The following is a 112623-nucleotide window of genomic DNA, read 5'->3' as shown; positions in this document are numbered from 1 at the left end:
GACAAAGCATGAAACAGGCCGCCAACGAAATCGGAGTCTCAACATCCGCTATCAGTCATCGAATCAGAAAACTGGAGTATGCTTGCCAACCTGGGTCCAAACGTCCTGCTAAGTGAGCGACTTGTTCATATTGACACCGGTCACATGAAATCCTGTCGCGTCATAAACATGCTTGGCGCGCGCGTTGTCAGCGGCGACCCGGAGCTTGATTTGCCGAAAGCCGTCACGTTTTAGGTCCATCTCCAGCGTTGCTAACGCCAGCTTGCCGTATCCTTTTCCCTGAAACGAGGGAAAAATGTAGAAGTCCATAATGAATGCTACATGCTTCGCCGGATCCTGTTTGTACCAGAGATAGCCAAGAGGCTCTTCAGGACTGCAGACAGGATCGATCAGACACAGCAAGATCTGGTCGGTCGTATTGACACCTTCAGGCAAGTCCGAAGCCATTTCTCGTTTCACCTGATCAAGAGCCGCTACGTCGGAAAGACGATAACTTGATGCAACTTCCGCTGCATAGTCAGGAATGAAGTAGCTGAGATAGGTCGGGAACTCGTCCTCTCGCATAGGCCGTAGTTGGAGCATGAAGATTCCTTTCACAGTATAGACCGGGATCGCGTCGAACGCCGCGTTTTCGCAGGAGGAACTTGTGAAATAATAAACCAACTGGGCATCGTTCATGTAACCTTGATAGAGCGTGAATGGAAGGCGGCTCATCGGTTGAACAGGAACTCTATATCTCGGATTTCACTTCCGCGACAAGTGGTGCATTGGGAGTGAGCGCATTGCTTGATGGGGCGGCTTCTGTCGATTGCGACACGCAAGCCGCTTCCCCTTGAAGTTCGTGGGCGTCGATGTGCATTGAGGCGTTTTTTCTCCACCCGCCGTGAAAATAAAGGACTATCGCCATCAACAGGGTTGATACCATTGCGGCGGGAAAGCTCAGCCAGAGCGCATCGGAACCAAGTTGTTCACGCAGGCCAATGGCGACGCCAAGGCGTACCGGGTACATGGATACGAAAAGAATGATGAGCGGCCAGATAACCTGACCGTTTGCGCGCACGGTTCCGAAAAGAACCATCGATACGCCGAAGGCGATGAAGCCCCACGTCGCGATTTGTCCTATGTGCTGACCGATTGGGATTGCCGCACTGTCTGCGCCGAGAAATATTTGCATGGCTTGCCGGTCCGCGAGAAGCAGCAGAACAACAAGTGCTCCCGTCATCAGCACTGCGTAAACTGCCCCTATGCGGGTTATCGAGTTCACGCGATCCCATTTCCCTGCTCCGATATTCTGGGCGGCCATGGCGCTTACTGCGGCGCCCAGCGCCATTGCAGGCATCTGCACATAGGTCCAGAGCTGTTGTGTGGCGCCGAAGGCGGCCGTCGTATCGACACCTTCCTGATTGACCAGTCGCATCATCGTCAGCATCGAGCTTGAAACGACGATCATCTGGATGCCCATCGGAAATCCTTTGGTGAAGATCAGCCGCAGCAGCTCCCGATCAGGGACAAGGAGCCACAATTCCCTGCCACGCAGGCGCAACGGAAGGTCGCGGTGATAGATATAATAAAGCATTGCGGTCAGGCTTATGTAATTGGCAGCCGCTGTCGCCAATGCAGAGCCCGCAATACCCAGTGCGGGTAACGGGCCCCATCCCAGAATGAAGACGGGATTGAGGGCTATATCCAGCAGTACCGCCATTCCCATGAATATCAGCGGGGTCATGGCGTCACCACTGCCGCGCAGAGCCATCATCAGAATCGTCTGCATCAGGATTGCCGGCATGGCGAGAAAGGTGACTTGCAGAAATGCGCGGGCCAGCGGCTCGATAGTTTCAGGCGTTCCGAGCAGTTCAAGCACTTTGGGGGCAAGCAGCCAGCCGATGACGGCGACAACGATGCTGAGCGGCACGAAAGTGCCGACGGTGGTGCCCGCTATCGTGCGCGCGGTTTCAACGTCGTGCCGTCCGAATGCCTGTCCGATCAGGATCGTCGATGCCATGCCGAAGCCGAATACGAAAGCAGTCAGCAGAAACATCACCAGATTGCCGTTCGTCGTTGCCGCAAGTGCATTCTCGCCAAGCAACTGACCGATCCAGATCGTGTCGATTGACCCGTTCGCCGATTGCAAGATTGATGAGCCGAGTGTCGGCAACGCGAAGAGCAGCAAAGCCTGATTGATCGGGGCCGTCGTCAGGTCGATGCTCTGTTTCATGAGACCTCGTGATCGGACTGATATGTCGTGGATTAGAGCGCGTCTCAACTGTCTGTTTTGACACGCATCTGATCCGAAAACCGCTTCACACTTTTCGGAATGCGCTCTGATTGCTTAAATAAATCCCGCGAATTCAAACGGGGGAATCGTAATTTATTCTACTCAGGATTGATGTTGGCAGTTTGTGCGCTGCTCGTAAAGTCACGGAAAAGAGTATCGGATGTGAGCAAAGCGGGGATGCAACCGTTTTATGCCATTCCCAGCAATCAAAAGATTGCTAATATGAACTTGTAGCATGGAGGGGCTCTATCCATGAAAGGTCTGGCAGATAAGGCGGCGCAAAGTGCCGGCGAGAACAACGGCGATCCGCCGGTTGTTGAAGAGGTTGGTCAGCCATCACACCAGAAGGCGGACGACACTGCCCCTGTCGGTGCGGAGCAGCTTGATTGGCTCGTTGCGATGATCAATCACGTGCCGGATTTCATCTATGCCAAGGACTTGCAGGGGCGGTTTCTGTTCGCCAATGATGCGGTGGTTCGCAACAACGGCCTTTCGGACATCAATGAACTCATTGGACTGACCGATTTCGATATTCATGGCGAAGCTGCGCTCACGGCCCGCATTTTTGAGATTGAAAAACAGGTCATGGAGAGTGGCCAGCCCGATCTTGGCTATGAAGAGCGCGCCATGCGCGGCGGAATGGATCGTTGGCTGATGATCTCGCGTGTGCCCTTGCGCGATAGAAACGGCAAGATTATCGGCGTTGTGGGCGCGTCTCGTGACATTTCCCTCAAGAAAAGAGCCGAACGCTTCATGCAGGTTCAGGCCCGTATTCTGGAAATGACGGTAAGTGCGGTGGCCATACCGGATTTCATCGATCAGTTGACCCATTTGCTGGAAGGTCTTGCCGCCGGTATTCGTTGTGTTGCCGTCGTTACCGGGGAGACCGCTGAAGATGTTGTCATTTCTGCACCTTCCCTGCCTCCTCTGGCGCTCGGTTTGAGAAACGAACGTGAGCCAATTTCTCTCGCAGCGCTTGAAACGGCACTGAAGACATTGGTTCCCGATAGTGAAGCCATATTCTCCATGAAAATCCCGTCCGCAGACGGGCAGGGGCACGGTGCTCTCGGCTTCTCGGTCGATGGCGACGCTGCGGATGATCGCGTCCTCACGGAGTTTTTCACCACCGCTGCCAGAATGAGCGGAATTGCCATCGACAGGCGTATTGCCGACGAACGTATCCGCTATCTGGCCGAACACGATACGTTGACAGGGCTGGCTAACAGGGCTTTCCTGGAACTGAAACTCGAACAGATTCTCGAACAGGCGGCGGCTCATTCTCAGCGAGTGGCCCTTGGCTTTCTCGATCTGGATCAGTTCAAGCCGGTCAACGATACGCTTGGTCATGCTGCGGGCGACAAGCTTCTGCAGCAGATTGCCGGACGGATTTCGCTATTGCTGCGCGACGGTGAACTTGCTGGCCGCATGGGAGGTGATGAGTTCATTCTCGTGTTGCAGGCGGATGATGGCGATTTCTGCTCCCGGCTGGATGAAATCAGACGGAAGATCAGCGAGCCGGTCGAGTTGGATGGCGCACATCTGGAAGTCACCTGCAGCATCGGTGTCGCCTGCTTTCCAAAACATGGTGGGTCGGCCGCGGAACTGTTCGCGGCTGCAGACGCTGCCATGTACGATGCCAAGGCGAAGGGCCGCAATGGCGTTAGCATCTATTCCGGCGAAATGTCGCGTGGCCTTGCTTCAGGCGGGAGCAAACAGTCGTAGCTATCGCGCAATATTCAGCTAATCCGGGCCTTGACGAACACGTCATAGCGCGTGCTTTTGCCGAGTATCTGATGAGATGGTTTGCGCAATCCAGCCATGGGGTCGGCGCGCAAGGGCCATTTCAGCACCACACGGTTCTGCGCTGCCTCCAGCGCAACCTGCATCAGCTTTTCGGCATCGGGATCGGTACCGACGATCTCGCGGATCTGGCGCATTTCCTTCTTGACGAGTGCGCTATTGCCGCGGGGCGGGTGCATCGGATCGACCAGAACCACCTGCGGCTTCAGTTCCGGCAGGAGCAGACAGGAATCTCCCTGTAAAAGCGTCATGCGAGTGACAGTCTCGGCATAGCGCCCGCCTTCTGCCGCTGCACGCGCCAGCCCCTTCGCCAGAAGGTTATGCATCGTTTCGGAGCGCTCGATCAAAGTCACCTTTGCGCCGAGCGATGCCAGCAGGAAGGCATCTCGTCCAAGCCCGGCTGTCGCATCCACTATTTCAGGCATGACATCGCGCGTTATTCCGACAGCCTTGGCGAGGGCCTGCCCACGTCCTTCGCCGGAGCGAAACCGGTGGCCGACAGCGCCTCCGACAAAATCGACGATCAGCTCCGATGTATCTATTTTCTGCGACATGAATGCTCTCAGAAGGGGCAGGGTGCGGCGAACGTCACGTCGCGCCCGTCGGGGTGCTGGAAAGCCAGTACTTCCGCGTGTAACAGCAGACGGTCTGCGGCAGCGAGGGCTTCACCTTCGGCGTAGAATTCATCGCCGAGGATCACATGGTCGAGCGCTTTCATATGAACGCGCAACTGGTGCGTCCGGCCCGTCAGTGGAAAGAGCCGCAGCCGGGTGTGTTCATCGCCCCTGTCCAGAACCTGCCAGCGTGTCTGTGCGGGCTTGCCATGATCATGATCGATGCGATGGCGCGGTTTGTTGTCGGGATCTATCGCCAGTGGCAGGTCGATCAGCCCTTCGTCATTTTCGAAGCAGCCCCAGACTACGGCGATATAGGATTTTTGCGTCGTCCGGGCCTCGAACTGCGAGGCTATGGCGGCGTGGGCCTTGCGGTTGAGCGACATCAGCACAAGGCCGGACGTATCCTTGTCGAGACGATTGATCATCTGGGCTTGCGGAAACTGCTTTTGAAGGCGTGTCGCAAGGCTATCCGACAGTGCTGGATGGCGCCCCGGTACGGATAACAGGCCGCTCGGCTTGTCCAGCACAAGAATATCCGCGTCGCGATGAAGGATCGAGACATAGGGTTCCAGTGGGGGATGATAGATGGGAGCATCGGCGGATAACACAGTCATAATGCTCTTCTAGCATGGTTTGCGCGGTGCGGAGAAGCGTGCGCTCAATTCTCTGTAGCGGCAAACGATAGACTACATTCACCAGATGGCTGATTGTTCATGCAGGGAAAATAAATGGCGGAGAGGGTGGGATTCGAACCCACGGTGGAGTTACCCCCACGCCGCATTTCGAGTGCGGTACTTTCGACCACTCAGCCACCTCTCCGCATTGTGCAATCCGGTTAAACGATCTATAAATCGCGCCGTCAAACAGCATCTAAAGCGAATGCTAAGTGTGTAGCGGCTCAATAACGGGCCAGCGCTGATTAGACAAGAGCTAATTTGCATTCCGTTGTGAAAATTCTTGACTTTTCTGCCGCTTCACACCTATAAGCACCAGACCTTGGGCGTGGGGTGATCCGCGCCTATTGTTTTGATTGCAGAATTTCGGGTTTCCGAGATCGTAATCAAGGGCCCAGCCCACTCATCAACCGACTGATAAAAAGACGGCCCATCACTTCGACGCCAATGTCGTGGACATGAGAGCCGGACCGAACAACCGAAAGGACAACAAATGTTCGCAGTCATCAAGACCGGTGGCAAGCAGTACCGCGTTGCCGCAAATGACCTGATCAAGGTCGAAAAAGTTGCTGGCGAAGCCGGTGACATCGTAGAATTCGCAGAAGTCCTGATGGTCGGCTCGACCATTGGCGCACCGGTCGTCGCTGGCGCTCTCGTCACCGCCGAAGTCGTTGAACAGGGCCGTGCTCGCAAGGTCATTGCGTTCAAGAAGCGTCGCCGTCAGAACTCGAAGCGCACCCGCGGTCATCGTCAGGAACTGACGACCATCCGTATCTCGGAGATCCTCACCGACGGCGCAAAGCCTTCCAAGAAGGCCGCCGAGAAGAAGGCTCCGAAGGCAGACGCCGCTGAAGGCGAAGCCGCAAAGCCGAAGAAGGCAGCGCCTAAGAAGGCTGCAGCCAAGGCCGCAACGGCTGAGTAAGTAAAGAGATTAAAGGAGAACACCAATGGCACACAAAAAAGCTGGCGGTTCCTCGCGTAACGGTCGCGATTCAGAATCCAAACGCCTTGGCGTGAAGAAGTTCGGCGGCGAAGCTGTGCTCGCCGGCAACATCATCGTGCGTCAACGCGGCACGAAGTGGCATCCGGGCGCCAATGTTGGCCTCGGCAAGGACCATACGATTTTTGCAACCACGAACGGTTCCGTGTCTTTCCGTACGAAAGCCAACGGCCGCACGTACGTATCGGTTAACCCGATCGCGGAAGCAGCAGAGTAAGCCGGGCACTCTCTAAAGCACCGGCGTCCCATCGGACCCGGTGCAAATGGCAGCCTAGCCAAAAGATCGAAGGGAAGATGGGGCCACCATCTTCCCTTTTTGCATCTGGAGGAACGAAAAATGGTTGTCGAAGTTCTGGAAGAAGATTGTTACGACGCAGGCAGTAGCGAAAGAAGAGACAGTTACACAGATCTGTCGCCCGGTCGGGCCGATGAGATGGCCCCCGATCTGGCTTATGAATTAGACTGTCCTGTCCTCGTCACTGAAAGGCTGGTCCTGCGCCCGCCGCATGTCGAAGACGTGGATGCGATTTCCTATCTTGCCAATAACGCCCGCGTCTCCGGTATGCTTGCTCGTATGCCGCATCCATACACGCGTGAAAATGCCGTCGATTTTGTCGAGCGCGTGCGAAAAGGCGAGATGGGCAATTGCATCTACGCCATTACGCAAGCGGAAACCGGCATCTTTATGGGCTGCTGCGGCATCCATGCGCATAAGCACGGTGAGGGGCTGGAAATCGGCTACTGGCTGGGTGAACCCTATTGGGGGCACGGCTTTGCCACCGAGGCCGCTCACGTCCTGATCGATCTGGCTTTCCGCGCAACGGAAATTGAGCGGCTGCACGTCTCGTGCCGGGCCAGCAATGGCGGCTCGCGCCGGGTGATCCACAAGTGCGGATTCCAGTTCAGCAACATGGGCATGGCGGACTCGCTTGCGGCAGGCAATGTCCCGGTCGAGCGCTATGTCCTTGATCGCCGCACCTGGATCGGGCTGAGAAGCTGGCAGTCATAAACAAAGGGTCCTGCGTGCCAAACCTTATTGGCTCGGCCGCAGGACCGATAAAAACGGGGAATGAAATGATGGATACTCATGCAATCGCGCGCGAGAAGATCGTGGTGCGTGCGCTCGAAAAGGGCGATCTGCATCGCTATCGGGCCATAAGATTAAGCGCTCTGCAGCGTGCGCCACTGGCATTCGGTTCGAGTTTCGACGAAGAAAATGCCTATTCGGACAGCGTGTTCGCGCGTCGTCTGGAGCAGGTGAACGGCAATGTGGTTTTCGGCGCTTTCGATGGTGAAAACCTGTTGGGAACGGCAGGCATTTTCCGCCATGATCGCAAGTCAGAACGCCATCGCGGCACGCTCTGGGGCGTCTATGTGGCACCCGAAGCACGCGGGCTGGAGCTGGGCAAGGCTCTCGTCAGCAAAGCCATCGATCATGCTGCAAGTCAGGTCGTCATTCTGGATGCCAAGGTGGTGGCCACGAACGAAGCCGCCAAACGCGTCTATTATGCACTGGGTTTCAAGACTTACGGCGTCGAACCCAAGTCACTTTATGTGCAGGGCCAGTATCTGGATCAGGAATTGATCTATATCGATTTCACCGATCCGGTCTGGAAAAACAAACTCGGGTGAAATCTGGCCTCCTCAACTGTTTGCAGGAGGCCGCTTTTGCTGTAATTGCAACACACCACATGCGGACACACGCCCGCATGTAACAAATTTCAGGGCGCCTGTCGCCCAAAAGCCCGCCAGAGTGCGGGCATCCAAGAAGGTTACATTCAGATGAAGTTTCTCGATCAGGCAAAGATCTACATCCGCTCCGGCAACGGCGGGGCGGGGGCGGTTTCGTTCCGCCGCGAGAAATTTCTCGAATTCGGCGGTCCCGATGGCGGTGATGGCGGACGCGGCGGCGATGTCTGGGTTGAGGCCGTCAACGGTCTCAACACACTGATCGATTATCGCTATCAGCAGCATTTCCGGGCCAAGACCGGCATGCACGGCATGGGTCGCAACATGACGGGCGGCAAGGGCGACGACATTGTTCTCAAGGTGCCGGTCGGCACGCAGATTTTCGAGGAAGACGACGAAACGCTGATCTGCGACATCACCGAAATCGGCCAGCGATACCGGCTGGCCAAGGGCGGCAATGGCGGCTTCGGCAATCTGCATTTCACGACCTCGACCAATCGCGCGCCGCGCCGCGCCAATCCCGGACAGGACGGCATCGAACGCACCATCTGGCTGCGCCTGAAGCTGATCGCCGATGCCGGTCTGGTCGGTCTGCCCAATGCCGGAAAATCGACCTTCCTTGCAAGCGTGACAGCAGCCAAGCCGAAGATTGCCGACTATCCTTTCACCACGCTGCATCCCAATCTGGGCGTTGCGCGTGTGGATGGCCGCGAATTCGTTATCGCCGATATTCCGGGCCTGATCGAAGGGGCGAGCGAAGGCGTCGGCCTTGGCGACCGTTTCCTCGGTCATGTCGAGCGCACGCGCGTTCTGCTGCATCTGGTTTCCGCGCAGGAAGAGGATGTAGCAAAGGCTTACAAGGTCATTCGCGGCGAGCTGGAAGCGTATGAGCATGGTCTGGCCGACAAGCCGGAAATCGTGGCGTTGTCGCAGATCGATACGCTTGATCCTGAAGCACGCAAGGCCAAGGTCAAGGCGCTGAAAAAGGCATGCGGGCGTGAACCGCTGCTGCTTTCGGCTGTGAGCCATGAAGGTTTGAACGATGCTCTGCGCCAGCTCGCAAGCGTCATCGACCAGAGCCGCGCCGCAGAGGCCGGTACGGCGGAAGCCGAAGAGTAAGCATCGGATTTTATTTGGGCGCGCATCTTGTCCGAAAACCGTTTCACACTTTTCGGGATGCGCTTTGGGTGCGGCGAGGGGAATGAAGCATGCTGAAGAAATTGAAAGACTATCGCCGCATCGTTGTCAAAATCGGGTCCGCCCTTCTGGTGGATCGCGCAACCGGTCTGAAGCGCGACTGGCTGGAAAGCCTCGGGCAGGATATTGCCGCTCTTCATCACGCAGGCGTCGAAGTGCTGGTGGTCTCATCCGGTGCAATCGCGCTCGGACGCACGGTTCTGGGGCTGCCAAAGAAGGCGCTTAAGCTCGAGGAAGGTCAGGCGGCTGCCGCCGCAGGCCAGATCGCGCTCGCCAAGGCCTATGCCGATGTGCTCGGCGGCCATTCGATACGCTCAGGCCAGATTCTCGTTACGCTTTCCGATACCGAGGAGCGCCGTCGCTATCTCAATGCGCGCGCGACCATCGAGACGCTGTTGAAGCTGAAGGCCGTGCCGGTCATCAACGAGAACGACACGGTGGCAACCACCGAAATCCGCTATGGTGACAATGACCGGCTGGCTGCGCGCGTGGCGACCATGATGGGCGCTGACCTGTTGGTCCTGCTGTCCGATATTGACGGACTTTATACGGCACCGCCGCACAAGAACCCGGCGGCGGAGTTTCTGCCTCTGGTCGCAACCATCACCCCGCAGATCGAAGCCATGGCGGGCGCCGCAGCGTCGGAACTGTCGCGTGGCGGCATGAAGACGAAGCTCGATGCGGGCAAGATCGCCAATGCGGCAGGAACCGCGATGATTATTACGTCGGGCACGCGTTTCGGACCGCTTTCGGCAATCGACCGCGGCGAACGCGCAACGTTGTTCGAACCGGCGCGGACACCGGTTAATGCCTGGAAGACCTGGATTTCCGGCAATCTTGAACCGGCTGGCCGTCTGATGGTGGATGCCGGTGCGGCCAAGGCGCTGAAATCCGGCAAATCGCTTTTGCCTGCAGGTGTCAAAGAGATCGACGGTCAGTTCGAGCGCGGCGATACGGTTGCGGTGATCAACGAGGACGGTCGCGAGATTGCGCGCGGGCTCATCGCTTACGATGCCGAGGATGCGCGCAAGATTGCAGGCCATAAAAGCGATGAGATCAGCGAAATTCTTGGCTATGATGCGCGAGCGGCGATGATCCATCGCAACGATCTGGTGGTGCGTGCTGCCAGCAATACGGAAGTTGCATAAAGGGGGAAGAGGATGCTGAACAAAGTGGACGCCGAAACTGACATTGCAGCCATCATGGCAAAGGTTGGCCGTAAAGCTCGGCAGGCAGCGGTTCCGCTTTCCATCGCTTCGCCTCAACAGAAAAACAAAGCTTTGCTTGCCGCCGCCGATGCGATGCTCGCAAGCAAAGATGCCATTCTTGAAGCCAACAAGCTTGATCTCAGCCATGCGGAAAACAGCGGCATGGCCGCGTCTTTCGTCGATCGTCTGACGCTCGATGACAGCCGGATCGTCGCCATTGCGGAAGGCATTCGCGCCATCGCCGCCCTGCCTGATCCGGTGGGCGAAGTGATTGCCGAATGGGATCGTCCGAATGGCCTCCATATCGAGCGCGTGCGCACGCCGCTCGGTGTGATCGGTGTCATTTATGAAAGCCGTCCCAATGTGACGGCCGATGCCGGTGCATTGTGTCTTAAGGCTGGCAATGCCGTCATTTTGCGTGGCGGTTCGGATTCCGCGCATTCATCGGCTGCCATTCACAAGGCGCTGGTCGAGGGGCTTGAAGCCGCCAACCTGCCTGCCGATGCGATCCAGATCGTGCCGGTGACCGACCGCGCTGCTGTCGGCGAAATGCTGAAAGGTCTGGACGGTGCGATTGACGTGATCGTGCCGCGCGGTGGAAAAAGCCTTGTTGCGCGCGTTCAGTCGGAAGCGCGGGTGCCGGTCTTCGCGCATCTGGAAGGCATCTGCCATCTTTATATCGACAAGTCCGCCGATCTGGACATGGCCCGCAAGATTGCGGTCGATGCCAAGATGCGGCGCACCGGTATTTGCGGCGCGGCGGAAACGCTTCTGGTGGATCGCGCTGCGGCTTCAACACATCTGGCGCCGATCCTCGAAGATTTGGCTGCCAAGGGCTGTGAAATTCGCGGTTCGCAGGACGTGCTGGCACTCTATCCGTCCGCAAAACCTGCAGCCGAAGAGGACTGGTCGACCGAATATCTCGATGCGATCATTTCCGTTGCTTTGGTTGACGGCATTTCGGGCGCGATTGAGCATATCAACCGCTACTCCTCGCACCATACGGAAGCAGTTGTGGCGCAAGATGCGGAGGCGGTTGCACGTTTCTTCAACGAGATCGACTCGGCCATTCTCCTGCACAATGCCTCGACGCAATTTGCCGATGGCGGCGAGTTCGGCATGGGTGCGGAAATCGGCATCGCCACCGGCAAGATGCATGCGCGTGGGCCGGTTGGCGTGGAGCAGCTCACCTCGTTCAAATATCGCGTTCGCGGCGACGGGCAGATTCGTGGTTAGACGCGGATGAAATTCGGCTTCGGTCTTTCCGCATTGAAGGAACAATATCCTGGTGTCGATGCGCATTATCTGCGCATGCCGCATGTCGAAAAGGGCATGGCGGTAGGGCTGTTCGGCGGCTCGTTCAACCCGCCGCATGGCGGGCATGCTCTGGTGGCGGAAATTGCCATCCGGCGACTGAAGCTCGACCAGCTCTGGTGGATGGTGACGCCCGGCAACCCGCTGAAGGATAGTCGCGAACTGGCGCCGCTCGTCGACCGGCTGAAGCTGAGCGAGGAAATCGCCTCCGACCCGCGCATCAAGGTGACGGCGCTCGAAGCGGCCTTCAATGTGCGTTATACGGCGGATACGCTGGCGCTCATCCGCGATGCCAATCCCGGTGTCCATTTTGTCTGGGTCATGGGAGCGGACAATCTCGCCTCCTTCCACCGCTGGCAGCGCTGGCGCGAGATTGCGCAGAATTTTCCGATTGCGGTCATCGACCGACCGGGTTCGACGCTGGCTTATCTGTCGTCACGCATGGCGCAGACATTCTCCGACAGCCGCGTCGATGAACAATATGCGTCGATGCTGGCGCGGCGCACGCCTCCGGCCTGGACTTTCATCCATGGACCGCGCTCGTCGCTTTCCTCCAGCGCCATTCGTAAATCCCGTACATGATCTTGATGCTTTCGTGACGATTTTGACAAGATATATGCAAAATGGGCGGAGAAACTGAAAAAGTGAACGGGCTGGAAAAGCCGATACTCTTGAAACAAAACGGGGACTCTGCCTATTTTAGGGTGTGTGGTGCTTATCACTGCCACACGGCGTTGTTCTGCTGAGAAAGGGAATACACTGAGAACAGCAATTGAGAAGAAGGCTCATCACGCGCCTTCAACGGTCAGGATGGACGAGTCCGATCTCGTGTCCCAGACCTTCGACGCGGCCTTGGCCAGTCTCGAAAACTCCAAGGCGGAATCCATCATCCCCATCGACATTCGCGGAAGATCAACGATCGGCGATTATATGATCGTCGCGTCGGGCCGTTCGCATCGCCATGTGACGGCGGTTGCCGACCATCTCCTGCAGGCCCTGCGTGAAACAGGCTGCAAGGATATTCGGGTCGAAGGTCTCGAGAGTGGCGACTGGGTTCTCATCGATACCGGCGATATCATCATCCATGTCTTCCGACCGGAAGTCCGTGACTTCTACAATATCGAGAAGATCTGGCTCGATGAGGGTTTCGACGGGTTCGACACCGAACGTGCGCCGGGATTGGTGCACTAATTCGATGAATTGAGAGCGTCATGCGTGTGAGTGTTTTTGCCGTGGGCCGGATGAAAGCCGGCCCCGAACGGGAGTTGGTCGAGCGTTATTTCGATCGATTTTCGAAAGCTGGACCGCCATTGGGGCTGGAATTCGCCGGTGTGAGCGAAATTCCCGAAAGCCGGGGCCAGACGGCAGAGTTGCGCAAGGCAGAAGAGGCCCAGCGCATCCATGAAGCTCTCGACAATGCCAGTTCCGGGGGCGCTGCCCTGATCCTGCTGGACGAGCGCGGCAAGGCGCTCGGATCGGAAGCTTTTGCGGATCGCATCGGGCGGATGCGTGACGACGGCAAGCGCCAGCTCATCGTCGCGATCGGTGGGCCGGACGGCCACGATCCGGCATTGCGGTCACGCGCCGACCTCGTTCTGGCGCTGGGCGAATTGACGTGGCCGCACCAGATTGCCCGCATTCTGATTGCCGAGCAACTTTATCGCGTTGCCACCATTCTGGCGGGCCATCCCTATCATCGTTCGTGAAATGTATAATGCAGGCGTACGCAGCCGCGTCCCAGCGTCTTGGCACTGAGAAGGACGGGGCTTGCCCTGAAGCCGGTGACCGGAAACAGCGGTATGCCGCTGCCGATCAGTTCGGGGATGAGGTAGATTTCGATTTCATCCAGCGCGCCGCGTTCCAGAAACGCCATTTGCAATTGCCCGCCGCCCAGCATCCAGACATCGCCATCGTCGAATGCCCGCAACTCGGTGATCAGCGCATCCACGTCCTGACGTATTTCGAGCGGCCCTTTCGGATTCTCGATCGGCTTTGATGTGACAACAATGGTTCTCTGATCGCCATAGGCCCAGGGTGCATCGCTTTCGGCGATGAAGTCATAGGTTCCCCTGCCCATCACTACAGTACGTATTCCTTTGATGAAGGTGCGGTAATCGTGCTCCCCCATGTCTCCACCGTCATATTTGAACAGCCAGTCGAGGCTTCCGTTCTCGGCGGCAATAAATCCGTCGAGACTGACGGCGATGTAGCCGACAATCCTTGCCATGATAAACGCTCCTGTTGATTTATAAATGAATATACGTTTATATATGCCTCATGGCAAGAACCAAATCCGTGCCCGATGAGGCAGTACTCGACCGATTGATGGCTGTTGTGGCTGAAGCTGGTCCTGATGGGCTTACCTTTGCGCGGGCTGCAAAGGCCGCCGGGCTTTCCGCTGCCACGCTTGTCCAGCGTTATGGCAACAGTCAATCCATGCTTGAGGCGGTGCTGTTGCGGGCGTGGGATCGGCTCGATGCGGCAACGCGCACAGCCGATGAAAACGCTGCACGCACGCCGCAAGGTGCAGTCGATCTGCTGATGGCGCTGATGCCCTGTGATACTGCGGAATATAACGTCACAGATGGGCTTCTTCTTCTGCGTGAAGACATTCGAAACCCGGTCTTGCGGGCACGGGGAGCGGCATGGGGCCTTTATCTGGCAGATGCACTCGGGCGGCGGCTTTCCGGCGACACGACAAAAGCCGAGCGTCTCGGCTGGCAGATGGCAAGTATCTGGCAGGGCGCGCATATCTGGTGGGCTTTCACGCGTTCCGAGGCATCGGAAGTTGCGATCCGGCGCACGCTCATGGAGTGGCTGGAGACGATCCGGTGTGCCGGTTCGCTCGATCACCGCTCGTAACGCTGTTCATTGGCTTGACAATAGGTTGAGATCTTAGGATTGCTCCCAGCATGAAATGCATTTGATTGGGCATAATGCATTGTTTTATTAGAATGAACTAAAGTGCTTGGGGGAAAATTGAACAGGCCTACCGTTATAACACTATCGACCATTCCGCCGCGTTTTGATCTTTTGAAGCCAACGCTGCTGTCCCTTCTATCGCAAAGACTGAAAGCCGAGGAAATCCGCCTTTATATACCGCACAAATACAGGCGGTTTCCCGATTGGGATGGGCGCCTGCCCGAAGTGCCTGCCGGCATAGCAATTGTCCGCTGCGAGGAAGATCTCGGGCCTGCGACCAAGGTTCTGCCAGCCGCCCGCGACCTGAAGGGGCGGGACGTGGATATTCTGTTCTGCGACGACGACAAGATTTACGATGCCAATTGGCACCAGCGTTTCAAGGCGGAAGCCGCGCGCAAGCCGGGTCATTGCATTATCGAGGTCGGGGAAACATTTCCCGATATTGCCGATGCGGGCAGACCCGCTGATCGGCTTCCACGCAGCCGCTGGAAGCCCAAGGACTATAAATACAGAATGAAGCGCGTCGCTTCCCTGTTTCTGCACAAGCCGGACCGCAGCATGCCCGGCTATGCCGACCAGATTTCCGGTTTTGCCGGGGTTCTCGTCCATCCGGAATGGTTCGACGAGCTGTTCTACGATATCCCCGACATCATGTGGACCGTGGACGATCCCTGGATTTCCGGCCATCTTGAAAGACGCGGAATTCCGATCTGGGTGATCGGCCAGAACTGCCGCCGTGCCGAAGGCAAGGCGAGCGGGGTGAGTGCTCTTCTGAACCATGTCGAGGACGGGCAGGACCGCGTGCATGCCGATCTGCTCGTGATTGACTATTTCCGGCAGCATTACGACATCTGGAAAAAGACCGAAAAGGTCGACGAAAAGGCGGCGCTACGGACGACATCGATGCGCGAAATGATGCGGCGCAGAAAAGCCGAGCTTGGTCTGATCGATTCATAAGGAAGGAGCGAAGGGGCTTGCTGACTGCAGTTGCCAATTTGGTTGACGTGTGGAGGAGCGGCGTCACTGAGGTCGGCATTGCAGTCGACGGGTTTATGGTTGATGGTTCGTTAACGGGTTCGGGCTAGTTTCGGCCCTGAATTTGGCCTTGTTTCGTCCTGATAGAACACGCATGAGTCCTGTACGCCTTTTCAAAAGACCACGATTGCTTGCTTTCGCGCAGGCTGGCCTCGTTTTGGCTGGCGTGTTCGCCTGTGCGCCATCGGCACTTGCGCAGGAAGCCTTGCAACAGCAGCGCGATCAGGCGGCAAGCGAATATGAAAAGCTCAGCAGCGAGCTCACTGTCACCGGCGACAAACTGAAACAGCTCGAAGATGAGGTGGCCGGGCTCAAGAAGGACCAGGCGACCATCACTGCAGCGCTGATCCAATCGGCCAAGACCGACAAGAAGCTGCAGCAGGATATTGCCGATATTGCCGACAAGCTGATCTCGCTGCGCGAGCAGGAAGACGGCATCCGTTCATCGTTGCGCGCACGGCGCGGCGTGTTGGCGGAGGTGCTGGCTGCGTTGCAGCGCATGGGGCTGAACCCGCCGCCTGCCATTCTGGTCCGGCCCGACGATGCGCTTGCCTCGGTACGCAGCGCCGTTCTCCTTGGTGCGGTGGTGCCCGAGATGCGCAGCCAAGTGGAGGAACTGACCGGCGATCTGAAGGATATGCAGCGGGTAACCGCTTCCATCCGGCAAGAGCAGGAAAAACTGAAGGCAACCCGCACGGTTCAGGCCGAAGAACAGAAGCGGCAATCACTTCTTCTTGAGGAGAAGAAGAAATTGCAGTCGCAATCGGAACAGGAAATCGAGGCGCAGCGCCAGCATTCGGAAGAACTGGCGGCCAAGGCAGGCAGCCTGAAAGACCTTATCGACGGGCTCGACAAGCAGATGGCAGGCGTGCGCGATGCAGCCGAAGCCGCCCGCAAGGCGGAGGCGGATCGCCTTGCTGCAGCAAGGGAAAAGGCCGGAGGATCGGTGCCGGACGACAATCATCTGCGGGCCCAGATCGATTTTGCCTCGCTTCAGGGCAAGCTCGCTCTGCCAGCGGCTGGCAAGACAATGCGGCATTTCGGAGAGAAGGATGGCGTCGGCGGCAGCATGATGGGGCAGGTGGTCGAAACCTTGCCCTCCGCCACGATTACGTCACCTTCCGATGGCGTGATACTTTACGCGGGCAAATTCCGTTCTTACGGGCAGCTCTTGATACTCGACGCGGGCAATGGATATCATGTCGTCATGGCTGGCATGGGTCGAATCGACGTATCGCAAGGCCAATTTGTACTTGCAGGAGAGCCGGTCGGTGCAATGGGTGAAAAACTTCTCGCAAGTGTTGCGCCGATAGAGGTGGGCAATGGCGCGCCATTGCTTTACATTGAATTTCGAAAGGATGGAAAACCCGTCGATCCTGCCCCTTGGTGGACCGAACGGCTTTCTGGAAGGACGTGAAAATGATACGTAAACTGTCGCTGCTGTTCGCCGGGGCCCTTCTGGGGGCGTCAGCCATGGTGATGGTCCAGGGCGCGCCGGCTTCCACTGCTTTTGCGGCAGGGAAAGATAGCGATGTCTACAAGGAACTGGCTCTGTTTGGCGATATTTTCGAACGGGTGCGCGCGCAATATGTGACGCCGCCGGACGACAAGAAGCTGACTGAAAGCGCGATCAACGGCATGTTGACCTCGCTTGATCCCCATTCCTCCTATCTCAACCCGGAAGCCGCGCAGGATATGCGCGTGCAGACCAAGGGTGAATTTGGCGGTCTCGGCATCGAAGTCACCATGGACAACGATCTCGTTAAGGTCATCGCACCGATCGACGATACGCCGGCTTCCAAGGCTGGTGTGCTCGCAGGTGATCTCATCACCAAGATCGACGGGCAGGAAGTTCGCGGGCTGACGCTGACCGATGCGGTGGACAAGATGCGCGGTGAAATCGGTTCGCCTATCGAGCTGACGATCCAGCGCCAGGGTGTCGACAAGCCGATCACGCTGAAGATTGCCCGCGCCGTCATCAAGGTGAAGGCCGTTCGTTATCGCGTCGAGAATGACATCGGTTATCTGCGCGTCATCTCGTTCACCGAACAGACCTCCGAGGATCTGAAGAAGGCGATCAAGGATATTCAGGACAAGATTCCTGCCGACAAGCTCAAGGGCTTTGTGCTGGATCTTCGCCTCAATCCGGGCGGTCTGCTCGATCAGGCTGTTGCTGTTTCCGATGCCTTCCTCGACAAGGGCGAAGTCGTTTCGACCCGTGGCCGCGATCCGCAGGATGTGACACGCTTCGATGCACGCAAGGGCGACCTGACCGACGGCAAGCCGGTTATCGTTCTGATCAATGGCGGTTCGGCCAGTGCGTCGGAAATCGTTGCCGGTGCCTTGCAGGATCATCGCCGCGCCACCGTGCTCGGTACGCAATCCTTCGGAAAGGGCTCGGTACAGACGATCATTCCGCTCGGCGAAAACGGTTCGCTGCGTCTCACGACGGCGCTCTATTACACGCCGTCGGGCAAGTCGATCCAGGGCAAGGGCATCACGCCTGACATCAAGGTTGACCAGCCTTTGCCGCCGGAACTGAGAGGCGAGGACGTCGTTCGCGGCGAATCCGAACTCAAGGGCCACATCAAGGGCAATGCCGAAGATGATAACGGCTCTGGTTCGTCGGCTTATGTTCCGACTGATCCGAAGGATGACATTCAGCTCAACGAAGCCTTCAAGCTCCTGCGTGGCGAAGTGGCCAATGCCGCATTCCCGCCGGATCCGAAGAAGGGTGTGTTGAACTGATCGCTCCATGCTGGATCTGAACAGCCCGTTAGGACTGGATAAGAAACCGCAAAAGCGCGGGGGCTCACGCTCCCGCGCTTTTCGTTCTTCTGTGACAGGTCTCGCCATCGTGGTGGGGCTTTGCCTTGCCGGTGGCGCGGTGTTCGCCATCTGGCGGAGCAATCAGGCAAGTTTCCGCAAGATCGAAACCGCTGCTGTGGAGCCGTCGCAAGTCGAAGCGCCAGCCATCGGGACGAAAGCCCAACCTGCAACCGGCAATACGCCACCGCCCGGTCGTGCGCAGCGCGGAACGAACGGTCAGCCGGGGCCTGCCATCATCAAGGTCACACCCGATATGCCGCCGGGTATGCCAAGCGTCGCTGCCGGTACGGCGCAGGGTGATGTGGTCGTGGTGCAGAATGCATATCAATCCGGGCAGGATCGGCGCGTTGCCCATCTGCCGGAACAGGCGCTGGTCGAGCAAAGCCCCACCGGACCGCTTCCGGTGCGTGGGGCAGACGGTCTGCGCCCGATGGACGCCTATGCGGTCGGCTGGTCCGGCGCGCGCGGCGCGCGGGTCGCCATCGTCATTGGCGGACTTGGATTGTCGCAGACTGGCAGCATGGAGGCAGTTGACAAGCTTCCGCCGGAAATCACGCTCGGATTTGCGCCGCAGGGCAATAGTTTACAGCGCTGGATGCAGGCAGCCCGGCAAAACGGTCATGAACTTGTGCTGCAACTGCCGATGGAACCGTTCGATTATCCGCGTGTCAATCCCGGTCGCAATACGCTGACGGTTGATGACGGCCTTGAGAAAAATCAGGCTTCATTGCGGTGGGCGCTGTCGCGGATGACCAATTATGCCGGTGTCATGAATTATATGGGCGCACGTTTTACATCCGAGATGGAAGCATTTTCGCCGGTGTTGAGCGAGATTGGAAACCGCGGCCTATATTATCTGGATGACGGCACGTCGGCGCGCAGTCAGGCCGACCGGATCGCCACGAGCGACGCTGTGCCTTTCGCCGCCGCCAATGTTTTGATTGATGCATCGCAAGAGCGCCGCGCCATCCTCGATCGCCTCGACGAACTGGAGCGAACCGCGCGCGCCAATGGCAGTGCCATCGGCACCGGTTCGGCCTTCGCGGTGACCGTCGATGCGGTTGCTGAATGGGCCAATGAGGTCAAGAAGCGCGGCATTGAAATCGTGCCGGTTTCGGCGCTGGTGCGTGATCCCGAACGGCAGTAATTATGTTTGCATATCATGGAGAATGTCATGTCGAAACACAAAGGTCCTGTCGATCCTGAAAGCTTGCCATACCGCCCATGTGTCGGGCTGATGGTGCTGAACAGGGTCGGGCTGGTCTGGGCTGGCCGTCGTATCGTCATTCCGGGCGACGAGATGGATGGTGCGACCCAGCTTTGGCAGATGCCGCAGGGCGGCATCGACAAGGGCGAGGACCCGATCGAAGCAGCTATCCGCGAACTTTACGAGGAAACCGGCATGAAGTCGGTATCGCTGCTTGCCGAAGCGCCGAACTGGATCAACTATGATCTGCCGCCGCATCTGGTTGGCCAGGCGCTCAAGGGCAAGTATCGCGGCCAGACGCAGAAATGGTTTGCCTATCGGTTCGAGGGCGACGAGAGCGAGGTCGCCATCAATCCGCCGCCCGGCGGGCATACGGCCGAGTTCGATCGCTGGGAGTGGAAGCCGATGCCGGAACTGCCGGAACTGATCGTTCCCTTCAAGCGCAAGGTTTACGAGGAAGTCGTTGCTGCATTCCGGCATCTAGCGCCGTGATTTAGCAGGGGGAGGCGCCCGCGCCCCCTTGTGCCGCCGCCCAACATATTGTCAACTCTGATCCATATGCGTCGGGTGACGTATTATGAGAGGGAGAAAAGCGCATGGATGTTGGAAGTCTTCTCGTATTTCTTTTCGTGGGTCTCATCGCTGGCTGGCTGGCCGGTAAGGTTGTGCAGGGCGGCGGTTTCGGCCTGATCGGCAATATCATCGTCGGCGTGATCGGTGCCTTTTTCGCGGGCTGGCTTTTGCCGCGTCTCGGATTTTCCGTCGGCGGAGGGATTATCGCCGCGATCGTCAACGCCTTTATAGGTGCTGCCATCCTGCTGATTATCCTGCGCATCGTCAAACGTGCGTGAGCATCAGATCAATTGCCTGGCCCGGCCTTTTTGAGCCGGGTCGTTTCCTTTCTCGAAGTTCACTGAAATGACACCGAATTCCAAACTGTCGCTCGGTCTGGTTCTCACGGCAGCGGCCGGTTTCGTCGATGCGATTGCCTTCCTGCAACTGGGCGGTTTCTTTGCATCCTTCATGAGCGGCAACACCACGCAGCTTGGTGTCGCGCTGGCGGGGCAGCCTGGCGTGCAAGGCACAGTGCTGATCTGGTTCCCCGCGATCCTGATTGTTCTTTTCTTCGGTGGCGCCTTCTTCGGCACACTTGTCGTGCGTGCTTATGGGCGCTGGGGCAGTCTCTATGTGATGGCGAGCGTCGTGGCGATATTGCTGATGGTCGGCGTGCTGCGGCGCGAGGGCGCGCTGCTCATCCAGCCGGTGCTGTTGCTCGCTGCGGCCATGGGCGCGCAGAATGCGGCGGTGCAGCCTATCGGGGCCGCGCGTCTGGGCGTGACCTATGTGACGGGCACGCTCTTTAACGCTGCCGCCGATCTTGCCTGTTCGCTGCGCGGGGAAACGCCGAAATGGCGCTGGCTGCAGCATGTGGCGGTCTGGTTGTCCCTGATGCTGGGCGCAGTCGGCGGCGGTCTCGGCCATTATTTCATTGGCCTTGACGCCTTGTTCGTTCCCGCTGCGATGATCGTCGGCGTCATGGTCGCTTATATGAAGCTCAATTGATTTAGCTGAATAGTGTTTTTTCGCTTTCGACCAGTTCGGAAATGAGTGCCGATATGGCGGTGACGCGCCTGAGCGTCCGCGCGGATTCATGATAGGCGAGCCAGTAGGCGCGGCGGATCACCCGGTCGGGCAGGACTGGCACGAGATCGGGATCGGCGCGGGCGATGAAGGCGTGCAATATGCCGATGCCCGCACCGGCCCGCACGGCCTCGACCTGTCCAAGCGCGCTCGATACTTCGAAGGCCGGTTTCCAGTCGCGGCTGATCTCCGGCGCATAGGCCAGCGACGGATTGATGACGAGATCCTCCACATAGCCGATAAGCCGGTGTCGGGCGAGATCGTCAGTGGTTTCCGGCGTGCCGTTTTCTTCCAGATAGCTGCGATGCGCATAGAGACTAAGCGTGTAATCGACGAGCCTGCGCGCAATGAGCCGCCCCTGCTCCGGGCGCTCGACCGTAATGGCGATATCCGCTTCGCGGCGTGACAGCGAAAACGAGCGCGGCACCGGCACCAACTGGATGGTGAGGTCGGGATATTTCTGTGTCAGCCGTGCCAGCCGGGGCGCCAGAAAGTTGACCCCGAAACCGTCTGGCGCGCCGATGCGCACCGTGCCGGATACGGCAATATCCGCATTGCCGACCTGCGAGCGGGCGGAAAGCATTTCGGCTTCCATGCGTTCGGCAGCAAGCAGAAACTCCTCGCCAGCCTGTGTCAGCGTCGAGCCGTTGGTGCGGCGCGTCAGAAGCGTGGTGGACAGCGCCGTTTCAAGTGCGGTCAGCCGCCTGGCCACAGTCGTGTGGTTGAGGCCCAGCCTTTTGGCCGCACCCAGAATCTGGCCTGAGCGGGCGACGGCGAGAAAAATGCGAATATCGTCCCAGTTCATGATGCTCTCTGCGTGAATATGCTTCCTAATTACTCTAAAATTTGCACAACGGATACGCTTTTCAGCGTCTTGCAATCAGGAATTTGCAGAGTCAAGATGGTGTCAACGATGGGAGCCGTGTGGCTCCTCAAGGCGATCATCAGGGAGGTTCTTCGATGCGCAATATCGGACATTTCATCGGCGGCAAGCACGTTGCCGGTAATAGCGGTCGCACTGCCGACGTTTTCCAGCCGCTTGACGGCACGGTACAGGCGAAAGTGGCGCTGGCCACCAAGGCTGAAGTGCGCGCCGCCGTTGAAAACGCCAAGGCTGCACAGCCTGCCTGGGGCGCGACCAATCCGCAGCGCCGCGTCCGCGTCCTGCGCAAGTTCATTGAACTGGTCGAAGCCGAATATGACAGCCTGGCCGAACTGCTGGCCCGCGAACATGGCAAGACGATTGCCGACGCCAAGGGCGACATCCAGCGCGGTCTGGAAGTGGTGGAAGTCTGCCTCGGTTCTGCGCATATGCTGAAAGGCGAATTCACCGACAATGCCGGCACGGGCATCGACACCTATTCCATGCGCCAGCCGCTCGGCGTTGTTGCGGGCATCACGCCGTTCAACTTCCCGGCCATGATCCCGCTGTGGAAAGCCGGTCCGGCGATTGCCTGTGGCAACGCGTTCATTCTGAAGCCGTCCGAACGTGACCCCGGCGTCCCGATGCGCCTTGCTGAACTGTTCATGGAAGCCGGTCTTCCGGCTGGCATCTTCAATGTGGTCAATGGCGACAAGGATTCGGTCGATGCACTGCTCGATGATCCGGATGTGCAGGCCATCGGCTTCGTCGGCTCCACGCCGATTGCCCAGTATATCTATGGTCGCGGCTGCTCGAACGGCAAGCGCGTGCAGTGCTTCGGCGGCGCCAAGAACCATATGCTCATCATGCCCGATGCCGATATGGACCAGACCGTCGATGCGCTGATCGGCGCCGGTTACGGCTCGGCAGGCGAACGCTGCATGGCAATTTCCGTTGCTGTTCCGGTCGGTGAAGACACCGCCAACCGCCTGATGGAAAAGCTGATCCCACGCGTTGAATCGCTGAAGATCGGCACGTCCACCGACAATTCTGCCGATTACGGCCCGGTTGTCACCCAGGCTGCTCTTGATCGCATTCGCGGTTATGTCGATCTCGGCATCGAAGAAGGCGCGAAGCTGGTCGTCGATGGACGTGGCTTCAAGATGCAGGGCTATGAAAACGGCTTCTACATGGGCGGTTGCCTGTTCGACAACGTGACCAAGGATATGCGCATCTATAAGGAAGAGATCTTCGGCCCGGTTCTCTCGGTCGTTCGCGCCAAGACCTACGAGGAAGCGCTTGCTCTGCCGAATGAACATGAATTTGGTAACGGCGTTGCCATCTTCACCCGCGATGGCGATGCGGCCCGCGATTTCGCCAGCCGCGTTCAGGTCGGCATGGTCGGTATCAATGTGCCGATCCCGGTTCCAATTGCCTACTACACCTTCGGCGGCTGGAAAGCTTCCGGTTTTGGCGATCTCAACCAGCATGGCCCGGATGCATTCCGCTTCTACACCAAGACCAAGACCGTCACGTCGCGTTGGCCGTCTGGGGTTAAGGATGGGGCAGAATTCGTCATCCCGACGATGAAGTAAGCATTGCGCTTGTCACCTCGTCCTTCGAGACGGCGCTTCGCGCCTCCTCAGGATGAGGTGACAAGCAACCATACTGTCCACCAAGCGAAACCCCGCCACAAGGGCGGGGTTTTGTTTGTATCCGGGCGTCGATGACGGCGCAGAATTGGTCATCATCGATAATGAAGCAGGCAGCACGGCGTCTATCACCTCATCCTGAGGAGGCGCGAAGCGCCGTCTCGAAGGACGAGGTGATAGGGCAACGCCAATGCCCAACGTCATCCTGGGCCTGTCAAGGGGTAGAGGGATGGCTGTGAGACAGGCTTTCAGGGATGCAGGGGCGGAAAGCTGTGCCGTTCTGTCAGGGCGGCCAATATCTTGTGCGGGTCGGCAATCAGCGAACGTCCTTCATGCATACCGGTCTCGAATGCAGAGCGGTCGCCTTCCTTCAATATCAAAAGCGGCAGACTTTGGTTGTCCTCTCCAGCCAGCGCTATCACGCTCTTGCGCGGGCGCTGCCAATCGATGCGCTCAATGTCCAGACTACTCCCCAGCGTCGGAAATGATGCCAGCACCCCCTCAATAAGCGCGCAGTGCCAGCAATAAAATGTCTGGCCGGGATAAGCCGGATCTTCAAAACCCGGCTTCAAGAGAAAAAGCTTGTCCTGATTCATGCCGTTTACCCCAAGGTTTGAGCGAATTGCAAAAAAGGTGATGCTTGGCGCAAAATCGCCAGCTTTGGAATAGATTTCCAAGTCAGGCGTTCACAATGGATATATAGCTTGATCCCGATTGCAAAAGCTCAACTTTTCCGATTCTCGCCCTAAATAAACAAAGCTTGAAGTCCGATCATCACTATCAGGAGTTCCGCTCATGAGCGAAAAGATCAATCGCCGTATCGTGCTCGCATCGCGCCCCGATGGTCGGCCGACCGCAGAAAATTTCCGGCTGGAGGAAGCGGCGATCCCCAGCCCCGGTGACGGCGAGGTTCTCCTGAGACTGCGCTATTTGTCGCTCGACCCCTATATGCGTGGGCGTATGAGCGCGGCCAAATCCTATGCTGCGCCGGTGGCCATCGGTGCGGTGATGGAAGGCGGCACGGTCGGTGAGGTCGTTGAAAGCAAAAGTGCGGGCTTTGCTCCGGGCGATTTCGTGCTGTCTCACTCGGGCTGGCAGGATTACGCCGTTGCCAATGCATCGGCCTTGCGCAAGCTTGACCCGAAGGAAGCGCCTGTAACCACCGCGCTCGGCATTCTCGGCATGCCGGGCTTCACCGCCTATTTCGGATTGCTCACCATCGGCCAGCCGAAGGAGGGCGAAACAGTCGTGGTTGCGGCGGCAACCGGGCCGGTCGGTTCCGCTGTGGGACAGATCGCCCGGATGAAGGGCGCGCGTGCCGTCGGCATCGCGGGCGGAGCGGATAAATGCAAGGCGCTCATCGATGAATTCGGCTTTGACGTAGCCATCGACCATCGCAGCCCAAATTTCGCTCAGGAACTGGCGCAGGCCTGTCCAAAAGGCATTGATGTCTATTTCGAGAATGTCGGCGGCAAGGTCTTCGACGCGGTATTTCCCCTGTTGAACCAGTTTGCGCGCGTGCCGGTCTGTGGCCTGATCGCGCAATATAACCAGAGCGGGCCGTTCGACGGGCCTGATCGTCTGCCGGTGGTGATGCGCGACATCCTGTCGAAAAGTCTCACCATTCGCGGCTTCATTCAGCGCGACTATCCAGAGCATCGCCCGGCTTTCTATCGCGATATGGCAAAATGGATCGCCGACGGGCAGGTGCATTATCGGGAAGACATTGTCGATGGACTTCAAAACGCGCCGAAAGCCTTCATTTCTCTGCTGGACGGCGGCAATTTCGGAAAGCTCATCATAAAGCTCGCCTGAACTCGCAATATTCTGCTTGCAGAACGGTCCTTTGGGCGTGATGCTGTGCCTGTCAATTTTATTCGACAGGCAGGCAGAGCATGGGCGAGCGCCAGCAGGCGGGCATAGGGGAAGGCGGCGGGCCGGGACGTGAGCGTCAGGAAGAGGCCCGGCGTATTCTTGACCGGCTCGAACGCGAACAGACCGGTGCCGAAGGCATCATGCGGCGCGGGTTTTCCCGAACGGCGCATCATCTGGCCGCCGCCGACGCTCCCGAAAATGATCCTATCGAGCTTTGGGCCACGCGTGTCGGGCGCGGTCTCGGCTTCCTCATCACGCTGGCGATCATCGTCTGGCTCATTTTCTATCTCATGCAAAGCTAGGTACCCAATGACGCTTTCTGCGCCTTCGGATGCGACAACCGTTATTGTCATCTCAAGCCATGTCGTGCGCGGATCGGTCGGCAATCGCGCCGCCGTTTTCGCTTTGGAAACGCTGGGTTTTCCCGTCTGGGCCGTGCCAACGGTGGTGCTGCCCTGGCATCCGGGCCATGGGCCTGCTGGACGCATCGTGCCACCGGCGGAAGAGTTTTCCCGCCTGATGCAGGATCTTCAACGCGCGCCGTGGCTTGGCGAGGTGGGTGCTATCCTGACCGGTTATCTCGGCCATCCCGAACAGGCGGCAGCCGTCGCCGAACTGGTCAAAGCTGTGAAGGCGAAAAATCCGGAAGCGGTCTATCTGTGCGATCCGGTCATCGGTGACGAAAAGGGGCTTTATGTGCCTGAAGCGACCGCTATGGGCATTCGTGACAAGCTTTTGCCGCTCGCAGACATCGCGACGCCCAATCGTTTCGAGCTTTCCTGGCTGACCGGTGTTCCGCTGGAAGACAATACCGCCTTGATGGAAGCCGCGCTGGAGGCCGGCCCGGCAACCATGCTGGTTACATCGGCCTTTCCGCTGATGAGCGGCAGCATCGGCAATATTCTGCTCACGCCGACTATGGCGCTGATGGCCGAGCATCGCCGCGTCGAAGGTCCGACCAACGGTCTTGGCGATCTGACCTCTGCCGTGTTCCTCGCGCGCCGCCTGTCCGGCATGTCGGAAGAAAAGATGCTGCAAAGCACCACGGCAGCAGTGTTCGAAATCATGGCACGTTCGGCAAAGCGTGGGGCGGATGAGCTGATGCTGGAGGCCGATGCGTCGAGCCTCGCCACGCCGATGGCCATGGTGCAGACGCGGCGGCTGATGCATCCGACCAAGGGTCTCCGCGCTTGACGCAGACCGCCACCGCGCTCGCTGGTGTTGATGGCTGCCCCGGCGGCTGGATCGCCGTGCTAGGGGAGGGCGGGAGCTTGCGAGCGGAAGTGTTCGACAGTTTCTCCGGCTTGGTGGCGTCGCTTTCGGAGAGCGCGATCATTGCCGTCGATATGCCGATCGGCCTGCCGGACAAGGGCGGCCGTTCGGCAGAGCGTGCCGCGCGGGCTCATCTTGGCCAGCGGCAATCGAGTGTTTTTTCCATTCCGCCGCGTGCTGCCGTCTATGCGCAGGATTATCGCGAGAGTTGCGCCCTGTCGCTTGAACATACAGATCCGCCACGCAAGGTTTCCCGGCAGGCTTTCGGGCTATTTCCCAAAATCTGCGAGCTGGACGCCTTGTTACACTTCGACGCCGGATTGGCGATGCGTGTCATCGAATCGCATCCCGAACTGGCGTTTGCAGCGCTGAATGGCATGAAGGCCATGTCGCTTCCGAAGAAGATCAAAAGCCGTGTCAATCCGGAAGGGATGACCGAACGCAGGGTATTGCTGCAACGTTGCGGATTGCCCGAGGATTTTTTGAAAAGTCCTGTTCCGCGTGGCGCCAAAGAGGATGACTTTCTCGATGCCTGCGCCATGTATCTCGTGGCTGGTCGTCATGCACGCGGAGAAGCACGTCCGCATCCCGACCATGTGGAACGCGATGCTTTCGGCCTTCGTATGGCGATATGGGCTTGAGAAGCTTGCATGAAACCGAACGGCGTTTATGCGTCCAATTGGACGCAGCCCGTTTGATGCATTTCGATTGATCTTGGTTTTCGATAGGGATATTGGGAAAATATGGTTGATCTTCCAGACTCACTTCTCGCCGGTTATCGAACCTTCATGCGCGAGCATTTTGCCCACGAAACTTCACGCTATCGCCATTTGGCCGACAAGGGACAATCACCGGAAACGCTGGTTATCGCCTGTTGTGATTCGCGTGCGGCTCCCGAAACCATCTTCAACACGGCACCCGGCGAAATCTTCGTCCTGCGCAATGTTGCCAATCTCATTCCGCCCTACGAGCCCGATGGCGAATATCATGCCGCCTCGGCGGCACTGGAGTTTGCGGTCCAGAGCCTCAAGGTGAAGAATATCGTCGTCATGGGCCATGGTCGCTGCGGCGGTATCAAGGCTGCGCTCGACACCGAAAGCGCGCCGCTTTCGCCGGGTGATTTCATCGGCAAGTGGATGAGCCTGATCGCGCCTGCTGCCGAAGCCATCAGCGGCAACCAGCTCATGACGCAAAGCGAGCGCCAGACCGCGCTGGAACGGATCTCGATCCGCTACTCCATCAACAATTTGCGTACGTTCCCTTGCGTCGATATTCTGGAGAAGAAGGGCAAGCTTACCTTGCATGGCGCATGGTTCGATATTTCGACCGGCGAGCTTTGGGTTATGGATCATCAGACGGGTGATTTCAAGCGGCCTGACCCTGCCTGATCCCGCTTTCAATATTGCTTCTTGAAACGGCTTCTTTCAGATCGAGAGGGGCCGTTTTGCCATATTTTGGGCGGCTTAAATTGATGATTTTCTTTCCCAAACGTGAAAAATCGTCGGAAAAGATACAAAAATAGCCCCAAACTTTGGGGCTATTCTGTGAATCTTGAGGCTTTTCGGCGGCAATTTCAAAGCAGAATTGCGATTTCAGCCTTTACTTGCCGTCGATGGCCTTGCCCATGACGGCGATGGCGCGCTGGTAAACTTGCGCAGCATTCCAGCCCTGAATCGCACCATAGTTCGGTTCACCCGGCTGATAGCCTGCACCACGTTTCCAGCCATGGCCGACGAGGAAGTTGGCCGTCGAATAGAGCGCGTCCGCCTTGGAGCGCGCCATGTCGATATGGCCGCTGCCGTCGCCGTCGACGCCGTATTTCAGAACGTTGACCGGCAGAAACTGTGTCTGGCCGATTTCACCATGCATAGCGCCGACCGCATTCGGATTGAGATCCTGACGGTCGATCAACTGAAGGGCTGCATAGAGCTGATCGGTGAAATAGTCGCTGCGACGGCAATCATAAGCGAGTGTCGCGACGGCCGACAGCGTGTGCTGCTTGCCGAGATAGGCACCGAAACCGGTTTCCATGCCCCAGATTGCAAGAAGCGGACCGGCCGGGACGCCATAGCGCTTTTCGATTGCGGCAAAGAGAGCGGCGTTCTGCTGCTTCTGCGCACGGCCACGCTTGATGATGGTATCAGCGCCGCGCTTCTGCATGAACTGTTCGAAGGAGAGCTTGAAGCTCTTCTGGTTGCGGTCAGCATTGATGGTTGCCTGCGCATATTTGGTATTACCCAGCGCGCTGATCCCGGCCTTGCCGATACCACGCGAAGCGGCTTCCTTCATCGTCTGCTGGAGCCAGGCATTATAACCGGCGGCGTTATTGCCGCACTGGGCTGCCTCGGCAATGCCTGTTCCCGTCATCATGCCCACTGCAAGAACTGCTGCTGCCGTCCAAGAACGGCCCTTGGCAACCAATGCCATTCGTTTCTCCTTTGGAGTTGATTCGACCTCGACGCGAATTTGCCATTCCTTACACCAAATGTCATGCGGCAACGGCAAAAGCGGGAAGAAGCGGGTGCGAAATGCCGCGTCTACAAGCACTTTTGCACAAAAACAGCAAGCTTTTGTTGTCCTCTGAACCCCGATCGGAATTTTTCGCTTGGAAGCTGTGTCTTTCATACCTATTGCTTATGGATGGATTGGTAAAATTTCTTTACCACCATTTCATATCTGATTTTTCAGGGTTCGTGACATTGACGGGGAGGACGCCACATGTCGAACGGATTTCTTGCGCTATTTGCGTTTTTACCAATTCTTTTAGCCGGCGTGATGCTAGTTGGATTTCGTGTTCAGGCCCGCATTGCAATGCCGGTAACCTATGTGCTGACTGTGGTGATCGCGATGGCGATCTGGGGCATGAGCGGCAACCGGGTCATTGCTTCGACCATTCAGGGCTTGATCCAGACAGCGGGTCTGCTCTGGATCATTTTTGGCGCAATCCTGCTTCTGAATACGCTTAAATATTCAGGCGGCATTTCTGCAATCCGCTCCGGCTTTGCGCAGATCAGTCCTGACCGCCGCATTCAGGTGTTCCTGATTGCCTGGCTATTCGGCTCGTTTATCGAGGGCGCATCCGGCTTCGGGACGCCTGCTGCGGTTGTCGCGCCGCTGATGGTGGCCGTCGGGTTTCCGGCGCTTGCCGCCGTTACTTTCGGATTGATCATCCAGTCCACACCGGTGTCGTTCGGAGCTGTCGGCACGCCGCTCATCGTCGGTGTCCAGTCGGGTCTCAATCGCGAGGCTCTGACGGCGCAATTGCAGGGCGCGGGATCAAGCTGGGAGCAGTTCTTCCACATCATCACATCGGAAGTGGCAATTCTGCACGCAATCTGCGGCACGCTCATGCCGCTGTTTCTCGTGGTCATCATGACCCGCTTCTTCGGGCGCAACCGCTCCTGGACGGAAGGCCTGGCCATTCTGCCCTTTGCGCTGTTTGCGGCCTTCTCTTTCACCATACCTTATGTACTGAGCGCGGTTTTCCTCGGTGCTGAGTTCCCATCGATGATCGGTGGCCTTGTCGGACTTGCGCTGGCAACATTTGCAGCGCGCGCCGGCTTCCTGATGCCGAAGCAAATCTGGGATTTCCCTCCCGCCTCGGAATGGCCTGCAGGCTGGATCGGCAGTGTCCAGATCAAGCTGGATGAACTGACCTCGAAGAAAATCCCGCTCGCTCTGGCGTGGACGCCCTACATTCTTCTGGCGATCTTTCTGGTGGCCAGCCGCACATTCCCTTCCGTAGGCAATGCGCTGAAGTCGATCACCTTCGTTGCCAAGGACATCATGGGCGAAACCGGGATCGGTGGTGATTTCACGCCGCTTTTCCTGCCGGGCGGTCTTCTGGTCATCGTCTGCGTGATCACCTTCTTCCTGCATCGCATGAATGGCGGGCAGTTCGCCAAGGCTTTCGGAGAAAGCACCAAAACGCTGTTGGGTGCGGGCTTCGTGCTTCTGTTCACCGTGCCGATGGTGCGCGTCATGATCAACTCCGGCGTCAACGGCAAGGAACTCATCAGCATGCCGCTGATGGTTGCGGAGTGGGTGGCAACGGAAGTCGGAAATGTTTATCCGTTCTTCGCGCCGTCCGTTGGTGCGCTGGGTGCGTTCCTGGCTGGTTCCAACACGGTATCGAACCTCATGCTCAGCCAGTTCCAATATGGCGTGGCGGAAGGGCTCGGCATTTCTGGCGCTCTGATGGTTGCCGGTCAGTCGGTGGGCGCTGCGGCTGGCAACATGATCGCGATCCACAACGTGGTTGCGGCTTCGGCTACGGTCGGCTTGCTGGGCCGCGAGGGGACAACCCTGCGCATGACCATCATTCCCACGATCTATTATGTGGTTCTGGCGGGAACGCTGCTGATGATCGGTCTTTATGTGCTGGGCATTGGCGATCCGCTTGCCGGCGTGGCGGCACAATAAAAACTCAACCGGAAAAACCCAACCGGCCCCGGCAGCAATGTACGGGGCCGGTCTGTTTGTTTCAGGCCTTTTGCTTGACATCGGGGGCTGGTCGTCTTAAAGCCTCCCCAATCTATCCGCGATCTTCAGAACGCGAGCCACCGACCGGGACCCATTTGGTATAAAGAGATCCCGGAGGTCCACACCCGACAGCGCGATGCGCCCTCGGGTGCTGTATCGCTTTGGTTGCTTCTTGAACTGGCAGATAAGCGGGACGATTTATCCCTGACGAAGCATAAGCCTCTTCTCGGATTAAAGGGAAATTCGATGTTTGAATCACTTCAGGAGCGTCTTGGCTCCATCCTGAACGGCCTTACCGGACGCGGCGCTCTTTCCGAAGCCGACGTGACGGCGGCGCTGCGCGAAGTGCGCCGCGCGCTGATCGAGGCGGACGTTTCGCTGGAAGTGGTTCGCTCCTTCACAGATCGCGTTCGTGAGAAGGCCGTCGGTGCAGAGATTCTCAAGAGCATCAAGCCCGGCCAGATGGTCGTCAAGATCGTCCATGACGAGCTTATCGAAATGCTTGGCACCGAAGGTGTCGCGATTGACTTGAACGCGCCTGCACCGGTCGTCATCATGATGGTCGGTCTGCAGGGTTCGGGTAAGACGACCACCACCGGTAAGATCGCCAAGCGTCTGACCGAGCGCCAGCGCAAGAAAGTGCTGATGGCCTCGCTCGATACGCGCCGTCCGGCCGCGCAGGAGCAGCTTCGTCAGCTCGGCATACAGACTAACGTAGACACCCTGCCGATTATTGCCGGTCAGTCACCAGTCGAGATCGCCAGGCGTGCCGTTCAGGCCGCAAAGCTTGGCGCCCACGATGTCGTCATTCTCGATACCGCTGGTCGCACGCATATCGACGAGCCGTTGATGGTGGAGATGGCGGATATCCGCACGGCCGCCAATCCGCATGAAATCCTGCTCGTTGCCGACAGCCTGACCGGTCAGGACGCCGTCAATCTGGCGCGCAATTTCGATGAGCGCGTTGGCATTACCGGCATTGTTCTGACCCGCATGGACGGCGATGGCCGTGGCGGTGCAGCCCTTTCGATGCGCGCCATCACCGGCAAGCCGATCAAGCTGATCGCCACCGGTGAAAAAATGGATGCGCTCGAGGAGTTCTATCCGAAGCGCATCGCCGACCGTATTCTCGGCATGGGCGACATTGTTTCGCTTGTCGAAAAGGCTGCCGAAAACATCGACGCGGAAAAAGCCGCTGCGATGGCCAAGAAAATGCAGTCGGGCAAGTTCGATCTCAACGATCTTGCCGACCAGTTGGGCCAGATGAAAAAGCTCGGCGGTATGGGCAGCATCATGGGCATGATGCCCGGCATGGGCGGCATGAAGGACAAGGCGGCAGCAGCCGGTCTCGACGATAAGGTGTTCGACCGTCAGCTCGCAATCATCGGTTCGATGACCAAGGCTGAGCGCGCCAATCCGGACCTCCTGAAGCACAGCCGCAAGCAGCGCATCGCCAAGGGTTCCGGCACGAATGCTGCCGACATCAACAAGCTTCTCAAGATGCACCGTCAGATGGCCGACATGATGAAAGTCATGGGCAAGGGCAAGGGCGGCATGATGAAGCAGATGATGGGCGGCCTCGCCAGCAAGATGGGACTTGGTGGCCTCGGGGGCGGTATGGGCGGCATGCCCGATCTGTCGAAGATGGATCCGAAGCAGCTTGAGGCGCTCGCCAAGCAGGCGGAAGCAGCCGGTCTCACCAAGGGTGGAATGCCGGGCCTTCCCGGCGGTGGACTGCCCGGCCTGGGCGGACCCAAGCTTCCTGGACTTGGTGGCGGCCTTCCCGGTCTTCCGAAGAAGAAGTGAGCATCATGAGCGACGAACAGAACACTGCACCGGCTGAACTCCTGGCACTGCGCGCCTCCATCGACAATATTGATGCCGCGCTGATTCATATGCTGGCCGAACGCTTTCGCTGCACCAAGGCAGTGGGCGTGTTGAAGGCCGAACGCGGCCTCGCACCGGCAGACCCGTCCCGCGAAAAGCGTCAGGTGGAGCGTCTGCGCGCCCTGGCAGTCGACGCCCATCTCGATCCCGATTTCGCCGAAAAATTCCTGAACTTCATCGTGAAGGAAGTCATTCGGCATCATGAGCATGCCGCCGCAAACCACGGCGGAAACACAAACGACTAACCCTTTTTCTCTGGCTACCGACCAGAGGCTCTGAACTACCAACTCAGGGTACCATTAAACACGAGGAAGAAAAAATGTCTCTGAAGATTCGTCTGGCCCGCGCTGGCTCCAAGAAGCGCCCTTACTACCACATCGTCATTGCTGACGTCCGCAGCCCGCGTGACGGCCGCTTCATCGAAACCGTTGGCGCATGGAACCCGATGCTGGCCAAGGACGCTGAACGCGTGAAGCTTGATGCCGACCGCATCCAGCATTGGATTTCGCAGGGCGCACAGCCGACCGACCGCGTTCTGCGCTTCCTCGATCAGGCTGGCCTGGTAAAGCGTCCGACCCGCAGCAACCCGACCAAGGGTGAGCCGGGCAAGAAGGCTCAGGAACGTATCGCTCTGGCCAAGCAGGCTGAAGAAGAAGCTGCTGCAAAGGCCGCTGAAGCTGCCGCAGCCGCTGCTGCTCCGGCTGAAGAAGCTGCAAGCGAATAATCTTTCGCGCAGTTTGCATTTTGAGAAAGCGGCGGAGCAATCCGTCGCTTTTTTGTTGGGCTAAGCATAGCTATTTTCGTCAGAAACGACCCGGCTGACGGATAGCCATCATTGTGCTACGAAACCCGACATGGAACATTCTGGTGAAATTCTTATCCTGACCGGCACGCCGGGCGCCGGTAAAACCACAACCGCCGAGATGCTTGCGAACCAGCCGGGTTCGCCAAAGGTTCATCTTCATTCGGACGATTTCTGGCACTTCATCAAGAACGGTGCGATCCAGCCCTATCTGCCGGAAGCGCATGTGCAAAATGCCATCGTGATGGATGCGCTGACAAAAGTGGCGAAGGCCTATGCCGATGGTGGCTATTTCGTCATTGTCGACGGGATAATCGGGCCATGGTTTCTCGAGCCGTTCCGAGCGCTTGTCGCGCCACTTCATTATGTGGTTTTGAGACCGTCGCTCGATGAGGCGATCCGGCGCTGCCGCGAGCGGGGCGGCAATACGCTGACTGATCCGGGGCCGATTGCGGACCTGCACAGGCAATTGTCCGCACTGGGTCCGCTTGAGCCGCACGTGCTGGCCACGGAAGGGCTTTCGCGCAGTCAAACGCTTGCCGCTGTCTGCGCGGCGGTCGAAAGTAGTGCTTTCCGATTGCACGCCTGAAATCGGACTGTGGTATTCGTAGTTTTACCTTGTTGTTCAAATCGACTGGAAAATGAGTGAATTTCGTCTATCTTGTTGATTTGACGGCTCGCATTGGAGCGCGTTTCGATCTGATGGTTTCAGATCGGCGCTCTAATGGTTTGTTTGCCACGCATTTATGCGACGTCAAATGTTTTCATTTGACTGCAAAATGCTCTAGCGTGAACACACATATGCGGGTGATGAGTTTGTTTCCCCGGCGCTTGGCAAAGCGCTCTTTTCAGGAGAAGTCCATGTCGGCTGCGACGGTTGCCACTTCTTTCTCTTTTCGCCGTATTTTCATCGCTCTTGGTCTCATCGTTCTGGTTCCGCTGCTTTCGGCATGCGGTTTCAACACGATCCCGACCAATGAGGAAAAGGCGAAGGCCGCCTGGGGCGAGGTGCAGAACCAGTATCAGCGCCGCGCCGATCTCGTGCCCAATCTGGTCGAGACCGTGAAAGGCTATGCCGCTCACGAACAGGAAACCCTGCAGGCTGTGATCGAAGCGCGCGCCAAGGCGACGCAAGTGCAGATCACACCGGAAACGCTCAACAATCCGGAACTCTTCAAGCAGTTTCAGGATAACCAAGCCAATCTGACAAGTGCGCTGTCGCGCCTGATGGTGGTGGTCGAGCGCTATCCGGATCTGAAAGCCAACCAGAACTTCCTTGCATTGCAGTCGCAGCTTGAGGGGACTGAAAACCGTATCGCCGTCGCACGCCGCGACTATATCGAGGCGGTTCGCGTCTACAACACGTCGCTGCGTACCATGCCGACGATGCTCTGGACGTGGATCTGGTATCGCGATGCGCAGCCGATGCAGAGCTTCAGCGCCGATGCAGGCAGTCAGGCCGCGCCCAAAGTCAACTTCAACTGACGGCGCGTCTCATGATGCGTTTCGGGGCGAGTGCAGCACTCTCGCGTGATCGTCGCGGCCTTGGCTGGTTGAGCTGGCCGCGACATCTTCTTGCGCTCGTTTTTCTGCTGTTTTCCGCAGCGCTGGCACTGCACACGGCAGCCCTTGCACAGGATGCACCAAAGCCTGCACAGGCCTTGACCGGCCGTGTAGTGGATGCGGCGGGTATCATCGACCCCGCACAACGCCAGCAACTGACCCAGAAGCTTGCCGATTTTGAAGCAAAGTCGTCGGATCAGGTGGTCGTGGTGACGGTCCCGAGCCTCAATGGCGAAGACATAGAAACCTATTCCAACCGCCTGTTCCGTGCGTGGGCGCTCGGGCAGAAACAGGAAAACAACGGCATATTGCTGGTGGTGGCGCCCAATGACCGCAAGGTGCGGATCGAGGTCGGCTATGGTCTCGAAGGCGTTATGACCGATGCGCTTTCAAGCGTCATCATCAACGGCACCATCATTCCCGAATTCCGCACCGGCAATTATTCGAACGGCATCGTACAGGGGGTGGACGGCATTCTTTCGGTGCTTTCCGGCGACGCGGCCGAGCTTGAAGCGCGGGCCAAGCGCAATGTGCAGTCGAGTTCGGACGATGTTGACTGGGTCTTCGTCGTTTTCATCACCTTCTGGTGCCTGATCTTCTTCGGCGGTTTCGGCATGGCGATCCTGACGCCGGTTTTCGGGCGCAAGATCGGGCCGGGCAAATATCAGTGGCTCGGCATGGTCATGGATTACAACAATCGCGGCGGCGGCTCTGGCGGCAGGGGTGGTGGAAGCTGGGGCGGCGGCGGTGGCTGGTCGTCCGGTGGGGGAGGCGGTGGTTTCTCCGGTGGTGGCGGCTCATCCGGTGGCGGCGGCGCTTCGGGGAGCTGGTAGGGAGACGTAACGATGAAGCATCACACGCTGATTGGCGCCGAGGACCATGCCCGCATCGCCGAGGCCATCCGCAAGGCGGAAACGGAGACCAGCGGCGAAATCTATGCTGTTTTGGCGCGCTCCAGCGACGATTATTTCTTCGCGGCGGGCTTTGTCGCGACTTGCGGTATTCTGATAGCCTCGGTAATCGCGGCCTTTCTCGCCCATTGGTACTGGTTCGATATCCGCCTGCCCATGTTCGGGCTTGCTGTGCTGGCGGCGTTCCTGACCGCGATGCTGGTGCTGTGGTTCTTTCCGGCAATCCGCATGCTGCTGGTGCCGCGCCGCATCCGTTACAAGCGCGCGCATCTCAACGCACTTCAACAGTTTCTGGCGCGCAATGTCCACATCACCGAGCACCGCACCGGCATTCTTCTCTTCGTCTCGATGGCCGAACATTATGCCGAGGTGATCGCCGATGCGGGCATCAATGCGCGTGTCGAACAGGACGAATGGAACGCGATCGTCGCAACGCTCATCCATCATGCCTCGCGCGCGCAAGTGGCAGAAGGTTTCGTGCTGGCCATCGGTCAGGCCGGACTTTTGCTGGAAAAGCATTTTCCGGCAGGACCCGACAATATCAATGAGCTTGACGATCATCTGATCGAGCTTTGAGCACTTCGTTCTTTCATCAGAATCATCTGCAACTTTAGTCTGAAATGTGGCAAAGCTGGCCTCTGGCTTCGCCCTTTCGCCAGGACTTTTGCGATGGTCGGTGAAATCCGCTGGCATAATCCGAAATTTCGCGGGAAGTTTTCGAAGTTTTGTTCCAAATTAAATGGATTAAATGCTGTCTTTCTGACTTTCCGGGAAAATTTTCGTTATTTTCAACGAATTGCCATCGAAACCGATGCCTGATCTGCTAGTTTGGCGCGCATTGCCATCATGACAGGAGTATCCGACGTGACTGCAAAGCAGGATCGGTCGAGCAAGATTAAGGGTTCCAAGGCAAGCAAGGAGGAAAAGAAGGGAGGAAAGTCGAAGGCGCTTACAGCCTTTTCGCAGCTTCTCTTCGAATGGGCGCCGCCGGAAGATCTGGCCGCTTACGATGCTGCCGCTCTCGACAGTTCAGCCCGTCACGGCTATGCCGCCCTCGAATCCTGGCGCAAGGGCAAGAGCATCATCAGCGTCGATAACGGTATCGAACGCCATGGCAAGCCCCATAGTCGGCCAGTGAGCGTCATCACCATCGTCAACGACAATATGCCGTTCCTGCTCGACTCGATCATGGGTGAGCTGAACGATCATGTCAGCCAGATTTTCATGGTCGTGCATCCGGTTCTGGATATTGCGCATGAAAAGGACGAACTGGTCATTCTGGGTGAAGCATCGCAGCTCGCGCCTGCCAAGGGCGTTGAGCGCGTCAGCCTGGTACAGATTCATCTTCCAGCCCTCGACAAGCAGGCCAAAGCCGATCTGACTGCCGCCATCAAGCGTGTGCTTGGACAGGTTCGCTCCGCTGTCAGCGACTGGAAGCCGATGCTCAAGCGCCTCGACGGCGCAATTGCCGATTATAAGCGCGTTTCTGAAATGACGAGCGATCCGGCCATGCCGGAAGCCATCGCGTTTCTTGAATGGCTGCGCGACGACCGTTTCATCTTCCTCGGGCTTCGCGAGCTGACCTTCAAGGGCAAGGGCGACAAGCGCGAATTGGTTCCGGTCAAGGAAACGCTCGGTATCCTCAATGACAATGAAGTCCGCGTTCTGCGCAAGGATGACGACGACACGGTGACGCCGCGTGAGGTGACCGAATTCCTCGACAGCAGCGAGCCGCTGATCGTGACCAAGGCGAATTCGCTGTCGCTGGTGCATCGCCGCTCCTATCTCGATTATGTCGGCGTGAAGATTTTTGGCGAGAAGGGCGAAGCCATCGGCGAACTGCGCCTGGTCGGTCTCTTCACCTCGGTCGCCTATACGAGTTCGGTCGCAGGCATTCCGTTCATCCGCTCCAAGGCCGATGCGGTTATCAAGCATCTCGGTTTCAACCGCGAAGATCATTCGGGCAAGGCGCTCATCAACGTGCTGGAAGAATATCCGCGCGACGAGCTTTTCCAGATTGATGCGGAAAGCCTGACGGCCAATGCCGAACTGATCCTGGCGCTCGGGGAACGTCCGCGTGTGCGTGCTGTTCCGCGTCTCGACCGTTTCGGTCGTTTTGCCACCGTGCTGGTCTATATCCCGCGTGACCGTTACGACTCGGTCGTGCGCGAGAAGATCGGGCATTATCTGGTCGACGTCTATGGCGGCGACAGTTTCGAATTCCACCCGGTCTTCCTGCAGAATGGCCTGACGCGTGTCCAGTTCGTGATCCGCCGTCACGAGCGCTCCACGCCGCATGTGGATCGCGAAGCGCTGGAAGCGGAAGTGCGCGCTATTGTTCGCACATGGGATGATGCCGTGCGTGAAAGCTCCGACAGCGCGGACGCGAAGACCGTCGCACTTGCTGCAAGCTTCCCGCCGTCCTACCGCGAAATCTTCACCGCACCCGAAGCGCTGGTCGATGCAGAGCGTATCGCTGGCCTGAGCGCAGAGGCTCCGCTTTTCGTGGATTTCTATCGTTATCGCACTGATGGTCCTGATGCGGTTTCGCTGAAGCTTTATCATCACGGTGCGCCGGTTGTGCTGTCGCAGCGTGTGCCGCTGCTGGAAAACATGGGCTTCCGCGTCGTCAGCGAGCAGACCATCGACCTGCCGCATGCTGGCAAGGACGGCGCTGCCGTTTACGTACACGACATGCAGCTCGTGAATGCCTATGGCGCACCGGTCGATCTTTCCGACGATGGCGAGATGCTGGAAGATGTGTTCCGCAATGTCTGGGACGGTCTGGCTGACAATGACGGCTATAACGCATTGGTGCAGACTGCACGCCTGACGGCACGCCAGATCATGATCCTGCGTTCCTATGGCCGTTATCTGCAACAGGCAGGCATTGCCTATTCGCAAGGTTTCATCGCGGCAGCGCTAAACCGTTACCCGGAAATCGCGAGCGATCTCTATTCGCTGTTCGACCTGCGCTTCAACCCATCGACCAAGCGCCGCGATGCGGCTGAAAAGAAGCTGGTCGATGCCATCGAGACCGCATTGCTTGGTGTGCCGAGCATTGATGACGACCAGATTCTGCGCCGTTTCCGCAATCTGATCGAAGCGACGCTGCGCACCAATGCGTACCAGCCGGATGCCGACGGCAAGCCGCGTGTCACCTTTGCCTTCAAGCTCAATCCGCGTCTGGTCGAGGGCCTGCCCAACCCGCGCCCCTATCGCGAAATCTTCGTCTATGGGCCGGAAGTGGAGGGCGTGCACTTACGCTTCGGCGCCGTCGCCCGTGGTGGTCTGCGCTGGTCGGACCGTGCGCAGGATTATCGCACCGAAGTGCTGGGCCTCGTGAAGGCACAGCAGGTCAAGAACGCGGTGATCGTGCCGGTTGGCGCCAAGGGCGGCTTCTATCCGAAGCGTCTGCCGGTTGGCGGTGATCGCAATGCGGTGTTCGAAGCCGGTCGCGATGCCTACAAGGTATTCATCTCGACGCTTCTGTCCGTCACCGACAATATCGAGGACAGTCATGTCGTGCCGCCGGCGGAAGTCGTGCGTCATGACAATGACGACCCTTACTTCGTCGTTGCCGCCGACAAGGGCACGGCCACTTTCTCCGATACGGCCAATGCCATCAGCCAGGCGCATGATTTCTGGCTGGACGATGCCTTCGCCTCGGGCGGTTCCGCCGGTTACGACCACAAGGGCATGGGCATCACCGCGCGCGGCGCGTGGGAAGCCGTGAAGCGGCATTTCCGTGAATTCGACATGGATATCCAGACCGAGCCTTTCACGGTTGTCGGTGTGGGCGACATGTCGGGCGACGTGTTCGGCAACGGCATGCTGCTTTCCGAACAGATCAAGCTCGTTGCCGCGTTCGACCATCGCGATATCTTCATCGATCCGAACCCGGTTCCGGCCGACGGCTTTGCAGAGCGCAAGCGCCTGTTCGAACTGCCGCGTTCGAGCTGGCAGGACTATGACCGCTCCAAGCTTTCGGCTGGCGGCGGCATCTATAGCCGCAGCCAGAAGACGATCACGCTCTCGCCGGAAGCTGCCGCAGCGATCGGCCTTGGAAAGACCTCCGGCACGCCGCAGGAAATCATGACCGCGATCCTGAAATCGAAGGTCGATCTCCTCTGGTTTGGCGGTATCGGCACCTATATCCGCTCGTCCGCTGAAACGGATGCGCAGGTTGGCGATCGCGCCAATGATGCCATCCGCATCACCGGCTCCGAAGTGGGTGCGCGGGTGATCGGTGAAGGCGCCAATCTCGGCGTGACCCAGCGCGGGCGCATCGAATATGCGCTGGCAGGCGGTCGGGGTAATACAGATGCCATCGACAATTCGGCGGGCGTCAACTGCTCGGACGTCGAGGTCAACATCAAGATCGCGCTGGCCGCTGCCATGCGTTCGGGCAATCTCAAGCGCCCGGCACGCAACAAGCTTCTGGTCAGCATGACCGACGATGTGTCGGAACTGGTTCTGCGCAACAACTATCTGCAGCCGCTGGCACTTTCGCTCAGCGAAAGGCAGGGACTGACAGAGCTGCCCTATCAGGCGCGGTTCATGGCTGAGCTTGAAAACCGCAAGCTTCTCGACCGCAAGGTCGAGTATCTGCCGTCCGATGCGCTTCTGGCCGAACGCCAGAAGGCAGGCCAGCCGCTGACACGCCCGGAACTGGCGGTTCTGCTCGCTTATGCCAAGCTGTCGCTATCGGATGATCTGGTGGCAAGCCAGCTTCCGGACGAGCCTTACTTCCAGTCGCTGCTGTTCGGCTATTTCCCGAAGCGCATGACCAGGACTTATGCCGAGGAAATCTCCGGCCATCGTCTGCGCCGTGAAATCGTCGCTACTTTGCTGGCAAACGATGTCATCAATCGTGGCGGTATCACTTTCATCAGCCGTCTGGCCGATACGACCGGAAAGTCGCCTGCCGATATCGTCCGCGCCTATGTGGCGGTGCGTGACGGTTTCGATATCGACACGATCTACGATGCCATCGATGCGCTCGACAGCAAGGTGCCGGGCGATGTGCAGAACCAGTTCTACCATCTCGTCGGCGAAATGCTGCAGGCGACGACGGCCTGGGTGCTGCGCAACGACACGACACGCGCCAACCTGACGGAACTGGTGGATACGATCACCAGGGCACGTGCCGAACTGGAACCGCGTTTCGATGGTCTGATGCCGGAATATCTCAAGAGCGCGCTTCAGGCCGACAAGGCCGCTTTCGTGGAAAAGGGCGCACCGGAAAAGCTGGCGCAGCGTCTTGCCAATCTGCAGCTTGCAGGCATCATGCCGGACATTGCGCTGATCGCGCATCTGGCTGGTGCCGATCTGGTGGCGACCGCCAAGACCTATTTCGGTGTTTCGGAAGCTTTCCGCATCGGCCGTATCGAGGAAGCCGCGCGCTCCATCCCCGTCACGGATTATTATGACGGACTGGCGCTGTCACGTGCGAGCGACACGATCACGCAGGCCGCACGCGGTATCACCATTACGGCGCTCAAGCGTTTTGCCAAGGACAAGGACCCGGCTGCAGCCTGGTTTGCAGCCGATGGCGCGCGTATCGAGCAGGTGAAGAGCCGTATGGTGGCGCTGACGGAAGGTGGTGATCTGACAGTATCGCGACTGGCGGTTGCAGCGGGCCTGATGTCGGATCTCGCAAAGTAAAGAGCCACGATATGATTTTTGCAGACGGGCGGCTTTGGCCGCCCTTTTCATTTCTTTTGCAGTTGCATTTCGGGTTATATGGTCCGCTGCAAGAGAAGCATCCGACTGACTGGCCGGTCTCTCGAGCGCCGTGCGTCCATTTGGACGCACAAAGGTCGCTCTAGGATATTGAATCTATGCATCGTGCTTTCCAAAAATCGATGCCGATTTTTGGGCCGATGCTGTAGTCGGAAATAGCTTTCGGTTTCGGGGGAAGGAAAGAGCAATTGAGCGATCAGGTTGCGACTGCCCGCAGCCATGCCTCGCGGCGTGGCATCTGGGGCTGGATATTCTTTGACTGGGCAGCGCAGCCCTTTTTTTCGGTCGTCGTCACGTTCATCTTCGGTCCTTACTTCATATCCCGCATGGCTGCGACGCCGCAGGCTGGCCAGATCGCGTGGGGATATGGCTTTGCCGCCGCCAGCTTCGTTATTGCCATCCTCTCTCCGGTTCTCGGCTCGATTGCCGATCAGACGGGCGCGCGCAAACCGTGGATAGGTTTCTTTGCCGTTCTGAAGATCGTGAGCCTCATGACACTGTGGCTGGCCGTGCCGGGTGCAAGCCTCTTTTGGGTGCTTTTTGCCTTCAGTATCGCAATGATCTCGGCAGAGTTTTCCATCGTCTTCAACGATTCCATGATGCCGCGCCTGATTCCGCACGAAGATATCGGAAAGGTCTCGAACCTGGCCTGGGGGCTTGGTTATCTGGGCGGCATGATCGTTCTTTTCTTTGTCGTTCTGTGCCTTTCGGCTTCACCTGAAACCGGCAGGACGATCATCGGCATGAAGCCCTTGTTCGGGCTCGATCCGGCCCAGGGGGAGGATGCCCGTATTACGGGGCCAATTTCCGCCATCTGGTATCTGGTTTTCATCCTGCCGATGTTCCTGTTCACGCCCGATCAGGCACGTGGAAAACCCTTGCGGCAGGCTGTCGGCAAAGGCCTGTCGGAATTGAAGGCCACACTTGGCGAAGTGCGCAGGCGTTCCGGGATCAGGCGGTTTCTGGTTGCCCGGATGATCTACCAGGACGGTGTCAATTCCATCACGGCTCTGGGGGCAGGCTATGCGGCTTCTTTATTTCACTGGTCCATTACCGAAATCGGGCTCTACGGCATGTTCACGATCATCATCGCGACCTTCAGTTGCCTGATAGCCAGCCGCATGGATACGCGCTTCGGCTCCAAGGCGATCGTTATGATTGCGGTGGTGCTGTTGCTTCTTGCCACAATCGGAATGGTGTCGACGGGGCGGGACTATCTGCTGTTTGGTCTGGTGACGCTCGATTATTCGGCGACGCACGGCTTGTTCACGACGTCTGCCGAACATGCTTACCTGTTTTACGGCATTCTGCTTGGTACAGCGTTCGGTCCGGTACAGGCTTCGTCCCGGTCATGGTTTGCCCGCAGCGTCAAGCCGGAGGAATCGGGCCGTTATTTCGGTATCTACGCGCTTTCCGGACGCGCGACCAGCTTCCTCGGCCCTTTTCTGGTTGCAACCGTTACTGCAATCACGCAGTCGGCAGCGATGGGAATGTCGGTCCTGGTGCTGTTCTTCGCTGTCGGGCTCTATCTGGCGGCCATCACGCCATATCCCGCCAACAAGCCGGTTACAGCCGGCCCGCTGTAACGGGCCGGAACCTCGATATTCAGCCGGCTTATTCGATCCAACCGAGCGAACGCTGCACGGCCTTTTCCCAGGAGCAGAACAGCCGCGTCCTCTCTTCCACCGGCATTCGCGGATGCCAGCGATGGCCCACCTGCCAGTTTTCGATGATGTCCTGCGTGGATTTCCAGTAGCCGACGGCAAGCCCCGCCGCATAGGCAGCGCCCAGCGCCGTCGTCTCGATGATTTTCGGGCGTACGACCGGCACATCCAGAATGTCGGACTGGAACTGCATGAGAAGGTCGTTGATAGTCATCCCGCCATCGGCGCGCAGTTCGGTGATTTCGACGCCGGAATCCTTGACCATCGCCTCAAGCACTTCACGCACCTGGTAGGCGCTCGCTTCAAGTGCTGCGCGCGCAATGTGTCCCTTGTTGGCGAAGCGGGTCAGCCCGGCGATGATACCGCGCGCGGAATCCTGCCAGTGCGGCGCAAAAAGGCCGGAAAAGGCGGGAACGAAATAGACGTCGCCATTATCTTCGACGGTGCGCGCCAGCGTTTCGATATCGCTGCTGTTCCTGATGATACCGAGATTGTCGCGAAGCCATTGCACCAGCGCGCCGGTGATGGCGATGGATCCTTCCAGAGCATAGACCGGCTTGGCACCATCGAGCTTGTAGGCGACGGTCGTTAGCAGCCCGTAATTGGAGGGCACCAGTTTTTCGCCGGTGTTCATCAGCATGAAGCAGCCGGTGCCGTAGGTGTTCTTGGCTTCACCCGGTTCCAGACAGGCTTGACCGAAGAGTGCGGCCTGCTGGTCACCCAGAATGCCCGCAAGTTTGACGCCGGAAAGCGAGGGCAGGGTTATCTCGCCATAAACCTCGCTTGAAGAGCGGATTTCCGGCAGGCAGGCCGCCGGAATATCGAACAGACGGAGGATGTCCTCATCCCATTTCAACGTCGCCAGATCCATAAGCTGGGTACGGGACGCATTGGTCACATCGGTGATGTGAATGCCGCCATCGACGCCGCCGGTCAGGTTCCAGACCAGCCATGTGTCGATGGTGCCGAAAAGCGCGTCTCCGGCTTTGGCCTTTTCGCGCGCACCGGGAACATTGTCGAGAATCCAGCGCAGCTTGAGGCCGGAGAAATAGGTGGAGATCGGCAGACCCGTCCTGGCGCGCAAGCGATCCGCGCCGCCCTCCTTCGTGTAGCGGGCAACGAGTTCGTCGGTACGCGTATCCATCCAGACGACGGCGTTATAAAGCGGGGCACCGGTAGTCCTGTCCCAGAGTAGCGTGGTCTCGCGCTGGTTGGTGATGCCAACGGAAGCAATATCGCCTGCCTTCAGTTTTGCTTGTCTGAGCGTTTCGGCAATGACGTGCTGCGTATTGCGCCAGATTTCGATGGGGTTATGTTCGACCCAGCCCGCTTTCGGATAAATCTGCTCGTGTTCGCGCTGGTCGCTCGCGACGATATCGCCCTGCCTGTCGAAAATGATGAAACGCGAACTCGTGGTTCCCTGGTCGATGGAACCGATAAACTGCGTCATGGGCGAACTCCTCCCGTTTATTCAATGCTGAAACGAATTTAAACGAAACTTATTGAAAACGAAAAGCCCCGGAATGATTGATTCCGGGGCTTCGATAAATGCATATTCTATGCGGTTTTAGAGCATTTCCAGCAAAAGCGCGAAGCGGTTTTGCGCAGGATAATGCGTAAAAGCTCTAATGGCGGAAATGGCGCATACCCGTCATGACCATGGCGATGCCATGTTCGTCGGCAGCGGCGATCACGTCGTCGTCACGCATTGAGCCGCCCGGCTGGATGACGGCTGTCGCACCAGCCTGAACGGCGGATAGCAGACCGTCGGCAAACGGGAAGAACGCGTCGGACGCGACCACGCAACCCTTGGTGAGCGGCTCTGCAAGACCTGCGGCTTCCGCTGCATCTTCTGCCTTGCGGGCTGCGATGCGGGCCGAATCCACGCGGCTCATCTGGCCTGCGCCGATACCGACCGTTGCGCCGTCCTTCACATAGACAATGGCGTTCGACTTCACATGCTTGCCGACGCGAAAGGCGAATTTCAGATCGTTGAGCTCGGCATCGGTCGGGGCACGCTTGGTGACGACCTTGAGATCGAGATCATCGACCACGCCGTTGTCGCGCGACTGAACCAGCAGGCCACCGGCAACGGTCTTGGCGGCAATGCCCTTGGCGCGTGGGTCTGGCAGGCCGCCGGTCACGAGCAGGCGCAGGTTCTTCTTGGCAGCGACGATGGCCTGTGCGCCCTCGGTGGCATCCGGTGCGATAATGACTTCGGTGAAGATCTTGACGATCTCTTCAGCGGCTTCCTCATCGAGCGTCTTGTTGAGCGCAACAATACCACCGAAAGCCGAAACCGGATCGCAGGCAAGCGCCTTGAGATAGGCTTCGGTGATCGTCGCCGCTTCCGCCACGCCGCACGGATTGGCGTGCTTGATGATGGCGACGGCTGCGGTACGGGCCGGATCGAATTCGGCGACGAACTCGAAAGCCGCATCGGTGTCGTTGATGTTGTTGTAGGAAAGCTGCTTGCCCTGAAGCTGGGTCGCGGTGGCGACGCCGGGGCGCTTTTCTCCGGTGAGATAAAAACCAGCCGTCTGGTGCGGGTTTTCACCATAGCGCATGACGGAATGCAGCTTGCCAGCGACCGAGCGATAGACCGGGGTTTCTTCGTCGATTGCTTCGGCAAACCAGTTGGAGATGGCTGCATCATAGGCCGCAGTGCGCGAAAATGCCTTGGCGGCGAGCTTTTTGCGGAAGGCGAGCGGCAGGGAGCCTGCATGCTTTTCCAGTTCAGCGACGACGTCGGCATAGTCGGCAGGATCGACGACCGTTGCGACATAGGCATGGTTCTTGGCCGAAGCGCGGATCATCGCCGGGCCGCCAATGTCGATGTTCTCGACAGTGGTGTCGTAGTCGCCGCCCTTGAAGCGGACTTCTTCGAACGGATAGAGATTGATGACGGCGAGATCGATGCCGCCAATGCCGTGTTCTTCCATGGCGGCAACGTGTTCGGGGTCATTGCGCACGGCGAGCAGGCCGCCATGAACTGCCGGATGCAGCGTCTTGACGCGCCCGTCCATGATTTCCGGAAAGCCGGTGACTTCGGATACATCCTTCACCGGAATGCCTTCGGCAGCAATCGACTTGGCGGTACCGCCGGTCGAAAGGATTTCGACGCCCTGCGCGTGCAGCGCTTTTGCGAAATCGATCAGGCCGGTTTTGTCGGAAACAGAAAGGAGGGCGCGGCGCACCCGATGAAGATCGGGAGCGGGAATATGCTTGGAGCTGACAGCCATAGGGAGTTGGTCTCTTCGTTGCTGAAACGGATGCGTTCAGGAAAGTGGACGGCTCGCCCTAACACAGACGCGCCGAGAATCCTACCGCAAAAGGCCGGAAAAGAACGGTGAAGAGGTATTTCTTGCCCCGCATTCGATCCCATTGACCCTCGACCCTTCGAGACGGCGTTGCCGCGCCTCCTCAGGGTGAGGGCGTTGGTGCTTGAAGAGTATTTCAGAATAGATCTGTCGCTGTCGACCCGCAAACGCGCGTGTCGTTCGTCGAGGCTCATTGATTGCACTCCACCCTCATCCTGAGGAGGCGCGGCAGCGCCGTCTCGAAGGGGGAGCAGCGGGAGGCAGATTATACGTAACTGCCAAGGGCAACGCGGCTGAACTGCCAGTTCACTTCCGGCAATTCGGAAGCCGGGAAGGAGAGCACGATCTGCTTCGACGTCACGGGGCCGCGGAAACCCGCAAAGAAGATCGAATCCTCCAGTTGCGGCGCAACTTCAAAGCAGGAGAAGACCCAGGTGTCGTCGCGATCCGCAGACAGAACGATCAACCCGTTCTCATCAAAGGAAATGTCGACTGACGGATGCAGATGGAAACGAACCGCGATATTGTCGCGTCCATTGGCTTTCAGCGGACGGCCGTCGCCGCGATAGAAACGGTCCGAGCCCTGAATGACGCTGCCATTGTGGGAAAGCACGAGGCGGCGTTCGTGATAGATGCCGAACAGACGTGCATAGCCGTCATGGCTGGCAACAAAACCCTGCCGTCCCATTTCTTCGATCCGGTCGCGTTGCACGCGGGCCGGGCCTGCAATGATCGGCGTGCCGATCATGTTGGAAAGGCCAGCATTGAGGCTGAAGCGGCACGAGGAGGTGTCGTTGATGGTGACGGTGGAGTGCGCAGCCGTCGAGCGGCCCAATGGGCGAAATTCCGGCGGACCGAAACGGTCGATGCCGGAATTGACGATATAGCGCTGGCGCCCCGAGGACATTTCGAAGGCAAGGCAACCGGCATGGGCATCCCGCGAAGCGGTGACCGGAGGCGGCAATCCTGTATCGGCGATGACGGTGGTTGAGCCCATCGACAGCCGTTCATAGCCGGAATAGGGGGCATGGGTCAGCGGCGATCCAGCCGTTTCGTCGTGCCGGAGAACCGAGATGATGCGTTCCGGCATGGTTGGGCCGACGCCGTTGAAAAGCGCAAGGCTGCCATCCTGATGGCGGAAGAAACGCAGTGCTGGCAACATGCGTTCGACAGCTTCAATCAGCGCCTTGGGCGGGGATTCCGTGCCATTGGCATAGGTCTGGCGGAGCGGCAGAAGATCGGCCAAAAGTTCCAGAACACTGACCGGATTACGTGATATATGCCCGCCATCCGGCAGGATCTGACGCTTCAGCTCATATTCCAGATTGCGCCGCGCGGCGCGTGCCGTCGGCGGCGAAACAGGCAGTGCCAGAGCGGCGAATGCCAGCGCGATGCGGGCGCGCAAGCGTTCCTCGCCATCATCCATGGCGGCAGCGACCGTGCGCAGGTAACGCACCTGCATGGCCAGCGAGCGCATGAAGCGACGATAGGCGGGGAGTTCGGCACCCGACAGGATGAGATTCGAATGTTGAAGCCAGGCGATGATGCGCTGGGCGGTCACTTCCGGCGACCAGGCAAGGCCGCCGATGCGCTTGCCGAACATGCGCATCCAGTCATCGACAAGCGCGCGCGCATTGGCGGTTGCCAGTTCGCTATTGGCGCTTTTCAGATGACGCAGCCAGCCGAAACTATGAAGTGCTGCTTCCCATTCGGGCGTCGGCGGCTCGACGGCGAAAGGCGACAGTCCACCGGTTTCGACCAGACGACCAGCCAGTGCAAAACGACCGTGGTAGAACTCCTGCGCAAGCTGCGGGTCTGCGACGCGCAGATCTGGCGGGGCGATCAGGATACGATCCGGGGTGAAGCCGGTGAAGCGCCAGCGATAGAGCGGCCCCATGCGCAGACGGCGGCTGAACTTGCGCCACGCCTGTGCAACGGCCAGTCCCCAAAGATGTGGGGTTTCGCTAAGAGCGACTGCCACCCGGTCTTTCTCCGTATCGTTTGTCATTATCCTGCGGCCAATGTTCGGCCTGATCCCTTGCAGGGCACGTTTCTCGGATTCGTGCCGTTATAGAATTCTATAGAATGGTGAATCGAGTGTTAACCATACCGGGCGGAAATGCGCCCGATATGTCAAAACACTTATTTAGCGGTTTTATACGCGCTTGAAGCGGGCCGCGAAGAAACCGTCCATGCCAGCCATATGCGGATTGCCATCGAATTTGTCGGCAGGCAGATCGGCAGGCGTGGATCGCAGAAAACCTTCCGCTGTCACCAGCCCGTCCAGAAGCCCGTTCAGGCCGGGGCAATCCTGCTCCGTGATCGGGTAGGGCTCAAGCAGCGGATTTTCTGCCGCCTTGCGCGCCATTTCCTCACCTTCGAGCGGATGCAGGGAACAATTGGAAAAGACGATTACGCCGCCGGGTTTGACCAGAGTGGCTGCATGCGCCAAAAGCTTGCCCTGAAGTTCGGCGAGCTTTGTAATGTCCTGCGGCGTCTTGGTCCACGGCACGTCCGGGTGACGGCGCACGGTGCCGGTGGATGAGCAGGGCGCATCCAGAAGGACCGCGTCGAACAGTTCATCCGGTTGGAAATCCATCAGATTGGTTGCGACGGTCTTCGCCTCGAAACCGAGACGTTCCAGATTGCCGCGCAGGCGTTTGAGCCGGTTTTCGGAAAGGTCGAGCGCGGTTACGTCTGCGCCCTGAAGCACAAGCTGCGCCGTCTTGCCGCCGGGAGCCGCACACAGGTCGGCGACCCGTTTGCCTTTGATGTCACCCATCAGGCGCGCAGGCAGGCTTGCCGCCACATCCTGCACCCACCAGTCGCCTTCGGCAAAGCCGGGCAGCTCGGTGAGATTGCCTTCGACGGATGAGAGGCGCACCGAACCGTTGGGCAATGCGACACCGCCGAGCTTTTCGGCCCACTCCTTCGCATCGCCCTTGACCGTGAAATCGATCGACGGCTCATAGGCATGCATGGCGAGAATGGAGGTGGCTTTTTCCACGCCATAGGCGTCGGCGATGCTTTTGGCAAACCACTCCGGCACATTGGTTTCCGGCTGCAATGTGTGGGCGAGTGCGCGTTCCTTGTTGCGCGACAGGCGCCGCAACAGCGCATTGACGAGACCGGCATATTTGCGGTTGCGCGGATCGCTGTTCGCTGCTTCCACAGCCAGATCAACGGCCGAATGATCGGGCAGATTGAGATAGAAAATCTGCGCGATGGCGACATGCAGCAGATGCTTCAGCGCTACCGCATTTTCCGGCAGAGGCCGGTCGAGGCGCTTGTTGATGGCGCGCTCGATGCTGCCGCGATTGCGCAGAGCAGAACCGAGAATGGCGCGAACCAGTGCACGGTCGCGCGGCTCCAGCGCCAGATATTGCGGATGGCCGTGGGTATTGTCGGTCAAACCGTCGAGCGAGGTGTTCTTTTCAATCACCGCGCCAAGCAGTCGCGCCGCAGTCAGGCGCGCGGCCAGACCGGGGCGCAGCTCTGCAGCGCTGTTGTTGGATTGTGGCTTTTTGTTTCCACGCTTCGGCGCGGGCTTTTTATCGTTCACACTGTTCTGCTTTATTTAGGACCACGGCCCCCGATAACCGGAACCGCCATTGCTGTTACCGCCTGCATTACCACTTCTTTGCCCCCAGGGACCACTGTTTTGTGAAGGGGCAGAACTGCGCGGCGTCATTCCAGCCGAGCGGATACCCATCTGGACAGCCATCTGTTCCAGTGCTGCAATACGGTTATCGGTATCCGGGTGGGTCGAGAAAAGATTGTCCGCGCCACGCCCGCTCAAGGGATTGATGATGAACATATGCGCGGTTGCGGGGTTGTGTTCGGCTTCCTCATTCGGGATGGCCTTGGCACCGCGCGCGATCTTGCCCAGCGCCGAGGACAGCCACAGCGGATTGCCGCAGATTTCCGCGCCGCGCTTGTCGGCGGCATATTCGCGGGTGCGGCTGACGGCCATCTGCACGATCATTGCGGCGAAGGGGGCGACGATCATGGCGAGAATGGTGCCGACGACGCCCATGATGCCATTGCCGTTTTCGCGGTTGCCGCCAAGGAAGAAGGCAAAATTGCCGAGCATGGATATGGCACCGGCAAGGGTCGCCACGATGGTCATGGTCAGCGTGTCGCGGTTCTGGACGTGCGCCAGCTCATGCGCCATCACGCCGGCGACTTCTTCCGGCGTCAGGCGGTTGAGGAGGCCGGTCGTGGCCGCGACGGCGGCATTTTCGGGATTGCGACCTGTGGCAAAAGCGTTCGGCTGGTCTTCGTGGATGATATAGACCTTCGGCATGGGCAGGCCTGCATTGGCGGCAAGGCCGCTCACCATGCGGTAATAATCCGGTGCGCTGCGCTCGTCCACTTGCTGTGCATTGTACATGCGCAGCACCATCTTGTCGGAGTTCCAGTAGCCAAACAGATTCATGGCGACAGCGATCACGAGCGCAATCATCATGCCGCCACCGCCGCCCAGCAAATAACCGATGCTCATGAACATGACCGTCATGAGGGCGATCAGCATGGCAGTTTTCGTCATATTCATCGGTGGCGGTCTCCAAATCTTAGGCTGCTTGACCCCGTAGGGGTTTTGCATGGCAAGCCTTTCTGCCTATATGATGGGTATGAAAAGGCTTCGCTTCAATAATGGGAGCTGATGCAGCCAACAGGAATGTGATCGATGAGCGAAAAAACCGAAGCAACCCAAAGCCCGGAAAACGTAGACAAGCGCACGTTCGAAGATCTTCCGCCTGCGGCCCAGCGCGCGCTGAAGGAAGCCGAAGCGCGCCGCGCAGCCGAAAAGGCAAACGCAGCGCCCCGCGAAATCGGCGGTCGTGGGGGCAAGGACCCCGCCCGTTATGGCGACTGGGAGATCAAGGGAAGGTCGATCGATTTTTAAAAGTTTGGGATATTTCCGCTCCTGCGGCCTGCAACGCCCTCATCCTGAGCCGGTGCGCAGCACCGTGTCGAAGGACGATCCTTCGAGACAGCGTCCTTCGGCAAGCTCAGGACGCTTCCTCAGGATGAGGAGGGCGGGGCATCTCCAGAACAGAAAGGCCGGGAAGTTCCCGGCCTTTCTGTTTGTCACTTCTTGTTCTGGCGATTTTCGATCAGGTCGTCCACGACGCCGGGATCGGCCAGCGTCGAGGTGTCGCCCAGTGCGCCGAACTCGTCTTCGGCGATCTTGCGCAGGATGCGGCGCATGATCTTGCCCGAGCGGGTTTTCGGCAGGCCCGGCGAGAACTGGATCTTGTCCGGCGTGGCGATCGGGCCGATCTCCTTGCGCACGTGCTGGGTCAGCTCCTTGCGCAGGGCATCTTCGTCCTGAACTGCTTCACCCGTCATCAGCGTGACATAGCAGTAAATGCCCTGTCCCTTGATCGGATGCGGATAGCCCACGACAGCAGCTTCCGAAACCGAGTGATGCGAGACCAGTGCCGATTCGATTTCCGCCGTGCCGAGACGATGGCCGGAAATATTGAGCACGTCGTCAACGCGACCCGTGATCCAGTAATAGCCGTCTTCGTCGCGACGGCAGCCGTCACCGGTGAAATACTTGCCCTTATAAGTCGAGAAGTAAGCTTCGATGAAGCGACTATGATCGCCGTAAAGCGTGCGCATCTGGCCCGGCCATGAGTCGATGATGCAGAGATTGCCGTCCACGGCACCTTCAACCACGGCACCTTCATTGTCCACCAGTTCCGGCTTGATGCCGAAGAACGGACGCGTTGCCGAACCCGGCTTGAGGTCTGTTGCACCGGGTAGCGGGGTGATGAGAATGCCGCCAGTTTCCGTCTGCCACCACGTATCGACAATCGGCGATCGCTGGTCTCCGACGACGTTGTAATACCATTCCCAGGCTTCCGGATTGATCGGCTCGCCAACCGAACCGAGCAGGCGCAGCGTCGAGCGCGACGAGCGGGTGACGAATTCATCACCTGCACCCATCAGTGCACGGATGGCCGTCGGTGCGGTATAGAAGATATTGACGTGATGCTTGTCGATGACTTCCCAGAAACGTCCCTGATCGGGGAAGTTGGGCACGCCTTCGAACATCAATGTTGTCGCGCCGTTGGCGAGCGGGCCGTAGACGATATAGGAGTGACCCGTCACCCAGCCCACATCCGCCGTGCACCAGTAGATGTCACCGTCATGATAGTCGAAGACATATTGATGCGTCATTGATGCATAGACGAGATAGCCAGCCGTGGTATGCAGAACGCCCTTCGGCTTGCCGGTCGAGCCGGACGTGTAGAGGATGAAGAGCGGATCTTCCGCATTCATCGGTTCCGGATCGCAGGTCGGTTCGACGCTTGCGACTTCCTGATGGTACCAGAGATCGCGGCCCGGTCCCCAGCTCACCTTGCCGCCGGTGCGGCGCACGGTGAGAACCTTGTTGACCATGACATATTGTTTGGCAGCGATGTCGATGGCGGTGTCGGTGTTTTCCTTCAGCGGAACCGGCTTGCCGCCGCGCACGCCTTCATCGGCCGTGATGACGAAAGTGGAGTCGCAATCGACGATACGACCGGCAAGTGCCTCCGGCGAGAAGCCGGCGAAGACGACCGAATGCACAGCGCCGATGCGCGCGCAGGCCAGCATCGCATAGGCCGCTTCTGGGATCATCGGCAGGTAGATCGTGACGCGGTCGCCCTTCTTCACGCCGTGCTTCTTCAGCACATTCGCCAGACGGCAGACGTTTTCGTGCAACTCGCGATAGGTGATCTTCTTGTCGATATAGGGATTGTCGCCTTCCCAGATGATGGCGACCTGATCGCCACGGCTCTTCAGGTGGCGGTCGATGCAGTTATAGGAAATGTTGGTAACGCCGTCCTCATACCACTTGATGGACACGTCGCCGTTGAAATCGGTGTTCTTGACCTTGGTGAAGGGCTTGAACCAGTCGATACGCCGTCCGTGCTTTGCCCAGAAGCCGTCCGGGTCGCTCACGCTCTCCTCATACCAGTCGAGATAGGTTGCGTTGTCGATGAGCGTGTTTCTCTTTGCCTCGGCAAGGACCGGGTAAAGCTTTTCCGACATGATTTCCTCCTTCAGCATTCCGCGAGCCGGACGATATCCCGCTCGTATAAATGCACCCAAAAACTGACCGGCACCTCCCGCCGGATGAGACGGCTTGCCGTGAAAGGCGAGACCATCGGGTGCCTTGTCTACCTTCCATTGCGGGCAAGGTAAATTAGACAATCGGCGCGTCTATGATCCACAATGACGCATCGTCAGAAATGGCAACTGGCAGCACTCGCTGCTGGCTGATGCTAATATATTGTTTTTACAGTTTAAAAACCATTTAGAGTGATTATCTCCTATTCAGGAGCCTGACAATATGGCTCTTCACAAAAAGGGGAAATCGCCATGACGACGTCCGCTTTGAACGCAAAGTCAGCCTTCGAACTCCAACTCGCCGGTTATGGTCTGACGACGGCGAAAGTTTTCTACCACTTGCCCGATCACCCGCATCTGCTGCAGCTTTTCGTCTGGCAGGATTATGATCTGGCGCCCGATTTTCCGGTGCTCAATCACTTTATCGAATTCTGGAATCGGGAGATTGACGGGCCGTTGCATTCGGTCAGCTACACGCATTTCCGGCTGCTTGGCCCCTCGGACTGGAGGAATGTGCAGGGCGAGATCGTCCTGCACTAATATAGCTGCTGGACAACGGAATCAGGCGGGGTTGGTATAGCTCCGCCCGCCGAAGATGGCCGAACCGACACGCACCGATGTCGCGCCGAAGCCGATGGCGGTCTCGTAATCGCCCGACATGCCCATGGAGAGTTTTTCCACGCCAGCTTCACGGGCGAGCTTTTCCAGAAGCGCGAAATGTGGCCCCGGATTTTCAACCGCAGGCGGGATGCACATCAATCCCTCGATGGCGAGGCCATGTTCCTTGCGGCAGCGCTCGACAAAGGCAACCGCCTCCTTCGGCGCAATGCCAGCCTTCTGTTCTTCAAGTCCGGTATTTACCTGCACGTAGAGCTTCGGGGCCTTGTTCTGCTTCCTGATTTCGGCTGCAAGGGCAGCGGCGATCTTTTCGCGGTCGACCGTTTCGATGACATCGAACAGGGCGACGGCATCGGCCGCCTTGTTGGACTGCAGCGGGCCGATCAGATGCAGTTCGATGCCGGAATAATCCTCGCGCAGTCCTGGCCATTTGGCTTGTGCTTCCTGCACGCGGTTCTCGCCGAAGACCCGCTGGCCCGCATCAAGCGCTGGGCGGATTTCTTCTGCGTCGAAGGTTTTCGATACGGCGACAAGCGTAACGGAGCTTTTGTCGCGCTGTGCTTCCTTTTCGGCTTTGGCTATTGCGGCCTTGACCGTGTTCAGCTTCGCTACGATATCTGACATGAAACACTCGCTTTCAGGCTTTTCATCCGCAAAAGGTTGACGCTTTCGCCAATACGTGGTGAAGGTCGCCATTAAATATCGACTCTCCTTATTGCATCACCTTCGTACGAGTAAATACGGTCATGGCAGCCGAACGTTATAATCCGCGCGTGGCGGAAGCTCATTGGCAGAAAGTCTGGGAAGAAGACCGGACCTTCGAAACCGACAATAGCGACAGCCGCGAGAAATATTATGTGCTCGAGATGTTCCCCTATCCATCGGGGCGCATCCATATGGGCCATGTGCGCAACTATGCGATGGGTGACGTTGTCGCCCGTTACAAGCGCGCCAAGGGTTTCAACGTGCTTCACCCGATGGGTTGGGACGCGTTCGGCATGCCTGCTGAAAATGCGGCGATGCAGAACAAGGTTCATCCGAAGGAATGGACCTACCAGAACATCGCCACGATGCGCAGCCAGCTCAAATCGATGGGGCTTTCGCTCGACTGGGCGCGTGAATTCGCGACCTGCGACGTGGAATATTATCATCGCCAGCAGATGTTGTTCATCGATCTTTTCGAAAAGGGTCTGGTGACGCGCAAGACCTCCAAGGTCAACTGGGATCCGGTCGACAACACCGTGCTTGCCAATGAGCAGGTGGTGGATGGTCGCGGCTGGCGTTCGGGCGCTCTGGTCGAACAGCGCGAACTGACGCAATGGTTCTTCAAGATCACCGATTTCAGCGAGGAATTGCTGGCCGGTCTCGATACGCTCGACCAGTGGCCGGAAAAGGTTCGTTTGATGCAGCGCAACTGGATCGGCAAGTCGGAAGGCTTGCAGGTCCGCTTCGCGCTGGACGGCAAGACCGCGCCTGCCGGTTTCTCGGAAATCGAAGTTTATACGACCCGCCCCGACACGCTGTTCGGCGCGGCTTTCGTGGCGATCTCCGCCGATCATCCGCTGGCGAAGAAGCTGGCTGAAGACAATGCTTCGCTTTCCGGCTTCATCGAGGAATGCCATCAACACGGCACGTCGCTGGCGGCGCTCGAAACGGCTGAAAAGAAGGGCTTCGAAACGGGTGTCAAGGTCAAGCATCCGTTCGACGAGAGCTGGGAACTGCCGGTCTATGTCGCCAATTTCGTCCTGATGGAATATGGCACCGGTGCGGTGTTCGGCTGCCCGGCGCATGATCAGCGCGACCTGGACTTCGCCAACAAGTACAAATTGAAGGTTACGCCTGTCGTTCTGCCGAAGGGTGAGGACGCGGCAAGCTTCAGCATCGGCGAAACGGCTTATACTGACGATGGCCTGATGATCAATTCGCGCTTCCTCGACGGTATGACGCCGGAAGCAGCCTTCAACGAAGTGGCAAACCGTCTGGAACAGACCAGCCTCGGCAACAGCCCACAGGCAAGCCGCAAGGTGCAGTTCCGTCTACGCGACTGGGGCATTTCGCGCCAGCGCTATTGGGGTTGCCCGATCCCGATGATCCATTGCGAAAGCTGTGGCGTCAATCCGGTGCCGCGCGCCGATCTGCCGGTCAAGCTGCCGGATGATGTCGAGTTCGACCGTCCGGGCAATCCGCTCGACCGTCACGCGACCTGGCGTCACGTGAAGTGCCCGAAATGCGGTGGCGATGCCCGTCGTGAAACCGACACGATGGACACGTTCGTCGATTCGTCCTGGTACTATGCCCGCTTTACGGCACCGTGGGAAAACGAGCCGACTGATCGCAAGGTTGCCGATCACTGGCTGCCGGTCGATCAGTATATCGGTGGTATTGAACACGCGATTTTGCATCTGCTCTATTCGCGCTTCTTCACCCGCGCAATGAAGGTCGCCGGTCACGTCGGCATCGACGAGCCATTCAAGGGCCTGTTTACACAGGGCATGGTTGTGCACGAGACCTACAAAGCCAATGGCCAGTGGGTAGCGCCTGCCGACATTCGCATCGAGGAGACCGATGGCAAGCGCAGCGCGACGCTGCTCTCGACGGGCGAGCCGGTGGAAATCGGTTCCATCGAGAAGATGTCGAAGTCGAAGAAGAACGTTGTCGATCCGGACGATATCATCGCTTCCTACGGGGCCGATACGGCGCGCTGGTTCATGCTGTCTGATTCGCCGCCCGAGCGTGACGTGATCTGGACGGAAGCCGGTGCCGAAGGTGCCCATCGTTTTGTGCAGCGCGTCTGGCGTCTGGTGGCGGAAGCCGCCGAACAGTTGAAGGACGTTGCGCCGAAGACCGGGACGCAGGGCGAAGCCCTTGTCGTTTCCAAGGCTGCGCACAAGGCGGTCAAGGCTGTCGGCGACGATATCGAGAAGCTGGCCTTCAACCGTGGCGTCGCCCGTCTTTACGAGCTGGTCAACACGGCTGCTGCTTCCCTGCAGCAGGTGGCTTCGGGCAATGCGGATGACGAGTTGAAGAGTGCCGTCCGTGACGTCACCGAAAAGCTCATAGCGATGCTGGCACCGATGATGCCACATCTGGCCGAACAGTGCCTGGCGGCGCTTGGCGGCAAGATTGCCGGTCGCCAAACGCTGGTTGCCCGTACTGCCTGGCCGGAATTCGATCCGGCATTGGTGGTGGAAAACGAGATCGTTATGCCGGTGCAGATCAACGGCAAGAAGCGTGGGGATTTGACAATCGCCCGCGACGCTGATCAAGCTAGCATCCAGCAGGCGGTGCTCGAACTTGACTTCGTCAAGGCTGCGCTCAACGGGGGCTCGCCGAAGAAGGTTATTGTGGTGCCGCAAAGGATCGTCAATGTCGTTGCCTGACCGCTTTTTCTCCGCAATCAAAGCCTTCCGCGTTGCGTTTTTCGCACTTGGGGCTACGGTTCTGATGGCTGGATGCACCGTGCAGCCGCTTTACTCCTCCGGCGCTGGCGCCGGCGGAACCATCGGCGGCAGCGTGACGCCGGACATGCGCACCAAGCTTGCTTCAGTGGCGATTGATCCGACTGGCGATGTCTTCGGTCAGCAGGTTCGCAATCGCCTGATCTTCCTGCTTGGTGGTGGTGCCGGTGAACCGGCCAATCCGACCTATCGCCTCGGTCTCGGTCTGAGCAACTACACCCTCGCGGCGGTGAGCGTGGATATCGGTGACCAGACTGATCGTACGGGGCGTCCATCGTCCGGTATTGTCAAGGCAACGTCGAATTTTGTGCTGCGCGACAAGGACGGCAAGCCGCTTGCAGTGGGCACTCGTACGGTCGGCGCATCCTTCGACCGCCCGCGTCAGGAATTCGCAAACCTGCGTGCCGAACGCGATGCACGCAAGCGTGCGGCGGAAGAACTGGCCGAACAGATATTCCTCGCTCTGGCGATGAAAATGTCGAAGCTCTGATTTTGGCCTGATGCCAATCACTCTAAAAGGCGGTGCGGGTTCGTGCCGCCTTTTGCTTTTCTACCAGAGGGATCATGCGTCTCGTTTCGTTTACCGCCAAAGGCTATCGCTCGCTGCGCTCTGTTCGTTTCGATCTCGGACAGGTGACAGTTTTTGTCGGCGAGAATGGTGCTGGAAAATCCAATCTCTATCGGGCGCTGCAACTGGTAAAGGCGGCGGCAGAGGGTAATCTCTCTACCGAAATCGTACGGGAAGGAGGGATGCAATCGGCCATGTGGAGCGGCAATCGCCGCAAGCACGAATCGGCACGCATCATTCTGGAAGCGGATTTTGAAGACGAGCGACTGGCCTCGCGTCTTTCCTATCGTGTCGAAGCAGGTCTGCCGCCACCGGTCTCCGGCGCCTTTCCCTTCGAGCCGCAGATCAAGGAAGAGCAGCTCAATCTCGATACGGGGCGGCGTCCTGTCGATCTGATGGAGCGGCGTGGGCCTGCGGTCTTCGCGCGGGACGGGGAGGGTCGGCGCATGGAGCATCCGGCACGGCTTCTGACATCGGAAAGCGGGCTGGCGGTGCTGGGGCAATCCGGCCATTATCCGGAGATCGGTGACTTGTCCGCGCAATTGCGCGGCTGGCGCTTTTATCACGGCTTTCGAAGCGATCGGGATGCGCCCGTGCGCCAGCCGTCCATTGCCGCAACCGCTGCCATGCTGGACGAGGATGGCAGCAATCTTGCTTCAGTCTTTGCCACGCTTGCCCATATCCGGCAGGATACTGTCGATCTGGATCGTCTGGTTGCCGATGCGCTGGATGGTGCGAAGCTGGTCATTCCCTATCCGGACGAAACGGCAACCTTCGGTTTGAATTTCCCGGCTTTTCCGTCGCGAATATTCCGTCCGGGAGAATTGTCCGACGGGCAAATTCGCCTGCTGGCGCTGGCAGTCGCGCTTCTGTCCTATCGCCTGCCGCCGCTGATCGCGCTGAACGAACCCGAAGCAAGTTTGCATCCTGATATGATCCCGTCACTTGCCCGTATGATCACACAGGCATCCGAACGCAGCCAGATATGCGTGGTGACCCATTCTGCCGCTCTTGCCAACGCGATTGCCGAGCAATGCGGCGCAAGGCCGATCCGTGTGAGTAAGCAGGGCGGGGAAAGCGTACTGCAATAAAAAAGCGGGCCTGAGCCCGCTTTTTTCATCTGTCTGGCAAGGTCGCTGATCAGGCGATCTTCTGGCCGGTCTTGGCCCAATCGGCGAGGAAGGTTTCGAGGCCCTTGTCGGTCAGCGGATGCTTGACAAGCGCCTTCAGCGTTGCCGGAGGCGCGGTCACGACATCAGCGCCGATCAGGGCAGCTTCCTTGACGTGATTGACGGTGCGAACCGAAGCGGCCAGAATTTCCGTGCGGTAGTCGTAATTGTCGTAAATCGTACGGATCTCGGCAATCAGTTCCATGCCGTTGATGCCGGTATCGTCGAGACGGCCAATGAACGGTGAAATGAAGGTCGCGCCAGCCTTGGCTGCGAGAAGCGCCTGATTGGCCGAAAAGCAGAGCGTCATGTTGACCTTGTGACCTTCGGAGGACAGAGCCTTACAGGCTTTAAGTCCGTCAAGGGTGACAGGCAGCTTGATGCAGATATTGTCAGCGATCTTGGAGATGACGGCTGCTTCCTTCATCATCTGCTCATATTCAGTGGCAGCCACTTCAGCAGAAACCGGGCCCTTGACGATGTTGCAGATTTCTTTGGTGACTTCGATAATGTCACGACCCGACTTCAGGATGAGGGACGGGTTGGTGGTCACGCCATCGACCAGTCCGAGGTCGTTGAGCTCACGGATTTCCTTGACGTCCGCAGTGTCCACGAAAAATTTCATAACAGCGTTCCTCCATAATGAGCGCGGGTGGTTTTTGGGAGCTAAATCCATTTAAGTCCCGGAAGGTGGCTTTTCTTTAGCGCAAAGCCGCGCCAAGGTCACGCAATCATGTCGAAAGATTCGCACGATATTGCAAACGCCATTTCTGGTCTGTTTCCGGAGCTCGCACCACGGGTCGTTCCCGTGCTCGTGCCCATGCCCGCGGAGCGGCCTTATTCTTATATGGTTCCGGAAGGGATGAACGTCCAGCCCGGATCGATCGTGCGCGTGCCGCTTGGACCGCGGGAAGTGGCGGGGATCGTCTGCGAGGGTGAAACCGATGCCGTCGATGCCAGAAAATTGCGCGAGATTTCGGAGGTTTTCGACTGCCCGCCGGTGGGTGGCGACATGCTGCGCTTCATGCGCTGGGCAGCCGACTACACACTCTCTCCGCCCGGTATGGTGGCGCGCATGGTTTTGCGCGCGCCGGCCGCATTCGATCCCGAACCGGCGGTGCCGGGACTTCGCTATTCCGGCGGCGAACCGGAGCGCATGACTGAAGCGCGTGCGCGCGTGATGGAGCTTGCCCGCGACGGGCTTTCATGGACGCGGTCCGGCCTGGCCCATGCGGCTGGCGTCTCGATGACGGTTGTGGACGGGCTGAAGATGCAAGGCATTTTCGAAGAAGTCATGCTGCCGCCGCCAGCCGTGGTGGCAAAGCCCGATATCGACTATGCGCGGGCCACGCTTTCGGAAGATCAGCAGGCGGCAGCGGAAATGCTCTCTGATTCTGTCGAGGCTGGCTGTTTTTCGGTTTCGCTGCTCGATGGTGTGACGGGATCGGGCAAGACCGAGGTTTATTTCGAAGCGGTTGCCAAGGCGATAGAGCAAGGCAAGCAGGTGCTGATTCTCCTGCCGGAAATTGCCTTGACGCAGCAGTTTCTCGACAGGTTCCATGACCGGTTCGGCGCAAAGCCCGCCGAGTGGCATTCCGACCTTGCCCCCCGCACCCGTGAACGCGTCTGGCGACAGATTGCGGAAGGCACGGTGCGAGTCGTAGCGGGCGCGCGGTCGGCTCTCTTTCTGCCCTTCAAGGAACTGGGGCTGATCGTCGTCGATGAAGAACATGATCCGGCTTACAAACAGGAAGATCGGGTTTTTTACAATGCCCGCGACATGGCCGTGGTGCGTGGTCATATCAGCGGTTTTCCGGTGGTGCTGGCATCAGCCACCCCCTCCATCGAAAGCCAGGTCAATGCGGAGCAGGGACGCTACAAGCGAATCAAGCTCTATGGTCGCTATGCGGAAGCGGCACTTCCCGATCTGAAGACCATCGACATGCGGCGGTCACCGCCGCCGCCGGGCCGGTTTTTGTCACCTGCCCTGACCGAGGCCGTCGGCAAGACTGTCGGACGTGGCGAACAGGCGCTGCTGTTTCTCAACCGTCGCGGTTATGCGCCGCTGACATTGTGCCGGGTCTGCGGCCATCGCTTCCAGTGTCCGCAATGTTCGAGCTGGCTGGTCGAGCATCGTTTTCGCGGGCAGCTCATGTGTCACCAGTGTGGCTATCACGAGCCGACGCCGGAAGCCTGCCCCGAATGCGGCACGCTGGATCATCTGGTTGCCTGCGGTCCCGGTGTCGAGCGCATCGCGGAAGAAGTGGCGGCAACTTTCAGCGAAGCCCGAATCATAGTGCTTTCGTCTGATATGGCGGGGGGCGTGAAGCGGTTGCGACTGGAACTCGACGCTATCGCAAAAGGCGAGGCGGATATCGTTATCGGCACACAGCTCGTCGCCAAGGGGCACAACTTTCCCAACATGACGCTGGTGGGCGTGGTGGATGCCGATCTGGGCCTTGCCAATGGCGACCCGCGCGCGGCTGAGCGCACGTTCCAGCTACTCAATCAGGTGACGGGGCGCGCCGGTCGAACAGGGCGCAAGAGCCTCGGCCTCATCCAGACCTATCAGCCGGATCACCCGGTCATGCGCGCCATCGTCAGTGGTGATACCGAAGCATTCTATGCTCGCGAAATCGAGGAGCGCGAGCGCAGCGTACTGCCGCCATTCGGTCGACTTGCGGCATTAATTATCTCCGCTGATAACCGGCCCGATGCTGAAAATCATGCGCGTGCGTTGCGCCGGGCAGCACCTTCGTCGTCCGAGATTTCCGTGCTCGGCCCTGCCGAGGCCCCCCTGGCGCTCGTGCGGGGGAGGCATCGTTTCCGCATTCTGGTGCATGGAACCAAACGCGCCGATATTCAAGGATTTATCCGCGCCTTGCTTGCTGGTGGCCCGAAGGAACGTGGATCGATCCGCGTTCAGGTGGATATCGATCCGCAAAGTTTCCTCTGACATGCAAAGGCGTGGAAGATCGACGGAAATTCCGCTACAGAATTCCAGTTCAGTTCGATCGCGGGGAGCGTTCTGTCTGATTAGCTCTCCGCCTGACGATCTCTCTGCATGTCTCCCAAACCGGGTTCCACTGTTGGGGGGAATGCTTATACGACAAGAAACGATGAGGGTGCCGAAAGGGTAATTGCGATGGAATTCTATCTTCCTGCCACGACCGGAGAATGGCTTGCCTGGGGCTCTGCCGCCATAACGGCGCTTGCCGGTCTTGTCATGCTTTTTGCGCCCGGCATAACGATGAAGCTGCTGCGGCTCCAGCCGATCAACGGCCGTCCCGAAGGTTACGGTTCCATCCGCGCGACGCTGGCCGGACCTTATCTCGGTGTGGGACTTGGGTGCCTCGTTTTCGCTCAGCCCTTTCTCTGGGTCGTGCTGGGCTCCGTATGGGGATTTGCACTGTTCGGACGCTTCATTTCGATGATGTCAGACGCCGGCGGGCGCAAGGGCGGACCGGCCGGCGGACGCTTCTATGGCAGTCTCGCCGCACTGGTTGAATTCGTGCTGGCAGCAGGTCCGCTGCTCTATGCTTTCGGCTTCATTTCCTGACCGGAACGAGTGCCCTTTTGCACGTCAGGCGTGCAGGTTGTGTAACAGCAGGTCGCCTCGCCGGGGCAGATGCGACTTTTTTGACTGCGAAAGGCGGCAAATCTTACACAAAAGTGCCGGATTCGCGTGTTGCGAGTCCTGTTCGTCTATGCTAGACGGCAATCACATTTCGGTGTTGATGTGCTCGCGCGTCAGTGGTTTTCCGAAAACATTCAATAAAATCATCGGCTTGGCGTCCTGAACAAGATTGGGCCCCAAAAGGATGGTTTCAACGTAGAGAGCAGGTTGTTCGTGGCTGAAACGTCTTCGCTCATTTCAGGTGTCGCACAGCGCTACGCCGGATCGCTTTTCGAGCTTGCGCTCGACGCGAAATCCGTTGCGGCTGTGGAAAAAGATCTCGACCGTTTCGAGGCGCTTCTGAGCGGAAGCGAAGACCTCCAGCGGCTGATCTCCAGTCCGGTATTTTCGTCGGAAGACCAGCTTCACGCTGTCGGCGCCATTGCCGACAAGGCGGGCATCAAGGGTCTGGTCGGAAATTTCCTGCGCGTTGTCGCGCGGAACCGCCGCCTCTTTGCGCTGCCGGGCATCATCGCCGCTTTCCGCAAGATTGCTGCTGAACATCGTGGTGAGATTTCCGCCGATGTTCTCTCCGCGCACGAATTGAGTGCCGCGCAGCAGAACGAATTGAAGGCAACGCTGAAGGGCGTGGCCGGCAAGGACGTGACGATCAACGTCACCGTCGATCCGTCGATCCTCGGCGGTCTTATCGTCAAGATGGGTTCGCGTCAGATCGACACGTCCCTTCGCACCAAACTTTCTTCTCTTAAGCTTGCACTGAAAGAGGTCGGCTGATGGACATCCGCGCCGCGGAAATTTCCGCTATCCTGAAAGAGCAAATCAAGAACTTCGGCAAGGAGGCTGAGGTCTCCGAGGTCGGTCAGGTTCTGTCCGTCGGTGACGGCATTGCTCGCGTCTATGGTCTGGACAATGTTCAGGCTGGTGAAATGGTCGAATTCCCTGGTGGTATTCGCGGCATGGCGCTGAACCTTGAAAGCGACAATGTCGGTGTCGTTATCTTCGGTGCCGACCGTGACATCAAGGAAGGCGACGTCGTCAAGCGTACCGGTGCGATCGTTGACGTTCCAGTCGGTCCAGGCCTGCTCGGCCGCGTTGTCGATGCCCTCGGCAACCCGATTGACGGCAAGGGCCCAATCGTTGCTACCGAGCGTCGCCGCGTCGACGTCAAGGCACCGGGCATCATTCCGCGTAAGTCGGTTCATGAGCCAATGTCGACCGGCCTCAAGGCTGTTGACGCTCTGATCCCGGTTGGCCGCGGTCAGCGCGAGCTGGTCATCGGCGACCGTCAGACCGGCAAGACCGCCATCATTCTCGACACCTTCCTGAACCAGAAGCCGATCCACGACAACGGCCCGGACAGCGAAAAGCTTTATTGCGTTTACGTTGCTATCGGCCAGAAGCGTTCGACTGTTGCTCAGTTCGTCAAGGTTCTCGAAGAACGCGGCGCTCTTGAATATTCGATCGTTATCGCTGCTACCGCTTCCGATCCGGCTCCGATGCAGTACCTCGCTCCGTTCGCAGGTTGCGCAATGGGCGAATACTTCCGTGACAACGGTCAGCACGCTCTCATCGGTTATGACGATCTGTCGAAGCAGGCTGTTGCTTACCGTCAGATGTCCCTTCTGCTTCGTCGTCCTCCGGGCCGTGAAGCTTATCCGGGCGACGTTTTCTATCTGCACTCCCGTCTTCTCGAACGCGCTGCAAAGCTCAATGACGAAAACGGCGCTGGCTCGCTGACGGCTCTGCCGGTCATCGAAACGCAGGGCAACGACGTTTCGGCCTTCATTCCGACCAACGTGATCTCGATCACCGACGGCCAGATCTTCCTCGAAACCAACCTGTTCTATCAGGGTATCCGTCCGGCTGTTAACGTCGGTCTGTCGGTTTCACGCGTCGGTTCTTCGGCCCAGATCAAGGCCATGAAGCAGGTTGCCGGTTCGATCAAGGGCGAGCTCGCCCAGTATCGTGAAATGGCCGCCTTCGCACAGTTCGGTTCGGATCTCGATGCCTCGACCCAGCGTTTGCTGAACCGTGGCGCACGTCTGACCGAACTTCTCAAGCAGCCGCAGTTCTCGCCGTTGAAGACGGAAGAACAGGTTGCCGTGATTTACGCTGGCGTGAATGGCTATCTCGACAAGATCGCCGTCAACCAGGTTGGCAAGTTCGAAGCAGGTCTTCTTTCTTCGCTGCGCACCGAGCACAAGGATGTGCTGGATGCGATCCGCGACGAAAAGGCACTCACCGACAACATCAAAGCAAAGCTCAAGGCAGCGGTCGACGCGTTCGCCAAGTCTTTCGCTTGAATTTTGTGACGGGATGAACGGATGCCTTCATTAAAGGATCTGAGAAACCGTATCGCCTCGGTCAAGGCGACGCAGAAAATCACCAAGGCGATGCAGATGGTCGCCGCGGCGAAGCTGCGCCGTGCCCAGGAAGCTGCGGAGGCCGCACGGCCTTACTCGCAGCGTATGGGTGCCGTTCTCGCGAATATCGCGCAGAATGTCAGCGGCGAAGACGCGCCGGCCTTGATGGCCGGTACGGGCAAGGACGACGTGCATCTGCTCGTCGTCTGCACCGCGGAACGTGGTCTTTGCGGCGGTTTCAACTCGCAGATTGCGCGCCTGGCGCGCGATCATACCCGCAAGCTCCTCGCTGAAGGCAAGACGGTCAAGATCATCACGGTCGGCAAGAAGGGCGCAGATATCCTGCGTCGCGAATTTGCCTCGCTGATCATCGACCATGTCAATTTGCGCGAAGTCAAGCAGCTCGCTTTTGTGCATGCCGACCAGATCGGCCACAAGGTGATCGAGTTGTTCGAACAAGGCGCATTTGATGTCTGCACCCTGTTCTATTCCGAATTCAAGTCGGTGATTGCACAGATTCCGACCGCGCAGCAGCTCATTCCGGCTTCGGCTGGCGATGTTGCGCAGGCGGATACTGCAGGCGATGCGATTTATGAGTACGAACCTGATCCTGCGGCGATCCTGAGCACGCTGATCCCGCGCAATATTTCGGTCCAGATTTTCCGCGCACTGCTGGAAAATGTGGCGGGCGAAATGGGCGCGAAGATGAGCGCGATGGACAATGCGACGCGCAATGCCGGTGACATGATCAACAAGTTGTCGATCACGTATAACCGTCAGCGTCAGGCTCAGATCACCAAGGAACTGATCGAAATCATTTCGGGCGCGGAAGCGCTCTAGGGTTTACCGCATGATCTTATCCGAGAAGTCTGCAACTTTTCGGGACCATGCTAACGGAAGGTAAGGATCGATGGCAAAAGCAGCGACCCCGAAAACTACCGCCGCGGCCGAAGCGAAGCCAGCAGCGGCCAAGAAGGCTCCAGCCAAGGCTACACCAGCTAAGGCGGCTGCCGCCAAGTCTCCAGCAGCCCCCAAGGCTGCAGCGACGGGCGCAGTTGGCCGTATCACTCAGGTTATCGGCGCTGTTGTCGACGTACAGTTCGAAGACGGTCAGCTCCCGCTGATCCTCAACGCTCTGGAAACCGACAATCTGGGCAACCGTCTGGTTCTCGAAGTTGCGCAGCATCTGGGCGAAAACACCGTTCGCACCATCGCCATGGACTCGACCGAAGGTCTGGTTCGCGGTCATGAAGTGCGCGACACGGGCAACCCGATCATGGTTCCGGTTGGCGAAGAAACGCTCGGTCGCATCATGAACGTTATCGGCGAGCCGGTTGACGAAGCTGGTCCGATCAAGACCACTGCCCGTCGCGCGATCCACCAGGAAGCTCCTGAGTATATCGAACAGTCGACCGAAGCTGAAATCCTTGTAACGGGCATCAAGGTCGTCGACCTTCTCGCTCCTTACGCCAAGGGTGGTAAGATTGGTCTGTTCGGCGGCGCAGGCGTCGGCAAGACCGTTCTCATCATGGAACTGATCAACAACGTCGCCAAGGCGCACGGCGGTTACTCGGTATTCGCAGGCGTTGGTGAACGTACCCGTGAAGGTAACGACCTTTACCACGAAATGATCGAATCGGGCGTTAACAAGCTGGGTGGCGGTGAAGGCTCCAAGGCCGCACTCGTTTACGGTCAGATGAATGAGCCTCCGGGTGCGCGCGCTCGCGTTGCTCTGTCGGGCCTGACGGTTGCTGAAAACTTCCGCGACAAGGGCCAGGACGTTCTGTTCTTCGTGGACAACATCTTCCGCTTCACGCAGGCTGGTTCGGAACTTTCGGCTCTTCTCGGCCGTATTCCTTCCGCTGTGGGTTATCAGCCGACGCTGGCAACCGACATGGGTGCGATGCAGGAACGCATCACCACGACGACCAAGGGTTCGATTACCTCGGTTCAGGCAATTTACGTTCCTGCCGACGATTTGACCGATCCTGCACCGGCAACGTCGTTCGCTCACTTGGACGCGACCACCACGCTGAACCGTTCGATCGCTGAAAAGGGTATTTACCCGGCTGTGGATCCCCTGGAATCCACGTCGCGTATGCTCGATCCGATGATCGTTGGTGAAGAACACTACGCTGTCGCCCGTCAGGTTCAGTCGATCCTTCAGCGCTACAAGTCGCTTCAGGACATCATCGCCATCCTCGGCATGGACGAACTGTCGGAAGACGACAAGTTGACCGTTGCGCGCGCTCGTAAGATCGAACGCTTCCTGTCGCAGCCGTTTTTCGTGGCTGAAGTGTTTACCGGTTCGCCCGGCAAGCTCGTCGATCTCGCCGACACCATCAAGGGCTTCAAGGGCCTTTGCGCTGGCGATTACGATCATCTTCCGGAACCGGCCTTCTACATGGTCGGATCGATTGAAGAAGCGATCGAAAAGGCGAAGAAGCTGGCTGCTGAAGCGGCTTGATGAATTGAGTTTCCCGGTGGGCCGCAAGGCCCGCCGTGAAAGCCAATCATTTTGTTTAAGCATGGTTTTTCGAAAACCGGTTTCCACCTTTCGAGATCATGCTTTTGAATTCAAGTGAGAACCATGGCTCAAGCTTTCCAATTCGAACTCGTGTCGCCTGAACGACTCCTGCTTTCTGCGCAGGTGACGGAAGTGGTCATTCCGGGTAGCGAAGGCTATCTGACGGCTCTCGCCGGTCATTCGCCGCTGATGACGACGATCATGCCGGGTGTCGTTTCGGTGAAGCTTGCCGATGGCAAGTCCGACTCCTACGTGGTCTTCGGCGGTTTCGCCGATATCACCCCGCAGGGCTGCACCGTTCTGGCCGAATCGGCAACCCATGTGGACGATATCGACCCGGCAGACATTCAGCGCCGCATTGATCATGCCCGCGAGGCCCTGGACGACGCTTCGTCCAACGAACATCGCACCAAGGCGGAAATCTTCCTGCATCAGTTGATGACGCTGCAGGGAACTATCATGCCTGCCTGATCGGGGCAGTTTGATTTTTTTCGGAAAAGCGGGCTTTGGCCCGCTTTTTCTTTTTAGAGCGCATCCCGAAAAGTGTGAAACGGTTTTCGGAACAAGATGCTCGTAAAAACAAAAAGATAGAGTATTCCCAATGATTCAATCAAAACAGGAAATGCTCTAGTGGATTGAATTTGACGTTTGAATCCCGGCTGACACATATGCTGTTTCAAACGTCAAATTCGAAAACTCCACTAGATCACCGGCTTTGCAGTGAATTTGTTCGTCATGCAGTCATATGGGTGCCGAATCCCATCACGCTTGCGTGAGTTCAGGAAGTTTGCTTGAAAATAGTTCGCCAGCGATTTATCCCAATCTGTAATCATTAGTTTACTAATATATAAGGCGGTTGGCATGGATACGGCAGATCTTAAAGCTGAAATGATTGATGCCATGGCGAAGGTTAATCGCAGGCTTCGCACCGTTTTCGACGCGCGTGTGAAAGAGCGTGGACTGACATTGGCCCGGGCGCGCACCTTGCTTGCCTTGATCGAACAGGAAGGCCTCTACCAGAAGGAACTGGCAGAAGCGCTGGAAATCGAGAATGCGACCATGGTGCGCCTGCTCGATGGTCTGGAGCGCCAATCGTTTATCGAACGACAGACTGTTCTGGGCGATCGCCGTGCCAAGCGGGTGGTGATGACCGCTGAAGGCAAGATTCTGGCCGAACAGGTGGTGAAACTCGCCGGTGACGTTCGCGAGGACCTGCTGGAAGGCGTGAGCGATGAGGAGTTGAACATTGCGCTCAATGTGCTCCGCAAAATGTCAGCATCGATGAATAAAACGCACTGAGCGGCCATCATTCCTCGCGATCCAGATAAAGCCGAAGCGCACGCTTCGGCTTTTGTTTTAGCGATCGCATTTTCGTGAGCCAGTGTCCCGAAATCAGACATATCGTGCCATCTTTCGGTCGCAGCCAAGCAGTCCACTGGCAATGTTATTGACCTTGGAAAATCCTGACGAGGAGCGTTGAAGATGCATTTTTCGTCTCAGGCGGCCATTGGCTTCTGCGCCATTCTTTCCATCGTTTCGGTGCAGGCGAAGGATATGGAGCGTGGAACTCGCCATGCCTATGCACTGGCCGTATATGGCGTCAACACCGATGATGGACTGGTTTTCGATACCGGCCCGTTTGCGGCGGCGGGTATCAGAACCAACGAACGGACGCGCCGGTCATTGCGCGCCCGTTAGAGCGCGTTTCGATCTGATTGGATCAGATCAGCGCTCTAGCTTCTTCTAATTCGAGCATAATCTTATCGATCCTCATTTCACGCCGGTCGAATTATGCTTTCAAGCTTGGTGCCCCAAGTTTACGGCGCAAGAGTGCGCAGATAGGCCATCAGCTCGCTGGCCGTATCACTGGCCCGCTCTGGTTGGCGGGAAATGATCGCCTCGATCAGTGTCGCATGCGCATTGGCCGAGCCGGATATTCCGGTCGATGGGCGAAGGCGAAACCAGAAGCGGCGGCTGTGGGTTTGCAAGGGTGCTGCGATACGGGCGGCATAGGGATTGCTTGCCGCAGCACCCAGAACAATGTCGAATGCCTTGTCGGCGTCGAGAAACAACGCCACGTTCTCGGTGGGAATGGCCTGCCGCATGGCTGCAGCGGCAGCTTCGAGCCGTTCATAATCACGCGGGCTGCCGAAGCGTGCCGCATCGCGTGCCAGAACGCGCTCGACACCTTCGCGGGCATCCAGCACCTTGATGAAATCCTTTGGGTCAATAGGCGCTATGGCGATGCCCGAACGCGGGCGCACTTCCACGAGGCCTTCCCATGCAAGCCGTTGAATGGCTTCGCGCATCGGCGTGCGACCCATGCCGGTCAGCTCGATGAGTGTACGCTCGTTGACGACAGTGCCAGGTTCCAGTTCCAGCGTGACGATGGAACGTTCCAGAATACGATAAGCCTGCTCGGCCAGACTTTCGCTGCCCCAGCCGTCCATGGTCGCCAGCGGCACGCTTGTCTGGCTCCGTGCCAACCTCTCTCGAACGTTCGTCTCTTCCATGCCTGTCCATGCCTTGTGGTTACGACGATTGACATAGTTCAATCTTACAGATATATCTCTGATATATCAATACGGTGTGATGTAAACTGGTTGATCTCTAAATCTGCTTGTGTGGCTTTTTCAAGCGGTGACGAACTTTCAGCACAGTGTCATTCCAAAAAATCGATAGACAGAATCGGGGTGACCGGCATTGAAATTATGTTGAGTGCCGATTGCTCGGACCATAGACGCTGTCCGGGTTTTGACCATTCCGGACTGTGGGTAAAATTGAATCCGGTGGGGAGCCGCAAAAGATGAAATCTGATCCGCAGGGTCAGCAGGATGTTCTCATTATCGGTGGCGGTATTGTCGGTGTCGCCGCAGCCGCCTTGCTTGCCGAGGCAGGACGCCAGGTTCTGGTCATAGACAGAAGTGGCATTTGCGAGGAAACCAGCTCAGGCAATGCGGCGGCGCTCGCATTTTCCGATATTCTTCCGCTTGCCTCCAAAGGCGTGATGCGCAAGGTGCCGGGCTGGCTGGTGGATCCCCTTGGTCCATTTACGATCCGCCCCTCTTATTTTCCAAAGATGGTGCCGTGGCTCTATCGCTTCTGGCGTGCGAGCAGTGCAGATGCGCTGGCGAAAACTGCAGTTGCACAGGCCGATATTATGCGTCTTGCAGGCAGCGAGATGATGGCGCTCATCGATCGCGCGGGTTTGCGCGACAGGTTGCGTGAGAACGGCAATCTGGAACTCTATGAAAGTGAAGCGGAGCTTGCCGCCTCGCAGCCGGGCTGGGACGTCCGCGAGAGGGCTGGAATTGCCTATGAACACGTGCGTGGCGATCGGCTCGCTGAATTACAGCCGGGCCTGAGCCCGCGTTTCATTGCTGGAACGTTCGTTCCCGGCTGGAAGAATGTCAGCGATCCCAAGCTGTTCGGCAAGGCAATCTGGGCCTATGCCGAAAGCAAGGGCGCGCACTTTCTTCAGGCGAAAGTCACGAGTGCAAGACCAGGTAATGGCGGGGCGAGCATTCGCCTCGAGGATGGAACCGAAATCAAGGCGGCGCATCTTGTCCTGATGGCGGGCGCGTGGTCTCGCGATCTTGCCAAAGGCTTCGGCGACGCCGTGCCGCTCGATACGGAACGCGGTTACAATACAACACTGCCTGTTGGAAGTTTCGACGTGAAGCGGCAGTTGACATTCCCCGGCCATGGCTTTGTGGTCACACCGATGGAAACCGGGCTGCGAGTGGGTGGCGCTGTGGAATTCGGCGGCCTCGACCTGCCGCCCAATTTTGCACGATCTGAAGCCATGTTAAAGAAGGCTTCCATGTTTCTGCCGGGCCTTCGCACCGAGGGCGGGCGGCAATGGATGGGGTATCGGCCGTCCATGCCCGATTCCGTGCCGGTCATCGGGCGTGCTTCGGCAGGCGGGAATATCTATTACGGCTTCGGCCACGGCCATCTCGGCCTCACGCAATCGGCTGCAACCGGGCGGCTTATCCGCGATCTCATCACGGGTGTCGCACCTGCAATCGATATTGAACCTTTCAAGCCACAACGTTTTCGGAACTGACCATCATGGCAAGACATTCCTTCTTCTGCGTCGACGGACATACATGCGGCAATCCCGTGCGTCTGGTGGCTGGCGGCGGGCCGAACCTGGAAGGTTCGACCATGATGGAAAAGCGCGCGCATTTTCTGCGCGAATATGACTGGATCCGCACCGGTCTCATGTTCGAGCCGCGCGGCCATGACATGATGTCGGGCTCCATTCTCTATCCGCCGACCCGACCGGATTGCGATGTCGCTGTGCTTTTCATCGAGACGTCCGGTTGCCTGCCGATGTGCGGCCACGGCACCATCGGAACCGTGACGATGGCGATTGAGCATGGACTGGTGACGCCGAAGACGCCGGGCAAGCTCAATCTCGATACGCCTGCCGGTCTGGTGGCCATCGAGTACGAGCAGAACGGCCAGTATGTCGAGCGCGTTCGTCTTACCAACGTTCCGGCTTTCCTTTATGCCGAAGGGCTTGAAGTCGAATGCCCGGACCTTGGTACCATCAAGGTCGATGTGGCCTATGGTGGCAATTTCTACGCGATTGTCGAGCCGCAAGAAAATTACACGGACATGGAAGATTATTCCGCGCTGCAGTTGATTGGCTGGAGCCCGATCCTGCGTGAGCGGTTGAATGAGAAGTACAAGTTCCAGCATCCGTTACTGCCCGATATCAACCGTCTGAGCCATATTTTGTGGACCGGCAAGCCGAAACACCCGGAAGCGCATGCCCGCAACGCCGTCTTTTATGGCGACAAGGCGATCGACCGTTCACCGTGTGGAACTGGTACGTCTGCGCGCATGGCGCAACTGGCCGCCAAGGGCAAGCTGAAGCCCGGCGACGAGTTTGTACATGAATCCATTATCGGGTCGCTTTTCCATGGTCGTGTGGAACGCGCGACAGAAGTGGTGGGCACGGACCGCACATTGCCGGCAATTATCCCTTCAATTGCGGGCTGGGCACGCATGACGGGATATAATACGATCTTCATCGACGGCCGCGATCCCTTTGCACACGGGTTTACGGTCGCATAGGGTCTTTGGAGAATTAGTTTTGGAGCGTGGTATGGATGAAAATTGCACAGGTTTAGGAGCAAAACCGAAGGTGGAGTGGTTCTCCATCAAGGTTTTACGACGCAAAGCTGGGCTGTTTTCATCATATCCCTTCGGGACGTGGCGGATTTTCTCCCTGAATGCGTCGAACAGCCCTTGTGGAGATTTACTCCACGGCGGTCTGTTCTTCTGTTCAGGAACAAAATCCGGCTCACGCCACGCCCGAAACCTAATTCTCCAAAGACCCTAAAGTGGGTACGGTCGACGTTTTTAGCGCCGCCTCCCAATTTTTTGGCTTTCGGGTCGTGTAGAAAGTGTGGAATAAGACGTCCTGGGTAGGAGAAAAAAACATATACAGGACGTTTAGTAGGGGACGTAACTAGTTTGTAGAAGGATAATACCCTTAGTCTTTTGTCTGAGACAAAAGGGGGTTGCATTCCTCTATACAGCCGTTAGGTGTAAACAGCCGGGAATAAAATGAAGCGCACGAAATAAAGATGCGCCAAAAAAGTCCCGGGCGGTAAAATGGGTGGCTTCTCGATGGAATATTTCTTCCAGCAGGTGATCAACGGGCTCGCGCTCGGCTCGATCTATGGCCTGATCGCCATCGGCTACACGATGGTCTATGGCATTATCGGCATGATCAACTTTGCTCATGGCGATGTCTTCATGCTCGGCGCCTTCATGGCGCTGATTGTTTTTCTCATGATCACAACCTTCATTGGGGCATTGCCAATCGCGCTGATGCTTCTTCTGATGATGATCGTCGCCATGTTGCTGACGGGTTTGTGGAGCTGGACGATGGAGCGCGTGGCCTACAGGCCGCTGCGTGGTTCGTTCCGCCTCGCACCGTTGATCACGGCTATCGGCATGTCGATTGCCTTGTCCAACTTCGTCCAGGTGACGCAGGGCCCGCGTAACAAGCCGGTGCCTCAACTGCTGAACGGTTCCTACAATATCCTGGGAACCAATGTGACGATTTCGCTGAAGCAGATCGTCGTCATCGTGGTGACTGCCGTGCTGCTGACGATCTTCTGGTATATCGTCAATCGTACCTCGCTGGGGCGCGCGCAGCGTGCCTGTGAGCAGGATCGCAAGATGGCGGCGCTTCTCGGCATCAATGTCGATCGCGTCATCTCGCTCACCTTCGTGATGGGTGCGATGCTCGCGGCAGTTGCCGGTACGCTCTACCTTTCCTTCTATGGCGTGATTTCCTTTGCTGACGGATTTATCCCTGGCGTCAAGGCATTCACGGCGGCTGTTCTGGGCGGCATCGGATCGCTCCCCGGAGCTGTGGTCGGTGGTTTGCTCATCGGTCTCATCGAGGCATTGTGGTCAGCGTATTTCTCGATCGACTACAAGGACGTTGCTGCGTTTTCGATCCTCGCCATCGTGCTGATCTTCATGCCGTCCGGCATTCTTGGCCGACCTGAAGTCGAAAAGGTTTAATCATGGCTGCACAGTCGAGTTCACGCCCGGATTCCCTTTTTGGCCGGGCCATTCGTGAAGGGTTCTTCGCCGGTCTTCTGGCACTGGGTCTCTTCTGCCTCATCATCGGTTTCAAGACCGATCAGAACATCAACAACGAACTGGTGCTGCAACAGCGCTGGGGCGCGCTGGCCGTCATCGTCGTGCTGGCCGCCGTTGGCCGCTTCCTGTTCGTTGCTTTCGCCCAGCCCTGGCTGGAGGCACGCAAGCTTGCCAAGAGCAAGCAGCCGACCGTTGCGGTCGAAAGCCCGTCTTTCGTGCGCCGCAACTTCTCGCGTCTCGGGGTGGTGTTCCTCTTCATCTATCCGCTTCTGATTGTCGGCTTTCTCGGCTGGCAGGGATCGCTCAAATGGGTCGATAATTTCGGCGTTCAGATCCTCATCTATGTGATGCTGGCCTGGGGTCTCAATATCGTGGTGGGCCTCGCCGGTCTTCTCGATCTGGGTTACGTCGCATTCTACGCCGTTGGAGCCTATTCCTACGCGCTGCTATCCACCTATTTCGGTCTTTCCTTCTGGATGCTGCTGCCGATTGCCGGTCTTCTCGCCGCCACCTGGGGCGTCATTCTGGGCTTCCCGGTCCTGCGCCTGCGCGGTGACTATCTTGCCATTGTGACGCTGGCCTTCGGTGAAATCATCCGTCTGGTTCTCATCAACTGGACCGATGTCACCCGCGGCACCTTCGGCGTTTCCGGCATTGCCAAGGCAACCTTCTTCGGTCTGCCTTTCAATGCCAGCAAGGACGGTTTTGCAGCCCATTTCGGCCTCACCTTCTCGGCGGCCCACTACAAGTTCTTCCTCTATTACGTGATTCTTCTGCTTGCTCTGCTGACGGCCTGGGTCACCATCCGTCTGCGCCGCATGCCGGTTGGCCGTGCATGGGAAGCGTTGCGCGAAGATGAAATTGCCTGCCGTTCGCTCGGCATCAACACCACCACGACCAAGCTCACGGCCTTCGCCACGGGTGCGATGTTCGGTGGTTTTGCAGGTTCCTTCTTTGCCGCACGCCAGGGCTTCGTCAGCCCGGAATCCTTCGTGTTCCTCGAATCTGCCGTCATTCTCGCCATCGTTGTTCTGGGTGGCATGGGCTCGCTCGTGGGTATCGCGATTGCCGCGATCGCTATGATCGGCGGCACGGAAATCCTGCGTGAAATGAGCTTCCTGAAGGCTATTTTCGGCCCGGATTTCACACCGGAACTCTATCGTATGCTGATCTTCGGTCTCGCCATGGTTGTCGTCATGGTCTGGAAGCCGCGTGGTTTCGTGGGAAGTCGAGAACCGAGTGCGTTCCTGCATGAGAAGAAGATGGTGTCGGGTGCCTTTACCAAGGAAGGGCACGGCTGATGGCGGAGATAAGCACTATGTCTGGCACTGCGCCTGATAAAACCGAATTGGGCAACACTGAAAAAGACACCATCCTTCAGGTCGAGCATCTCTCGATGCGCTTCGGCGGTCTCGTCGCCATCAACGATCTGAGCTTCAATGTGAAGCGTGGGGATATCACGGCGATCATCGGCCCGAATGGTGCAGGCAAGACTACGGTCTTCAACTGCATCACCGGCTTCTACAAGCCGACGGGTGGCATGCTGACGATGAACCGGAAAACCGGCGAAAAGTTCCTGCTGGAGCGCCTGCCCGATTTCCGGATCACCAAGCAGGCAAGGGTGGCGCGCACCTTCCAGAACATTCGCCTGTTCTCGGGCCTCACGGTTCTGGAAAATCTTTTGGTCGCGCAGCACAATACGCTGATGCGTTCCTCGGGCTATACGATCCTCGGTCTTCTCGGTCTGCCCGGCTACAAGTCGGCGGCGAAGGATGCTGTCGAAAAAGCGCGTTACTGGCTGGAGAAAATCAACCTGATCGGTCGTGCGGACGATCCGGCGGGCGATCTGCCCTATGGCGATCAGCGCCGTCTGGAAATCGCCCGCGCGATGTGCACCGAGCCGGAAATCCTCTGCCTCGACGAACCGGCTGCCGGTCTCAATCCGCGTGAATCGGCAGAGCTCAACAAGCTCCTGCTCGATATCCGCAAGGAAACCGGCACGTCGATCCTGCTGATCGAACACGACATGTCGGTGGTTATGGAAATCTCCGATCATGTGATCGTACTGGAATACGGCACCAAGATTTCCGACGGCGCGCCGGAAGAGGTCAAGAACGATCCGCGTGTTATCGCCGCTTATCTTGGCGTGGATGACGAGGAAATCGCCGAACTGATCGAAGAGGCGGACAAGCCGGGCGTCGATCCGGCGCATCTGGTCGCGGCGCAGCTTGCCGAGGAAGCCATTGAGGAAGAAATCGCTGAAGAGAAGGGCGAAGTACCGTCCGGACGTGCTTCCCTCGCAGGTGGTCTGTCGTCGGCACGCGGCGGCAAGGCCGACAATCTGACCCTCATCAAGGGCATTGGCGCGGTCAACGAAAAGAAGCTCCACGAACACGGTATCTTTCATTTCGACCAGATCGCCGCCTGGAGCGAAGCGGATATTGTGGAAGCTGAAACCTATCTGGAATTCGACGGGCGCATCGCTCGCGAAGACTGGGTCGGGCAGGCCAGGCAACTCGCCGCCGGTCAGGCGACCGAGTTTTCCGAACGCGTTGAAGCGGGTGATGTTCCGACGAGTCATAAGACTGCTCCCGTAAAGGCTGCCAAGAGCGGGGCCGCCAAGACTGGTGCCTCCAAAAGCGCCAAAGCGCCGACGAAAGCTTCGGCAAAAGCGCCCACAAAAGCTCCGGCCAAGCCTAAGAAGGGAGGCGAATGATGCAGGCTGAAACCATGCAGAAAAAGCAACCGCTTCTCGCCGTCGAAAAGGTCGAGACCTATTACGGCAATATTTGCGCCCTCAAGGGCATCGACCTGACGGTGGACGAGGGTGAGATCGTGGCGCTGATCGGTGCCAACGGTGCCGGCAAGTCGACACTCATGATGACGATCTTCGGTTCGCCGAAGGCGCGTACCGGCCGCATTCTCTTCAACGGCGAGGATATCACTTCCATGCCGCCGCACGAGATTGCCAAGCTGCGCATCGCGCAGTCGCCGGAAGGTCGTCGTATCTTTCCGCGCATGACGGTTCTGGAAAATCTCCAGATGGGTGCAAGCCTCGATCATCAGCAATATTTCGAAGAAGACGTAAAGCTGATGTTCGACCTGTTCCCGCGCCTGAAGGAACGCATCAACCAGCGTGGCGGCACGCTTTCGGGCGGCGAACAGCAGATGCTGGCTATCGCCCGCGCGCTGATGGCGCGTCCGAAGCTCCTGCTTCTGGATGAACCGTCGCTCGGTCTGGCACCGCTGATCGTGAAGCAGATTTTCGAGGCGATCAAGGAACTGAACCGCACACAGGGGTTGACGGTGTTTCTCGTCGAGCAGAACGCATTCGGTGCGTTGAAGCTCGCAGACCGCGGCTATGTGATGGTCAACGGCTCGATCACCATGAGCGGCGCTGGCCGCGAATTGTTGGCCGATCCGGAAGTCCGCGCTGCCTATCTCGAAGGCGGAAGGCACTAGAGGGATCCTGTCATGCAATCGTCAGTCTTGTGCTATCTCTTTGATACGACGCATTTCCGGACGCAAAACCGCTTCGCACTTTTGCTGGAAATGCTCTAGGAGGAAATCATGCAGGGTATTCTCTACGAAGAACCGTCATTCTGGTTGTTTTTCCTCATCACCTGTCTGCTGGGCGGCTGGGCTGCCTGGATGACGGGGCGTGCCTGTGCGTCGACGTGGCGCACCTATCCGCAGCTTCTGCTCTATCTGATCCCGTTGGGAGCTGCGGTGCGCTTCATCCACTATGCGCTGTTTGAGGGAACGCTTCTTTCGTTCCACTACTATGTGGTTGATTTGATCGTGCTGATGATCATCGGTACGGTCGGCTTCCGCTTCACCCGCACCAAGCAAATGGTGAGGCAATATAGCTGGCTTTATGAAAAGGCTTCGCCTCTGAGCTGGAAGGCAAAATAATTTTAAAGCTTCGCCGTCATGCGGCGAAGCTTTTTTACAAGATCACGTTGACAGTAATAAGATTCAGCGTAGATATTGCTGAGTAATCAGCAAGAAAATAAGGCGATGCAAAACATCGTTTCGGGGTAAATACAATGATGGGAGTTCCAACAATGAAGAAATCGCTTTTCGCAGGCGTTGCTCTTGCAGCAGTTATGGCTTTCGGGGGCTCGGCTTGGGCTGATGTAGTTCTGGGTATCGGTGCACCTTTGACAGGTCCGAACGCCGTTTACGGCGCGCAGATCCAGAAGGGCGCGGAAGCCGCGATCAAGGAAGTCAACGATGCGGGCGGCATCAATGGCGAGAAAATTTCGATCTCGCTCGGCGATGACGTTTCGGATCCGAAGCAGGGCATTTCCGTTGCCAACAAGTTTGCTGCCGACGGCGTAAAGTATGTCATCGGTCACTTCAACTCCGGCGTTTCGATCCCGGCTTCGGAAGTCTATGCCGAAAACGGCATTCTCGAAATCTCGCCTGCTGCGACCAACCCGGTCTACACCGAGCGCCAGCTCTGGAACACGTTCCGCACCTGCGGCCGTGATGACCAGCAGGGCATCGTTGCCGGTCAGTACATCTTCGACCATTTCAAGGACTCGAAGATCGCTGTCATTCACGACAAGACCCCTTACGGTCAGGGCCTTGCCGACGAAACCAAGAAGAAGCTCAACGAACTTGGCACCAAGGAAGCCGTCTATGAAGGCGTGAACGTTGGTGAAAAGGACTTCTCCGCTCTGATCGCCAAGCTCAAGCAGGCTGGCGTGAATGTGGTTTACTGGGGCGGTCTGCATCCGGAAGCCGGTCTCATCATTCGTCAGATGGCCGATCAGGGTCTGAAAGCCCAGTTCATTTCGGGCGATGGCATCGTGTCGAACGAATTGGCATCGATTGCAGGTCCGGCTGTCGAAGGTACGCTGAACACCTTCGGTCCTGATCCGCGCAACAACCCGAACAATGCCGATCTGGTGAAGAAGTTCCGCGATGCCGGTTTCGAGCCGGAAGCCTACACGCTTTATTCCTATGCCGCCGTTCAGTCGCTGGCCCAGGCCGCAAAGGCTGCCGGCAGCAACGATCCGCAGGAAATTGCCAAGGCGCTCAAGGAAAAGGGTCCGTTCAAGACCGTGCTCGGCGACCTCTCCTATGATGAAAAGGGCGATCCGAAGCTTCCTGGCTATGTCATGTACAAGTGGGAAAAGGGTGCCGACGGGAAATTTACTTACATTCAGCAGTAAGTTTCGATCCTATTCTTTCACGAATAAAGGAAATGCCCGGCTTCAAGCCGGGCATTTTCGCTTCAACGCTTCCAATTCGCATAAAGTCATGCGAAAAAAGCAGGACTTAGACGAAATCATTACTTTACTTCGATATTCAAAGTGATTGTATCTAGTTCGATGGCTAGATGTAGGGCGATTCTCTATGTCTGGTCTCGCGTTCTGGTGGGAGGACCGGTTTCAACGCGGGGTAGTTTCAAGCCCGAATTGCGTTTCTGAGGCTGACGCGATCTCCCACTCGAATGTCGGCAGGTTTTCGTGCGGCAGCTTTAGCGTTGCCGTTCAAACCTGCAAGAATGGCGGTCATCTGATCCGGTCAGATTACCGCTCGGAAGGATTATTTTGATGCGTATTCCGAAACCGTTTCAAGTTTTCGGCTGCGTTTAGTGGGAGCGACTGAAATGAAGAAATCCTTATTCTGCGGTGTTTGCCTTTCCGCACTGGTTGCGATGGGCGGCGTATCCTTTGCCGACATCCAGCTCGGCGTCGGTGCACCGTTGACCGGCAGCCAGGCAGCTTTCGGCGAGCAGATCAAGCGCGGTGTCGAAGCGGCAGTCGCAGAAGCCAATGCCAAGGGTGGCATGAATGGCGAGCAGATCACCATCGTCTATGGCGATGACGCTGCCGATCCGAAGCAGGGCATTTCTGTTGCAAACAAGTTCGTGGGCGATGGCGTCCAGTTCGTGATCGGCCACTTCAATTCCGGCGTCAGCATTCCGACTTCGGACATCTACGCTGAAAATGGCGTGTTGATGATCGCGCCGGGCACGACCAACCCGACTTTCACCGAGCGGGAACTGTGGAACACCTTCCGTACCTGCCGTCGTGATGATCAGCAGGGCATCGTTGCCGGCAAATATATGGCTGATAATTACAAGGACGGTAAAGTCGCCATCCTTCACGATAAGACCCCTTACGGTCAGGGCCTTGCCGACGAAACCAAGAAGTCGCTCAACGATAACGGCATGAAGGAAGCGCTCTACGAAGGTGTGAACCAGGGCGACAAGGATTTCTCTGCGCTCATTTCCAAGATGAAAGCCGCTGGCATCACTGCCGTTTATTGGGGCGGCATGCATCCGGAAGCAGGCCTGCTTATCCGTCAGATGGCTGATCAGGGCCTCAAGGCTCAGTTCATTTCGGGCGATGGTATCGTGTCCAACGAACTCGCTTCGATTGCCGGAGATGCCGTGGGCGGCGTCATGAATACCTTCGGTCCGGATCCACGTGACGACAAGGCCAATGCCGAACTCATCAAGGCATTCCGCGACAAGGGCTTTGAACCGGAAGCCTACACCTTCTACGCCTATGCCGGTGTGCAGTCTCTGGTGAATGCCGCCAATGCTTCTGGCAGCAACGATCCGCAGGAAGTTGCGACTGCGATGAAGGAAAAGGGTCCGTTCAAGACCGTGCTCGGCGACATCTCCTTCGATGCGAAGGGGGATCCGAGTCTTTCGCCATACGTCATGTTCGAATGGCGCAAGGGTGAAGACGGCAAGTATAATTACTTCCAGAAGTAATAGAGCATTTCCAGCAAAAGTGCGAAGCGGTTTTGCGTCGGATAATGCGTAAAAGCAAATGCATAGAACGGTTCCATCGATTGCTTCATAATAGGAACCGCTCTTGTGCCTCATATATTAGCATAAAATGCTACAAAATTCAGCAATCTGCCCGGCGTTTAGCCGGGCATTTTGTTTTTATCTCCCGGTTGCACAGTTTGTTTGCGCTTGTGTCTATTGCAGGTTAAGCAATGGCGCCTTTGTCATAGCAGTTAGGGAGATCTGCCTTGTCTTTCGCCCCAAAGCCTATCCGGAAAATTCTGGTCGCTAACCGATCCGAGATCGCAATCCGCGTATTCCGCGCCGCCAATGAGCTGGGGCTCAAAACGGTGGCCATATGGGCTGAGGAAGACAAACTTTCCCTGCATCGCTTCAAGGCCGATGAAAGCTATCAGGTCGGTCGCGGCCCACATCTGGATCGCGATCTCGGCCCCATTGAAAGCTATCTTTCCATCGATGAGATTATGCGCGTCGCCAAGCTTTCGGGTGCCGATGCGATCCATCCCGGCTACGGGCTTTTGTCGGAAAGCCCGGAATTTGCCGAGGCTTGTGCCGAGAACGATATCATCTTCATCGGTCCGAAGCCGGAGACCATGCGCCGCCTCGGCAACAAGGTTGCGGCCCGCAATCTTGCCATTGAAATCGGCGTGCCGGTGGTTCCGGCCACTGACCCGCTTCCTGACGATATGGAGGAAGTGAAGAAGCTTGCGGCAGAAATCGGCTATCCGCTGATGCTGAAGGCGAGCTGGGGCGGTGGCGGTCGCGGTATGCGCGCCATCCGCGCCGAGGCTGATCTCGCTCGCGAAGTGACGGAAGCCAAGCGCGAGGCCAAGGCTGCATTCGGCAAGGATGAAGTTTATCTCGAAAAGCTCATTGAACGCGCGCGCCATGTCGAAGTGCAGATATTGGGTGATGGCCAAGGCAATGCGGTTCATCTTTTCGAGCGTGACTGCTCGATCCAGCGACGCAACCAGAAAGTCGTGGAGCGGGCACCAGCGCCTTATCTCAACGACGGACAGCGTCAGGAGCTTGCGGATTATGGTCTGAAGATCGCCCATGCCACCGACTATATCGGCGCTGGTACCGTCGAGTTCCTGATGGACGCCGATAGCGGCAAATTCTATTTCATCGAGGTCAACCCGCGCATTCAGGTCGAGCACACGGTTACCGAACAGGTGACCGGCATCGATATCGTCAAGGCGCAGATCCATATTCTCGAAGGTTTTGCCATCGGCACGCCCGAATCGGGGGTGCCGCGCCAGGAAGATATTCGCCTCAACGGCCATGCGCTTCAGTGCCGTATTACCACGGAAGACCCCGAACAGAACTTCATTCCCGACTACGGACGCATTCAGGCCTATCGCTCGGCATCGGGCTTCGGCATCCGTCTTGATGGCGGCACGGCCTATTCAGGCGCGTTCATCACCCGCTATTACGATCCGCTGCTCGTCAAGGTGACCGCTTCAGGCGCAACGCCTCTGGAAGCCATTCGCCGTATGGATCGCGCCCTGCGCGAATTCCGTATCCGTGGTGTGGCGACGAACCTGACCTTCCTCGAAGCGATCATCAATCATCCGAAGTTTCAGGCTAACGACTACACGACCCGCTTCATCGACACGACGCCGGAATTGTTCGAACAGGTCAAGCGGCAGGATCGTGCCACCAAGCTTCTCACCTATATCGCCGATGTGACGGTCAACGGTCATCCAGAGACCAAGGGGCGTGCAAAGCCGGCTAAGGATGCCGCCAAGCCGCGTGTGCCGTGGTTCGGCGATAAGCCGGTCGTCGATGGCACCAGGCAGCGTCTGGACCAGCTTGGGCCGAAGAAATTCGCGGAATGGGTGCGCAACGAAAAGCGTGCGCTGATTACCGATACGACCATGCGTGACGGCCATCAGTCGCTTCTGGCGACGCGTATGCGTACTTACGACATCGCTCGCATCGCCAATTCCTACGCGCAGGCACTGCCGAACCTGTTTTCGCTGGAATGCTGGGGTGGCGCGACCTTCGACGTTTCGATGCGCTTCCTCACCGAAGACCCGTGGGAGCGTCTGGCACTGGTGCGTGAAGCCGCGCCGAACCTTCTTTTGCAAATGCTTTTGCGCGGTGCGAACGGTGTCGGTTACAAATCCTATCCCGACAATGTCGTAAAATATTTCGTGCGCGAGGCAGCACGCGGCGGCATCGATCTGTTCCGTGTTTTCGACAGTCTCAACTGGGTCGAAAACATGCGCGTATCGATGGATGCGGTGCTGGAGGAAAACAAGCTCTGTGAAGCGGCGATCTGCTACACCGGTGATATTCTGAACCCGGAACGCGCCAAATATGATCTCAAATATTACGTTAATCTGGCGAAGGACGTTGAAAAGGCAGGCGCGCATATCATTGCGGTCAAGGATATGGCGGGCTTGCTGAAGCCTGCCGCTGCCCGCGTCCTGTTCAAGGCGCTGCGCGAGGAAACCGATCTGCCGATCCATTTCCATACGCATGATACGTCGGGCATTTCGGCGGCAACTGTGCTTGCCGCTATTGATGCAGGCGTGGATGTGGTGGATGCGGCGATGGATGCGCTGTCCGGCAACACATCGCAGCCTTGCCTCGGTTCCATCGTCGAGGCGTTGCATGGGGCCGAGCGCGATCCGGGGCTTGATCCGGATTCGATCCGCCGCATCTCCTTCTATTGGGAGGCCGTGCGCAACCAGTATGCGGCCTTCGAAAGCGACCTCAAGGGACCAGCTTCGGAAGTTTACTTGCATGAAATGCCGGGTGGCCAGTTCACCAATCTGAAGGAGCAGGCCCGCTCTCTGGGACTGGAAACCCGCTGGCATGAAGTGGCGCAGGCCTATGCCGATGTGAACCGCATGTTCGGTGATATCGTCAAGGTCACGCCATCCTCCAAGGTTGTGGGCGATATGGCGCTGATGATGGTCAGTCAGGACCTGACCGTCCATGACGTCGAAAACCCGGCAAAGGATATTGCTTTCCCGGATTCCGTGGTGTCGATGATGCGCGGCGATCTTGGCCAGCCGCCCTCGGGATGGCCGAAGGCGCTGCAGAAGAAAATTCTGAAGGGCGACGAGCCGTTTACCGTGCGTCCCGGCGCCCTGCTGGAACCTGCCGATCTGAACGCCGAGCGTGAAGGGTTCGAGGAAACGGTCGATCGCAAGATTTCCGATCAGGAATTCGCATCGGCGCTGATGTATCCGAAGGTCTTCACCGATTATGCTTCCGCGCAGGAAACCTATGGCCCAACAAGCGTTCTACCGACGCCGGTTTATTTCTACGGCTTGAAGCCGGAAGAAGAAGTCTTCGTCGATCTGGAACGCGGCAAGACGCTGGTGATCGTCAATCAGGCGATGAGCGAGACCGACGAGAAGGGCATGGTGACGGTGTTCTTCGAGTTGAATGGCCAGCCACGCCGCATCAAGGTGCCGAACCGTGCCAAGGGCGCTTCCGGCGGTGTCCGTCGCAAGGTGGAAGCCGGAAACGACAAACAGGTCGGTGCGCCGATGCCGGGCGTCGTCTCCACGGTTGCCGTTGCAACTGGCCAAAAGATTTCTCAGGGCGACGTTCTGCTTTCCATCGAAGCGATGAAGATGGAAACCGCTATCCATGCTGAACGCGATGGTACTATCGCGGAAGTGCTGGTGCGCCCCGGTGAGCAGATCGATGCGAAGGATTTGCTTGTCGTCTATTCGGAATAGTTATGGGCTTTAGCCGAAGCGGATCGATCTTCTGATCGCGTTCCAGGTCTCCTTTTCCCTCATCCTGAGGAGCCGTTGAAAACGGCGTCTCGAAGGGCGAGGGAAATGCACAACGCCTGCCCTCGTCCTTCGACAGGCTCAGGATGAGGGGAGCGTAGCGCGGCTCATCAGGCCGTAACTGTCGCTTTCGCAATCGTTAAAAGCATCAGAAACGTTAATGCCGCGCCGGTAAAACGGCGCGGCTTTTGTTTACGCTTGCAGCGCTCCCAAAATCTGATATGCATGTTTGTGCCGATTTATGCATGATTGTGCATGTTAAAAGAGGTGACGGTGACAGAGCTTCTGCTTCACGAAAGACAGGCGCGCATTCAGGAACTGCTGCAACAGTCGGGTCGCGTGCTGGCGACCGAGCTGGCGGAAAGTTTCGGCGTGTCCGAGGATACGATCCGGCGTGATCTGCGCGAGATGGCGGCGGCGGGGCTTTGCAGGCGTGTCTATGGCGGTGCGTTGCGTGCGGTGCCTGAACCTTCTCCGCTTGCCGAACGGGATTCCGAGCGACCACAGGCGAAGGCCGCACTGGCAGCAGTTCTGGCGGGACTGGTCGAGCCAGGCATGACGGTGTTTCTCGATGCGTCTTCGGTGAACACGGCGCTGGCGCGGCTTCTGGTTAAACGCGGCGAAGCTATCACCATCGTCACCAATACGCCGTCCATTGCTGCAATTCTCATGGGATCGCCGGAGATCGAGCTGATCATGATCGGCGGCCCAATCGACCGGCGGGTCAGCGCCGCAGTGGGCGTACGCGCGTTGCGCGACGCCGAGCTGTTGCGTCCTGATCTTTGCGTTTTGGGTGCGTGCGGTATTGCTGCCGAAATCGGCGTGACGGCGCTGCATCTGGACGATGCGGAATTCAAACGGGTGATTGGCGGACGCAGCCGGATAGTGGCGCTCGCCATTACGAGCGACAAGCTTGGTACGGTTGCCGCTCACGATGTCGTTCCTCTGGACGATGTCGGTGTCATGGCTGTCGAATATGATGCGGATGAAGCAGCACTTGCGCCCTATGTGGCATCGGGTATGAAGATTTTACGGGCGGCAGCGGACCGCAACTGAGGGATAGATGGAACAGGTTTCCGGACGCGAAGATGCGGCGCCTGCGCGTGCGCCGATTGTAACCAGAGAGCGGATTGCGGTTGCGCTCCTCTTTCTGATGAACGGCTATATTTTCGGCGGCTGGGCTCCAAAGATCCCGGAATTTGCGGAGCGTCTCGGGCTTGATAGCGCCGGAATGGGGCTGATGATCCTCGTCTTCGGCCTTGGTTCCCTGGCCATGATGCCGGTCGCAGGTGCCCTTTCGGCGCATCGCGGTTCGGGCATGGTGGTGCGCATTTTTGCGCTTGCCTTCATTCCGGCGCTGCTGGTCATCGCACTGGTACCGAATGTGATCACGGCTGTGATCGTGATGTTCTATTTCGGCGGAACCATGGCTGCGATGGATGTCTCCATGAACGCCAATGCGGTCGCTGTCGAGAAAAAGATGCGCCGGGCGATCATGTCATCCTGCCATGCTTTCTGGAGCCTTGGCGGCCTGATCGGCGCTGCCACGGGCGGCTTTCTCATCGCGCAATTCGGGTCGACGGTTCATGCGCTGGTCACGACGATTGTCGCTGCTATCCTGATCGCCATCGCCTGGCCCTCGATCATCCCGGACACGGCGCATCATCATCCAAGCGGCGAAAAGCAGAAGCTCACCTTGCCACGCAATCCTCTGCCCTGGCTTGTCGGTGTCATGGCGCTGTTTTCCATGGTGCCGGAAGGGGCGATTCTCGATTGGGGCGCTTATCACATGCGCCAGGATCTCGGCGCCTCCGTCACGGTGGCGGGCTTCGGTTTTGCGGCTTTTTCAGGTTCGATGGCCATCATGCGTTTTGCGGGCGATCTGGTTCGCGACCGGTTCGGTGCGGTTAAAACCCTGCGCGCCTGCACGGTCATTGCCATCATCGGCATGCTGATCGTCGGTTTCGGAAACAGCTCAACCACGGCGATTATCGGCTTCGCGATCTGCGGGATCGGCATTTCCAACATGGTGCCGATAGCCTTCTCGATGGCTGGCAATATGCCGGGCGTCAATCCGAGTGTCGGCCTGTCCATCGCGACGACGCTTGGCTATTCCGGCATGTTGGTGGCACCGTCGCTGATCGGTTTCGTTGCCAAGCATAGCGGCTTTGGCGTGGTGTTTCTGGCGCTTCCGATCTTGCTTCTAGTCGTGCTGGCTTTCTCAAGTCTGGCGCGTTACGCCGACCATAAGCACTGAACTTTCTTATGACGCGCATCTCGAAAACCGGTTCCCGCTTTTCGGGATGCGCTACTCTGCCGTCCAGCCGCCATCGACAGGAATGGCAGCGCCGTTAATCTGCGCTGCCGCATCGCTTGCCAGGAAAGCTGCAACAGCGCCAATCTGTGCGGTGGTGACGAATTCCTTTGTCGGCTGTTTGTCCAGCATCACTTCGCGGATCACGGTTTCCCGATCCATGTGATAGGCCTTCATTTGGTCCGGTATCTGCGCCTCGACAAGCGGGGTCAGAACATAGCCGGGGCAGATGGAGTTGGCGGTGATCTTTGCGGTTGCAAGTTCCAGCGCCAGCGTTTTGGTGAAGCCGACAATGCCGTGCTTGGCGGCCACATATGCCGACTTGAACGGCGATGCCACGAGGCCATGCGCTGAAGCGATATTGATTATGCGGCCCCAGCCGCTCTTACGCATATGCGGGATCGCGGCAGCAGAGGTGTGAAAGGCCGATGTCAGGTTGATTGCGATGATGCGGTCCCATTGGTCAGGTGGAAACTCTTCGACCGGAGATACATGCTGGATACCGGCATTGTTGACGAGAATGTCCACGTGGCCGAACTGCTTCACCGTTTCTGCGATGAGCTCGCGGCATTGGTCGGCCTTCGACATATCGGCCGCTATATAGACCACGCTGACACCATGTTCTTCGCTGAGCTTGGCCGCGAGCGCGTGATCCTCGTCACGGTCGGTGAATGAGTTGATCACGACGTTGTGTCCTGCCGCCGCCAGCGCGTGGGCTATGCCAAGCCCGATACCGGAATTTGATCCCGTGACGATTGCGGTTTTGCGGGCAGTTGCGTCGGTCATGGGCAGGCTCCTCCTTGTCAATCACGACATAATGAGAGGGCGACATTGCGTCGGCAAGCGATTATATAAAGCGAAAGCCGGATATACGCAGACGTTGACAATCGCGTCGCGCTGCGTCACCTGAAAACAGGTACAGTTAAGAACAGAGCAAAATGTCTTCCGAGACCGTCAGCTATTTTTCGCATCCATTTCCTCGCCGCCAATCGGTTGGCGTCAGTGTCGGTGGCGTTATCGTCGGCGGCAGTGCGCCCGTCGTGGTGCAGTCAATGACCAACACGGACACGGCGGATGTGGATTCCACGGTCGCGCAGGTGGCTGCACTGCACCGCGCCGGTTCGGAAATCGTACGCATCACGGTGGATCGCGATGAATCGGCTGCGGCTGTGCCGAAAATCCGCGAACGGCTGGAGCGTCTGGGGCATGATGTGCCGCTGGTCGGCGACTTCCATTATATCGGTCACAAGCTGCTCGCCGATCATCCGGCCTGTGCGGAAGCGCTTGCAAAATATCGCATCAATCCGGGCAATGTCGGCTTCAAGGACAAGAAGGACAAGCAGTTCGCCGATATTGTCGAAATGGCGATCCGCTACGACAAGCCTGTCCGTATCGGTGTCAATTGGGGGTCGCTCGATCAGGAATTGCTGACCACGCTGATGGATCGCAATCAGGATGCGGGCGCGCCATTGAGCGCACAGGAAGTCATGCGCGAAGCCATCGTGCAGTCGGCGCTGATTTCCGCCAATCTTGCCGAAGAGATCGGCCTTGGTCGCGACAAGATCATTCTGTCGGCCAAGGTCAGCCAGGTGCAGGATCTGATCGCCGTCTATACGATGCTGGCACAGCGTTCCAATCATGCGCTGCATCTGGGCCTCACTGAAGCTGGCATGGGCACCAAGGGCATTGTCGCTTCGTCGGCGGCCATGGGCATTCTACTGCAGCAGGGCATTGGTGACACGATCCGCATTTCGCTGACCCCGGAACCCGGCGGCGACCGCACCCGCGAAGTGCAGGTATCGCAGGAATTGCTCCAGACCATGGGCTTCCGACAGTTCATCCCTATCGTTGCGGCATGCCCCGGTTGCGGCCGCACGACGTCGACCGTGTTCCAGGAATTGGCGCAGACCATTCAGGACGATATTCGTCGCAACATGCCGGTCTGGCGCGAGAAATATCCGGGCGTGGAAGCGCTGTCGGTTGCTGTGATGGGCTGCATCGTCAATGGTCCGGGCGAATCGAAACATGCCGATATCGGCATTTCTCTTCCCGGTACGGGCGAAACGCCGTCCGCACCGGTTTTTGTCGATGGCAAGAAGGTGACGACGCTGCGCGGTCCTGCCATTGCCGAAGACTTCCAGAAGATGGTTGCCGATTACATCGAAAACCGCTTCGGGCTTGAGCAGAAGGTTGCTTCCGGTCAGAACTAAGCTGTACAGATGACCGCGCGTGTCGCGGCTTCTGGCGTCGTTTTTAACGTTGCTGCCCAGAAGATGAGCGTGACAAGGCTGATGCCTGCGCCGAGCAGGCACACGCCATTCCAGCCCGCATGGGCATAGATCCAGGTTGAAAGCGCTGAACCGCTTGCGCTGCCGATGGAATAGAAAACCATATAGGTAGCGGTGAGCCGGTTCTGCGCGTCTGGACGCACACGATAGATCATAGCCTGATTGGTGACGTGGACGGCCTGAAGGCCAAAGTCGAGTATCAGCACGCCTGCGATTAACCAAAGCAGTGAGTGTCCCAGCAGGGCGATCAGACCCCAAGAAATGAACATCAGCCCAAGTGCTATGCCGGTCATGCGCTGGGCATGACCGCGGTCCGCCACGCTTCCGGCACGCGATGCGGCGAGCGCTCCGGCTGCACCTGCTAGGCCGAACAGACCGATCTGGGCATGGCTCAGTTCGAAGGGCGGAGCGCTGAGCGGCATGACCAGCGGCGCGAGCAAAGTGGTGATATTGGCGAAGATCAGCATGGCGATGATGGCGCGAATGCGCAGCACCGGCTCGGAGCGAAACAGCGTCACGAGCGACAAAATGAGTGCCGGATAGCTGACGCTCGTCTGCTGTCGTTTCTGGTTGGGGAGGCTGCGCCAGAGCAGGAGCGCGATCAAAAATGTAAGAACGGCGGAAACGAAATAGACGCTACGCCAGCCGGCAATGTCGGTGAGGGCGCCTGCTATCGCGCGCGCCAGCAATATGCCGAGCACGATACCGCTGGTTACGATGCCGACCACATGGCCGCGTCGTGCGGGTTCTGCGAGGCTCGCTGCATAGGCAACAAGCGCCTGTGTGACGACGGCGAGCAGGCCCATAGAGGCCATGGCAATCAGAAGCACGGTGGCATTGGCCGCAAAGCCGATTGCAATCAGGGACAGGACCGACAGAAGGAAATGCGTGATGATGAGTTTGCGCCGGTTGAACAGGTCTCCAAGCGGGACGAGGAAAATCAGGCCGAGAGCATAGCCGATCTGGCTGGCGGCGACGATGAGGCCTGCAGTTGATCGCTTGAGGCCAAGATCGTCGGCCATCACATCGAGTAGCGGGTGAGCGAAGTAGACATTGGCTACCGCTAGTCCGCTTGCAGCCGCAAACAGAAAAAGAGTAGCAGAGGAAAGCAAAGGGCGTGCATCAGGGTTCGCGGACAGCATTGCTGCCGCGTCGGTTGAAGGTTGCATGACGAACTCCTGCAAAATGGTTTTAAAATGAAACCATTTTGCTTGTAGCGAAAAAGGTTTTATATTGCAACCAGATTACAGTCGGTGGAGTGAAAATGGTTCGGAAGAAAAGCATGAAAGGCGACTATTGCCCGAGTGCGCGGGCGCTTGATGTCATTGGCGACTGGTGGTCGCTGCTGATCGTGCGCGAGGCTTTTGATGGCGTGACGCGCTTCAGCGCCTTTCAGAAGAATCTGGGAATTGCCCGCAATATTCTCTCGGAACGTCTGCGCAAGCTGACGGGCGAAGGGATCATGGAATCTGTGCCTGATCCCAATGGCGGTGCGCATCAGGAGTATCGGCTGACGGCAAAAGGGCGCGATCTGCTACCCGTTATTGTGTCGCTCCGGCAATGGGGTGAAAAGCACCTCTTTGCGTCTGGCGAGACACATTCACGCCTCGTCGACAGCGTTTCAGGCGAGGATGTAGCGGCGCTCGATGTTCGCGCTCAGGACGGACGCGTGCTTTCAGCTGATGATGTGGTCCTCATTAAGGTACGCGAGGACGATCTGTAAATTTTAGCTCTGGCGTTCGGCGATGAAGCGGGCGGCCTGCTTCAAGATGTCCGCATCCTTGCCGAAAGGCGCCAGCAGGCTTTCCGCTTGGGCAACCAGTCCGGACAGTTGTTTGCGCGTCCAGTCGATGCCGTGAAGTGATACCAGCGTGGCTTTTCCGGCGGCGGCATCCTTGCCGGTCGCCTTGCCCATCGCCTCTGCGTCGGCGGTCACATCCAGAAGATCGTCGGCCAGTTGGAAGGCAAGGCCGATGGCGGAACCGAATTCGGCCATACGCTCGCGGTCTTCGCTGGAGGCATTGGCGATGATCGCTCCTGCCTCGCAGGCAAAGCGGATCAGCGCGCCGGTCTTCATCGCCTGCAGCGTGATGATACCGGCTTCGTCGGGCTTGCTGGCTTCAGCCATCAGGTCGAGAGCCTGTCCACCTGCCATGCCGCCGAGACCTGATGCGCGGGCCAGCGCGGAAACGAGTTGCACGCGAATTGTCGGATCGAGATCGGTCTCATCGGATGAGATGATGTCGAAAGCGTAGGTCAGAAGGCTATCGCCAGCCAGAATGGCGGCGGCTTCATCGAATGCCTTGTGCACTGTTGGCTGGCCGCGCCGCAGGTCGTCGTCATCCATGGCAGGCAGATCGTCATGAACGAGAGAATAGCAGTGAATGCATTCAAGTGCGGCAGCAACCCGCAGAACGGCATCACCGCTTTTGCCGAACAGCGCGGCGCTCTCGACGACCAGAAAAGGCCGGAGGCGCTTGCCGCCGTTCAGGACACCGTGGCGCATGGCGCCGAGCAGCCGTTCCGGGCGGGCGATTTCTCCTGTCCGCAGACGCTGATCCAGAAGGCCCGTCAGTGCCATTTCCACTTCCATGGCACGATGGTTGAGAATGGCGGTGAAATCGGTCGACAGCTTTTCCATGGCAAAGGGGATGGACGAAAGCGCTGAATTGGTCAACTGGCCACGACGATCAGCACAGGCTTTTTCATTTGACCGTCATGAAACGGCGCGTTTCGACTTGTTTCCCCGGTTGGATTATGGAATCCGGTTCAAACTTATTAAGGAATGGTTTATGTCGCTTGGGGGAAGGTAGCAGGCGGTGGCAGTGGCAAAAATCATCATCAAGAGCAAAGATGGACGCAATTATCTGGCAGATCCCGTTTGGGGTGCCCGGATTGCTCTCGCGCTCAAGATCCTGGTGATTCTGGCCGTATTGCCGATTTTCCTGCTTCTTGTGTATTCCGTGCCCTTCGTACGCCCGATCTCGACCTTGATGGTCAAGGACTATGTTCTGTTGCAGGGCGTAGACCGCAGATGGGTCAGTATCGACGATATCGCACCGGTTCTCGTCAATTCGGTGATGATGGCCGAGGATGGCCAGTTCTGCAGCCACGGCGGAGTGGATTGGCATCAGCTAGGGCTGGTTCTGGATGATACGGGCGAAGGAGGCCCGAGCCGCGGAGCTTCCACGATCACGATGCAGACTGTGAAGAACCTCTTCCTTTGGAATGGGCGCTCCTATGTCCGCAAAGGGCTGGAATTTCCGTTGGCGCTGGCTGCTGACGGTATTCTTTCCAAAAGGCGCATAATGGAGATTTATCTCAATATCGCAGAGTGGGGGCCAGGCATTTACGGTATTGAGGCCGCAGCCCAGCATTATTTCAAGCGTCCGGCCGCTAAACTCACCGCCCAGCAATCCGCGTTGCTTGCCGTCACGTTGCCAAACCCCGCACTTCGCAATCCTGCCAAGCCGACACGCAATATGCAGCGCATCGCGCGGATCGTCGCCGGACGTGCTGCAAGGTCGGGGCCCTATGTGGTTTGCGTGCAATAAATACGCGTCACGAAAAAAAGATCAGACTCCGACTGGTCAAAGCCAGCGAGAGCGTGTATAGGCACGTGACTTTCCGGAATTTTGTCCGCTGTGACAGGCTCCACAGGGGCCGTGCCGGACGTTTATTGACCGATCAGTGGAGCTGGATCCATGGCAGTACCTAAAAGAAAAACGTCTCCGTCCAAGCGCGGTATGCGCCGTTCGGCTGACGCTCTGAAGGCCCCGACCTATGTCGAGGACAAGAATTCGGGCGAACTTCGTCGTCCGCATCATATCGATCTGAAGAGCGGTATGTATCGCGGCCGTCAGGTCCTCGAAGCTAAGGAATAAGTCTGACGCTGCATTGCAGCCGAAAGATGGCTTTCAAAACGCCGTTCCCGTCTATCGGGAGCGGCGTTTTCTTTTGTGTGGTCGCAGGCCAAGGCGCATGAAAAAAAGGCCGCATAAAGCGGCCTTGATCGCGAGCTTGTTTCAAAAATCAGCCCGCGTCAGATGCAAAGCCTGCGCCTTCGATACCGGCGATGGCTGCAATTTCGTCATTGTCCGAAGTGTCGCCTGAAATGCCGACCGCACCGAGGATTTCGCCGCCTGCATCCTTGATCAGAACGCCGCCCGGCACCGGCACGACCTTGCCGCCCGATACGCCCGACAGTCCTTCGAGGAAGTGGGGACGGTCCTTGGCCTGATTGTGCAGCCAGCGCGAGCCCGTTCCGACGGCGAGTGCACCGAAAGCCTTGCCCGAGGCTATCTCGAAGCGAAGGATCGAGGTTCCGTCCTGGCGCTGAAACGCCTTGAGATTTCCGCCTGCGTCGAAGACGGAGACAGCCAGCGGCTTCAGTTTCAGTTCGCCCGCCTTGGCAAAAGCACCGGCAATGATCGTATTGGCTTGTTCGAGCGTCAGTGAAAGCATGGATATCTCCTATATATAGCTAAATGTAATCTAGCGATCATGGCCGGCGATGCACACTCCAATGGTGCTCGTCACGGGAAAAACACTTTATCGATTTTCATGAAGACGGTTGAGGCCGCACAGCAAAGCTTGCCAAGGCCTGAATTTTGGTCTTTCTGTTGCGCAACATTTCAAGGAGGAAAGAATGTCCGATCCGAAAGCCATCGTCATTGCCAGCGCGGCCCGCACCGCAGTCGGCGCTTTCAACGGTGCATTTGCCAATGTCCCGGCGCATGAACTGGGCGCTACGGTCATCAAAGGTGCGTTGGAACGTGCCGGTGTCGCTGCGACGGATGTAGATGAGGTTATTCTTGGACAGGTGCTGACCGCAGGCGAGGGACAGAATCCCGCGCGGCAGGCCGCGATGGATGCCGGTTGCCCCAAGGAGACGACTGCGTTTTCCATCAACCAACTGTGCGGTTCCGGTTTACGGGCGGTTGCGCTCGGCATGCAGCAGATACTTTCCGGCGACGCCAGGATCGTCGTGGCGGGCGGTCAGGAATCCATGTCCATGGCGCCGCATTGCGCGCATTTGCGGTCAGGCGTGAAGATGGGCGACTTCAAGATGGTCGATACCATGCTGAAGGACGGTCTGATCGATGCCTTTAATGGTTACCACATGGGCATCACGGCTGAAAATATTGCCCGCCAGTGGCAGTTGACCCGCGGCGATCAGGATGAGTTCGCACTGGCCTCGCAGCAGAAGGCAGAGGCGGCACAGAGTGCCGGCAGATTTGAGGATGAAATCGTTCCCTTCACCGTGAAGGGCCGCAAGGGTGATATCGTTGTTTCGGCTGATGAATATATCCGTCCCGGCACGACGATGGAGGCTTTGGCAAAGCTGAGGCCGGCCTTCGACAAGGAAGGTACGGTCACCGCTGGCAATGCGTCCGGCATCAATGACGGAGCGGCGGCGGTTGTGCTCATGGATGCGAATGAAGCCGCCCAACGCGGTGTGAAGCCGCTTGGGCGCATCGTTTCCTGGGCAACGGCTGGCGTCGATCCCTCGATCATGGGCACAGGCCCGATTCCGGCAACGAAGAAGGCGCTGGAAAAGGCAGGCTGGAGCGTCGGCGATCTTGATCTTGTCGAAGCCAATGAAGCCTTTGCTGCGCAGTCTTGTGCTGTCGTGCGCGATCTCGGTCTCGATGCGGATATCGTCAATGTGAATGGCGGCGCGATCGCTATCGGTCATCCGATCGGCGCATCGGGTGCGCGTGTTCTGACCACGCTGCTTTATGAAATGAAGCGCCGTGATGCCAAGCGCGGCCTGGCGACGTTGTGCATCGGCGGTGGCATGGGCGTCGCTTTGTGTGTCGAGCGCGACTGATACTTCCATAACAAGCCTTGAGGCGGGTGGAGAAATAAGCTCCGTCCGCCTTTTTGTTTCCGCAATGAGACGCTTGAAATCAGTGTCGTCGGCATGATGAAATTGCCGGAAAAGTTAACGCGAAACTGGAGACGGGGCTGTCAAAGTCGGTTCGGGTTTGATTTTCTATGGCGTGCCAAGGTCACTGACTACCAGATGTGGTGAGAACAAATAGAGAAACTTTGCAGATCACCGATTCGTCGCCGATTCGTTCCGGCTTTGGCCTGAAGGTTAATGGAAAATGGATTTTCATCGATTTCGACGTAGACGAACTATCAGTAATCATTAAGACTTTCTGAAGAATCCCGTTGCCGTTGAAACAGCCCGTTGACAGGTTTTTCCAAAAGTTAACAGCCTTGTCGTTTCGCATCAGAAGAATACAGAAAAGCGGACCGTCCGATTCATTATATGGTGGGTTTTTGTGTTACGATCACTATATGTTGCCGTGAACAAAAGGCGAAGACTCCGGAGTCAGCGATTCGTCGCCGATTCGTTCCAGAGTCGTTCCAATTGTTAATCGACAAGTTATTGACCGGCTGTACATCGGTCGTCGAAACATTGGCAACTCGTCCATACTGAAACTTAACAGGAGCGCTTTCGGTGCAGGTCGTATAGTGCTATCGCAAGAACCAGCATCCAGCCCGTGACGGGCGCTTGTACCGGGAATCCGATTATTGGCATGAACCAACTCCCTGCCCATGATTTGCCGCTGACCTTGAGTGGCCGCGACGTGACTGCGGTGCTAGGGCCGACCAATACCGGCAAAACCCATCTCGCCATTGAACGTATGTTGTCGCACGGAAGCGGCATGATCGGCCTGCCGCTGCGCCTCCTGGCGCGCGAGGTCTATAGCCGCGTCGTGGAACGGGTTGGTGCGGCTAATGTCGCGCTGGTGACGGGTGAAGAAAAGATCGTGCCGCCCGGTGCGCGCTATTCCGTCTGCACGGTCGAGGCCATGCCGCGCCGCACCGACGTGGCTTTCGTGGCAATCGATGAAGTGCAATTGGCTGGTGATCTCGAGCGCGGTCATATTTTCACCGACCGCATCTTGCATTTGCGCGGGCGCCAGGAAACGCTCCTGCTCGGCGCCGCCACCATGCGCACCATTCTGGAAAAGCTCTTGCGCGGCATCAATGTGGTGACGCGTCCGCGCCTGTCGCATCTGGCCTATGCCGGTTCGAAGAAGAGCACGCGCCTGCCCAACCGCTCGGCCATTGTCGCTTTCTCTGCCGATGAGGTTTATGCGATTGCCGAACTGATCCGCCGCCAGCGCGGCGGTGCTGCCGTCGTGATGGGAGCGCTCAGCCCGCGGACGCGCAATGCGCAGGTCGAGCTTTACCAGTCGGGCGATGTCGATTTTCTGGTGGCGACCGATGCCATCGGCATGGGGCTCAATCTCGATGTCGATCATGTCGCCTTCGCGCAGAACCGCAAATTTGACGGTTATCAGTTCCGTGATCTGACGCCCGCCGAAGTGGGGCAGATCGCCGGACGCGCCGGCCGACATCTGCGTGACGGCACATTCGGTGTGACCGGGCAGGTACGTCCGTTCGACGAAGAACTGGTCGAGCGGGTGGAAGCGCATAATTTCGATCCGGTGAAAGTTCTGCAATGGCGCACTGCCCGTTTCGACTTTTCATCGCTCGAATCCCTGCGATATTCTCTGGAAACACCCGCGCCGGTCGAAGGGTTGGCCAAAGCTTTGCCAGCCGTCGATCAACAAGCGCTTGAAAATTTGTCGAAAGACGACGAGATTGTGCGGCTCGCAAAGACACCGGCACGGATCGAGCTTTTGTGGGACGCCTGCGCGCTGCCCGACTATCGCAAGATCGCGCCGGCGCAGCATGCCGATATCATTGCAACCATCTATCAGGATCTTGTCCGCCGAGGGAGCGTCGATGAAGATTATATGAGCGAACAACTGCGCCGCGCCGATAGCACAGAGGGGGAAATCGATACCCTGTCGCATCGTGTGGCGCAAATTCGAACCTGGACTTTCGTGTCGCACAGGCCGGGATGGCTTGCCGATCCGACACACTGGCAGGAAAAGACGCGCGAAATTGAGGACAGATTGTCCGACGCGCTGCATGAAAGGTTGACGAAACGCTTTGTAGACCGCAGGACAAGCGTGCTTATGAGGCGCCTGAGAGAGAATGCCATGCTTGAAGCAGAAATCAGCCCGGCCGGAGACGTGATTGTCGAAGGCCATAATGTTGGGCAACTGGAAGGATTCCGTTTTACCGCTGACGTTCAGGCCGAGGGGCCGGACGCCAAGGCGGTGAAGTCGGCTGCACAAAAGGCGCTGGCCGCCGAGTTTGAACGTCGCGCGGAGCGCTTTGCTGCTGCGCCGAATGGCGATTTCGCGCTCGGCTCGGATGGCGTTATGCGCTGGGTTGGCTCAACGGTCGCAACGCTGGTTGCGGGCGATGAGCTGCTGAAGCCGCGTGCGGTGATCTTGGCCGACGAACAGCTTACCGGAGCGGCGCGCGACAAGGTTGCCGCGCGCATTGAACGTTTCGTCGCTCATCATATCGAAACCATTTTGAAGCCGCTCACTGATCTGGCTGCCGCCGATGCCCTGACGGGCATGACTCGCGGTCTTGCATTCCAGATCGTAGAGAATCTTGGCATTCTTCCGCGCCGCGATGTGGCAGAGGAAGTGCGCGGCCTTGATCAGGATTCGCGCGCGGCGCTTCGCCGTCTCGGTGTGCGTTTCGGTGCCTATCATGTCTTCATGCCCATGTTGCTGAAGCCAGCTCCAGCCGGCCTCATTACGCTGCTATGGGCCTTGAAGAACGATGGCCGCGAACGCGCCGGTTATGGCGATGTCGTGAATGTGCTGGCTGCGGGCCGTACCTCGGTCGTGGTCGATCCGGCTTTCGATCCGATGTTCTACCGTCTGGCAGGCTATCGTGTGTTGGGCCGTCGCGCCGTGCGCATCGATATTCTGGAACGTCTTGCCGATCTCATTCGCCCGGCACTTGCCTGGCGTCCGGGGTCGGGCACCCGTCCAGATGGTGCTTATGATGGCGGACGCTTCATTGTTACACCGGCCATGATGTCCATTCTCGGTGCGACCACCGATGATATGGAAGAGATCCTGAAGAGCCTCGGCTATCGTCACGAGGCCATGGACGCGGCTGCCGTAGCAGTAAAGCTTGCCGAACTCGATGCCTTTGCAGCGGAAGCTGCAGCCAAGGAAACGGGTGTTTCTCCGGTCGCAGAAGTCGCAGAAGCTGAAAAGCCTGCTGTGCCAGCGGCTGAACCTGTACCGGCACCGGTTGTTGCCGCCGAGGCAGAAACCGAAGCCAAGGTGGAAGAAGCCGCTCCTGCAGCCGCTGAAGCCGCCCAGGCGAATGAAACGGCAGAACCGGTGGCTGAAGAGCCAAAGCCCGTTCTTCTTTGGCGTCAGGGACGTTTCGAAGGCCGCAACCGCAATCAGGATCAGAACCGCCAGCGTCAAAATCGTGGCAATCAGAATCGCGGTCATCAGAACCGTGATCAGGGTGGCGAGGCACGCAAGTCCGAAGGCGGCGCAGACCAGCAGGCGCGTAACGATCGCGGCGGCAAGCGCTTCGACAAGCAGAAGCGTCATGACGGTGAAGGCAAGCGCGAAGGCTCCAAGGGCGATTTCCGTGGCGGCAATCAGCGCCAGCAGAAGCGCGATCATGGTCATCAGGGCGGTAAACGTGTGGAGCAGGAACGGCCTGCGCGTATCGATCCCGATTCGCCTTTTGCCAAGCTTCTGGCTCTGAAAGAGCAGATGAAGAAGTAAGATGACTGCAGAAACGGGCGCAAGACAGCGAATCGACAAGTGGCTGTTCTTTGCGCGCGTGGTCAAATCAAGATCGCTGGCGGCGAAACTCGCCGTCGGCGGCAAAGTCCGGGTCAACCGTGACAAGATCGACCACGCCGCTCATCAGGTGAAGGTGGGTGATGTGCTGACCATTACGCTCGACCGGCGTATCCTCGTTTACAAGATACTTGCTCCGGGTGAACGTCGCGGCCCGGCGCCTGAAGCACAGCTTCTTTATGAAGATCTTACGCCGCCACCGGCATCCGCGACTGCGATGGCACCAGTGGCCGCAACGCCGCAGCGTGAGAGCGGGGCAGGGCGCCCGACCAAGAAAGAACGCCGCGAAACGGATCGTTTACGCGGAAATTAGAGCATGTCTCCCGAAAGTGGGAACCGGTTTCGGGATAAAGACATCCGCTAAAACAGATAGAGTGCTTGCTGTGATTCCATTGAGGCTGGCTCAGCGCCGGGCTGGACGCGTTGCCGCAGGTAAGTTACGGCGGTGATTGAAATTGCGTATCAAACCGCTCTGGCGAAAGCCTTTTCCACGCGAAACCCCTCAAACGAAATGCTGTTTCAGATGCGCGCGACTTCGTGACATTGCGGCGTTTGTACCCTTGTCATGACAAGATAAAATCGTTACCTCACGCAGTGTCATAAAAGGGCATGGGCTGAGACCCGCAACCATTTCCGTGCACAGTGACTTCGTGGCGAGATATTCCAAAGCCCTGAGCCGATTGTCGGCTTGCCGGAGTATCGGCGCAAAGCTGTAGGATAAATAAGCTGCCTATTCAGGAATTCGGGCGGCAACAGGAGTTCGACGATGACGTATGTCGTGACCGATAATTGCATTCGCTGCAAATATACGGACTGCGTCGAGGTCTGTCCGGTCGATTGTTTCTACGAAGGCGAAAATATGCTCGTCATTAATCCCGACGAGTGCATCGACTGTGGCGTATGTGAACCGGAATGCCCTGCCGAGGCTATCAGCCCCGACACTGAGCCGGGCCTCGACAAGTGGCTGGAACTGAACACGGAATATGCGGCAAAATGGCCCAATATTACTGCCAAGAAGGACGCCTTGCCGGAAGCCAAGGAAATGGACGGTGTGGCTGGAAAGCTGGAGCAATATTTCTCTGCTGAACCGGGCAGCGGCGACTAACTCCGTGTGGTGTTCAGGCAGTGCTGCCAGGCTGACGTGCTATAGATGGTATTGTACAAGTATGTCTTTGTTCGAGAAGACTTAGCACTTCTCGAACTTGCAAGTTCGTCCTGTTAAGACTGCCAGGTTGTCAGACATTGCAAGATTGCAGGATTTATCACTTGCTTTTTCTGTGATGTAGCGTCAAAAGACGAATAAAATCACGGGAAAACGCTCATCTTTTAGGCGTGTTGCGTTGCCAGATGCGACATATTTGGCAATTTGTTGATTCTTTCGCGAAATTGTGTTAGATTACCTCAATAATTTCGGTGACTGGACGTCAATTCGTGGCGCTATGCGTTAATCTCTGAAAGGGCTGATCTTTAGTACCGGGCTGAATGGCACCGGGGAAGATGATTGCGATTTGGCGTCGTCCCCCTCACCGTACACCCGGTCGGTTAGATTTGTCGTCAGATGCGTTTTCAGTTCCAAGCCGACAACCAACTTCCGTGCTTCATTCCTCCGGAGCGCGGTCGAACATCATGTGTCAACCGGCGGGTCGCGCCGGGCACAACAGGGAGTAATGAAGCGTATGTCATCCCAGCAGAAAAAGTCTCCAGTAGCGCGTGGCGGTTTCAAGGCCGGTGAGGCCATCGTATATCCGGCTCATGGCGTCGGCCAGATCGTCACCATCGAAGAGCAGGAAGTGGCAGGTCACAAGCTCGAGCTTTTCGTGATCGATTTTGAAAAAGACAAGATGCGCCTGAAGGTGCCGGTTGCCAAAGCCGCTACCATCGGTATGCGCAAGCTGTCGGAGACCGACTATGTTGAGCGTGCCTTGAAGGTCGTACAGGGCCGCGCACGTGTAAAGCGCACCATGTGGTCGCGCCGCGCCCAGGAATATGATGCAAAGATCAATTCCGGCGATCTGATCTCGATCTCGGAAGTCGTTCGCGATCTTTTCCGTGCTGAGAATCAGCCGGAGCAGTCCTATTCCGAGCGTCAGCTCTATGAAGCTGCCCTTGATCGTATGGCACGTGAGATCGCTGCCGTGAACAAGCTTTCTGAAACCGAAGCTGTTCGTCTGATCGAAGCAAACCTCGCCAAGGGACCGAAGCGGGGCAAGGCCGACGCTGAAGCTGACCTCGACGATGATGAAGTAGAGGCTGCATAAGCTTACTTCTCTTTCTTTCAAAAAGGCCCGGTTTTAGCCGGGCTTTTTTTGTTTTTTCTCTTCGCCAGGAATTGAGCGCATACCCTCCTTGTGAATAGGGGAGTATTACTTGGTTAAAATTTTATTGAATTTTGCAATCAATCATTAACCCCTCCAGTCATCTTTCTGCATTGTCAGAGATTTATCCTGGGTTGGAGGGAACCCGATGGCACCTGACGCGTTCTCTCAGACACCAGTTCGTAAACGGGTTTGTTTTGCGGCGTAATCGTATTGGCCAAAGAATAGGCCTGGCGGGGAGTTTTGGGCGAATTCGCACGTTCGTCCAAGGGGTCTTTGTGGGACTGGCATATCCTTCCACTGAACGCCCAGACGGGCGTGAGTTCAGAACAGGAGAACCAGATGAAGCAGTCATCCATGAGCAGTTCTTCCGCAGTTCCAGCCAATCGCATACCTATGGTTGCGCGCAACCTCCCGGCGCCCGCGGCCTCTTCCCAGTCCATGATCCGCAGCGCAATGTCGGCTCCCTATCTGGAGCGCGAAGAGGAACGAGCCCTTGCCATTCGCTGGAAGGAGCTGAAAGATCAGGACGCACTACACCGCATCACATCCGCCCATATGCGACTGGTTATTTCGATGGCCGGGCGCTTCCGTAAGTTCAAACTACCGATGAACGATCTCATACAGGAAGGTTATGTGGGTCTTCTTGAAGCTGCCGCCCGTTTCGATCCCGAACGGGAAGTGCGTTTCTCGACTTATGCATCGTGGTGGATTCGCGCGTCGATGCAGGACTATATCTTGCGCAACTGGTCCATCGTGCGCGGTGGCACAAGTTCGGCGCAAAAGGCGCTGTTTTTCAATCTGCGGCGGCTTCGTTCGAAACTGGCTCAGTCCGATGACAATATGACCAAGGCCGAGATGTATCGGGAAATTTCCGATCAGTTGGGTGTTTCGACAAACGACGTCGAGATCATGGACAGCCGCCTTTCGGGACCAGACAGTTCTCTATCGGCACCTGTGAACAATGACGAGTCTGGCGCGTCCCGTCGTATGGATTTTCTGGTTGACGATCATCCCCTGCAGGACGAGATCGCCGAAAGTTCCATTGATATGGAGCGCCGCAATCAGTGGCTCAATGTGGCTCTCGACACGCTGAACGAGCGCGAGCTGCACATTATCCGCGAGCGGCGCCTCGATGATGACGGCGTAACGCTTGAAGCGCTGGGTGAAAAGCTCGGCATCTCTAAGGAACGGGTGCGGCAGATCGAAAGCCGGGCAATGGAGAAGCTGAAGATTGCTCTGTTGAGCCAGCATGAACTGGCAGCCTATCAGGCATAGGCTGTTACGACCAAGGCAACACAAGTAGAGGGGCCGAATGGCTCCTTACTTTTGTGGTTCGGTGTTCTTGCCTTCAAGCCGGGACGACCAATCCTCAACCTTGCGGTTTTCGAGGCGACGCACTGCATATCGCTTCCAGCTATCGGCTAGATGCGAAAGCTCCGCCATATTGGCGAGTTCTTCGTAGTTCAGTGTATCGACATAGAGCAGATGCCAGACCCGGTGCAGCGTCCAGTCCGGTGAAAGGCGATCGATGAGTGTCATCGAATCGCCAGTTTCCACATCACCTTCCTCCAGCACACGATAATACCAGCCTGTCCGTCCCGTCTTCTGGACGCGAATGGCCATATCGGCTGTTGCAAAGCGTTCGTTCAGTTTCCAGCAGGGCTGGCGCCCCTGTGAAACCTCAACAAGCGCGCTGCCAAGCCGAAACCTGTCGCCCACGGCAACATTGCGTTCATCGAGACCCGACGTAGAGATGTTTTCGCCGAAAGCACCGCGCAGGTTCAGACGCGGATTGTCACCAATTTCGTCACGCCAGACAGCATAATGGTCATGCGGATAATGATGGAGTGCCTTTTCCGGTCCGCCATGCACTTTCCGGTCGCCTTGAGCGTCGCAGTCCAGCCCTTCAAACGTTACGCGGACTTTGCCGGTAACCGGCTGCTTGTCGATGCCGCTTGGAACGCCGTGCGGCCCGAGAGGTGTGATTTTCCCGGCAAGGACAGAATGGATAAGTGTTTCCATCGTTAAGGCCTACTCGCTGATCAACTTCACGCGGTCGCCGACCGAAACCGTCGCCCCCGCTGACATGGCATTGAGAAGGCGGAACAGTTCCAGCTTGCGGGTGGTGCCCTGCATGCGTGCCGACAGGCTGGCCAGCGTGTCGCCCGGCTTCACTGTCACAACGCGGATGCGCAGCGGCTTGATGGCATTTTGTTCGGCTGGCGACAGCAGACGGAAGGACTGGGTAACCGTCTGCGAAGCAGGCAGAAGCGCGCTGCTGCCTTTCGGTGCCGCCGTCAGGAAGCGATAGACCTTGTTGTTGGCTCCGATGACCACAATGTCGAACTGCCACCGGTCGGCACTGGCGCGCGCGGTCGCGGCAGGCAATCCATTGATGGTGGTGGTCTGAATCGAACTGTCGTCAAGACCGGTCACCCAGCCGGACCGGATATAGTCGGCAAGGTTCGATCCGGCCGGAAGAGATGCGCCGTCGAAACGAATGGCAACCTCACCGGGGCCGCTTGCCATGACGGCATTGGCCGAGTTGTCGATAGTGAAACCAACCGGCGCGCGGAAGGTGACGCCGAGCTTCGGATGGATGAAGGTCTGTTCGCGGACATAACCTTCGTTGGGCGAGTCGCCGTAAAGAAGGCCATCAATTCCATTGAGGAAGGAATCGCGATCGGTCGTGCCGACACCCGGTGCGCCGATGCGGCGTGCATGACCGAGCGCAAGCTGGATGCGCTGCGGTGTTGCCGGGTGGCTTGCAAGAAAGTCGAGACTGGCATCCGTCGCGCCTGAAACCGAACGAAAGCTCTGATAGGCCTCCATCGATTGCAGGAAACGCGCCGAAGCGAACGGATCGTAACCGGCTTCGCCGATCATCTTGATGCCGATGGCATCCGCCTGCAATTCCTGATTGCGCGAGAACTGGGCAAGCCGCAGCTTGCCGCGCAGTGCTTCTTCGCGGCTGGCAGATTCATTATGCAGCACTTCGCTGGCAACACGCCCGGCTATGGCCGTCTCAGCTTCCTTCTCCTGTCGCAGAATGCCATGATTGGCGATGACATGGCCCATTTCGTGGGCAATCACGGCCGCGACTTCGGAAGAGTCGTTTGCGAGCGCGAGCAGGCCGCGCGTGACATAGAGATAGCCGCCCGGCAATGCGAAGGCGTTGATATTGGGACTATCGAGAATGGTGATGCGATAGGTCTGGTCGGGCTTGTCGGTCACTGTCGTCAGCTTGCCGACGATCTTCGCCACCATGCGTTCAAGCCTTTGGTCCTTATATTCACCACCATAGGTCGCGAGGATGCGTGGATGCTGCTGCGCGCCAAGCTGTGCCAGCCGGTCATTGCGCGTTACATTGTCGACCGTCACCGGATTGTCGGAAGGCTGCAGGCCCAGATCCTTGCTGGAATTGATCGACTGGCAACCTGAAATCAAGGCGATCGCAAGCAAGCCAAGACCGATGGCTGGTTTCCGCCAATTGTGCTGCGTCCATTCTGGCAGGGAGATAGGTAGACACAGGAAGGCCCGGGAACGGGTCGATTGACGGAACAGTATTTTATCCTCGCTTCTGAATCAGATTGCATGATCCGAGGCCAAATCTAGCCACAGACCAGAAAGCGTACAAGCCGTACAAGGCCGCACAAGAAATCTGTAGCCGGTTCTTCCGACAGATTGCGAACAAAATATGTCCGCACCCGTAACTCTATTTGAGGTTCGGCACTGAATTCCGTTTTTCGCCGATATAGTGCCGTAGTGCTTCCGGTCCAGTCGGGGAAAGCAGTTTGTTGGCTGGGCCTTGCGCGGAAATCTGTCCGTTATCGAGGAATATAAGCAAGGCGTCGAGATAGAGCGCGTCTTCCGGTGTGTGCGTGACCATCAGCACCGTCATGCCAGTTTCAAGGTGAAGCTCCCTGACCAGATCCAGCATCTGGTGCCGCAGGGCAGGGCCGAGCGAGGCAAAGGCTTCGTCAAGGAGCAGAACCGGGCGCTGGCGTATGAGGGCGCGAGCAATCGCCACGCGCTGACGCTCGCCGCCGGACAAAGCTTCCGGTTTGCGCTGCTCCTTGCCTGCAAGTCCGACGCGCGACAAAGCCTCCGCAATATCGGCGCGGTCTTCCGTGGTCAGCTTCAGGTTCGGCGAACGTCCAAGGCCGACATTCTGTTCGACGCTCAGGTGGGCAAACAGGTTGTTTTCCTGAAACACCATCGAAACCGGCCGCTCCGCCGGGGAAAGTTCACTGACGTCCCTATCACCGATGAAGATACGACCGGATTGCGGAAACTCGAAACCGGCAATCAGGTTGAGAAGTGTCGACTTGCCCGAACCGCTTGGCCCGACAATCGCAGCAATGACACCGCCTTGTATCGTCGCATCGAAATGCATGACGGTTTCACCATAGCTGAAACGAACGTCATCAAGGCGAATTTCGGCAAGGGCGTTCATCGAGGCATTCATAGAGAAGGCTTTTCCTTTCGGGATGCGCGATCTGCGATCATCATCAGTGCGAGGCAAAGCAGCCCGAGAATGAGCGCCAGACCCGCCGCGTCGAATGTGCGATAGCTGCCCATGCGCTGCAAGAGGAGATAGGGCAGGGTCAAAAGTGCGTCGCTGCCGAACAGGGCAATGGTGCCAAGGTCACCGAGCGAGAGCGCCATGGCAAAAGCAAAGGCCATACCGAAAGGTTTGCGGATCGACGGCCAGTCGATGAGCTGGAAACGGTTGAGGCCGTGAATGCCCAGTTGTGCGCAAAGCCGGTTGTGGCGGCTGGCCGCCGTGTCCCATGCGGGGCGCAGCAGACGCACGGCAAAGGGCATGGCCATCGCCGCATTGACGGTGACGACCATGAACGGTGCCATCGCAAACGGATTGGTGAAGTGGCGAAGCAGGATGAACCAGCCAGCGCCGATCACAATGGGCGGCATGACGAGGATCAGGCTGGCGCCTGTATCGAAGATGTTGGAAAGCTTGCGTTCTTTCACTGCTTCACGTGCTGACACAAGCGCAAGTGACAGAATCACCGAGAGGAGTGCTGCGGAAAAACCGAGCGCCAGACTGGTGCCGATCGCGCGCCAGACCGTTCTCTCCGTCAATAGTCGCACGAGATCGGCGGCGAGACCGGAAATGACCACGCCCGCAATCGGCAGTGCGACATAGAGGAAACCTGTTCCGATGATGACGATGTTCGAAATACGTTCAGCCGTAGACGCTTTGCCGTAGCGTCGCAGTGTCGCGGAATGGGTGAAGCCTTCTTCGGATGGGCTACCGGTCAGGCGCAGGGCCAGAAGGACGAGCAATGTCAGTGCAAGCTGCGTGAAGGTGAGGGCGACTGCACGACCCGGATCGAAATCGAAGTGCAGGCTTTGGTAGATCGCGACTTCCAGCGTGGTGGCACGCGGCCCGCCGCCGAGCGTCAGTACGGTTGTGAAACTCGTCACGCAGAGCATGAAAATGAGTCCGATCATGCCCGGCAGATTGCGCCGGATCACGGGCCATTCGATGAGCCGGAAGCGCGCTCCATGACCCATGCCGAGCTGTGCGGAGAGCTTCCAGTAATCGGTTGGTATGGATTCGTATCCTGCCAGAATGAGACGGACCGCAAGCGGCATATTGAAGAAGATATGGGCGATCAGGATGCCTGTGATGCCGTAAATATCCGGTTGGAACGGATGTCCTGCCACTTCGGACAGATGCGCAATGAAACCGTTGCGGCCATAGATGCTGGTGACGCCGAGCACTGCAACGAGTGCAGGTAGAGCAAGCGGCAGGGCAAACAGGCGTAGAATAAGGCCGCGCCCCGGAAAGCTTGCTTCCGCATAAAGCGCGCGGGCGACCGGAACTGCAAACAACACGGAAAGCAAGCTCGAAGCGATTGCCTGCAGGACCGTGAAGCGGGCAACCCGCCACAAATAAGTGTCGAAATTGGCAGCCGCATCGAAACCGCCGCTGCCCGCTTCAAATGCCAGTGCGATAAGCGCACCACCGGCAAGCACGACCAGAAAGACAAGCGCCAACACACCCGCAGCGGGTCTGGCGGCGGATATGCCTTTCGAGCGGTGCTGTGCGGGGAATATCGTCATTTGCTGGTTGCGGCCAGCCATTCATCGACCCATGACTTGCGGTTTTTGGCTACCTCGTCAGAGGGAAAGAGAAGTGTCTTTTCGGGCTTCGGCATCGCGTCGAAAGCGGCTGGAAGGGGGGTGGACGTTTTGCCTGCCGGGTACATCCAGTTGGTTTCGGGAATGACATCCTGGAATCCGGGGCCGGTCATGAAAGCCAGAAATTTTTGCGCCAGAGGGTTTTGGGCACCGGTCGTGGTTTGGGCGGCAAGCTCGATCTGGAGATAATTGCCTTCCGGATAGGTCAGAGCCTTATAGCGCTCCGTCTTTTCCGCGATCATGTGATAGGCGGGAGATGTCGTATAGGACAGTACCATCGGGGCTTCGCCCTTGGTGAAGAGTCCATAGGCTTCCGACCAGCCGGGCGTGACGGTAAGGATGCGCTTCTGCAGTTTTTGCCAGGCCGCTTCCGCCTCATTGCCATAGACCGATTTCATCCAGAGCAGCATGCCGAGACCTGGCGTAGAGGTGCGCGGGTCTTGCAGCACGATCTTCTGCGACGGATCGCCTTCGACCAGTTCCTTCAGGCTCTTTGGAGGATTGGGTAGTTTTTCCGAATCGTAGACCACGGCGAAATAGCCATAATCATAGGGAACGAAGATATCATCCTTGAACCCACCTGGAACGTTCACATTGCTCTGGTCGATACCGCTTGGAGCGAAAAAGCCGGTAGCGCGCGCTTCGGTCGTCAGATTGGTATCGAGACCGAGGACGATGTCGGCTTTGGTATTGCTGCCTTCAAGCTTGAGGCGGTTGAGCAGGGCAACGCCATCGGCGGATGCAATCCAGTCAACTTCGCAGTTGCATTCCTTCTCGAAGTTTTCCTTGACCTTCGGACCCGGACCCCATTCCGAAACGAAGCTGTCATAGGTATAGACAGTGAGCTTGTCTTTCGCCTGTGCCGAAGGCGTGAAAGCGATGGCTGTGGACAATGAAAAAGCCAGCAAAGATAAAAGCCGCATCACGGCACTTCCTTTCTTTTACTACAAGAGGATCGAGCGCCGTTTATGGAGCGTCTAATCCCTCCGCCGGTGCAAACCGGATCAGGTTCAGCGGGTTGGCCGGGAATGCGACCTCTCAGCCATCCGCGAAAGCAGACGGCACCCCGTTAGAGCGGTTGCGACAATAATCCGTGTGTGTGGGAAGGGCAAGGGGAGGTGGGATGCCATAAAGCGGACTTCCGGCGAGGATTTGCCCGTGTTATGAGCGGCTTATGAGCACATTCGTCATTCTCCTCGGCGGCGATCTGGTCGTGACCGATCGCCTGAAACGCCAAATTGCAGGTGCGCGTATTCTCGCAGCCGATAGCGGGATCAGGCATGCCGCCGCTCTCAGTGTCGAACCGGAACTGTGGCTCGGCGATTTCGATTCGACTTCTGCCGAACTGCGCGTGCAATATGGACACGTGCCGCAAAAGACGTTCCCCTCCGCCAAGGACATGACGGACGGAGAGCTGGCCCTTGAGGAAGCGTATATGCGGGGTGCGGATCGCGTGATCCTTTGCGGAGCCTTTGGCGGTCAGCGCACCGACCACACGCTTCTGCACCTGACGATGGCGACGGCGCAGGCCGCAAAAGGGCGGAACGTGCTTCTGTCCAGCGGTTCCGAGGAAGCCTGGCCCCTGCCGCCGGGAGATTATGTTTATGACTTTCCGGACGGAACACCGTTCAGTGTGATTAATTTCAGCACTGTCGAAGGCCTTTCGATCACAAATGCGGAGTGGCCGTTAGATAATGTGACACTACCGTTCGGTTCTTCATGGACGGTGTCTAATGTAGTTCGTGGAACACTTCGTGTTACTGCGCATTCTGGATTGGCGATACTTATCGCCAACTTGGCGATGGAGGAAACACCGCGCTGAGCCCGCTAACCTTATCAATCGAAAGAGCTTGACGCTGGCAGGCGAAACGTATTGTAAATGGGCCAAGCGGGTGTCATCTGCTTTACGCCGAAATTGGGGACGCAAAGTCGGTGATTAGTTCAACTCTTGTAGGAGATGTTTCATGAAATCACGTCTTACGATGATTGCTGTTGCTGGCGTGCTCGCGTTCTCGACCGCTGCGTGCACGACGAACGAACAGCGCACTGCTGGTTACGGTGTTGGTGGTGCTGCGCTCGGCGCTCTCGCCGGTGGCGCAATCGGCGGCAATGGCCGCGGTGCTCTTGCTGGTGCTGCTATCGGCGGCGTTGCCGGTACGCTTCTTGGTGCAGCCCAGACGCGCAATGGCACGCAGTACTGCCGCTATCGTGATCCGTATGGCCGCGTCTACGAAGCGCCTTGCCAGTAATAGCCGGGCCAAGAATATAGCGGCTGATGCATATCAGTTGGAGAACAGGTCGGGGAAACCCGGCCTGTTTGTTTTTCGCAGGTCTTTTCGTACCGTTCCATTTGACAGAACGGCTTTTGTCACGGACAAGCAGGGCGGAATTTTCAACCCAGTTTATCGACGAGAACCATGGCACCACCACTCCTTCGCCTCGACCAGATCAAGCTCACCTTTGGAGGCACACCGCTTCTGGAGGATGCCAGCCTTTCGGTAAGCGAAGGTGATCGCATCGCACTGGTCGGACGTAACGGCTCGGGTAAATCCACTCTGCTCAAGATTGCCGCCGGCATGGTGGAAGCGACATCGGGCGAAGTTTTCAAGCATCCGGGCGCGACCGTTCGCTATCTGCCACAGGTACCGGACATGGATGGCTTTGCCAATGTGCGCGCCTATGTGGAAGCAGGGCTGGGGCCAGCCGATGACCCGCATCGTGTCACCTATCTTCTCGAACACCTCGGTCTGACGGGAGAAGAAAAGCCGGATCATCTGTCGGGTGGCGAGGCGCGGCGTGCCGCTCTGGCACGGGTGATAGCACCGCAGCCCGACGTTCTGCTGCTGGACGAACCGACCAACCATCTGGATCTGACCACTATCGAATGGCTGGAAAGCGAACTGCGCCAGATCCGCTCGGCTATCGTGCTGATCTCGCATGACCGTCGCTTTCTGGAAAATGTCAGCCGGGCGACGGTCTGGCTGGATCGCGGCATTACGCGCCGTCTTGAACAGGGGTTCAGCCATTTCGAGGAATGGCGCGACAAGGTTCTGGAAGAGGAAGAGCGTGATCATCACAAGCTCGGACGCCAGATTGCGCGTGAGGAGCACTGGTTGCGTTACGGCGTCACCGCCCGCCGCAAGCGCAATATGCGCCGTCTCGGCGAACTGCATTCCATGCGCGCTGATTTTCGCAATCATCGCAAAGCGCAGGGGACGGCGGTACTGACCGCCAGCGATTCCAAGGAATCCGGCAAGCTGGTGATCGAAGCCAAGGGACTGAACAAGGCCTATGGCGACCGCGTGCTGGTCAAGGATTTTTCGACACGTGTGCAGCGCGGTGATCGTATCGGCTTCGTCGGTCCGAACGGCGCCGGAAAGACGACGCTTCTGTCGCTTCTGACTGGCAAGCTCGAACCGGATTCAGGAACCTTGCGGCTCGGCGTCAATCTTGAAATGGCCGAACTCGACCAGAAGCGCGAAAGCCTCAACCTGGATGAGACACTGGCGCATTACTTGACGGACGGGCGGGGCGAAAGCCTGGTTGTCAACGGCGAACAGCGGCATGTCGTTTCCTATATGAAAGACTTTCTGTTCCAGCCCGAACAGGCACGTACTCCTATTCGCGAGCTTTCCGGTGGCGAACGTGCCCGGCTGATGCTGGCCCGTGTTTTGGCGCGCCCGGCCAACCTGCTTATCCTCGATGAGCCCACCAACGATCTCGA

101 protein-coding genes, 1 tRNA gene and 1 riboswitch (1 of these 103 running past the window's edge) are annotated in these 112623 nt (G+C 57.9%); of the genes, 75 read left to right on the top strand and 27 right to left on the bottom strand.

Annotated features, from left to right (window positions below):
• Window positions 1–8 precede the first annotated feature (8 nt).
• Window positions 9–116 (top strand): hypothetical protein, encoded by a 108-nt coding sequence (locus tag FIB18_RS25465; protein ID WP_407921868.1) that lies wholly within the window; start codon window positions 9–11, stop codon window positions 114–116.
• Here the strand turns inward: FIB18_RS25465 and FIB18_RS18305 are convergent.
• Window positions 109–678: a GNAT family N-acetyltransferase gene (locus FIB18_RS18305; RefSeq protein ID WP_235894910.1), complete on the bottom strand. Its 570-nt coding sequence runs from the start codon at window positions 676–678 to the stop codon at window positions 109–111. The genes FIB18_RS25465 and FIB18_RS18305 overlap by 8 nt on opposite strands.
• Before the next feature lie 52 nt (window positions 679–730).
• Window positions 731–2215: an MATE family efflux transporter gene (locus FIB18_RS18300; RefSeq protein WP_140022058.1), complete on the bottom strand. Its 1485-nt coding sequence runs from the start codon at window positions 2213–2215 to the stop codon at window positions 731–733.
• A 312-nt stretch (window positions 2216–2527) separates the two neighbouring features.
• On the opposite strand from FIB18_RS18300, the gene FIB18_RS18295 reads away from it, so the two are divergent.
• Window positions 2528–3997 carry a diguanylate cyclase domain-containing protein gene (locus FIB18_RS18295; RefSeq protein ID WP_140022057.1) on the top strand — a complete coding sequence of 490 codons (1470 nt, stop codon included), beginning with the start codon at window positions 2528–2530 and terminating at the stop codon, window positions 3995–3997.
• A gap of 14 nt (window positions 3998–4011) precedes the next feature.
• Here the strand turns inward: FIB18_RS18295 and FIB18_RS18290 are convergent, their stop codons facing one another.
• The 3 genes from FIB18_RS18290 to FIB18_RS18280 all read right to left on the bottom strand — a co-directional run bounded on the left by FIB18_RS18290 (window position 4012) and on the right by FIB18_RS18280 (window position 5511).
• Complete coding sequence (locus FIB18_RS18290) at window positions 4012–4629, bottom strand: class I SAM-dependent methyltransferase (RefSeq protein ID WP_140022056.1); 618 nt, start codon at window positions 4627–4629, stop codon at window positions 4012–4014.
• An 8-nt stretch (window positions 4630–4637) separates the two neighbouring features.
• On the bottom strand, window positions 4638–5306 hold the full coding sequence (locus FIB18_RS18285; RefSeq protein WP_140022055.1) for a pseudouridine synthase: 669 nt from the start codon (window positions 5304–5306) through the stop codon (window positions 4638–4640).
• Window positions 5307–5421: 115 nt separating this feature from the next.
• Window positions 5422–5511 (bottom strand) — tRNA-Ser (locus tag FIB18_RS18280).
• A gap of 348 nt (window positions 5512–5859) precedes the next feature.
• Here FIB18_RS18280 and rplU point away from each other — a divergent pair.
• The 10 genes from rplU to rlmH all read left to right on the top strand — a co-directional run bounded on the left by rplU (window position 5860) and on the right by rlmH (window position 13480).
• On the top strand, window positions 5860–6288 hold the full coding sequence (gene rplU / locus FIB18_RS18275; RefSeq protein WP_140022054.1) for a 50S ribosomal protein L21: 429 nt from the start codon (window positions 5860–5862) through the stop codon (window positions 6286–6288).
• Between the two features lie 25 nt (window positions 6289–6313).
• Window positions 6314–6583, top strand: coding sequence for a 50S ribosomal protein L27 (gene rpmA / locus FIB18_RS18270; protein WP_109369860.1), 270 nt, complete (start codon window positions 6314–6316; stop codon window positions 6581–6583).
• 120 nt (window positions 6584–6703) lie between these two features.
• Window positions 6704–7375, top strand: a complete 672-nt coding sequence (locus tag FIB18_RS18265; protein WP_140022053.1) for a GNAT family N-acetyltransferase — start codon at window positions 6704–6706, stop codon at window positions 7373–7375.
• 65 nt (window positions 7376–7440) lie between these two features.
• Window positions 7441–7998 carry a GNAT family N-acetyltransferase gene (locus tag FIB18_RS18260; RefSeq protein ID WP_140022052.1) on the top strand — a complete coding sequence of 186 codons (558 nt, stop codon included), beginning with the start codon at window positions 7441–7443 and terminating at the stop codon, window positions 7996–7998.
• Between the two features lie 150 nt (window positions 7999–8148).
• Window positions 8149–9174, top strand: coding sequence for a GTPase ObgE (gene obgE, locus FIB18_RS18255; protein WP_140022051.1), 1026 nt, complete (start codon window positions 8149–8151; stop codon window positions 9172–9174).
• A gap of 89 nt (window positions 9175–9263) precedes the next feature.
• Window positions 9264–10400, top strand: coding sequence for a glutamate 5-kinase (gene proB / locus FIB18_RS18250; RefSeq protein WP_140022050.1), 1137 nt, complete (start codon window positions 9264–9266; stop codon window positions 10398–10400).
• A 12-nt stretch (window positions 10401–10412) separates the two neighbouring features.
• Window positions 10413–11696 (top strand): glutamate-5-semialdehyde dehydrogenase, encoded by a 1284-nt coding sequence (locus FIB18_RS18245; RefSeq protein ID WP_140022049.1) that lies wholly within the window; start codon window positions 10413–10415, stop codon window positions 11694–11696.
• Window positions 11697–11702: 6 nt separating this feature from the next.
• The gene (locus tag FIB18_RS18240; protein WP_140022048.1) at window positions 11703–12356 is read left to right on the top strand and encodes a nicotinate-nucleotide adenylyltransferase; all 654 of its coding nucleotides are present in this window, start codon (window positions 11703–11705) and stop codon (window positions 12354–12356) included.
• A 228-nt stretch (window positions 12357–12584) separates the two neighbouring features.
• Window positions 12585–12965, top strand: coding sequence for a ribosome silencing factor (gene rsfS / locus FIB18_RS18235; RefSeq protein ID WP_140022047.1), 381 nt, complete (start codon window positions 12585–12587; stop codon window positions 12963–12965).
• 20 nt (window positions 12966–12985) lie between these two features.
• On the top strand, window positions 12986–13480 hold the full coding sequence (gene rlmH / locus FIB18_RS18230) for a 23S rRNA (pseudouridine(1915)-N(3))-methyltransferase RlmH (RefSeq protein ID WP_140022046.1): 495 nt from the start codon (window positions 12986–12988) through the stop codon (window positions 13478–13480).
• Here rlmH and FIB18_RS18225 read toward each other — a convergent pair.
• Complete coding sequence (locus FIB18_RS18225; RefSeq protein WP_140022045.1) at window positions 13468–14001, bottom strand: dihydrofolate reductase family protein; 534 nt, start codon at window positions 13999–14001, stop codon at window positions 13468–13470. The two genes, rlmH and FIB18_RS18225, sit on opposite strands and share 13 nt — an antisense overlap.
• A 50-nt stretch (window positions 14002–14051) precedes the next feature.
• On the opposite strand from FIB18_RS18225, the gene FIB18_RS18220 reads away from it, so the two are divergent.
• From FIB18_RS18220 to FIB18_RS18185, 8 genes are all read left to right on the top strand, one after another.
• On the top strand, window positions 14052–14636 hold the full coding sequence (locus FIB18_RS18220; protein ID WP_140022044.1) for a TetR/AcrR family transcriptional regulator: 585 nt from the start codon (window positions 14052–14054) through the stop codon (window positions 14634–14636).
• Window positions 14637–14753: 117 nt separating this feature from the next.
• Entirely contained in the window at window positions 14754–15653 is a 900-nt protein-coding gene (locus tag FIB18_RS18215) for a glycosyltransferase family 2 protein (RefSeq protein WP_140022043.1), read from the top strand.
• 172 nt (window positions 15654–15825) lie between these two features.
• Complete coding sequence (locus FIB18_RS18210) at window positions 15826–17148, top strand: murein hydrolase activator EnvC family protein (protein ID WP_140022042.1); 1323 nt, start codon at window positions 15826–15828, stop codon at window positions 17146–17148.
• A 2-nt stretch (window positions 17149–17150) separates the two neighbouring features.
• Window positions 17151–18479 (top strand): S41 family peptidase, encoded by a 1329-nt coding sequence (locus tag FIB18_RS18205; RefSeq protein ID WP_140022041.1) that lies wholly within the window; start codon window positions 17151–17153, stop codon window positions 18477–18479.
• Between the two features lie 7 nt (window positions 18480–18486).
• Window positions 18487–19707 carry a divergent polysaccharide deacetylase family protein gene (locus FIB18_RS18200; RefSeq protein WP_140022040.1) on the top strand — a complete coding sequence of 407 codons (1221 nt, stop codon included), beginning with the start codon at window positions 18487–18489 and terminating at the stop codon, window positions 19705–19707.
• A 27-nt stretch (window positions 19708–19734) separates the two neighbouring features.
• On the top strand, window positions 19735–20259 hold the full coding sequence (locus FIB18_RS18195) for an RNA pyrophosphohydrolase (RefSeq protein ID WP_140022039.1): 525 nt from the start codon (window positions 19735–19737) through the stop codon (window positions 20257–20259).
• A gap of 104 nt (window positions 20260–20363) precedes the next feature.
• Entirely contained in the window at window positions 20364–20618 is a 255-nt protein-coding gene (locus FIB18_RS18190) for a GlsB/YeaQ/YmgE family stress response membrane protein (RefSeq protein WP_029929435.1), read from the top strand.
• A 67-nt stretch (window positions 20619–20685) separates the two neighbouring features.
• Window positions 20686–21330 (top strand): YoaK family protein, encoded by a 645-nt coding sequence (locus FIB18_RS18185; RefSeq protein WP_140022038.1) that lies wholly within the window; start codon window positions 20686–20688, stop codon window positions 21328–21330.
• 1 nt (window position 21331) lies between these two features.
• Here FIB18_RS18185 and FIB18_RS18180 read toward each other — a convergent pair whose 3' ends face one another.
• Window positions 21332–22213, bottom strand: a complete 882-nt coding sequence (locus FIB18_RS18180) for a LysR family transcriptional regulator (protein WP_140022037.1) — start codon at window positions 22211–22213, stop codon at window positions 21332–21334.
• A 155-nt stretch (window positions 22214–22368) separates the two neighbouring features.
• On the opposite strand from FIB18_RS18180, the gene FIB18_RS18175 reads away from it, so the two are divergent.
• Entirely contained in the window at window positions 22369–23865 is a 1497-nt protein-coding gene (locus FIB18_RS18175; protein ID WP_140022036.1) for a CoA-acylating methylmalonate-semialdehyde dehydrogenase, read from the top strand.
• Window positions 23866–24170: 305 nt separating this feature from the next.
• On the opposite strand, the gene FIB18_RS18170 is transcribed toward FIB18_RS18175, so the two are convergent.
• Window positions 24171–24518, bottom strand: coding sequence for a DUF3088 domain-containing protein (locus FIB18_RS18170; protein WP_140022035.1), 348 nt, complete (start codon window positions 24516–24518; stop codon window positions 24171–24173).
• 199 nt (window positions 24519–24717) lie between these two features.
• On the opposite strand from FIB18_RS18170, the gene FIB18_RS18165 reads away from it, so the two are divergent.
• The 5 genes from FIB18_RS18165 (at window position 24718) to FIB18_RS18145 (ending at window position 28457) form a co-directional block, all read left to right on the top strand.
• Window positions 24718–25737, top strand: coding sequence for an NADP-dependent oxidoreductase (locus FIB18_RS18165; RefSeq protein WP_140022034.1), 1020 nt, complete (start codon window positions 24718–24720; stop codon window positions 25735–25737).
• 80 nt (window positions 25738–25817) lie between these two features.
• Window positions 25818–26099, top strand: coding sequence for a hypothetical protein (locus FIB18_RS18160; protein ID WP_140022033.1), 282 nt, complete (start codon window positions 25818–25820; stop codon window positions 26097–26099).
• Between the two features lie 7 nt (window positions 26100–26106).
• Window positions 26107–26991, top strand: a complete 885-nt coding sequence (pdxY, locus tag FIB18_RS18155) for a pyridoxal kinase PdxY (protein ID WP_140022032.1) — start codon at window positions 26107–26109, stop codon at window positions 26989–26991.
• Window positions 26988–27710: a DUF429 domain-containing protein gene (locus FIB18_RS18150; protein WP_140022031.1), complete on the top strand. Its 723-nt coding sequence runs from the start codon at window positions 26988–26990 to the stop codon at window positions 27708–27710. Before pdxY ends, FIB18_RS18150 begins: the two co-directional genes overlap by 4 nt.
• 102 nt (window positions 27711–27812) lie before the next feature.
• Window positions 27813–28457: a carbonic anhydrase gene (locus FIB18_RS18145; protein ID WP_012091238.1), complete on the top strand. Its 645-nt coding sequence runs from the start codon at window positions 27813–27815 to the stop codon at window positions 28455–28457.
• A gap of 211 nt (window positions 28458–28668) precedes the next feature.
• Here the strand turns inward: FIB18_RS18145 and FIB18_RS18140 are convergent, their stop codons facing one another.
• A complete protein-coding gene (locus FIB18_RS18140) occupies window positions 28669–29496 on the bottom strand; it encodes a lytic murein transglycosylase (RefSeq protein WP_140022030.1) in 828 nt (275 codons plus the stop codon).
• Between the two features lie 291 nt (window positions 29497–29787).
• Here FIB18_RS18140 and FIB18_RS18135 point away from each other — a divergent pair, with 291 nt between their 5' ends.
• The 10 genes from FIB18_RS18135 to FIB18_RS18090 all read left to right on the top strand — a co-directional run bounded on the left by FIB18_RS18135 (window position 29788) and on the right by FIB18_RS18090 (window position 44045).
• Window positions 29788–31491: an L-lactate permease gene (locus tag FIB18_RS18135; RefSeq protein ID WP_140022029.1), complete on the top strand. Its 1704-nt coding sequence runs from the start codon at window positions 29788–29790 to the stop codon at window positions 31489–31491.
• Window positions 31492–31797: 306 nt separating this feature from the next.
• Entirely contained in the window at window positions 31798–33357 is a 1560-nt protein-coding gene (gene ffh, locus FIB18_RS18130) for a signal recognition particle protein (RefSeq protein WP_140022028.1), read from the top strand.
• Between the two features lie 5 nt (window positions 33358–33362).
• Window positions 33363–33683, top strand: coding sequence for a chorismate mutase (locus FIB18_RS18125; RefSeq protein WP_140022027.1), 321 nt, complete (start codon window positions 33363–33365; stop codon window positions 33681–33683).
• Window positions 33684–33757: 74 nt separating this feature from the next.
• Window positions 33758–34162 carry a 30S ribosomal protein S16 gene (gene rpsP / locus FIB18_RS18120; protein WP_140022026.1) on the top strand — a complete coding sequence of 135 codons (405 nt, stop codon included), beginning with the start codon at window positions 33758–33760 and terminating at the stop codon, window positions 34160–34162.
• Between the two features lie 130 nt (window positions 34163–34292).
• Window positions 34293–34829, top strand: a complete 537-nt coding sequence (locus FIB18_RS18115; protein ID WP_140022025.1) for an ATP-binding protein — start codon at window positions 34293–34295, stop codon at window positions 34827–34829.
• A gap of 272 nt (window positions 34830–35101) precedes the next feature.
• Window positions 35102–35725 carry a LemA family protein gene (locus FIB18_RS18110; RefSeq protein ID WP_140022024.1) on the top strand — a complete coding sequence of 208 codons (624 nt, stop codon included), beginning with the start codon at window positions 35102–35104 and terminating at the stop codon, window positions 35723–35725.
• A gap of 11 nt (window positions 35726–35736) precedes the next feature.
• A complete protein-coding gene (locus tag FIB18_RS18105) occupies window positions 35737–36636 on the top strand; it encodes a TPM domain-containing protein (RefSeq protein ID WP_140022023.1) in 900 nt (299 codons plus the stop codon).
• A gap of 12 nt (window positions 36637–36648) precedes the next feature.
• Window positions 36649–37290: a TPM domain-containing protein gene (locus FIB18_RS18100; RefSeq protein ID WP_140022022.1), complete on the top strand. Its 642-nt coding sequence runs from the start codon at window positions 36649–36651 to the stop codon at window positions 37288–37290.
• A gap of 288 nt (window positions 37291–37578) precedes the next feature.
• Window positions 37579–42381, top strand: coding sequence for an NAD-glutamate dehydrogenase (locus FIB18_RS18095; RefSeq protein WP_140022069.1), 4803 nt, complete (start codon window positions 37579–37581; stop codon window positions 42379–42381).
• 266 nt (window positions 42382–42647) lie between these two features.
• Window positions 42648–44045: an MFS transporter gene (locus FIB18_RS18090; RefSeq protein WP_140022021.1), complete on the top strand. Its 1398-nt coding sequence runs from the start codon at window positions 42648–42650 to the stop codon at window positions 44043–44045.
• Window positions 44046–44073: 28 nt separating this feature from the next.
• Here the strand turns inward: FIB18_RS18090 and glpK are convergent, their stop codons facing one another.
• From glpK to htpX, 5 genes are all read right to left on the bottom strand, one after another.
• Window positions 44074–45573 (bottom strand): glycerol kinase GlpK, encoded by a 1500-nt coding sequence (gene glpK, locus FIB18_RS18085; RefSeq protein WP_140022020.1) that lies wholly within the window; start codon window positions 45571–45573, stop codon window positions 44074–44076.
• A 175-nt stretch (window positions 45574–45748) separates the two neighbouring features.
• Window positions 45749–47365, bottom strand: coding sequence for a bifunctional phosphoribosylaminoimidazolecarboxamide formyltransferase/IMP cyclohydrolase (gene purH / locus FIB18_RS18080; protein WP_140022019.1), 1617 nt, complete (start codon window positions 47363–47365; stop codon window positions 45749–45751).
• Between the two features lie 343 nt (window positions 47366–47708).
• The gene (locus tag FIB18_RS18075) at window positions 47709–49451 is read right to left on the bottom strand and encodes a heparinase II/III family protein (protein ID WP_140022018.1); all 1743 of its coding nucleotides are present in this window, start codon (window positions 49449–49451) and stop codon (window positions 47709–47711) included.
• Between the two features lie 147 nt (window positions 49452–49598).
• A complete protein-coding gene (locus FIB18_RS18070; protein WP_140022017.1) occupies window positions 49599–51005 on the bottom strand; it encodes an RsmB/NOP family class I SAM-dependent RNA methyltransferase in 1407 nt (468 codons plus the stop codon).
• A 15-nt stretch (window positions 51006–51020) separates the two neighbouring features.
• The gene (gene htpX / locus FIB18_RS18065; protein ID WP_140022016.1) at window positions 51021–51998 is read right to left on the bottom strand and encodes a zinc metalloprotease HtpX; all 978 of its coding nucleotides are present in this window, start codon (window positions 51996–51998) and stop codon (window positions 51021–51023) included.
• Window positions 51999–52133: 135 nt separating this feature from the next.
• Between htpX and FIB18_RS18060 the strand changes: the two genes are divergently transcribed.
• On the top strand, window positions 52134–52352 hold the full coding sequence (locus FIB18_RS18060; RefSeq protein WP_140022015.1) for a DUF1674 domain-containing protein: 219 nt from the start codon (window positions 52134–52136) through the stop codon (window positions 52350–52352).
• 185 nt (window positions 52353–52537) lie between these two features.
• On the opposite strand, the gene acs is transcribed toward FIB18_RS18060, so the two are convergent.
• The gene (gene acs / locus FIB18_RS18055) at window positions 52538–54493 is read right to left on the bottom strand and encodes an acetate--CoA ligase (RefSeq protein ID WP_140022068.1); all 1956 of its coding nucleotides are present in this window, start codon (window positions 54491–54493) and stop codon (window positions 52538–52540) included.
• A 330-nt stretch (window positions 54494–54823) separates the two neighbouring features.
• Between acs and FIB18_RS18050 the strand changes: the two genes are divergently transcribed.
• Entirely contained in the window at window positions 54824–55111 is a 288-nt protein-coding gene (locus tag FIB18_RS18050) for an usg protein (protein ID WP_006471250.1), read from the top strand.
• Between the two features lie 21 nt (window positions 55112–55132).
• Here FIB18_RS18050 and FIB18_RS18045 read toward each other — a convergent pair whose 3' ends face one another.
• Window positions 55133–55813 (bottom strand): YggS family pyridoxal phosphate-dependent enzyme, encoded by a 681-nt coding sequence (locus FIB18_RS18045; RefSeq protein ID WP_140022014.1) that lies wholly within the window; start codon window positions 55811–55813, stop codon window positions 55133–55135.
• 122 nt (window positions 55814–55935) lie between these two features.
• Between FIB18_RS18045 and leuS the strand changes: the two genes are divergently transcribed.
• From leuS to FIB18_RS18030, 3 genes are all read left to right on the top strand, one after another.
• Window positions 55936–58569 (top strand): leucine--tRNA ligase, encoded by a 2634-nt coding sequence (gene leuS, locus FIB18_RS18040; RefSeq protein WP_140022013.1) that lies wholly within the window; start codon window positions 55936–55938, stop codon window positions 58567–58569.
• A complete protein-coding gene (gene lptE / locus FIB18_RS18035; RefSeq protein ID WP_140022012.1) occupies window positions 58556–59137 on the top strand; it encodes an LPS assembly lipoprotein LptE in 582 nt (193 codons plus the stop codon). Before leuS ends, lptE begins: the two co-directional genes overlap by 14 nt.
• A 74-nt stretch (window positions 59138–59211) precedes the next feature.
• A complete protein-coding gene (locus FIB18_RS18030) occupies window positions 59212–60306 on the top strand; it encodes an AAA family ATPase (RefSeq protein ID WP_140022011.1) in 1095 nt (364 codons plus the stop codon).
• A gap of 49 nt (window positions 60307–60355) precedes the next feature.
• Here the strand turns inward: FIB18_RS18030 and fsa are convergent, their stop codons facing one another.
• Complete coding sequence (fsa, locus tag FIB18_RS18025; protein ID WP_140022010.1) at window positions 60356–61009, bottom strand: fructose-6-phosphate aldolase; 654 nt, start codon at window positions 61007–61009, stop codon at window positions 60356–60358.
• Between the two features lie 108 nt (window positions 61010–61117).
• On the opposite strand from fsa, the gene FIB18_RS18020 reads away from it, so the two are divergent.
• From FIB18_RS18020 to FIB18_RS17980, 9 genes are all read left to right on the top strand, one after another.
• A complete protein-coding gene (locus FIB18_RS18020) occupies window positions 61118–63340 on the top strand; it encodes a primosomal protein N' (RefSeq protein ID WP_140022009.1) in 2223 nt (740 codons plus the stop codon).
• A gap of 189 nt (window positions 63341–63529) precedes the next feature.
• On the top strand, window positions 63530–63943 hold the full coding sequence (locus FIB18_RS18015; protein WP_140022008.1) for an AGROH133_08824 family phage infection protein: 414 nt from the start codon (window positions 63530–63532) through the stop codon (window positions 63941–63943).
• Between the two features lie 291 nt (window positions 63944–64234).
• Entirely contained in the window at window positions 64235–64795 is a 561-nt protein-coding gene (locus FIB18_RS18010) for a F0F1 ATP synthase subunit delta (protein ID WP_140022007.1), read from the top strand.
• Complete coding sequence (atpA, locus tag FIB18_RS18005; protein ID WP_140022006.1) at window positions 64795–66324, top strand: F0F1 ATP synthase subunit alpha; 1530 nt, start codon at window positions 64795–64797, stop codon at window positions 66322–66324. The genes FIB18_RS18010 and atpA overlap by 1 nt, the downstream gene beginning before the upstream one ends.
• A 21-nt stretch (window positions 66325–66345) precedes the next feature.
• Window positions 66346–67224, top strand: a complete 879-nt coding sequence (locus FIB18_RS18000) for a F0F1 ATP synthase subunit gamma (protein ID WP_105542733.1) — start codon at window positions 66346–66348, stop codon at window positions 67222–67224.
• 70 nt (window positions 67225–67294) lie between these two features.
• Window positions 67295–68851: a F0F1 ATP synthase subunit beta gene (atpD, locus tag FIB18_RS17995; protein WP_140022005.1), complete on the top strand. Its 1557-nt coding sequence runs from the start codon at window positions 67295–67297 to the stop codon at window positions 68849–68851.
• Window positions 68852–68974: 123 nt separating this feature from the next.
• Window positions 68975–69382: a F0F1 ATP synthase subunit epsilon gene (locus FIB18_RS17990; RefSeq protein WP_105542731.1), complete on the top strand. Its 408-nt coding sequence runs from the start codon at window positions 68975–68977 to the stop codon at window positions 69380–69382.
• 390 nt (window positions 69383–69772) lie between these two features.
• Window positions 69773–70210, top strand: a complete 438-nt coding sequence (locus FIB18_RS17985) for a MarR family winged helix-turn-helix transcriptional regulator (RefSeq protein ID WP_140022004.1) — start codon at window positions 69773–69775, stop codon at window positions 70208–70210.
• A gap of 183 nt (window positions 70211–70393) precedes the next feature.
• The gene (locus FIB18_RS17980) at window positions 70394–70609 is read left to right on the top strand and encodes a hypothetical protein (RefSeq protein WP_140022003.1); all 216 of its coding nucleotides are present in this window, start codon (window positions 70394–70396) and stop codon (window positions 70607–70609) included.
• Window positions 70610–70728: 119 nt separating this feature from the next.
• Here the strand turns inward: FIB18_RS17980 and FIB18_RS17975 are convergent, their stop codons facing one another.
• Window positions 70729–71424 (bottom strand): GntR family transcriptional regulator, encoded by a 696-nt coding sequence (locus FIB18_RS17975; protein ID WP_140022002.1) that lies wholly within the window; start codon window positions 71422–71424, stop codon window positions 70729–70731.
• Between the two features lie 293 nt (window positions 71425–71717).
• On the opposite strand from FIB18_RS17975, the gene FIB18_RS17970 reads away from it, so the two are divergent.
• From FIB18_RS17970 to FIB18_RS17915, 12 genes are all read left to right on the top strand, one after another.
• Window positions 71718–72980 carry an NAD(P)/FAD-dependent oxidoreductase gene (locus FIB18_RS17970; protein ID WP_140022001.1) on the top strand — a complete coding sequence of 421 codons (1263 nt, stop codon included), beginning with the start codon at window positions 71718–71720 and terminating at the stop codon, window positions 72978–72980.
• Window positions 72981–72985: 5 nt separating this feature from the next.
• Window positions 72986–73999, top strand: a complete 1014-nt coding sequence (locus tag FIB18_RS17965) for a 4-hydroxyproline epimerase (protein ID WP_140022000.1) — start codon at window positions 72986–72988, stop codon at window positions 73997–73999.
• Between the two features lie 558 nt (window positions 74000–74557).
• Complete coding sequence (locus FIB18_RS17960) at window positions 74558–75466, top strand: branched-chain amino acid ABC transporter permease (protein WP_140022067.1); 909 nt, start codon at window positions 74558–74560, stop codon at window positions 75464–75466.
• 2 nt (window positions 75467–75468) lie between these two features.
• The gene (gene livM, locus FIB18_RS17955) at window positions 75469–76848 is read left to right on the top strand and encodes a high-affinity branched-chain amino acid ABC transporter permease LivM (protein WP_140021999.1); all 1380 of its coding nucleotides are present in this window, start codon (window positions 75469–75471) and stop codon (window positions 76846–76848) included.
• Complete coding sequence (locus tag FIB18_RS17950) at window positions 76848–78263, top strand: ATP-binding cassette domain-containing protein (RefSeq protein WP_407921867.1); 1416 nt, start codon at window positions 76848–76850, stop codon at window positions 78261–78263. Before livM ends, FIB18_RS17950 begins: the two co-directional genes overlap by 1 nt.
• Window positions 78263–79009 carry an ABC transporter ATP-binding protein gene (locus FIB18_RS17945; RefSeq protein WP_140022066.1) on the top strand — a complete coding sequence of 249 codons (747 nt, stop codon included), beginning with the start codon at window positions 78263–78265 and terminating at the stop codon, window positions 79007–79009. The genes FIB18_RS17950 and FIB18_RS17945 overlap by 1 nt, the downstream gene beginning before the upstream one ends.
• 108 nt (window positions 79010–79117) lie before the next feature.
• Complete coding sequence (locus FIB18_RS17940) at window positions 79118–79462, top strand: DUF6867 family protein (protein WP_140021997.1); 345 nt, start codon at window positions 79118–79120, stop codon at window positions 79460–79462.
• Window positions 79463–79614: 152 nt separating this feature from the next.
• On the top strand, window positions 79615–80730 hold the full coding sequence (locus tag FIB18_RS17935; protein WP_140021996.1) for a branched-chain amino acid ABC transporter substrate-binding protein: 1116 nt from the start codon (window positions 79615–79617) through the stop codon (window positions 80728–80730).
• Between the two features lie 440 nt (window positions 80731–81170).
• A complete protein-coding gene (locus FIB18_RS17930; RefSeq protein WP_140021995.1) occupies window positions 81171–82286 on the top strand; it encodes a branched-chain amino acid ABC transporter substrate-binding protein in 1116 nt (371 codons plus the stop codon).
• Between the two features lie 266 nt (window positions 82287–82552).
• Window positions 82553–86029: a pyruvate carboxylase gene (pyc, locus tag FIB18_RS17925; RefSeq protein ID WP_140021994.1), complete on the top strand. Its 3477-nt coding sequence runs from the start codon at window positions 82553–82555 to the stop codon at window positions 86027–86029.
• Window positions 86030–86341: 312 nt separating this feature from the next.
• Window positions 86342–87142, top strand: coding sequence for a DeoR/GlpR family DNA-binding transcription regulator (locus FIB18_RS17920; protein WP_140021993.1), 801 nt, complete (start codon window positions 86342–86344; stop codon window positions 87140–87142).
• Window positions 87143–87149: 7 nt separating this feature from the next.
• Window positions 87150–88343: an MFS transporter gene (locus FIB18_RS17915; RefSeq protein ID WP_140021992.1), complete on the top strand. Its 1194-nt coding sequence runs from the start codon at window positions 87150–87152 to the stop codon at window positions 88341–88343.
• Between the two features lie 51 nt (window positions 88344–88394).
• Here FIB18_RS17915 and FIB18_RS17910 read toward each other — a convergent pair whose 3' ends face one another.
• Window positions 88395–89186: a 3-hydroxybutyrate dehydrogenase gene (locus FIB18_RS17910; protein WP_140021991.1), complete on the bottom strand. Its 792-nt coding sequence runs from the start codon at window positions 89184–89186 to the stop codon at window positions 88395–88397.
• Window positions 89187–89338: 152 nt separating this feature from the next.
• On the opposite strand from FIB18_RS17910, the gene ispG reads away from it, so the two are divergent.
• Window positions 89339–90610: a flavodoxin-dependent (E)-4-hydroxy-3-methylbut-2-enyl-diphosphate synthase gene (gene ispG / locus FIB18_RS17905; RefSeq protein ID WP_109989018.1), complete on the top strand. Its 1272-nt coding sequence runs from the start codon at window positions 89339–89341 to the stop codon at window positions 90608–90610.
• Here ispG and FIB18_RS17900 read toward each other — a convergent pair.
• Window positions 90607–91857 (bottom strand): MFS transporter, encoded by a 1251-nt coding sequence (locus FIB18_RS17900; protein WP_140021990.1) that lies wholly within the window; start codon window positions 91855–91857, stop codon window positions 90607–90609. The genes ispG and FIB18_RS17900 overlap by 4 nt on opposite strands.
• 95 nt (window positions 91858–91952) lie before the next feature.
• On the opposite strand from FIB18_RS17900, the gene FIB18_RS17895 reads away from it, so the two are divergent.
• Window positions 91953–92411, top strand: coding sequence for a winged helix-turn-helix transcriptional regulator (locus tag FIB18_RS17895; protein ID WP_140021989.1), 459 nt, complete (start codon window positions 91953–91955; stop codon window positions 92409–92411).
• A gap of 3 nt (window positions 92412–92414) precedes the next feature.
• Here the strand turns inward: FIB18_RS17895 and FIB18_RS17890 are convergent, their stop codons facing one another.
• Window positions 92415–93329, bottom strand: a complete 915-nt coding sequence (locus FIB18_RS17890) for a polyprenyl synthetase family protein (protein ID WP_140022065.1) — start codon at window positions 93327–93329, stop codon at window positions 92415–92417.
• Between the two features lie 184 nt (window positions 93330–93513).
• Here FIB18_RS17890 and mtgA point away from each other — a divergent pair, with 184 nt between their 5' ends.
• Together mtgA and rpmF are read left to right on the top strand one after the other, a co-directional pair.
• A complete protein-coding gene (gene mtgA, locus FIB18_RS17885; protein WP_174977450.1) occupies window positions 93514–94242 on the top strand; it encodes a monofunctional biosynthetic peptidoglycan transglycosylase in 729 nt (242 codons plus the stop codon).
• 150 nt (window positions 94243–94392) lie between these two features.
• Complete coding sequence (rpmF, locus tag FIB18_RS17880; RefSeq protein ID WP_006467787.1) at window positions 94393–94572, top strand: 50S ribosomal protein L32; 180 nt, start codon at window positions 94393–94395, stop codon at window positions 94570–94572.
• Window positions 94573–94720: 148 nt separating this feature from the next.
• Here the strand turns inward: rpmF and FIB18_RS17875 are convergent, their stop codons facing one another.
• Entirely contained in the window at window positions 94721–95152 is a 432-nt protein-coding gene (locus FIB18_RS17875) for a GlcG/HbpS family heme-binding protein (RefSeq protein ID WP_140021987.1), read from the bottom strand.
• 184 nt (window positions 95153–95336) lie between these two features.
• On the opposite strand from FIB18_RS17875, the gene FIB18_RS17870 reads away from it, so the two are divergent.
• The 6 genes from FIB18_RS17870 to FIB18_RS17840 all read left to right on the top strand — a co-directional run bounded on the left by FIB18_RS17870 (window position 95337) and on the right by FIB18_RS17840 (window position 104006).
• Window positions 95337–96521 (top strand): acetyl-CoA C-acetyltransferase, encoded by a 1185-nt coding sequence (locus FIB18_RS17870; RefSeq protein WP_140021986.1) that lies wholly within the window; start codon window positions 95337–95339, stop codon window positions 96519–96521.
• 718 nt (window positions 96522–97239) lie between these two features.
• Window positions 97240–100335 (top strand): helicase-related protein, encoded by a 3096-nt coding sequence (locus tag FIB18_RS17865; RefSeq protein WP_140021985.1) that lies wholly within the window; start codon window positions 97240–97242, stop codon window positions 100333–100335.
• Between the two features lies 1 nt (window position 100336).
• A complete protein-coding gene (locus FIB18_RS17860) occupies window positions 100337–100726 on the top strand; it encodes an RNA-binding S4 domain-containing protein (protein WP_140021984.1) in 390 nt (129 codons plus the stop codon).
• A gap of 453 nt (window positions 100727–101179) precedes the next feature.
• On the top strand, window positions 101180–101518 hold the full coding sequence (gene fdxA / locus FIB18_RS17850) for a ferredoxin FdxA (protein ID WP_061347990.1): 339 nt from the start codon (window positions 101180–101182) through the stop codon (window positions 101516–101518).
• Window positions 101519–102089: 571 nt separating this feature from the next.
• Window positions 102090–102671: a CarD family transcriptional regulator gene (locus FIB18_RS17845; RefSeq protein ID WP_105542706.1), complete on the top strand. Its 582-nt coding sequence runs from the start codon at window positions 102090–102092 to the stop codon at window positions 102669–102671.
• Window positions 102672–103070: 399 nt separating this feature from the next.
• Window positions 103071–104006, top strand: a complete 936-nt coding sequence (locus FIB18_RS17840) for an RNA polymerase factor sigma-32 (RefSeq protein ID WP_140021983.1) — start codon at window positions 103071–103073, stop codon at window positions 104004–104006.
• 45 nt (window positions 104007–104051) lie between these two features.
• Here FIB18_RS17840 and FIB18_RS17835 read toward each other — a convergent pair whose 3' ends face one another.
• From FIB18_RS17835 to thiB, 5 genes are all read right to left on the bottom strand, one after another.
• Window positions 104052–104753 carry an MOSC domain-containing protein gene (locus FIB18_RS17835; protein WP_140021982.1) on the bottom strand — a complete coding sequence of 234 codons (702 nt, stop codon included), beginning with the start codon at window positions 104751–104753 and terminating at the stop codon, window positions 104052–104054.
• Window positions 104754–104762: 9 nt separating this feature from the next.
• Entirely contained in the window at window positions 104763–106244 is a 1482-nt protein-coding gene (cdlP, locus tag FIB18_RS17830; protein WP_140021981.1) for a cell division protease CdlP, read from the bottom strand.
• Window positions 106245–106446: 202 nt separating this feature from the next.
• On the bottom strand, window positions 106447–107187 hold the full coding sequence (gene thiQ, locus FIB18_RS17825) for a thiamine ABC transporter ATP-binding protein (RefSeq protein ID WP_140022064.1): 741 nt from the start codon (window positions 107185–107187) through the stop codon (window positions 106447–106449).
• Window positions 107188–107195: 8 nt separating this feature from the next.
• Entirely contained in the window at window positions 107196–108821 is a 1626-nt protein-coding gene (gene thiP, locus FIB18_RS17820; RefSeq protein ID WP_140022063.1) for a thiamine/thiamine pyrophosphate ABC transporter permease ThiP, read from the bottom strand.
• A complete protein-coding gene (gene thiB, locus FIB18_RS17815) occupies window positions 108818–109822 on the bottom strand; it encodes a thiamine ABC transporter substrate binding subunit (RefSeq protein WP_140021980.1) in 1005 nt (334 codons plus the stop codon). The genes thiP and thiB overlap by 4 nt, the downstream gene beginning before the upstream one ends.
• A gap of 41 nt (window positions 109823–109863) precedes the next feature.
• Window positions 109864–109978: riboswitch (TPP riboswitch) on the bottom strand.
• 95 nt (window positions 109979–110073) lie between these two features.
• Between thiB and FIB18_RS17810 the strand changes: the two genes are divergently transcribed.
• The 3 genes from FIB18_RS17810 to FIB18_RS17795 all read left to right on the top strand — a co-directional run.
• Window positions 110074–110721 carry a thiamine diphosphokinase gene (locus FIB18_RS17810; RefSeq protein ID WP_140021979.1) on the top strand — a complete coding sequence of 216 codons (648 nt, stop codon included), beginning with the start codon at window positions 110074–110076 and terminating at the stop codon, window positions 110719–110721.
• Window positions 110722–110863: 142 nt separating this feature from the next.
• Complete coding sequence (locus tag FIB18_RS17805) at window positions 110864–111148, top strand: hypothetical protein (protein ID WP_010661429.1); 285 nt, start codon at window positions 110864–110866, stop codon at window positions 111146–111148.
• A gap of 168 nt (window positions 111149–111316) precedes the next feature.
• A protein-coding gene (locus FIB18_RS17795; RefSeq protein WP_140021978.1) for an ABC-F family ATP-binding cassette domain-containing protein crosses the window boundary here: on the top strand, window positions 111317–112623 show its 5' portion. Its footprint extends 520 nt past the window's final position; only the first 1307 of its 1827 coding nucleotides appear in the window; it begins with the start codon at window positions 111317–111319; the stop codon falls past the right edge of the window.

Source organism: Brucella pecoris (assembly GCF_006376675.1).
Taxonomy (GTDB): domain Bacteria; phylum Pseudomonadota; class Alphaproteobacteria; order Rhizobiales; family Rhizobiaceae; genus Brucella; species Brucella pecoris.
This window is presented reverse-complemented; position numbering and strand designations above follow the sequence as displayed.

Excerpts from the sequence above, each read along its gene's own strand:
- FIB18_RS25465 (WP_407921868.1), top strand. The coding sequence starts at position 9 with ATGAAACAGGCCGCCAACGAAATCGGAGTCTCAACATCCGCTATCAGT.
- FIB18_RS18305 (WP_235894910.1), bottom strand. The coding sequence starts at position 678 with ATGAACGATGCCCAGTTGGTTTATTATTTCACAAGTTCCTCCTGCGAA.
- FIB18_RS18300 (WP_140022058.1), bottom strand. The coding sequence starts at position 2,215 with ATGAAACAGAGCATCGACCTGACGACGGCCCCGATCAATCAGGCTTTG.
- FIB18_RS18295 (WP_140022057.1), top strand. The coding sequence starts at position 2,528 with ATGAAAGGTCTGGCAGATAAGGCGGCGCAAAGTGCCGGCGAGAACAAC.
- FIB18_RS18290 (WP_140022056.1), bottom strand. The coding sequence starts at position 4,629 with ATGTCGCAGAAAATAGATACATCGGAGCTGATCGTCGATTTTGTCGGA.
- FIB18_RS18285 (WP_140022055.1), bottom strand. The coding sequence starts at position 5,306 with ATGACTGTGTTATCCGCCGATGCTCCCATCTATCATCCCCCACTGGAA.
- rplU (WP_140022054.1), top strand. The coding sequence starts at position 5,860 with ATGTTCGCAGTCATCAAGACCGGTGGCAAGCAGTACCGCGTTGCCGCA.
- rpmA (WP_109369860.1), top strand. The coding sequence starts at position 6,314 with ATGGCACACAAAAAAGCTGGCGGTTCCTCGCGTAACGGTCGCGATTCA.
- FIB18_RS18265 (WP_140022053.1), top strand. The coding sequence starts at position 6,704 with ATGGTTGTCGAAGTTCTGGAAGAAGATTGTTACGACGCAGGCAGTAGC.
- FIB18_RS18260 (WP_140022052.1), top strand. The coding sequence starts at position 7,441 with ATGATGGATACTCATGCAATCGCGCGCGAGAAGATCGTGGTGCGTGCG.
- obgE (WP_140022051.1), top strand. The coding sequence starts at position 8,149 with ATGAAGTTTCTCGATCAGGCAAAGATCTACATCCGCTCCGGCAACGGC.
- proB (WP_140022050.1), top strand. The coding sequence starts at position 9,264 with ATGCTGAAGAAATTGAAAGACTATCGCCGCATCGTTGTCAAAATCGGG.
- FIB18_RS18245 (WP_140022049.1), top strand. The coding sequence starts at position 10,413 with ATGCTGAACAAAGTGGACGCCGAAACTGACATTGCAGCCATCATGGCA.
- FIB18_RS18240 (WP_140022048.1), top strand. The coding sequence starts at position 11,703 with ATGAAATTCGGCTTCGGTCTTTCCGCATTGAAGGAACAATATCCTGGT.
- rsfS (WP_140022047.1), top strand. The coding sequence starts at position 12,585 with ATGGACGAGTCCGATCTCGTGTCCCAGACCTTCGACGCGGCCTTGGCC.
- rlmH (WP_140022046.1), top strand. The coding sequence starts at position 12,986 with ATGCGTGTGAGTGTTTTTGCCGTGGGCCGGATGAAAGCCGGCCCCGAA.
- FIB18_RS18225 (WP_140022045.1), bottom strand. The coding sequence starts at position 14,001 with ATGGCAAGGATTGTCGGCTACATCGCCGTCAGTCTCGACGGATTTATT.
- FIB18_RS18220 (WP_140022044.1), top strand. The coding sequence starts at position 14,052 with ATGGCAAGAACCAAATCCGTGCCCGATGAGGCAGTACTCGACCGATTG.
- FIB18_RS18210 (WP_140022042.1), top strand. The coding sequence starts at position 15,826 with ATGAGTCCTGTACGCCTTTTCAAAAGACCACGATTGCTTGCTTTCGCG.
- FIB18_RS18205 (WP_140022041.1), top strand. The coding sequence starts at position 17,151 with ATGATACGTAAACTGTCGCTGCTGTTCGCCGGGGCCCTTCTGGGGGCG.
- FIB18_RS18200 (WP_140022040.1), top strand. The coding sequence starts at position 18,487 with ATGCTGGATCTGAACAGCCCGTTAGGACTGGATAAGAAACCGCAAAAG.
- FIB18_RS18195 (WP_140022039.1), top strand. The coding sequence starts at position 19,735 with ATGTCGAAACACAAAGGTCCTGTCGATCCTGAAAGCTTGCCATACCGC.
- FIB18_RS18190 (WP_029929435.1), top strand. The coding sequence starts at position 20,364 with ATGGATGTTGGAAGTCTTCTCGTATTTCTTTTCGTGGGTCTCATCGCT.
- FIB18_RS18185 (WP_140022038.1), top strand. The coding sequence starts at position 20,686 with ATGACACCGAATTCCAAACTGTCGCTCGGTCTGGTTCTCACGGCAGCG.
- FIB18_RS18180 (WP_140022037.1), bottom strand. The coding sequence starts at position 22,213 with ATGAACTGGGACGATATTCGCATTTTTCTCGCCGTCGCCCGCTCAGGC.
- FIB18_RS18175 (WP_140022036.1), top strand. The coding sequence starts at position 22,369 with ATGCGCAATATCGGACATTTCATCGGCGGCAAGCACGTTGCCGGTAAT.
- FIB18_RS18170 (WP_140022035.1), bottom strand. The coding sequence starts at position 24,518 with ATGAATCAGGACAAGCTTTTTCTCTTGAAGCCGGGTTTTGAAGATCCG.
- FIB18_RS18165 (WP_140022034.1), top strand. The coding sequence starts at position 24,718 with ATGAGCGAAAAGATCAATCGCCGTATCGTGCTCGCATCGCGCCCCGAT.
- FIB18_RS18160 (WP_140022033.1), top strand. The coding sequence starts at position 25,818 with ATGGGCGAGCGCCAGCAGGCGGGCATAGGGGAAGGCGGCGGGCCGGGA.
- pdxY (WP_140022032.1), top strand. The coding sequence starts at position 26,107 with ATGACGCTTTCTGCGCCTTCGGATGCGACAACCGTTATTGTCATCTCA.
- FIB18_RS18145 (WP_012091238.1), top strand. The coding sequence starts at position 27,813 with ATGGTTGATCTTCCAGACTCACTTCTCGCCGGTTATCGAACCTTCATG.
- FIB18_RS18140 (WP_140022030.1), bottom strand. The coding sequence starts at position 29,496 with ATGGCATTGGTTGCCAAGGGCCGTTCTTGGACGGCAGCAGCAGTTCTT.
- FIB18_RS18135 (WP_140022029.1), top strand. The coding sequence starts at position 29,788 with ATGTCGAACGGATTTCTTGCGCTATTTGCGTTTTTACCAATTCTTTTA.
- ffh (WP_140022028.1), top strand. The coding sequence starts at position 31,798 with ATGTTTGAATCACTTCAGGAGCGTCTTGGCTCCATCCTGAACGGCCTT.
- FIB18_RS18125 (WP_140022027.1), top strand. The coding sequence starts at position 33,363 with ATGAGCGACGAACAGAACACTGCACCGGCTGAACTCCTGGCACTGCGC.
- rpsP (WP_140022026.1), top strand. The coding sequence starts at position 33,758 with ATGTCTCTGAAGATTCGTCTGGCCCGCGCTGGCTCCAAGAAGCGCCCT.
- FIB18_RS18115 (WP_140022025.1), top strand. The coding sequence starts at position 34,293 with ATGGAACATTCTGGTGAAATTCTTATCCTGACCGGCACGCCGGGCGCC.
- FIB18_RS18110 (WP_140022024.1), top strand. The coding sequence starts at position 35,102 with ATGTCGGCTGCGACGGTTGCCACTTCTTTCTCTTTTCGCCGTATTTTC.
- FIB18_RS18105 (WP_140022023.1), top strand. The coding sequence starts at position 35,737 with ATGATGCGTTTCGGGGCGAGTGCAGCACTCTCGCGTGATCGTCGCGGC.
- FIB18_RS18100 (WP_140022022.1), top strand. The coding sequence starts at position 36,649 with ATGAAGCATCACACGCTGATTGGCGCCGAGGACCATGCCCGCATCGCC.
- glpK (WP_140022020.1), bottom strand. The coding sequence starts at position 45,573 with ATGACGCAGTTTATCGGTTCCATCGACCAGGGAACCACGAGTTCGCGT.
- purH (WP_140022019.1), bottom strand. The coding sequence starts at position 47,365 with ATGGCTGTCAGCTCCAAGCATATTCCCGCTCCCGATCTTCATCGGGTG.
- FIB18_RS18075 (WP_140022018.1), bottom strand. The coding sequence starts at position 49,451 with ATGACAAACGATACGGAGAAAGACCGGGTGGCAGTCGCTCTTAGCGAA.
- htpX (WP_140022016.1), bottom strand. The coding sequence starts at position 51,998 with ATGAATATGACGAAAACTGCCATGCTGATCGCCCTCATGACGGTCATG.
- FIB18_RS18060 (WP_140022015.1), top strand. The coding sequence starts at position 52,134 with ATGAGCGAAAAAACCGAAGCAACCCAAAGCCCGGAAAACGTAGACAAG.
- acs (WP_140022068.1), bottom strand. The coding sequence starts at position 54,493 with ATGTCGGAAAAGCTTTACCCGGTCCTTGCCGAGGCAAAGAGAAACACG.
- FIB18_RS18050 (WP_006471250.1), top strand. The coding sequence starts at position 54,824 with ATGACGACGTCCGCTTTGAACGCAAAGTCAGCCTTCGAACTCCAACTC.
- FIB18_RS18045 (WP_140022014.1), bottom strand. The coding sequence starts at position 55,813 with ATGTCAGATATCGTAGCGAAGCTGAACACGGTCAAGGCCGCAATAGCC.
- leuS (WP_140022013.1), top strand. The coding sequence starts at position 55,936 with ATGGCAGCCGAACGTTATAATCCGCGCGTGGCGGAAGCTCATTGGCAG.
- lptE (WP_140022012.1), top strand. The coding sequence starts at position 58,556 with ATGTCGTTGCCTGACCGCTTTTTCTCCGCAATCAAAGCCTTCCGCGTT.
- FIB18_RS18030 (WP_140022011.1), top strand. The coding sequence starts at position 59,212 with ATGCGTCTCGTTTCGTTTACCGCCAAAGGCTATCGCTCGCTGCGCTCT.
- fsa (WP_140022010.1), bottom strand. The coding sequence starts at position 61,009 with ATGAAATTTTTCGTGGACACTGCGGACGTCAAGGAAATCCGTGAGCTC.
- FIB18_RS18020 (WP_140022009.1), top strand. The coding sequence starts at position 61,118 with ATGTCGAAAGATTCGCACGATATTGCAAACGCCATTTCTGGTCTGTTT.
- FIB18_RS18015 (WP_140022008.1), top strand. The coding sequence starts at position 63,530 with ATGGAATTCTATCTTCCTGCCACGACCGGAGAATGGCTTGCCTGGGGC.
- atpA (WP_140022006.1), top strand. The coding sequence starts at position 64,795 with ATGGACATCCGCGCCGCGGAAATTTCCGCTATCCTGAAAGAGCAAATC.
- FIB18_RS18000 (WP_105542733.1), top strand. The coding sequence starts at position 66,346 with ATGCCTTCATTAAAGGATCTGAGAAACCGTATCGCCTCGGTCAAGGCG.
- atpD (WP_140022005.1), top strand. The coding sequence starts at position 67,295 with ATGGCAAAAGCAGCGACCCCGAAAACTACCGCCGCGGCCGAAGCGAAG.
- FIB18_RS17990 (WP_105542731.1), top strand. The coding sequence starts at position 68,975 with ATGGCTCAAGCTTTCCAATTCGAACTCGTGTCGCCTGAACGACTCCTG.
- FIB18_RS17985 (WP_140022004.1), top strand. The coding sequence starts at position 69,773 with ATGGATACGGCAGATCTTAAAGCTGAAATGATTGATGCCATGGCGAAG.
- FIB18_RS17980 (WP_140022003.1), top strand. The coding sequence starts at position 70,394 with ATGCATTTTTCGTCTCAGGCGGCCATTGGCTTCTGCGCCATTCTTTCC.
- FIB18_RS17975 (WP_140022002.1), bottom strand. The coding sequence starts at position 71,424 with ATGGAAGAGACGAACGTTCGAGAGAGGTTGGCACGGAGCCAGACAAGC.
- FIB18_RS17970 (WP_140022001.1), top strand. The coding sequence starts at position 71,718 with ATGAAATCTGATCCGCAGGGTCAGCAGGATGTTCTCATTATCGGTGGC.
- FIB18_RS17965 (WP_140022000.1), top strand. The coding sequence starts at position 72,986 with ATGGCAAGACATTCCTTCTTCTGCGTCGACGGACATACATGCGGCAAT.
- FIB18_RS17960 (WP_140022067.1), top strand. The coding sequence starts at position 74,558 with ATGGAATATTTCTTCCAGCAGGTGATCAACGGGCTCGCGCTCGGCTCG.
- livM (WP_140021999.1), top strand. The coding sequence starts at position 75,469 with ATGGCTGCACAGTCGAGTTCACGCCCGGATTCCCTTTTTGGCCGGGCC.
- FIB18_RS17950 (WP_407921867.1), top strand. The coding sequence starts at position 76,848 with ATGGCGGAGATAAGCACTATGTCTGGCACTGCGCCTGATAAAACCGAA.
- FIB18_RS17945 (WP_140022066.1), top strand. The coding sequence starts at position 78,263 with ATGCAGGCTGAAACCATGCAGAAAAAGCAACCGCTTCTCGCCGTCGAA.
- FIB18_RS17940 (WP_140021997.1), top strand. The coding sequence starts at position 79,118 with ATGCAGGGTATTCTCTACGAAGAACCGTCATTCTGGTTGTTTTTCCTC.
- FIB18_RS17935 (WP_140021996.1), top strand. The coding sequence starts at position 79,615 with ATGAAGAAATCGCTTTTCGCAGGCGTTGCTCTTGCAGCAGTTATGGCT.
- FIB18_RS17930 (WP_140021995.1), top strand. The coding sequence starts at position 81,171 with ATGAAGAAATCCTTATTCTGCGGTGTTTGCCTTTCCGCACTGGTTGCG.
- FIB18_RS17920 (WP_140021993.1), top strand. The coding sequence starts at position 86,342 with ATGTTAAAAGAGGTGACGGTGACAGAGCTTCTGCTTCACGAAAGACAG.
- FIB18_RS17915 (WP_140021992.1), top strand. The coding sequence starts at position 87,150 with ATGGAACAGGTTTCCGGACGCGAAGATGCGGCGCCTGCGCGTGCGCCG.
- FIB18_RS17910 (WP_140021991.1), bottom strand. The coding sequence starts at position 89,186 with ATGACCGACGCAACTGCCCGCAAAACCGCAATCGTCACGGGATCAAAT.
- ispG (WP_109989018.1), top strand. The coding sequence starts at position 89,339 with ATGTCTTCCGAGACCGTCAGCTATTTTTCGCATCCATTTCCTCGCCGC.
- FIB18_RS17900 (WP_140021990.1), bottom strand. The coding sequence starts at position 91,857 with ATGCAACCTTCAACCGACGCGGCAGCAATGCTGTCCGCGAACCCTGAT.
- FIB18_RS17895 (WP_140021989.1), top strand. The coding sequence starts at position 91,953 with ATGGTTCGGAAGAAAAGCATGAAAGGCGACTATTGCCCGAGTGCGCGG.
- FIB18_RS17890 (WP_140022065.1), bottom strand. The coding sequence starts at position 93,329 with ATGGAAAAGCTGTCGACCGATTTCACCGCCATTCTCAACCATCGTGCC.
- rpmF (WP_006467787.1), top strand. The coding sequence starts at position 94,393 with ATGGCAGTACCTAAAAGAAAAACGTCTCCGTCCAAGCGCGGTATGCGC.
- FIB18_RS17875 (WP_140021987.1), bottom strand. The coding sequence starts at position 95,152 with ATGCTTTCACTGACGCTCGAACAAGCCAATACGATCATTGCCGGTGCT.
- FIB18_RS17870 (WP_140021986.1), top strand. The coding sequence starts at position 95,337 with ATGTCCGATCCGAAAGCCATCGTCATTGCCAGCGCGGCCCGCACCGCA.
- FIB18_RS17865 (WP_140021985.1), top strand. The coding sequence starts at position 97,240 with ATGAACCAACTCCCTGCCCATGATTTGCCGCTGACCTTGAGTGGCCGC.
- FIB18_RS17860 (WP_140021984.1), top strand. The coding sequence starts at position 100,337 with ATGACTGCAGAAACGGGCGCAAGACAGCGAATCGACAAGTGGCTGTTC.
- fdxA (WP_061347990.1), top strand. The coding sequence starts at position 101,180 with ATGACGTATGTCGTGACCGATAATTGCATTCGCTGCAAATATACGGAC.
- FIB18_RS17845 (WP_105542706.1), top strand. The coding sequence starts at position 102,090 with ATGTCATCCCAGCAGAAAAAGTCTCCAGTAGCGCGTGGCGGTTTCAAG.
- FIB18_RS17840 (WP_140021983.1), top strand. The coding sequence starts at position 103,071 with ATGAAGCAGTCATCCATGAGCAGTTCTTCCGCAGTTCCAGCCAATCGC.
- FIB18_RS17835 (WP_140021982.1), bottom strand. The coding sequence starts at position 104,753 with ATGGAAACACTTATCCATTCTGTCCTTGCCGGGAAAATCACACCTCTC.
- thiQ (WP_140022064.1), bottom strand. The coding sequence starts at position 107,187 with ATGAACGCCCTTGCCGAAATTCGCCTTGATGACGTTCGTTTCAGCTAT.
- thiP (WP_140022063.1), bottom strand. The coding sequence starts at position 108,821 with ATGACGATATTCCCCGCACAGCACCGCTCGAAAGGCATATCCGCCGCC.
- thiB (WP_140021980.1), bottom strand. The coding sequence starts at position 109,822 with ATGCGGCTTTTATCTTTGCTGGCTTTTTCATTGTCCACAGCCATCGCT.
- FIB18_RS17810 (WP_140021979.1), top strand. The coding sequence starts at position 110,074 with ATGAGCACATTCGTCATTCTCCTCGGCGGCGATCTGGTCGTGACCGAT.
- FIB18_RS17805 (WP_010661429.1), top strand. The coding sequence starts at position 110,864 with ATGAAATCACGTCTTACGATGATTGCTGTTGCTGGCGTGCTCGCGTTC.